This window comes from Bradyrhizobium sp. USDA 4486 (genome assembly GCF_054057995.1).
This window is the reverse complement of the sequence record NZ_JBSRZV010000001.1, coordinates 5,990,178-6,104,053: the sequence shown is the minus strand read 5'-3', so window position 1 is coordinate 6,104,053 and position 113,876 is coordinate 5,990,178. Positions and strand designations below refer to the sequence as shown.

The window sequence follows — 113,876 nt, the reverse complement described above, 5'->3', positions numbered from 1 at the left end:
CTCAACGACAGGCAGCTTTCGGACGAGCAGAGCCGCGAGATCGCAGAGACCATTCGCGAGGAGCTGGCGAGACGCCGGATCTCCCGCCAGGCGCTGGCCGAGCAGGCCAAGCTCAGCCTGTCGACCCTGGAGAAGGTGCTCGGCGGTCGCCGGCCGTTCACGCTGGCGACGACCGTGCGGCTGGAGCAGGCCCTGGGCGTCTCCCTGCGCAAAAATGCCGTCGTGGTGGCGCCCGCGGCCGCAAACGATGTCGCGCCCGACAGCCTCGGCTCCTATGCGCATCGCGCGGTGACCTGGCTCGAGGACGTCTACATCACGCTGCGGCCGTCGTTCGGCGACCAGAATGCGATCTTTGCCTATCGCACCGAGATCGTCTGGGAGCCGAAGATCTCCTCCTTGGTTTTTCGCGAGGGTGAGCGGACCGATGCCGCCTATGAGCATACCGGCGAGGTCGCGGTGCCGCATCAGTCCGGCTTCATCTATCTCGTCATCATCAAGCACGGTCAGCACCGGGTGATCACGGTGTCGCGGCCGACGGTGAATGGCGAGATGTACGGCATCATCTCGACGCTCCGCGCCGGCCCCGGCTCGCAGCTCACGCCGGTCGCGGCCCCGATCGCCTACGTGCCGCTCCGGAACGTCCCGAAGCCGTCCCTGGGACGGGTCGGTCCCGACGACGGCAACCATGCATTGTACCGAAAGCATCTGCGGCGCACGGTGGAAGAGCCGTTCGCAGTGTTTCTGTCGGTATGATTGGCAAGAAATAGGTCCGGCACCGGCTGCGCATCGGGCGGGCGAGGGCGAACGACGCGCCATCATCCGCCGCCGTGATGGGAGCCTAAAGCGCGGTGAGATCTGGATGAATAGTCATCGCGCTTCAGGTTGTTGTTCACGCATGATCTTTCTGGAAAAGCGCTTCGCACTTTTCCGGATCATGCTTTAGCCGCCCGTTTCGGCGCTGATGATGTCGCCGAACAGCTCCCATTGGCCCTTCTTGAACCGCCACATCTTGAGCTGCTCGATCGGCGCGAAGTCCGTGGAGGACGTGTTGATCTTGATGCCGGGGATCAGCGTGTCGGGCACGAAGTCCTTCAGGCTTGCGGCCTGCTTCATCACGTTCTCGCGGGTCAGATTGTCGCCCGACTGCTTCAGCACCTGCACCATGGTCTGGGCCGCAGCGTAAGCGTAGACCAGATTGGCGTCCGAGATGTTGGCGCCCGGCATGTACTTGTCGATGAAGCTCATGAACCTCTTCATGCCCTCGTCGTCCTTCCATTGCGGATCCGACGCATCCTTCAGATAGCCGGCCGACAGCACGCCTTCGGAGGCCTCGAGGCCTGCCGGCTTCATCACCGCGCCGATCGAGACCGAGACGTCGGTCATCAGGTGCATCGGCTTCCACTCCAGCTCCGCGATCTTCTTGATGGCTTGAGCCGCGAATTTCGGGGTCGCGATGTTGACGAAGACATCGGCGCCGGTGCCCTTGAGCTTGACGATGTGGGCGTCGATCGACGGCTCCGAGGTCTCGTAGCTCTCTTCGGCCACGATCAGCTTCGACGCCTTGTCGCCGAAAATGTCCTTGATGCCGGCGAGGTAGTCTTTGCCGAAATCGTCATTGGCATAGAAGATCGCGACTTTCGCGTCCGGCTTCTCCTTCAGAATGTATTTTGCGAAGATCTGGGCCTCGACCCGGTAGCTGGGCTGGAAGCCCATGGTCCATGGAAAGTTCTTCGGGTCGTTCCACTTGCTGGCGCCGGTGGCAAGGAACAGCTGTGGCACTTTCTTGGCGTTGTGATATTTCTGCACGGCGGTCTGGGTCGGCGTGCCCAGCGCGTTGAACACGAGAAACACCTCGTCGCTCTCGATCAGCTTGCGGATCTGCTCCACCGTCTTCGGCGGCGAATAGCCGTCGTCATAGGAGATCCAGTTGATCTTGCGGCCGTTGATACCGCCCTGGTCGTTGACCATCTTGAAATAGGCTTCCTCGGTCTTGCCGATGATGCCGTAAGCGGAGGCGGGACCGGAATAGGCCTCGACATTGCCGATCTTGATCTCGGTGTCGGTGACGCCGGTGTCGTATTTCTTCTGCGCGTAAGCGCCGTGAGCCGAGAGCAATGTCAGGGCCGTTGCCGCGGCGAGCAGGGAGAGTTTCTTGTTCTTCATGGAAATTCCTTCGACGTCTCTTGGGGTGGAGCAGGCACTTTCAAAACATAAAAGCGCCCGCGAGGGGCGCTTCGGTCAGGCATTGGCGGCTTTCTTGTCGACTTCGGAGGCCACCGAGAATTCCTTGCGCAAGGTCGGCTTGTGGATCTTGCCGGTGGCGTTGCGCGGCAGTGCATCGACGAAGCGGACCTGGCGCGGGCATTTGAAGCGCGCGAGGTTCGCCGCGCAATGCGCGAAGACCTCGGCTTCGCTCAGCCGCTGGCCCGGTTTGACCGCGATGATGGCAAGGCCCACCTCGCCCCATTGCGCATCGGGAATGCCGATCACCGCGGCTTCGGCGATCGCGGAAAGCTGATGCAGGACGTTCTCGACCTCGGCCGGATAGACGTTCTCGCCGCCGGAGATGTACATGTCCTTCCAACGGTCGACGATGTAGTAGAAGCCTTCGTCGTCGACGCGTGTTGCGTCGCCCGTGTGCAGCCAGCCGTCGGTGAAGGAGGTCTTGTTGGCCTCCGGCCTGTTCCAATAGCCGGGCGTGATGTTGGGGCCTTTCACCCAGAGCTCACCGAGCTCGCCGACATCTGCATCGCTGCCGTCGGGCCGCACGATGCGCACCTCAGTGTGCAGCACGGGCTTGCCGGCGGAGCCCGCCTTGCGCGCCGCATCCTCGCGATCGAGCACCAACACGGCCGGCGAGGTCTCGGTCATGCCGTAGCCCTGCTGGAGCGCGACGCCGCGCGCCTCCCACACTTTCAAGAGCGGCACCGGCATCGGCGCGCCGCCGACACCGCCGACGATCAGCCGGGACAGGTCGGTCGTTGCGAAGGCCGGATGCTGCGCCATGAACTGGTAGATCGCGGGCACGCCGAAGAACACGTTGATGCCCTGCGCGGGATCATTGATCAGGCCGAGCGCCGTGCCGGGATCGAAGGCGCGCATGATCATCACGGTGCCGCCGGCATGCAGCACCGGATTCGTGTAGCAATTGAGACCACCGGTGTGGAACAGCGGCAGCACGGTGAGCAACACCGAAGACGGCCCGATGCAGGCGGGGCCGCCGAGATTGACGCAATTCCAGAAGGTCATGCCATGGGTGATAGTCGCGCCTTTCGGATGCCCCGTGGTGCCCGACGTGTACATGATGGTCGAGACGTCATCGAGCGTGACCTCCTCGGCGCGGTCGAGCGGCTTTGCGGCGGCGATGCCGGCCTCGTAGGCGCCGCCGGGGCCGAGCAGCAGGCTGGTCGCGACGCCGCAAAGCTTGGCGACGGCGAGCGCGGTTTCGGCCAGATCGGTGTCGTGGATCATCACCTTCGGCGCACAGTCACCGGTGATGAACTGGAGTTCGGGAACGGTGAGGCGGGTGTTGAGCGGCACGAAGATGGCACCGAGCCGGCCGCAGGCGAACTGCACCTCGAGCGTATCGGTCGTGTTCATTGCCAGCACGGCGACGCGATCGCCGCGCGAGACCTTCAACGTGTCACGGAAGAACGAAGCGAGGCGCGAGACGCGGCCATCGAGCTGCGAATAGGTGAAGCGGCGCTCGCTGGCGAGGTCGATCACCGCAACCTTGTTTGGCGTGCGGCGGCCATGGTGGGCGATCCAGTCGTAATAACGAACGGCCAAAAATCCCTCCCTGGGCGGTCTTGTGCCGCCTCGCGTCGCTGGTTCCGTGCACCATGCCCGGCATGGCCTGGGGCCAGCCGGAGTCTGTGCAGCAGTCTTTTTTGATCCGGAGTTGGCCTGCGAGGGGTGAAAATCGTCTTGCGTTGAGTTGCTAGGCCATGGGTGCGGTGGAGCGGTTCCTCCGGTCAGCCACTCTGCGCAAGTGAACGGCAAATGTTCCGGCCATGGTGAATGAGCCGAATCCGCCAGCAGGGCGAGAGTTGTGATGAAGAGTCCGTTCTATACCGCCGAGCACGACGCCTTCCGCGAGGTCATGCGCCGCTTCGTCGAGAAGGAGGTCGCCCCGTTCGCCCATGAATGGGACGAGGCCGGCGAATTCCCCCGTACGCTCTATCGCAAGGCGGCCGAGATCGGCCTTCTTGGGCTCGGTTTCCCCGAGGAATATGGCGGGATCGCCGCCGACCAGTTCATGAAGATCGTCGCGAGCCAGGAATTGGCGCGCGCCGGGGCCGGCGGCGTCAGCGCCAGCCTGATGAGCCACACCATCGGCGCGCCGCCGATCGCGCGGGCCGCGCGGCCCGAGGTGAAGGCGAGGGTGCTGCCGCAGGTGCTGGCCGGCGAGAAGATCTCCGCGCTCGCGATCACCGAGCCGGGCGGCGGCTCTGATGTCGCGAACCTCCGCACCCGGGCGCGGCGCGACGGGGATCACTACGTCGTGAGCGGCGAGAAGACTTTCATCACGTCAGGCGTACGCGCCGACTATCTGACCGTTGCGGTGCGCACCGGCGGCGAGGGCGCGGGCGGCGTCAGCCTGCTCCTGGTCGAGGGCGATACGCCCGGCCTGTCGCGCACCAAGCTGAAGAAGATGGGCTGGTGGGCCTCCGACACCGCTACGCTGCATTTCGACGCGTGCCGGGTGCCGGCCGAGAACCTGATCGGCGAGGAGGGCCAGGGCTTCAAGATCATCATGCAAAACTTCAACAGCGAGCGGATGGGCATGGCGGCGAGTTGCACCGCCTTCGCCCGCGTCTGTCTCGACGAGGCGATCGCCTACGCCAAGGAGCGCAAGACCTTCGGCAAGCCGCTCGCCCAGCACCAGGTCATCCGCCACAAGATCGTCGACATGGCACAGAAGGTTGCGGCAAGCCAGGCGATGCTGGAGATGTTGGCCTGGCGGCTGGAGCAGGGCGAGAGCCCGGTCGCCGAGATCTGCATGATGAAGAACCAGGCGACCCAGACCATGGCGTTCTGCGCCTCGGAAGCCGTGCAGATCTTCGGCGGCGCTGGCTTCATGCGCGGCATCAAGGCCGAGCGGATCTACCGCGAGGTCAAGGTCAACGCCATCGGCGGCGGCACCGAGGAGATCATGAAGGATCTGGCGTCGCGGCAGATGGGGTTGTGAACTCACCGTCATTCCGGGGCGAGGCGAAGCGTCGAACCCGGAATCTGGATATTATAGGACTCATCTCTGGATTCCGGGTTCGCGCTATGCGCGCCCCGGAATGACAAAAGGGAAAAAATGCTATTCACCGCCGACCACGACGACATTCGCCGCTCCTTGCAAAAATTTATCGCGCACGAGATCAATCCTCATGTCGATGAATGGGAGAAGGCCGACATCTTCCCGGCGCATGAGCTGTTCAAGAAGATGGGCAGCCTCGGCTTCCTCGGGCTGAACAAGCCGGTCGAGTTCGGCGGCTCGGGCCTCGACTATTCCTATGCAGTGATGATGGCGGAGGAGCTTGGCGCAATCACCTGCGGCGGCGTGCCGATGGCGATCGGGGTGCAGACCGACATGGCAACGCCGGCGCTGGCGCGGTTCGGCTCGGACGAGGTGCGGCGCGAATTCCTCAGCCCATCGATATCAGGCGATTACGTCGCCTGCATCGGCGTCTCCGAGCCCGGCGCGGGCTCCGACGTCGCTTCAATCAAGACCAATGCGCGCTCCGATGGCGACGACTACGTCATCGATGGCGGCAAGATGTGGATCACCAACGGCACCCAGGCGGACTGGATCTGCCTGCTCGCCAACACCGGCGATGGACCCGTTCACCGCAACAAGTCGCTGATCTGCGTTCCCATGAAGAGCAAGGGCGTCACGGTTGCCCGCAAGCTCGACAAGATGGGAATGCGCTCGTCGGACACCGCGCAGATCTTTTTCGACAATGTCCGCGTGCCCAAGCGCAACCGGATCGGTGAGGAGGGCAAGGGTTTTACCTACCAGATGATCCAGTTCCAGGAGGAGCGGCTGTGGGGCGCGGCGGCCTGTTTGAAGGCGCACGAATACATTATCGATCAGACCATCGGGTACACGCGCAATCGCAAGGCCTTCGGGAAGTCGATCCTCGATAATCAGGTCGTCCATTTCAAGCTTGCGGAGATGCAGACCGAGGTCGAGCTGCTGCGCGCGCTGATCTATCGCGCCGCCGAGCAGCTGGTCGCCGGCGAAGATGTGACGCGGCTTGCGACCATGGCCAAGCTGAAAGCCGGCCGGCTCAGCCGCGAGCTCACTGATGCCTGCTTGCAATATTGGGGCGGAATGGGCTTTACCAACGAAACGCCGGTCAGCCGTGCCTATCGCGACAGCCGCCTGACCTCGATCGGCGGCGGCGCCGACGAGGTGATGCTGATGGTGCTGTGCAAGATGATGGGCACGCTGCCGGGAAGTCATTGAGTTTGAGCATGATCTTGTCGGAAAACCGCTTCACACCGATCATGCTCTGAGGGGGAACGCCTGATGGTCACGCTCTATCATTGCGACGCCGCGCGCTCGTTCCGTCCGCTCTGGATGCTGGAGGAGATGGGGCTGCCCTATGAATTGAAGATGCTGCCGTTCCCGCCGCGGGTGTTTGCCAAGGACTATCTCGGCATCAATCCGCTCGGCACCATCCCTTATCTGATCGACGGCGAGACGCGGATGACCGAATCGTCCGGCATCTGCCATTACCTCGGCATCAAATACGGCCCGACGCCGCTGATGGTCGGCTCCGAAGATCCCTCCTATGGCGCGTTCCTGAACTGGATGTATTTTAGCGATGCCACGTTAACCTTCCCGCAAACGCTGGTGCTCCGATACACCCAGCTCGAACCGGAAGAGCGCCGCGTTCCGCAGGTCGCCACCGATTACGCCAAATGGTTTCTGGGCAGGCTGCGCGCCGTCGAGGCAGCGACGGCCAATGCCGAAACATTGTGCGCGGGCCGTTTCACCGCCGCTGACATTGTCATCGGTTATGCGCTCCGCCTCGCCGACAATATCGGGCTCGCCAAGGACTTCGGGCCAAATGTCGCAGCCTATTGGGCGCGCCTGCAGCAGCGCGATGGTTTCAAGCGCGCGGTTGCTGCGGAGCAGAAGGCCGGCCTTGAGCAGAATGTTGCGCCGCGCGTGAGGGCGTAAGGGAAGCTGTCATTCCGGGCCGCGCAAAGAGCGCGAAGCGGAATGCCGTGCCGACATCTGCCGCGCTTTGGCGGACCGGGTGGGACCGCCCCGGAACGACGGCGCATGTTTTCATGACAGCGCTATCCCGTCGTGACAGCGCCCAAATTTCCGCTAAGGTGACCTCCGTCCGCAGCGGCCAAAGAGCCGTGCGAGGAGGATGCCCAATGGATTATAGCGGTCGCGAATCCGACCATCTGATGCTGATCACGCCCGAGCGAGTCTTTTACGCCGGCCTGCTCGGCAGGCCCCGGAAGCGGACTCCGGGCTGCTGCCATGTCTATGTGGCCGTGAAGGGCAATCTCCACCTGACCATCGACGACGCTCTCGCCACCGGCGAATTGTTCGTCACGCTGCCGAACCAGCGCCATTCGATCGCCAGTGACTACCGCACCGCAATCAGCGTCACGCTGGAGCCTGAGAGCATGCCCGATGGCGTGCTGGAAGCGCTGGCCCAGCGGCTGATGGGGCCGGACCGGGCGGTCTATGCCCGCAAGATCCTGGCTGCGTACGCGCTGCTGCGCCAGCGCCGCTACGGCGACATCACCACCGCCGAATTCGACGAGATGTGTTTTGGCGAGGCCCTGCCGCGCCGCGTGCTGGACCCGCGCGTGATGCGCGCGGTCGCCCGCATCGAGCGTTTCTCCGGCGAGCCGGTGACGGCCGATACATGTGCGGCTGAAGCCGGCCTCTCTGCCTCGCGCTTCCTGCATCTGTTCAAGGAAGAGACCGGCATCTCGTTCCGCTCCTTCCGTGCCTGGAAACGCGCGCGGTATCTCTTGCACTTCGCCAACCAGGATCTCAACCTCGCCCATCTCGCGCAGGATATCGGCTATCCCGACAGCACCCATTTCAGCCATTCGATCCGTCGTTTCTATGGATTGAAGCCGCGTGCGATCTTCGTCGGCTCGCGTGATCTCGCGATCTATCGCAGCACCGAGACGGTGCGGCTCGCGGAGGCGGGCTAGCACGGCTCTCGTAGGGTGGGCAAAGCGAAGCGTGCCCACGATCTTTCTCAATGCGGAAATGTGGTGGGCACGGCGCAAGAGCGCCTTTGCCCACCCTACGACAGCTCGTCTTTGGCTAGCTTCTCCGCGCAAGAAGCCTCATGCCCCGCATCACATGATCGCAAACGTTGAATTCTCAACGTGCGAGACATTTTTGGCATGAGCGACAAGGCCGTCATCACCTGCGCGCTGAACGGCGTGCTCACCGACCCGAAGCAGCACAACGTGCCCGTGACGCCCGAGCAGATGGCGCGCGAGGCCAAGGCTGCGTTCGATGCCGGCGCCTCCATCATGCACATCCATCTGCGCCAGCAGGCGCCGCATAAAGGGCATCTGCCGTCGTGGGAAGTCAGTGTCTCCAAGGAGATCCAGCAGGCGATCCGCGAAGCCTGCCCGGGTGTCGTCATCAACCACACCTCGGGCGTGTCAGGGCCGAACTACTCTGGTGCGCTCGACTGCATCCGCCAGACCAGGCCAGAGATCGCCGCCTGCAACGCCGGCTCGCTGAATTATTTGAAGGTCAAGGCTGACAACACGTGGGCCTGGCCGCCGATGATGTTCGACAACGCGGTCGAGAAGGTGAAGGACTATCTCGACGTTATGAACGAAGTCGGCACCATCCCCGAGTTCGAATGCTTCGACGTCGGCATCGTCCGCTGTGTCGGCATGTATCACCAGGTCGGCATGTACAAGGGCCCGCTCGAGTATAATTTCGTCATGGGTGTCGCCTCCGGCATGCCCGCTGATCCCGAGCTGCTACCGATCCTGATCAAGCTGAAGCGTCCCGAAGCGCATTGGCAGGTCACGGCGATCGGCCGTGAGGAGATCTGGCCGCTGCATCAGCGCTGCGCCGAGCTCGGCGGCCATTTGCGCACCGGTCTCGAGGACACGTTTTATCTCGCCGACGGCAAGAAGGTGACGTCGAACGGCCAGCTGATCGAGGCCATCGCCGCCTGTGCCCGCCGCGCCGGCCGCGAGATCGCGAGCCCGGCCGAGGCGCGGAAGATCTTTGGGACGAATCGCTGAACATCTCCGTCGTTCCGGGGCGATGCGTAGCATCGAACCCGGAACCTCGAGATTCCGGGTTCACGCTGCGCGTGCCCCGGAATGACGATCAGGGTCTATTATGTCCATTCTCGAAAACACCATTTCCCCCGGCAGCGCCGCCTACCACGCCAACCGCGACGGCATGCTCGCGCTGATCGACCGCATGCGCGCGTTGGAAGAGCGCACGCGCGCCGCGTCCGCTGCCGCAAAAGATCGCTTCCACAAGCGTGGACAATTGCTGCCGCGCGAGCGCGTCGCGCTGGTGCTCGATCCCGGCGCGCCCTTCATCGAGCTGTCGACCCTCGCCGGCTATATGTTCGACGTGCCGGATGCGGCCAAGAGCGTGCCGGGCGGCGGCGTCATCGCCGGCATCGGTTTCGTCTCCGGCATCCGCTGCATGGTCAGCGCCAGCGATTCAGGCATCGATGCCGGTGCGCTGCAGCCCTACGGCCTCGACAAGACACTGCGGGTGCAGGAGCTCGCGCTGGAGAACAAGCTGCCTTATGTGCAGCTCGTCGAGAGCGCTGGCGCCAACCTGCTGCGCTACCGCGTCGAGGACTTTGTCCGCGGCGGCAACATCTTTCGCAATCTGGCGCGGCTCTCGGCCGCCGGCTTGCCGGTCGTCACCGTGACGCACGGCTCCTCCACCGCGGGTGGCGCCTATCAAACGGGCCTGTCCGACTACATCGTCATGGTCCGCGGCCGCACCCGCGCCTTCCTCGCCGGTCCGCCGCTCCTGAAGGCCGCAACTGGCGAGATCGCGACCGAGGAGGAGCTCGGGGGCGCCGAGATGCACACGCAAATCTCCGGCCTCGGCGATTATCTCGCCGAGGACGACCGCGATGCATTGCGCATCGCGCGCGAGATCATGGCGGCATTGGAATGGGAGCGGCCGGGCCGCGCCGCATCGGAGTTCAAGCCGCCGCGCTACGACCAGGACGAGCTGCTCGGCATTATGCCGATGGACCACAAGCGCCCTGTGGACATGAAGCAGGTGATCGCGCGCATCATCGACGATTCCGATTTCACCGAGATGGCACCGAACTATGGCCCTGCCACCGTCTGCGGCCATGCCCGCATCGAGGGCCAGGCCATCGGCATCATCACCAACAACGGTCCGCTCGATCCCGCCGGCGCCAACAAGGCGACGCATTTCATCCAGGCCTGCTGCCAGACCCGCACGCCGCTGCTCTATCTCAACAACACCACGGGCTACATGGTCGGCAAGGCCTATGAAGAAGCCGGCATGATCAAGCACGGCTCCAAGATGATCCAGGCGGTGACCTCGGCGACGGTGCCGCAGATCACCATCTATTGCGGCGCCTCGTTCGGCGCCGGCAATTACGGCATGTGCGGCCGCGGCTTCCATCCGCGCTTTTGCTTCTCCTGGCCGAACGCCAAGACCGCCGTGATGGGCGGCGAGCAGGCCGCCGAGACCATGGCGATCGTGACCGAAGCCGCTGCCGCCCGCCGCGGCAAGCCGATCGAGAAGGACAAGTTGGAGGCCATGAAGGCGCACATCGTCGGCGTGTTCGACGGCCAGATGGACGTGTTCTCGACCAGCGCCCGCGTGCTCGACGACGGCGTGATCGATCCGCGCGACACCCGCGCGGTGCTGTCCGAAGTGCTCGCGATCTGCCGCGAGGGCGATCGGCGGACGCCCCAGCGCATGCAGTTCTCGGTGGCCCGCCCATGAGGAACGGATCAGTGCAGCACCGCCCGTTCCATAGGGTTCTGGTCGCCAATCGCGGCGAGATCGCACTGCGCGTGATGCGTAGCGCGCGACGGCTGGGCCTCGGCGTCGTCGCGGTCTATTCGGATGCCGATCGTGACGCGCTCCATGTGCGTCAGGCCGACCAGGCCGTGCGCATTGGCGAAGCCTTGCCGGCGCAATCCTATCTCAACATCCCCGCGATCATCGCGGCCGCCAGGGCGAGTGGCGCCGATGCCGTCCATCCCGGCTATGGCTTCCTCGCCGAGAACGAAGATTTCGCGCGAGCCTGCAAGGATGCAGGCCTCGTCTTCATCGGCCCGTCGCCCCAGGCGATCGAGGCGATGGGCAATAAGGCCGGCGCCAAGGAGATCATGAAGAAGGCTGGCGTGCCCATCGTGCCCGGCTATCAGGGCACGGAGCAGGGCGACGAGATCATGTTCGCGGAGGCCAAAAGGATCGGCTTCCCCGTCATGATCAAGGCCGTCGCCGGCGGCGGCGGACGTGGCATGCGACTTGTGACCGATGCCGCGTCTTTCCCCGATGCGCTACGCAGCGCGCGTTCCGAAGCGAAGGCCGCGTTCGGTGATCCCACCGTTATTCTCGAACGTGCGATCCAGAATCCGCGCCACATCGAGATCCAGGTGTTCGGCGACAGCCATGGCAACGCCATTCATCTCGGCGAGCGCGATTGCTCGGTACAGCGGCGCCACCAGAAGCTGATCGAGGAGGCGCCGTCGCCAGCGGTGACGCCCGAGCTGCGCGCGAAAATGGGCGAGGTTGCGGTCGCCGCAGTGAAAGCACTGCGCTATGAGGGGGCGGGCACCCTGGAATTCCTGCTCGATGCCAGCGGCGCGTTCTACTTTATGGAGATGAACACGCGCCTCCAGGTCGAGCATCCCGTCACCGAGGCGATCACCGGGCTCGATCTCGTCGAGCTGCAGCTGCGCATCGCGCGCGGCGAGGCGCTGCCGGTGAAACAGCAGGACATCCGCTTCACAGGCCACGCCATCGAGGTGCGGCTGTGCTCGGAAGATGCCGCGCATGATTTCATGCCGCAGTCCGGCCGCATGGCGCGCTGGCAGGTGCCTGACGGCGTCCGTTTCGAGCACGCGCTGCAATCGGGTTCGGAGATCCCGCCGTTCTACGATTCCATGATCGCCAAGATCATTGGCCACGGCGCGACGCGCGAGGAGGCGAGGGGGCGGCTGATCGTTGGCCTCGAGCAACTCACGGCGTTCGGCGTGACCACCAACCAGGCCTTCCTGATGTCGTGCCTGCGTCATCCCGGCTTCGTCAAGGGCGAGGCGACGACGGCGTTCATCGGCGCGCATCGGGGCGAGCTGCTGGCACCACGCTCGAACGCCGCATTCGATACCGGGCTCGCGGGCCTGCTGCTCTACGTCACCAATCCGCGGGCGCCGTCGTGGCAAAGCGGGCGAAGCCTCGCGGCGCCGTTCCCGCTGCCGGCAAAAATCGAGATCGCCGGCCAGGCGCATGACCTCGAAATCACGCGCGAGCGCGATGGCAGCTATAGTGTCGCCGCCGAAGGTCGCCAGGACAAGTTCGAGATCGACCAGCTCTATGCCGACGCGATCCGCTTCCGCCATGACGGCGTGATGGATAGCGCAAAATTCCTGCGCGATGGCGATCGCCTGTTCGTTCAGCACCGCGGCATTCCGCTCGCGGTCACCGACCTCACCCTCGCCGCACCGAAGGCCAGTGCGAGCAACGGCGGCGACGGAAGGGTCCGCGCCGCCATGAATGGCCGCGTCGTCGCGGTGCTGGTCAAGCCGGGCGACCGCGTCACCGCCGGCCAGCCGGTGATGACGCTGGAAGCGATGAAGATGGAGCACGTCCACAAGGCCGGCATCGACGGCGTGGTTTCGGCAATCGACGTCACCGAGGGCGAGCAGGTGACCACGGGCAGGATCGTGGCGGAGATCGGGGCATAGCCTCGTGTCCCGGACGCGCGAAGCGCGAGCCGGGACCCATGTCTTCGAGCATACGAGCGGCACTGGGTCCCCGCTTTCGCGGGGACACGAGACCTACGCTGGCCGCCCGGTCCCCTCATTGAGTAGACACGCGACCTGGTGTCCGTCGCCCGCATCCATCAGCGCCGGCCGCTCGGTCTTGCACCGCTCCATCGCAAACCGGCAGCGCGTGTGAAACGCGCAGCCGGGCGGCGGATTGACCGGGCTCGGCACGTCGCCATCGACCAGCGGCGCGAGCCTCTTCGCGAGCGGATTGGCGATCGGCACCGAAGCAAGCAGCGCCTGCGTGTAGGGATGGCGCGGATTCCTGAACAGCTCGTCCTTGCCGGCGATCTCGACGATGCGGCCGAGATACATCACCGCGACGCGGTGGCTGATATGGGCGACCACGGCGAGGTCGTGCGCGATGAAGAGATAGGAGAAGCCGTGCTGGCGTTGCAGGTCGATCAACAGGTTGATCACCTGCGCCTGGATCGAGACGTCGAGCGCGGAGACCGGCTCGTCGCAGACGATCAGCCGCGGCTCGAGCGCGAGTGCCCGCGCGATGCAGATGCGCTGGCGCTGGCCGCCGGAGAATTGGTGCGGGAAATTGCGCATTTGGTCCGGCCGCAGGCCCACCTGCTCGAACAGTTTTGCGACGCGCGCCTCCAGCGCCTTGCCGCTCGCGAGGCCGTGCACGGCGAGCGGCTCGCCGACGATGTCGCCCGCGGTCATGCGCGGATTGAGCGAGGCAAAGGGGTCCTGGAACACGATCTGCATCGAACGGCGATGCTGGCGCAGCGCGGTCTTGGACAGATGCGTGATGTCCTCGCCTTCGAGACGGATCTGGCCCGAGGTCGGCTCGACCAGCCGCAGCACGCTGCGCGCCACCGTCGACTTGCCGCAGCCGGATTCGCCGACGAGGCCGAGCGTCTCGCCGGCGCCAAGCGAGAACGAGACGCCGTCGACCGAGTGTACGGTGCCCACCTGCCGGCGCAGCACCCCGGCGCGCACCGGATAATATTTCTTGAGGTCGGTGACCTCGAGCAAAGCCCGGCTCATGCCACCTCCGCAACTTCAGCCGCGCGCCAGCACGCCGCGAGATGGCCGCCGCCCCAGTCCGCCAGCGGCGGATGTTCGGCTTCGCAGCGCTTGATCGCGAGCTTGCAGCGCGGCGCGAAGGCGCAGCCTTTCGGCAACCGGACCAGCGACGGCACCGTGCCGGGAATCTCGTTCAGCCGCGCCTGCGCGGCGACGCCGGATGCGGGTACGGCCGGGATCGAGGCCATCAGCCCGCGCGTATAGGGATGCTTCGGTGCGGCGAACAGCGCTTCGACACTGGCTTCCTCGACCTTCCTGCCCGCATACATCACGATCACGCGCTGCGCGGTCTGCGCGACGACGCCGAGATCGTGCGTGATCAGCACGAGCCCGGTGCCGAGCTCCTTCTGGAGGTCGAGGATCAGGGCAAGGATCTGCGCCTGTATGGTGACGTCGAGCGCGGTGGTCGGCTCGTCCGCGATCAGCAGGGCCGGCCGGCAGGCCAGCGCCATCGCGATCATCGCGCGCTGACGCATGCCGCCGGAGAGCTGGTGCGGATACTCCTTCGCCCGCCGCTCCGGCTCGGGGATGCGCACCAGCCGCAGCATCTCGACCGCGATGTTCTGGGCCTCCTTGGCCGTGATGTTCCGGTGCAGCCGCACCGCTTCGGCGATCTGGTCACCGATCCGCATCACCGGATTGAGCGAGGTCATCGGCTCCTGGAAGATCATGGAGATGCGATTTCCGCGGATCTTGCGCATCTCGGCTTCGTCCAGTGCCAGCAGATCGGTGCCCTCCAGCGAGACGGAGCCGCCGACGATGCGGCCGGGCGGATCTGGCACCAGCCGCATCAGGGACAACGCGGTGACGCTCTTGCCGCAGCCGGATTCGCCGACGATCGCCAGCGTCTCGCCGCGCTTCACCGTGAAGGAGACGTCGTCGACGGCCTTGAAGAGACCCGAATTGGTGAAGAACACCGTCCTCAGGTTCCTCACATCGAGCACAAGGTCGGATTCTTTCGCCATCAGCCGCGCTGCCGGGGATCGAGGATGTCGCGCAGGGCGTCACCGAACAAATTAGCGCCGAAGACGGCGAGGCTGATCGCGATGCCTGGGAAGATCACCAGCCACGGCGCGGTGCGGACATATTCGGCGGCGGACTCGGAGAGCATGCGGCCCCATGACGGATAAGGCTCGGGAATGCCGAGGCCGAGGAAGGAGAGGGAAGCCTCGGTGAGAATGGTCGAGCCGAGCTGGGCGGTGGCGAGCACGATCAGCGGCGCCAGCGTGTTCGGCAGCACGTGGCGCAGCGCGATGCGCACCTCGCTCATGCCGATCGATTTGGCGGCTTCGACGAAGGGCTGCTCGCGCAGCGCCAGCGTGTTGGCGCGGATGACGCGCGACACGGTCGGGATCAGCGGAATGGCGATGGCGATGATGACGTTCGGTAGCGACGGGCCGAGCGCCGCCGTCATGATCAAGGCGAGCACCAGCAGCGGCAGCGCCTGAAGGACGTCGGAAACGCGCTGGAACACGAGATCGACCCAGCCGGAGAGATAGCCGGAGGTGAGGCCGACGACGACGCCGATGGTGCCGCCGAGCGCGGTCGAGCCGATGCCGACCGCGAGCGAGATCCGCGCGCCATGGATGATGCGGCTGAACACGTCGCGGCCGAACGAATCCGTCCCCATCCAGTGCGCCCAGCTCGGCCGCGCCAGCGCGCGCGCGGCGTCGACCGTTAGGGGATCGTAGCGCGCGATGAAGTCGGCGAAGATCGCGGTCAGCACGAACACCGTCATGATGACGAGCCCGGCCGCGCCCAGCACGTGCCGCTGCGCCATGAACAGCACGCGCCGCCAGCCCGCGGTCGCATGCGCCCCGGCGCGTCTCAGCTCAACGTCATAGTCGATCGCGGCCAAACAGCTCTCCTAATCCGTGTACCTGATCCGCGGATCGAACACCGCGTAGAGCATGTCGACGGTGAAGTTGGCGAACACGACGACGACAGCGATGAACATCACGAGGTTCTGCACGATCGGATAATCGCGCCAGCGGATCGCCTCGACCAGGAAACGCGCGACGCCGGGGATATTGAACACGGTCTCGGTGACGATCAGGCCGCCGATCAGGAACGCCGCTTCGATGCCGATCACGGTGATGACGGGCAGAATCGCGTTCTTCAGCGCATGGTGATAGTTCACGGCGGCGTCGGAGGCGCCCTTGGCGCGCGCGGTGCGGATATAGTCCTGCCGCAGCACCTCCAGCATGGAAGACCGCGTGATGCGCATGGTCAGCGCCGCGCTGCGAAATCCGACGGCGGCGGCCGGCACGGCGTAGGTCGCGAACGCCTCGAGCCAGGTCTGCGGATTGGGATTGAAGATCGGCATTTGGCCGAACATCGCCACCGACGCGGTGAGAATGAGAAGGCCAAGCCAGAACGAGGGCAGTGACAGGCCGCTGAGGCTGACGACGCGCAAGGCGTAGTCGAGCCGCGTGCCCTGCTTCACCGCGCTGATGACGCCGAGCGGGACGCCGATCGATGCCGAGAACAACAGCGCAAGGCCGGCGAGCCGCGCGGTGATCGGAATCCGTGGCAATATCTCCTGGAGAGCCGGCTTCTCGGAGACGTAGGAGTAGCCAAAGTCGCCGCGCAGGAATCCGCTGATCCAATGCCAATACTGCACGACCAGCGGTTGGTCGATGCCGAGCTCCTTCTCCAGATTGGCCTTGTCGGCGGGATCGACATAGCCGGCGGCGGCGAACAGGATGTCGACGATGTTGCCGGGCACGATCCGCAGCAGGAAGAAGATGACGACCGAGATCCCGAACAGGGTTACGAGCATCAGGAACAGGCGCCGCACCAGATAGGCAAACATGCATCGCCTCCTGCCGAACCCGTCAGCCGCCCGCCGCTACTTGTCCATCCACACGTCTTCGTAGCGGTATCCATTATAGGAGCTGTTCGACATTACCGTCACGCCCTTGACGTAGGGCTTCCAGCACGTGCCGGTGCGCGCGTGGAAGATGATCGGGCGGGCGACGTCCTCCTGCAACTTCTTGTCGATCTCCCACACCAGCTTCTTGCGCTTGGTGATATCGGTCTCCTGCGACTGCACGTCGAACAGCTTCTCGATCTCCTTGTTGCAATAATTGGTGTAGTTCCGCTCCGAGCCGCAGGAATAGTTCTCGTAGAAGGACTGGTCCGGGTCGTCGACGGCATTGCCGGTGAGGTTCAGGCCCAGCATGTAGTCCTTGCGCGCGACCTTCGGGAACCAGTTCGCGGTTTCGACCACGTCGAGCTCGCCGTCGATATAGATGCTCTTGAGTTGGTCGATCAGGATCACTGCGGGATCGCGGTAGACCGGGATGTTGCGGGTCGAGATCTTCACCGCGAGATGCTTGTCCGGTCCGTAACCGGCCTTTTGCATCAGCTTTCTGGCTTGCTCACGATTGGCGTTCACGTCGGGGCCGTAACCGGGAATGCTCTCCAGCATCTCCTTCGGCATCGCCCAAAGCCCCGCCGGCGCAGGTTCCATGGTGCCGCCGATGTCGCCCTGACCCTCGAACATGATGTTGATGAAGGCCTTGCGGTCGAGCGCCAGCGCCATCGCCTTGCGGATGTCGGCATTGTCGAACGGCGCGGCGGTCGAGTTGACGATGATGTTGGTGGCGACATTGTTGGGCTCGACGACGCACACCGCGCTCGGATCCTGCGATTTGACGTCCTTGAGCAGCGGAATGCTGACCTCGGTCGGGAACGTCATGTCGAACTTGCCGGCGACGAAGGCGAGGATGGCGGTCGAGCGGTTCGGGATGATGGTGAACTCGATGCCGTCGAGATAGGGCCGGCCCTTGCGCCAATAATCGGTGTTGCGCGTCAGCTTGATCGATTCATTGGCCTTGAACTCGACGAACTTGAACGGGCCGGTGCCGATCGGATGCGTGCGCATGTCGCCGGGCGAGACGTGGCAGGGATAGACCGGCGTGTAGCCCGAGGCGAGCAGCGCCAGCAGTGAAGGCTGCGGCCGCTTCAGGTTGAAGGAGACCTCGAAATCGCCATTGGTCGAGACATCGTTGACCTGCTCGTACCAGCTCTTGCGTGGATTCTGGCGGAACTTCTGCTGCGCCTTGCCCATCAGCATGTCGAAGGTGCATTTGACGTCGGCCGAGCTGAATGGCTTGCCGTCATGCCATTTCACGCCCTGGCGCAGCTTGAAGGTCAATGTCTTGTTGTCGTTCACCCAGGCCCAGCTCTCCGCGAGCTCGGGCACGATGTTATCCATCCTGTTCTGGGGCTCGTCCTGCTTGTAGATGACGAGGTTGTTGAACACGGGCATGAAGGGAACATTGAGCGAATAGGTCGCGCCTTCATGGATGGAGGCGTTGCCAGGGCTGTCGCGGTGATACATCCGCAGGATTCCGCCCTGTTTGGGCTCGCCGGCGACTGCAATGGTCGAAAACGCCAGCCAAGATAGCGCCGCCGTCGCGGCAAGCGCCCGCACGCTCCGCATCCTCGTCCTCCCTGGACATTAGTTCTTTTGGGCCTTTTGGGCCTGTTTGTCAGGACGATAGCGACGCGCATAAAACGAGGCAACCCGTAAGGCCGCTTGCCGCCTCGACAATTCGGATGACGGAAGGCCGCAGGGGCTTCACACTCTCATCATGTGAGAGTGCAGGTGCGAACGGGCATCGTGTCATGCGGTGCTGGAGCCGCAGCGAAGGTGCGCTCCCTCGTCCGCTTGCGGGCAGAGGGTTGGGGTGAGGGGGAGTTTCCGCAGGGGCGATGAGAGTTGGATTCGCAGAGAGTCCCCCCTCACCCGGAATCCGCGCGTTCCGCGCGCATTCCGGCCTCCCCGCACGCGGGGCGAAGCGAAGCGCATTTCACACGATCCTTGACGTCTTGTTCCCCCAATACCGGTCCCGCAACAGCCGCTTGTACAGCTTGCCCGTCGGCAGCCGCGGCAGCTCCTTCTCGAAATCGACCGAGCGTGGCACCTTCTGCCGCGACAACGACTGGCCGCAGAACGCGATCAGCTCCTCGGCAAGCGCCGGTCCCGGCACCACGCCCGGCATCGGCTGCACCACCGCCTTCACCTCCTCGCCGAGATCGGCATTGGGCACGCCGAACACGGCGGCATCGGCGACCTTGGGATGGGTGATCAAGAGATTCTCGCATTCCTGCGGATAGATGTTCACCCCGCCCGAGATGATCATGAAGGTGGCGCGGTCAGTCAGGTACAGGAAGCGGTCCTCGTCGACATAGCCGACGTCGCCGACCGTGCTCATGCTGCCGTCCGGCGAGCGCGCCTCCCTGGTCTTCTCCGGATCGTTGAAATATTCGAACGGCGATGCCGTCTTGAACCATACTTGTCCAGGCGTGCCGGTCGGGCACTCCTGCATGTTCTCGTCGAGAATATGCAGATCGCCGAGCAGCACCTTGCCGACGGTGCCGCGATGCGCCAGCCATTCCTCACTGTTGCAGGCGGTGAAGCCGAGGCCTTCGGTCGCGCCGTAATATTCGTGGATGATCGGTCCCCACCATCTGATCATGTCGTCCTTGACCTGCGGCGGGCAGGGCGCGGCGGCATGGATCGCGATCTCCAGCGAGGAGAGGTCGTAACGCTTGCGCACCTCTTCCGGCAGCTTCAGCATCCGCGAAAACATCGTCGGCACCAATTGAGTGTGGGTGATCCCCCATTGCTGCACCAGTTCGAGATAGCGCTCGGGATCGAACGTCTCCATGATGATCACGGTGCCGCCGATGCGGATCGTGAGGTTCACCGCAGCCTGCGGCGCCGAGTGATAGAGCGGGGCTGGCGACAAATAGACCATGCCCTCGCGGTAGTGCCAGAGTTTCGTCAGGAAATCGAACAGCGGCAGATTGTGCTTCGGCGGCTCCTCCGGCAGCGGTCGCAAAATGCCTTTCGGCCGTCCGGTCGTGCCGGAGGAGTAGAGCATCGCGGTGCCGAGCCACTCATCCGCGATCGGCGTTGCCGGCAGATCGGCGGTAACGTCCTTAAGCCCAACGATGCGCTCGCTCTCGCCGGGACCGTCGGCGACGATGCAGAGCTTCACATCAGGGCAAGCGTTGATGGCCTCGCGCGCGATGTCCAGCTTCGCCCTGGAGGTGATCAGGATTTTCGACTGGCTGTTGACGAGGAGATAGGCGAGTTCGCCCGGCGTCAGGAACGAGTTGATGCAGGTGTAGTAGAGACCGGAGCGCTCGCCCGCGCCGCAGGCTTCGAGATAGCGCGCATTGTTTTCCATGAAGATCGAATAGTGGTCGAGCCGCTTCAAGCCGTGCCTGCGGAACAGATGCGCCAGGCGGTTACTGCGCGCCTCCAGCTCGCGATAGGTGACGGCCTCGCCTGTCGCGGCCATGATGAAGGCGGGCTGCAGCGGGCGGAGCCGGGCGTGATGACCTGTGTACATCTATCCTCCGGCTTGGATCATGCGGCGAGAAGCAGGATTTCTCTGATGTCGTCGGGGCCCTCGATCCTGCGCGGGTTGCGCGGGATCCAGTTGGTGCGCATCGCCTGTTCGGCGATAGCGTCGAAATGCTCCGGCGTGACGCGCATTTCGGCGAGGCTGCGCGGCATGCCGAGCGAGCGGATGAACGCATCGAGGACGTCGGCGGCGTTGTGGCCGGGAAAGCCCATCGCGGCTGCGACGATCATCTGGCGCTCGGCGTTGTCGCGCGCGTTCCAGCGCATCACCGCCGGCAGCATGATGCAGGAGGTGTAGCCGTGCGGCACGTCGAACGCCGCGCCCAGCACATAGCCGATGCCATGGCTCGCGCCCATCGGCACCCCGGCCGCCAGCGCACCCATCGACAGCCAGGTGCCGATCTGGGCATCCATCCGCGCGTCGAGATCGCCAGGATCAGCCTTCACCCGCGGCAGCGCGTCGGCGAGCATGGCAAGTCCCTTGACCGATTGCGCGTCGGCATAGGGATGCGTCTCGCGCGAGCAGATCGCTTCCACGCAATGATCGACGGCGCGGATGCCGGTGGACAGGAACAGCCATTCCGGCGTGTGCACGGTGATGGCGGGATCGAGGATGGTCGCGCGCGGCACCGTGAGCGGATGCCGCAGCATTTGCTTCACATGCGCGGCGCGGTCGGTGACGCCGGCGATGGAGCTGAACTCGCCGCCGGCGATCGTGGTCGGCACGCTGACCTGGCGCACGCTCGGCGGCGTCATCTTAGGCGCGATACCCCTGTGCACCCGGATGCGGTCGATGCCGTCGATATCGCTGATGCCATTGGCAAGGCAGAGCTGCACCGCCTTGGCGCCGTCGGTGATCGAGCCGCCGCCCGCCGTGACGATGAGGTCGGCGCCCACCTCGCGCGCCGCGTTTGTCGCCGCGATCACCGCCTCGCGCGGCGTGTGCGCCGGCATGGCGTCGAACAGGCCGGCGCAGCGTTCGCCGAGCGCGTCCCTGATCTTGGCAATCTCGTCGGTCTGCCGGTTCAGTGTCCCCGAGACCATCAGGAAGGCGCGGCGCGTCCCGAGCCGGTCCATCTGCGCGACGATGGCTTCAGCCGCGGGATGGCCGAACACGACCTCCTCGATCGCGCCATAAACGACACGTCCCTGGTGCACGCCTGTCCTCCCCGGACAATTCGTCTTTTTTGCAAAGGGAAGTCTAGCCGAGCGCCCGCGCTTCGTCATGTGCGAAGACGCTGGCCGCTCTTCTCCCTCTCCCCGCCTGCGGGAGAGGGGAGAGGCGAAGGAAGGTCGCCGCCACGCCCATCTCACTCCCTGTCAACCCGCCATCCGGTCAGGCCATGCGTTGCACTATTGCACGCGCATTGGTCTTGAAGAGTTCATTATTGCCGCCCATCTTGTGTCGCCCGCGAGCAGGCGCGAACCTGCTTTTTTCCGCGGCTTTGATGCGAGGACCTGGGATGACTGGACCGGACGGAAGCGAGCCAATTGTCAAAAAGCACGATTTCGTTCAGCCGCGGCCGTACGCCATCGCCGGCCTTGTCGCTGCTTGCTTCGCGCTCGCCAGCTGCGGCCAGCCCGCCTCGCAAGCGTCTGCGCCGCCGCCCGCACCAGTGACCGTCGCCCAGCCGGTCAAGCGCACCGTCACCGATTGGGACGAGTTCACCGGCCGCTTCGAGGCGGTCGAAGAGGTGCAGGTGCGCCCGCGTGTCGGCGGCTTCGTCAACTCGGTCGAATTCCAGGACGGCGCCATCGTGCATCAGGGCGATCTGCTCTACGTGATCGATCCGCGTCCGTTCGAGGCCGTGGCCGAGCAGGCCGACGGCCAGCTGTCCGATGCGCGCGCCAAGGTGGAACTGGCCAAGCGCGAGCTCGACCGCGGCCTGAACCTGGTTCAGACCAGCGCGGTCTCCGAGCAGGTTGTCGACCAGCGCCGCCAGGCCTTGCAGGCCGCGCACGCCGCGGAGACCCAGGCCGAAGGCGCGCTGAAGGCCGCCCGGCTCAACATCGAGTTCACCCATGTGACCGCGCCGATCACCGGCCGGGCCAGCCGCCATCTCGTCAGCCCCGGCAATCTCGTGCAGGGCAGCGACAATGGCGCCTCGACGCTGCTGACCTCGATCGTCACGCTCGATCCGATCTACGTCTATTTCGACATGGATGAAGCGACCTTCATCAAATACAGCAAGCTGTGGTTCGAGGGTAAGCGCCCGAGCTCGCGCGACACCGCGAACCCGGTGCAGGTGACGCTCGCCGGCGAGACCAAGCCGTCGCACGACGGCTCCATCAACTTCCTCGACAACCGCCTCGATGTCTCCACCGGCACGCTGCGCAGCCGCGCGGTGGTCAAGAACACGGATCTGTCGATCCTGCCCGGCCAGTTCGGCCGCGTCCGCCTGATCGGCAGCGCACCGTATGAAGCGCTGCTGATTCCGGACGCCGCCGTCGCGACCGACCAGTCCCGCAAGATCGTGTTCGTGGTCAAGCCCGATGACACCGTCGAGGCGCGGCCCGTGGTGCTCGGTCCGCTTGACGATGGCCTGCGCGTGATCCGCGAAGGGCTGAAGGCTGACGATCGCGTCATCGTCAACGGCATTCAGCGCGCCCGTGTCGGCGCCAAGGTCGCCCCGCAGACTGCTCAAGCCCCGGCCGGTGGCAAGTCATGAATCTTGGCCGTCTCTCCATCAACCAGCCCATCCTCGCGATGGTGCTGTCGATCGTGCTGTTGATCGTCGGCGCGCTCGCCTACACCACGCTGCCGGTCTCCGAATATCCGCAAGTGGTGCCGCCGACCGTGGTCGTCACCACCCAATATCCCGGCGCCTCCGCGCAGACCGTGTCCGACACGGTCGCAGCCCCCATCGAGCAGGAGATCAACGGCGTCGAGGACATGCTGTATCTCTACAGCCAAGCGACCTCGAACGGCCAGCTCACCATCACCGTCACCTTCAAGCTTGGTACCGATCTCGACAAGGCCCAGGTGCTGGTGCAGAACCGCGTCGCGATCGCGCAGCCGCGGCTTCCTGAAGAAGTCCAGCGCAACGGCGTCACCACGCGCAAGAACTCGCCCGACATCCTGATGGTCGTGTTCATGCTGTCGCCGGACGACACGTTCGACCAGCTCTATATCTCCAATTACGCGCTGCTCCAGGTCCGTGACCAGCTGCTGCGCATCGACGGCGTCGGCGACATCCAGATCTTTGGTGCGCGCGACTATTCGATGCGGCTCTGGCTCGATCCTGACCGCATCGCCAATCTCGGCCTGACCTCGACCGAGGTGCTGGCCGCGATCCGCGCCCAGAACGTCCAGATCGCCGGCGGACAGATTGCCGAACCGCCGATCGCCGACCGCGCCTTCCAGCCGAACCTCGTCTTCACCGGGCGATTGAAGGACCAGAAGCAGTTCGAGGATATCCTGATCAAGGCAGGCTCCGACGGCCGTACGGTGCGCCTGCGCGACGTCGCCCGCATCGAGCTCGGTGCGCTGGCCTATTCGACCAACAGCTTCCTGCTGCGCAAATCCGCGGTCGCGATGCTGGTGACGCAGCGGCCGGGGTCGAACGCGCTCGCGACGGCGAAAAACATCTCCGACACCATGACGAAGCTCAAGCAAAGCTTCCCGAAGGGCCTCGACTTCAACATCGGCTACAACCCGACCGAGTTCATCGCTCAATCCGTCCACGAGCTGATCAAGACCATCTATGAGGCCATGCTGCTCGTGGTGGTCGTCGTGCTGGTGTTCCTGCAGGGCTGGCGGCCCGCGATCATCCCGATCATCGCGATTCCCGTGTCGCTGGTCGGCACCTTTGCGGTGATGGCGGCGCTCGGCTTCTCCATCAACAATCTCACGCTGTTCGGGCTCGTGCTCGCCGTCGGCATCGTGGTCGACGACGCCATCGTGGTGGTCGAGAACGTCGAGCGGCATCTCGAGCACGGCCTCAGCCGGCGCGATGCCGCACTGAAGACCATGGAGGAGGTCGGCGGCGCGCTGGTCTCGATTGCGCTGGTGCTCTGCGCGGTGTTCGTGCCGACTGCGTTCCTGGGCGGCATTTCCGGACAGTTCTTCCAGCAATTTGCCGTCACCATCGCGGTCGCGACCGCGATCTCCTGCTTCTGCTCGCTGACCTTGTCCCCTGCGCTGGCCTCGCAGATCCTGGTGCCGCACGAGGAGAAGCGGCCGCCGGCCGCCTGGAATGTCATCGCCCGCGCGTGGGGCGCCTTTACCGGTGTGTTCAACCGCCTGTTCGACCGGCTGTCGCATGGCTATGCCGGGCTCGCAAATTTCGTGATCCGGCATTCGGTGGTGATGCTGCTGGTCTATGTCGTGCTCATCGGCAGCGCCGGCTGGCTGATCGGGACCACGTCGCAGGGCTTCATCCCTGCGCAGGACCGCGGCTACGTCATCATTTCCGTGCAATTGCCGGGCGCGGCGTCGCTCGCGCGCACCACCGAAATCGTGCGCGAGATCGAGCGGATCTCGCTGGATACGCCGGGCATCATCCGCGTCGCTGCCTTCGCCGGCTTCTCAGGCGCCACGCGCACACAGGCCGGCAATGCTGCCGCGCTGTTCCCGGTGTTCGAAGAGCCCGAGGTGCGGCTGAAGAAGGGCCTGACGGCAAACGCCATCACGGCCGAGCTGCGCAAGCGCCTCGCTGCGATCCAGGGCGCCTTTATCATCGTGATTCCGCCGCCGGCGGTGCCCGGCATCGGCACCGGCGGTGGCTTCACCATTCGCATCCAGGATCGGCAGGGCCGCGGGCCTGAGCTGCTGGCGTCCGCAACCGATGAACTCGTCGCCGCCGCGCGCAAGTCGCCCGCGCTGCTCGGCGCCTCGGTGTTCTCGCCGTTCTCGGCCAATACGCCGCAGCTGTTCGTCGACATCGACCGCACCAAGGCGCAGAAGCTCGGCGTGCCCATCGCGAACATCAACGACACCATCCAGACCTATTTCGGGTCGACCTATGTCAACGACTTCAACCTGTTCGGCCGGACCTATCACGTCACCGCACAGGCTGATTTCCCGTTCCGGAAAGAGCCCGCTGATCTTGCGCGCCTGCGGACGCGCAACGCCTCAGGCGACATGGTGATGCTCGGCAGCGTTGTCGACTTCAGGGATGTCTCGGGACCCGACCGCGTCGCGCGTTACAATCTCTATGCGGCGTCCGAATTGCAGGGCGAGCCGGCGCCCGGGACGAGCTCGACCACCGCGCTCAACGCGATCAAGAAGCTCGCCGACGACACCTTGCCGAGCGGCTTCACCTTCGAGTGGACCGATCTATCCTATCAGCAGGTCACCGGCGGCAATGCCGGCCTCTACGTGTTCCCGATCTGCGTGCTGTTCGTCTACCTCGTGCTCGCCGCGCAATATGGCAGCTGGACCTTGCCGTTCGCGGTGATCCTGATCGTGCCGATGTGCCTGCTCGCTGCCACCATCGGCGTGCGCATCATGGGTCAGGACGTCAACATCCTCACCCAGATCGGCTTCGTCGTGCTGGTGGGGCTGGCGGCGAAAAACGCGATCCTGATCGTCGAATTCGCGCGCGACATCGAGCTCGAGGGCAAGCCGCGGCTGGAGGCCGTGATCGAGGCCTGCCGTCTGCGTCTGCGGCCGATCCTGATGACGTCCTTCGCCTTCATCCTCGGTGTCTTGCCGCTGGTGATCTCGTCCGGCTCCGGCTCGGAGATGCGGCAGGCGGTCGGCGTCGCCGTGTTCTTCGGCATGATCGGCGTCACCCTGTTCGGCCTGCTGTTCACGCCGATCTTCTATGTGGTGGTGCGGAACCTCGCCGAAGGGCGGCGCGACAAGAAGCCGGAGGTGGTGGCTTAGCGATGGCCCGTGTGGGCCATTGGTGGGTCCACAATTACAGTGTCGTCCTCGCGAACGCGGGGACCCATAATCCCGGCGAGAGGTTGTGGCGTGAGGCTGGTAACTCCGAGTCTTGGCCGAACCGCTGCCTGTGGTTATGAGTCCCGGATCTGCGCTGCGCTTGTCCGGGGCGACTCCGTTTGTTTGGTGCGCGCGCTCCCTCCATACTAACGACCAACATGAAATGGGTGGGCAGGGCAGCGGTTCTTCACTACTATCCGCGCGATTTCAAAAACAGAACACTGCTGGGAGCTAACTCATGAAATCAGCCCTTTTGACCGCCGTCGCAATGTCGGCCCTGTTGCTGGCGGCGCCGGCCTCCGCGCAAGGCGTCAAGATCGGCATCCTCAACGATCAGTCCGGCGTCTATGCCGATTACGGCGGCAAGTGGTCGGTCGAGGCCGCCAAGATGGCGATCGAGGATTTTGGCGGCGAGGTTTTGGGCCAGAAGATCGAGCTCGTCACCGCCGACCACCAGAACAAGCCTGACCTTGCGACCTCGATCGCACGGCGCTGGTATGATGTCGAGAACGTCGACATGATCACGGAGCTGACGACCTCCTCGGTCGCGCTTGCGGTCCACGAGCTCTCCAAGGAAAAGAAGAAGGTCGACATCGTCGTCGGTGCCGCGACCTCGCGCCTCACCGGCGATGCCTGCCAGCCCTACGGCTTCCACTGGGCCTACGACACCCGCGCGCTCGGCGTCGGCACCGGCGGTGCGCTGACGAAGGCCGGCGGCGACACCTGGTTCTTCCTCACCGCGGACTACGCCTTCGGCTATGCGCTGGAGAAGGATACCAGCGAGATCGTCACCGCCAATGGCGGCAAGGTGGTCGGCTCGGTGCGCGTGCCACTCAACTCCTCCGACTTCTCCTCCTTCCTGCTCCAGGCGCAGAGCTCGAAGGCGAAGATCGTCGGCCTCGCCAATGCCGGCCTCGACACCACCAACTCGATCAAGCAGGCGGCCGAGTTCGGCATCGTCTCGGGCGGCCAGAAGCTCGCCGGACTCCTGATGACGCTCGCCGAAGTGAACGGCCTCGGCCTCCAGGCCGCGCAAGGCCTGGTGCTGACCGAGGGCTATTACTGGGATCTCAACGACAAGACCCGCAATCTCGGCGAACGTTTCTTCAAGCGTACCGGGCGGATGCCGAGCATGATCCACGCCGGCACCTATTCGGCGACGCTGAGCTACCTCAAGGCGGTCAAGGCCGCCGGCACCAAGGATGCGGAGGCCGTTTCCAAGAAGCTGAAGGAGCTGCCGGTCAACGACGATTTCGTGCAGGGCGGCAAGGTGCTCGAGAACGGCCGCATGGTCCACGACATGTATCTGTTCGAGGTCAAGAAGCCCTCGGAGTCGAAGAAGCCCTGGGACTATTACAAGCTGCTCGCCACCGTCCCCGGCGACAAGGCGTTCTTCACCGCCAAGGACAGCGGCTGCCCGTTGACGAAGTGACGCGTAGCGTCATTCCGGGGCGGCGCGCCAGCGCCGAACCCGGAATCTCGAGATTCCGGGTTCGATGCTTCGCATCGCCCGGAATGACAGCTTACAATCATCCCTCACATCAACCTCAACACCACCGCCCCGAGCGCGCCGGCCCACAGCGCGATGGCGGCCAGCGCCTGGATCGCGAAACCCGGGCCGCGCTTTGCGGCGGCCTGCGAATAGCCGATGAAATAGACGACGCGGCCGATGATCCAGATGGCGCCGATCGCAGCCGCAATGGCATCGCCGATATAGATCGCGAACAGCCAGAGCGCCGGCAGGAAGATCGGCATCCATTCCAGCGTGTTCATCTGGATGCGGAACGCGCGCTCGAAATCCGGGTGGCCCGACATCGCCGGTACCTTGACGCCGGTCTGGGTGCGTGAGCGCGAAACGTTGATGCAGGTGAAGAAATAAAATGCGATCGCCAGCAGCGTGACGAGGGCGGTGAGATGATACATCGGGAATCCTCTTGAGACCGCGCTTCAATAGCCGGTCAGCTCGAGATAGCCAACGCCGTCATGCGTGCCGGAAAAGCTGATCGGCCCCTCCCAATAGGAGAAGCCTGTCCCCATCCATGCTTTCGGATTGAGCGGCTTGCAGAGGATCGAGAAGGAGCGCGAGGGAATCGCGATCTGCCATTCCACCGGCAGCTTGCGGCCGGCGATCTCGGCCGTCGCTCTCGGACTCATCTGGATATCATTGCTCGCAATCATCTGCGTGTCGCCGGCGGCGCTGATCCAGTTGCCGAACGGATAGTCCTGACCGTCCTTTTGGCGCAGCCGGTACAGCATCAGCTTGTCGCCGGACGAAAGATGCAGCGACAGCCAATCCCAGCCGGTCTGGTCGGCATCGAGCGGCTGGCTGCTCCATTCGCGGTCCATCCAGGCCTGGCCCGAGACGTCGACCGGCTTGTCGTCGATAGTGAGCGTGCCCCGCGCGCGATAGAACGGCTGGCTGTAATAATACGACGCTTGCCCGCGCTCGGACTTGCGGCTGTAGCCGTGATCGCCCTGCAGCACCACCGGACGATCGGCCTCCAGCGTCAGCGCGTAGCTGAAGTCGGTGCCCGAGACCTTTAGCGAGAGCGGCGCCAGCGTGCGATCGCCTGTCTGCTCAGAACTCTTCATCTCCCAATCGTCGATCCAGGCCGCGAACGGTTTTGCCGTGACGCCGGCCTGTCCGATCCCGCCGCGCGAGAAGGCCTCGTGGAAGCGGTGCGTGCTCGCACGCGTCACTGCGGCATGCGCCATCCAGATCTGCTGATTGGCCCAGCCTTCGCCTTGCTGCCCCGGCTGCGCCGCCTGCCGGAACAGCGTCCATTGCAGCCCGCATGCTGCGCCGCTGCTATCGACGAGGTTCGCCGTGAGATACCACCATTCGATGCGAAACTCCGGATGCGGCCCGTGATCGGCGGGGAAAGCAAAGGCCTTTCCCGGCGTCACCTTGGCAAAGCCGTCGGCCGTCTCGCCGAGCCCGGCATAACCTTGTGCGCTCGCACGGCGTGCGAGAGCGAGCGCGGCGATGCCGCCGGCAAAGGCGCGCCGGGATATCCGATCAGCGCTCATTGGCAAACACCTCGACGAGACTCGCCGGCTGCATCCGCGCCAGCCGCAGCATCGGCAGCAGCGCAGCCAGCAGCGAGGTGAGCAGCGCCACTGCGACCAGCTCGACCAGCTGCAGTGGAAACACATGGAACGGCAAGCGCCAGCCGAACGCTTTGACGTTGACGATCGCGATCAGGCACCACGCCACCAGGAGCCCGAGGGGTACTGCCAGGAGCGAGGTGAACAGTGCGACCGACAGCGTCTTGGTCAACTCGATCGCGGCAAGACGCGGCCGCGTGATGCCGATTGCCCAGAGCGGCGCGAGCTGCGGCAGGCGCGAATTCGCCAGCGTCAGCAGGCTGGTCAGGAGCGCAATGCCGGCGACGCCGAGCGTGAAGGCGTTCAGCGCCGAGGTCACCGCAAAGGTGCGGTTGAAGATGCGGATCGATTCCGCCTTCACCGTCGCTTGGTCGGCGACGCTGCGGTCGTCGAGCGCGAACTGCTTTTGCAGCGCCGCGATCAGGCCGGCGATATCGTCCTTCGCGACGATCAGGCCGATCCGCGTCTGCGGCGTCTGCGGAAACTGCCGGATCAGCGCCGCGACATTCACCGCGAGCTGCCCCTTGGGGTTGCCGTAGTCGGCATAGATGCCGACGATGTCGAGCTCCCAGGTCCCGCCCGGCGCCGGCACCTCGATGACGTCGCCGACGCGGACGTTGAGGCGGCGGCTGAGCTGCTCGCTGATGAAGGCGGCATTGCCCGGCACCAGCTGGGTCCAGGCGCGCGGCGCTGTCTCCAGCAGCGGCCAGCGCTCGCGATAGAGCGCGTGATCGGGCAGGCCAAGCAATTCCACCGGCTGGCCCTGAACCTGCGTCTCGGCCCGTCCGCCCGACAGCACGGCCTGCACATCGCTGCGCTCCCCCAACCAGCTGCGGATCGCGACGGCCTGGGCGTTGTCGGCGGCGCTGATATAGACGTCGGCAGCGAGGCGCCCGTTGAGCCAGCCGATGAAGGTGCGGCTAAAGGTTTCCACCATGGTGGACACGCCGACATTGACGGCGAGCGCGAGCAGTAGCGCCATCAGGGCCAGCGACAGTCCGGAGAGCTGCTGCCGACTGTCCGCCCAGAACCACAGCGAGAGCGGCCCTTGCGCGCTGCGCTGGCCGATGAGCAGGATGATTTCAAGGAAGGCCGGCAGGATCAGTGCCGCCCCGAGCATCAGCGCCGCCAGCACGCCGAATCCCGCAATCAGCGACACACCGTACTGGAGCAGCAGCAGCGCAATCGCGAATACGGCGCAGGCGGCAAGGCTCTGCCGCACCAGCCAGCGGCGCTGCCGCTGTTGCCAGGCGCGCGGTTGCGCGGTCGCCAGCACCGGCATCCTGATCGCCTTGACCAGGCTGGTCGCCGCCGCGACAAGCGCGCCCGCAACGCTGATGCCGATGCCGGCGAGCCACCATTCAGGCCGCAATGTGAGTTGTCCCGGGATCTGCGCACCATAGAGCCCGCGCAGCGAGGCCGCCACGTCGGGCAGAAGCGCCGCCGCGATGAAGTAACCGCAGACGAGCCCGATCAGGCCTGCCGCCAGCGCCAGCGCCACCAGCTCGATCACCAGCACCGTGTTGACCAGCCGCGCCGAGGCGCCGCAGGCCCGCAGCGTCCGCAGCATCGGCAGCCGCTGCTCGAAGGCGAGGCCGACGGCGGAGTTCACGATGAACAGGCTGACGAAGAACGACAGCAGACCGAACGCGGTGAGGTTGAGATGAAAACTGTCGGTGAGGCGCTCGAGCTCGGTCTCCGAATTCGGCTCCGCGCGCTGCAGCTGATCTCCGACGATGTCTTGCAGCGGCGCCGGCTTGCCCTTCGGCTTGCCGATGAGGAGCCGGGAGACCTGGTCCGGCTTGTTCAGCAGCCGCTGCGCCACGCCGATGTCGACCACCAGCGCGTCGGGCACGAGCTGCGGCAGCACGCGCAGCGGCGGCAGCTTTGCGCCGTTGCTGATCGGCGGCGCCGCGCCCTCCTGCTCCTGCAAGTCCGTCAGCGTCTCCCGCGCCACCAGCGTCTGGCCCGGCGGAGCAACGAAGCTGCTCAAATCCGCGGCGCCGAGGCGCGGTGCGTTGCCGACATCGGCCGGCATCGTCACCGGCTCGATGCCGAGCAGCCGCATCGAGCGCCCGTTGACCTGAACGCGGCCTTCCAGCACCGGGGAGACCGGCCAGCCGGCGCGGCGGAGCTTGACGAACAAATCTTGGGAGAACGTCGCCGCGTTCGGCGCCACCAGCATGGCCGTGCGCACGCCGCCGAACGTCGCCGCGGCGCGGTCATAGGCATTGCGGGCCTGCTGGTTGATCGCCTGCACGCCGCTCCACAAGGCGGTCGCCGCGATCAGGCCGATCAGCAGCGTTGCGAACTGCATCTTGTGACGGCGCCAGTGGCTCAGCAGCACGGCGAGGACCCACAGCGCGCGCCTCATGCGATCCGTCCCGCATGCAAGGTGACGTGCCGATCAAGCGTGCCGGCCAGATGCAGGCTGTGCGTCACCATCAGGAAGCCGCAGCCGGTGCGCGCGACGAGGTCGCGCGTCAGCGCCAGCACGTCGTCGGCGGTGGCCTCGTCCAGATTGCCGGTCGGCTCGTCCGCGAGCAGCAGCGAGGGCTTCGTCGCCAAGGCGCGGCCGATCGCGACGCGCTGCTGCTGACCGCCTGATAATTGCTCCGGATAGCGCCTGAGCAGCTGGCCGAGCCCGAGCCGCTCGACCAGCTCCTTGGTCCAGGCCGCATCGTGCCGGCCGGCGATCCGCGCCTGGAAGGCGAGATTGTCGCCGACCGACAGCGACGGGATCAGGTTGAACTGCTGGAATACGAGGCCGATACGGTCGCGCCGCAGCTCGGCCCGGCCTGCGTCTGACAGCTTGGTGACCTCGGTGTCCTCCAGGCGAATTGTGCCGCTGTCGGCGGCATCGAGGCCGGCGATCAGGTGCAGCAGCGTGCTCTTGCCGCTACCGGATTCGCCGGTGAGCGCGACGCGCTCGCCCGCCTTGAGGTCGAGGTCGACGCTGCGCAGCACGTGAACCGGCTCGCCGGCCGAGGCGAAGGTCTTGGAGAGATTTCGGATCGTCAGCACGATGAATGGCGCCGGGCGGAATTAACGGAAATGTTGCGTAGCACACTTGGTGGGGAAATGCCGGGGTTGCGTTGCTCTCGCAGCCGTTGTTAGCTTCAAGCAGGCCAAATCAAAAATGTGCCAAAAAACATAGACGGGGAGAATCATGAGCGCTCAGGGAACGCCGTCCGCGGCAGGTACGACGGCAGGGACGTCCAGGGAGACGACAAGGCAAACGCCGAAGGGCGCCTGGACGGTCACGTTTCTGCTCTTTCTCTTCATGCTGGTGAACTTCGCCGACAAGATCGTCGTCGGCCTCGCCGGCGTGCCGATCATGACCGACATGAAGCTCAGCGCCGAGCAATTCGGCCTGCTCGGCTCCTCGTTCTTCTTCCTGTTCTCGATCTCGGCCATCGTGGTCGGCTTCATCGTCAACAAGGTGCCGACGCGCTGGGTGCTGCTGGCGCTGGCGGTGATCTGGGCGCTGGCGCAGTTTCCGATGGTCGGCACCGTCTCCTTCACCACGCTCCTGATCTGCCGCATCGTGCTCGGCGCGGGCGAAGGCCCGGCCTTCTCGGTCGCCGCGCACGCGATCTACAAATGGTTCCCCGACGAGAAGCGCACGCTGCCGACCGCGATCCTCTCGCAAGGCTCGGCCTTCGGCGTCATCCTCGCGGTGCCGGCGCTGAACTGGGTCATCGTCAATCATTCCTGGCACTATGCCTTCGGCGCGCTCGGTGTCGTCGGCCTGATCTGGGTTGCGGCCTGGCTCGCGCTCGGCAAGGAAGGCCCGATCGAGAGCACGCAGGTCGCGGCCGCGACCGAACCGACCGTCCCCTATTTGCAGCTTCTCACCTCGCGCACCTTCATCGGCTGCGTCGCGGCGACCTTCGGTGCTTATTGGGCGCTGTCGCTCGGCCTCACCTGGTTCACGCCCTTTATCGTCAAGGGGCTCGGCTTCTCGCAGAGCCAGGCCGGCTTCGTCTCGATCCTGCCTTGGGTGTTCGGCGCCACCATCGTGATCCTCACAGGCTGGATCTCGCAGGTGATGATGGCCCGCGGCTACAACACGCGCGTCGCGCGTGGCGTGCTCGGCTCGGTGCCGCTGGTGATCGGCGGGCTGATCCTGGCGATGATGCCGCATGTTCAGGGCGCGGGCCTGCAGATCGCCCTGCTGGTGGTCGGCTCCGGCCTGTGCGGTGCGATCTACGTCGTCTGCCCGCCCATGCTTGGCGAGTTCACGCCGGTGTCGCAGCGCGGCGCCATCCTCGCGATCTACGGCGCGCTCTACACGCTCTCGGGCATCATTGCCCCGAACGTGATGGGCACCGTGATCCAGCGCGCCGGCAGCATGCTCGACGGCTACATGACCGGCTTCACCATCAACGCCGCCATCATGGTCGGCTCCGGCCTGCTCGGCCTGTTGCTGCTCTGGCCGAACACGGAGCGCGCCAGGCTCACGGGTGGCGCGCCGGCGCAACCCGCCCCGCTGAAGGGCGCGGTCTCGCCGACGTAAGAGGGCCGCGCTCACTTACCCTCCCCTGGAGGGCCCTCCAGGGGAGGGTAAGCGGCAATGCCTCTCTAAAGCATGATCCGGAAAAGTGCGAAGCGGTTTTCCGAAAAAAAGATCATGCGCAAACAACAACCTAAAGCGCGATGACGATTCATCCCAATCTCATCGCGCTTTAGTTCGCCAGACCCTGCGCGCCCCGAATCAGCTTCCCTGGCCGTCTGCCGGTGGCCTCACCCTGTCGCCGCGTCACCACGCCCGACACGATCGTCGCCTCATAGCCGTCGACATCCTGCAGCAATCGCCGTCCGCCGACCGGCAGGTCGTAATGCACCTTCGGCGGATGCAGGTGCAGCCGGTCGTAGTCGATCACGTTGAGGTCGGCCTTGTAACCGGGCGAGATCAGTCCGCGATCGGCGAGGCCGACCGAGAGCGCGGTCTTGCGCGATTGCGCAGCGACCACGAACGGGATCGTCAGCTTCTCGCCGCGTTTGCGGTCGCGCGTCCAGTGCGTCAGCAGATAGGTCGGGAAGCTGGCATCGCAGATGATGCCGCAATGCGCTCCGCCGTCGGACAGGCCGGGCACCGACTGCGGATCGACCAGCATCTCGCGCGTCGCATCGAGATTGCCGTCGGAATAGTTGAGGAACGGCACGTAGAGCATGCCGCGGCCCTCGTCCGACAGCATCGCATCATAGGCGAGCTCCTCCGGCTGGCGGCCCTGGCTGCGCGCCTGCGGTCCCAGCGCGTTCTCCGGCGGCTGCTCGTAATCGGGAGGATCGCCGAGCAGGAACATCTTGTCGTAGTTGGGACGGAAGAACAGCGGATCGTCAGTCGACGTCGCCGTCTCGCTCAGGATCGCCTTGCGCACCTCGCTCTGGTGCAGCCGCGCCAGCCGCTCCTTCAGCGGCAGATGGGCGATGGCCTTGTAGCTCGGATGGGTCTGGAACGGATTGCGTGACAGCTCGAGGCCGAGCAGGAGTCCAACCGGACGTGCCGCGATCTGCGCGGTAATGGAAAGGCCGCGCCTTGCCGCCGCGTTGATCTCGTCCAGCGTCTGGCGCCAGCGGTTTGGCGCCTTGTCGTTCTGCGTGATCGAGAACGAGATCGGGCATCTTGTGGCGTCCGCCACCCGCAGCATCATCGGCAGATCTTCGTGGATGGTGGAGAGATCAAGCACGAATTGCAGCACGCTGCGGCCCTCGGCTTGCATCGCGCCGGCAATTGCGGTGAGCTCGTCCTCGCCCGCCTTCAACGTCGGGGTGAAATCGCCGGTCGAGGTGCGGTGGTTGAGCGTGCGCGAGGTCGAGAAGCCGAGCGCGCCGGATCGTACCGCCTCGCCCGCGAGCTTCGCCATCGTCGCATTGTCTTCCGCCGTCGAGGGCTCGCGGCGCGCGCCGCGCTCGCCCATGACATAGACGCGCAGCGCAGCGTGCGGTAGCTGCGCGCCGACATCGATGTCGAAATCGCGCTTGCCGAGCCAGTTCATATAGTCCGGAAAACTCTCCCACGCCCAGGGAATGCCCGCGCTCAGCACCGGCTCGGGAATGTCCTCGACGCCTTCCATCAACTGGATCAGGCGGGTGTGGTCGGCCGGCTTGCACGGCGCGAAGCCGACGCCGCAATTGCCCATGATCGCCGTGGTGACGCCGTTCTGCGAGGACGGCGTGATGTCCTGGCTCCAGGTGACCTGGCCGTCGTAATGGGTGTGAACGTCGACGAAGCCCGGCGTCACCAGCTTGCCGCGCGCGTCGATCTCTTCGCGGCCCTTGGCGGAGACCTTCCCGACCTCGCTGATCCTGCCGCCGGAGATGGCGACGTCAGCCTCGAACAGCTCGCCGCCGTTTCCGTCCGCGACGGTGCCGCCGCGGATCACGAGATCAGGGGTGCTCATGGTGTTTCTTCCCGTTTCGCTTGTTGTTGTGTTTTGATTTATCGGCTCGTCGCCCCGGACAAGCGCAGCGAAGCGGAGCGCCGCAGGGACAACGACTGAATTCGCTGCTTAAGTCTTTGCCGGCTTCCGTTCCGTGAACGGCGACAGCACCACCGTCGCCAGCATGAAGATCACGGACGCCCCGAACACCCAATGCGGGGCGCTCTGGTCCATGATCCAGCCGAACAGCAGCGGTGAGACGATGCCGCCGAGATTGAAGCCGGTGGAGACGATGCCGAAGGCGCGCCCGGCGGCGCCGGGAGGCGCGGCGTTGCGCACCAGCATGTCCCGCGACGGCGCGATCACGCCGGAGAGGAAACCTGCGGTCGCCATCGTCGCGGTCAAGGCCCAGGCCGGCAGCGTGACCAGCGCGATCAGCAGCACGATTGCCGCATTGGCGGCAAAGCAGGCGGCGGCGACATAGCCGTGACGCTCGGTGTAGTCGGCGAGGAAGCCGCCCGCGAGCACGCCCGCGGCGCTGGCTCCAAGGAACGCGGTCAGCGCGACGTTGGCGATCGAATAGGAGGCGCCGTAGCCGCTCATCAGCGCCACCACGCCGAAATTGTTGATGCCGGCGACCGACAAGCTGAGCAGCGTGAACAGCGCAGTGAGCATGATCAGAGCCGGCGTGATCACGGCCTGCTTCGGCGCGGCCGCCTCGCCGGGCTTCTTCTTGTGTGCGCCGGCATCGGGAATGCTCATGACGACCAGCAGCAGCGCCACGGCAATGCCGACCGCGCCCGATGCGATCAGCGCGCCGACGCCGCCGGAGACGGTGACCAGCGCGGCAACGATCGCCGGCGCCACCGCGCCGCCGAAATAGCCGGCAAAGGTGTGGACCGAGAAGGCGCGGCCCATCCGCGCTTCGTCCATGTGCTCAGCCAGGATGGCGTAGTCGGCGGGGTGATAGACGCTGTTGGCGAGCCCGAGCAGCACCGCGCAGGCGATCAGCGCGGGGTAGCTGAGATGCAGGCCGAGCAGGATGAGGGCGAGGCCGCCGAGCGTGAGGCCCCCCAGCAGAAGCTTTCGCGCGCCAAAATGGTCGACCAGATAGCCGGTCGGCGCCTGCGTCAGGCCGGACACGACCGCGAACACCGTCAGCGCGAAGCCGAGCTCGATATATCCGACCCCGAGCTTCGCCTTCAGGAAGGGAAACAGCATCGGCAGGACCAGCATATGGAAATGGCTGACCCAATGCGCGATCGAGATTCCCGTCAACGTGCGCAGCGCGCTGTCCGCCTTGCCTTGTTGCGGTGCGGCGAGAACGTCAGCCATTGCAGTTCCGTTTCACGTCCTGGAGGGGATGGTCAAACTATCGGGGAGAGCGGTTATTTGTCCATGAACGCAGGCGCATGGCAGGTAGTGCGGGTGGGGGAAGTGAGGGGCGTCGGGGCGCCTCCACGCCATCGTTCCTGCGAAAGCATGCGTTCGCAGGGACGACAGCGCGCTCACAACGGCTCGTCATCATTGCCGTAACGATCACGTTTCGGCGTGGCTATGTCGCCGTCTTCGTAATCGTCATCGGACTCGCGCGGAGGTGGGGATGTCTTTGGCTTGTCGTCAGCCGTCTTCGTCTTCGGCGGCGCGCTTGGCTTGGCGGTTTTGGCCATGGCTGGTCCCGGATGGTGATGCTTCACCCGATTTATCCGGAAGATATGTGGGGTTCCCTGATCTGCCGCAAGACGAAGGCGTCAGTGCACCACCGGCCCGCCCGCCTTCTTCCAGGCATCGATGCCGCCGGCAATGTGCGCCGTGTTCGATAGTCCCGCTTCCTTTGCAGCGGCCACCGCCATCGCCGAGCGCTCGCCGAAGGCGCAGAAGAACACGACGCGCCGGCCCGTCGCGGCCGCGACTTCGCGCAGCATGCCGCCGGGCTTCAGGCTCTCTTCGACCGACGGATAGGGTGTGTGCAGCGCACCCTCGAGCATGCCGTGCTTCATCCGTTCATTGGTCTCGCGTAAGTCCACCAGGAGGATGTCCGGCCGGCCGAGGGAGCGGATCGCCTCGACCGCGCTGAGCACGCGGCCCTCTTTCTCCAGCTCTTCCTGGTGCAGGCCGACATGCATGTTGGCGGGGATCGCCACGTCCATCATCTTGGGATTGGGCAGCTTAAGGTTGGCCATCAGCTCGATATATTCGTCGACCGAGCGCACCTGGAGGCGTGGATTGTAGCGCCTCTCCTCGCCGATGGTGGAGACGGTGTCGCCCTTGTAGTCGTGCGCCGGAAACACCAGGGTCTCATCCGGCAGCTTCAGCAGCCGGTTGAAGATCGACTCATACTGTGCGCGCGAAGAGCCGTTCTGGAAATCGGTGCGGCCGGTGCCGCGGATCAAAAGCGTATCACCGGTGAAGACGCGGTCGCCCATCAGATAGGAATAGGAATCGTCGGTGTGGCCGGGCGTGTACATCACGTCGAGCGACAGGCCCTCGATCGTCACCTTGTCGCCGTCCGCCACCCGCATCGCCACCACGTCGGCCTTGGTCTGGTCGCCCATCACGGTCATGCAATGAGTGCGGTCGCGCAGCTCGCCGAGGCCGGTGACGTGGTCGGCATGCAGATGGGTGTCCACCGCCTTGACCAGCTTGAGGTCGAGCTCGCGCAGCAGCTGGCAATAGCGGTCGACCTTCTCCAGCACGGGATCGAGGATCAGGGCCTCGCCGCCAGGGCGGCTCGCAAGCAGATAGCTGTAGGTGCCCGAAACGCTGTCGAAGAGCTGACGGAAGATCATGGCAGGGACCCGGCGTGGAACTGATTTCGAGGATTGTACTACGGGGCGGGACGGAAATAGAAGCAATTCACTGTATAAATGGTGAAATTTGGAAGATTTTTATCTGGCCCCACTCACCATAGTCATCGCCCGGCCTGACCGGGCGATCCAGGTATTCCACGACTCTGGTGAGAGATACGGACGGGCCGCGGTGTACTGGATTCCCCGCCTTCGCGAGGAATGACACTCGTGGGGCGAGGTGGCGTGTCTCCAAACTCCGGACGGGCCCTAGGGCCTCACCACCGTGTACCCGTTCTCCGCCAGAAACAGGATCTGCCCGACCCCGACTTGCACGGGTGTCGCGGCGGGAATGAACTCCGGCCTCTTCCCGGTCTCCCGCTCGATCGTGTCCACCGTGTTAAGGCAGATGTCGAAGCGCACGCCCTGCGCGATCAGGCTCTCGACCTGCTTGCGGCGCTCGCTGCCTGACAGCAGAAGATCGATGCCGGGACCAAACGCGACGACCTCGATCGCGACTTTGTCGGGCTCGTAAGCCTTCAAGAGATTGTTGGCGACGCTGAGCACCAGCGCCTGCTTCTTCACATCGCCGTCGGAGAGCTGGAGCGCGACCTTGTGCTCGGCGAACGGCTTGTCCTGAAGCGGCACCTGCTGGGCAAAAGCCTGCGGCATCGTCATCCAGGCGAGCAGCATCAGCACGCGAAGAATTTGCGACCGCATCATTCCTATCCCGCAATGCCTGGATTGCCATCGACGCCCTTCAGCGTGACGCCACTGCCGAGCCGTTCCTGAAACATTCGGCCCGACCGCAGATATTTGGCGACGACATCCCACACCGGCGCGCCCTGCTGGCCGTTAATCGAGGCCCAGCCCGCGACCTTGTAGCGGTGGCTGGCGCTCAGCGTCTTGCCGCCATTGAGCTTCAGCTCCGAGATGCGGCTGCCGATCGCGTTGGTCGGGCTGCAAGTGTAGCTGAGCCCGCCGGCGCGCACCATGTCGCCGCCCTGCTGGTAATAGGGATCGGCGTTGAAAAGGTTGTCGCAGATGTCTTCCAACACATCCTTGATCTCTGCGCCGGTCATCTCCTGCACATAGGTCTCGGGATAGCTGATCGCGGTCTCCGCGAGCACATCTTCCATGGTCAGCGCCTGGCCCGACAGCGCGGTGACGCCCCAGCGAAAACCCGGCGACAGCGCGATCTCGGCGTCGAGCTCGGTGCGCAACGCGGTGCAGATCAGCTCGTCCATGGGTCCTGCGAAATTGTCGCGGCGATAGAGCAGACGGTCCGGGGTGGCGATCTTATCCGCCCAGTCGGTCATATGCGGCGCGCGCAGCCGGCCGATCAATTCGGCCATGGCGGGGTCGGGCTTGAGCAGCTCGGAATAAACAGGCAGCAGATGATATCTGACATCGCCGACCTTGCCCTTGTCGAGAGCGAGATCGAGCACGCCCAGAAATTTCCCGTTGGAACCGGCATTGGTGACAAGCGTCGTACCGCCGGCGTTCTTCACCGGGATGGGCTGCGGCACGGCGTCATGGGTATGCCCGCCGAGGATGACGTCGATGCCGGTGACGCGGCTTGCGAGCTTGAGATCGACGTCCATGCCGTTGTGCGAGAGCAGGATGACCGCATCGACCTTTTCGGTGCTGCGCAGGCCATCGACGTGCTTCTGCAGCTCTTCCTCGCGGATGCCGAAGGTCCAGTCGGGCGTGAACCGTTTGGGATGGGCGATCGGCACATAAGGAAACGCCTGGCCGATGATCGCGACGCGGTGGCTGCCGAGCTCCTTGATCATGGAGGGCTTGAACACCCGCCCGCTGGCCTTGTCGAAGGCGGGCGCATCATTGAACGCGGCTTCCTCGGTGAGAAAAACGTTCTGCGCCAGAAACTCGCCCCTGAAGCGCTCGAGATTGTCGCGCAGCGCCTGCTCGCCATAGGTGAATTCCCAATGTCCTGTCATCGCCTCGATGCCGAGCAGGTTGGCGACCTCGACCATGTCGCGGCCCTGCATGATGTTGGCAAGCCCGGTGCCCTGCCAGAGATCGCCGCCGTCGACAAGCATGGAGCGCTTCTCGCCTGCATCGCCGCGCAAACGGTCGATCAGCGTCTTCAGATGGGCAAAGCCGCCGAGCTTGCCGAAGCGGCCCGCCGACTTCTCGAACTCGAAGCAGGTGAAGGCGTAGGCATCGGCGCTGTCGGACCGGATGCCGAACCGCTCCAGGAAGGCGCGGCCGACCAGATGCGGCGGCCGCCCCGCCATCTCGCCGATGCCGATATTGACGCTGGGCTCGCGGAAATAGACCGGGTTGAGCTGCGCATGCGTGTCGGTGGTGTGCAGGATCCGCGCATTGCCGAACCGTTCGAGGTCGTAAATGCTCGCGGCCTCCGCGGCGCGCGCGAGCCGAGGCAGGCTGAGCGAGGTGGCGACAGCGGCTGTACTCTTCAGGAATTCGCGGCGGCGGATGGCCATCCCAGATTCTCCGCGCCTATGCTCGGCTACGACAGTTCAACGCGCTCAAGTCTAAAGCATGATCCGGAAAAGTGCGCAGCGGTTTTCCGAAAAGATCATGCTCAAACAAACAGCTAAAGCGCGATGGCGATCCTAATCGCATCGCGCTTTAGCGGATTTCCATGGCCTTCCAGGCTTCTTTTTCGGACGTCGCCTGGACGATCGACGCCTTCGCCAGCGCCTCGGCTTCCTTCGAGGCGGCAACCGCCCGGTCGAAATCGCCGCCGTCGGCCGCCTTCCTCGCGGCGGCGAGCGCCGATACGGTCACCGTCCACTGGTTGCGCATGCCGGCGGCCTCCTTGGAGGCGGCTTCGGCAGCGGCATAAGCCGCCTTGTAGTCAGCCTCGTTGGCCGCGCGTGCGGATGGCGCGAGGCTCAGGGCGAGCAGCATGGCCAAGGGTAGTGACAGCTTCATGGCCGCGCTCCCGGGCCTGAAATCGGCAGGCCGTTGGCGACGTAGGACAGGAAATACTCGACGTCGCGATATTCGTCCGACTGCGGCTCCAGCGGAACCGCGCGGGTCTGGCTGTTGCAGGTGACGAAGCGGCGGCTGATCGTGCCCATGCCGCTCCATTCGGAACGATAGATCGGCATCGCGTTCAGGATGCCGAGCGCCGGCGCCAGGATCTCGGCGCGGATGCGCTCGCCCGGGCTCTGCACATGGCAGCTCGCGCAGGAGAAATTCAGCTGGCCGCGGCGGGTGTAGAAATAGCGCTTGCCGTTCTCGAAGGCTGCGAGCGCGCGGGGATCGTCGGGAATCTTGATGTCCATCGGCTTGCCACGCGAGGTGTAGGCCATGTACGCCGTCAGCGAGGCCATCTCGTCCTTGACGTAGGAGTAGGGCGCTTCGCCATTGGCCTCGCGGCAGCGGTTGAGCGCGAGCTCCAGCGTGACGACCTTGCCTTCCTTGGTGTCGAAATAGGGATAGTTCTGGCGAATGCCGATGCCGCCGTTCGGGAAGCAGTCGGCATAGGTCTTGCCGTTCTTGAACGGCGTCGCGAACATCTCCTTGCCGGCATCGAGCGCGAACTCGTAAGGCGGAAATTCCTCTTTCTCCTGCCACTGCCGCTTCATATCGGCGTTCATGGAATAGGGACCGTTGACGAAATCCTCGTGCTTCACGTCCGGAAATTTTTGGAAGAAGAAGTTCTGGAACGCCTTGGCATCGGCAACCGGATCGACCTTGTCGGCCGCGGTCACGTGCGGTGAGGTCAGCGCGAACGCGACCAGCGCGGCGCTGAGCGAGCCAAGCAGGAGCGAGGTGCGGGCCTTCATCACGAAATCTTCGCGGTGGTCGTGTCCGACGCACCCTTGTTGTCGATCCAGGAGATCTTGAGCTCGTCGCCCTTCTTGGCTCCTTTGAAGCTGAACTTGAGGTAGGGGTCCTTGGAGACCGCGGTGCCCCAATCGGCGACGAAGACGTCCTTGCCGTTGCATTCGAACTTCAGCCGCTGGATGAAATGCGCGGGGATCAGCTCGCCCTTGGAGTCCTTGACGAGACCGGTGTCCATGGGATGCTGGATCAATGTCTGCACCTCGGTGATGTCGCCGTTGGCGGATGCGCGGACGCGAATGCTGGATGCCATGTCGATCTCCCTCGCCTAGCCGCCGCAGCCGCCGACGGTGACCTTGACCTCTTTGGTCGCGCTGTAGAGCTTGCCGTCGGCTTCGACGATCGCGGTCACGTTGGTGGTCTTGGCCATCTTCAGGCGATTGGCGACGCCCGGCAGCGTGCCTTCGGGAATCCTGTAGGACGCGGCCAGCGCGTTCGGGTTCTCGGCCACGAAGAACGAGATCGAGGTGACCTTGTCGAGCGTCGTCGTCACCGAGATCGGCACCACGCCGCCATTCTCGGCGATCTCCGGCGCATCGAGCTTGATCTTGTCCGAGGGCTCGGCGGTCTTGCCGTAGAGCGCCTTGATCGCGTCCGCTTCGTTCTTCAGCTTGAACGCCTCTTCCGGATATTTGTCGTTCGCCGCCGCGAGCGCCGACGTAGCCCCGAACGGCAGATTGCCAAGGCCGAGCAGCGCGACGCCGGCTGCGCCCTGAAGGATCAGGCGCCGGGTCGGAAGAGGGCCGGTGGTGGTGGTCATCTCAACTCTCCTGGGATGCCTGAAGTCACAGGGTTTGCAGGAAATCAACGATCGCGCTGATCTCCTGTTCGGTCAGAATCCGGTTCCGGCCGAACGGCGGCATCATGGTCTGCGGGTTGCGCTTGGTCTCGTCGAAGATGATCGCGACCAGCTCGTTGCGATCGGGGTATTTTGACTTGATGTCCTTCAGCTCCGGGCCGATCGTTCCCGGCAGGTCGCCGCCCTTGATCACGTGGCAGGTCAGGCAATTGCCCTTGCCGCGGTCGAAGGCGAGCTTCTGGCCCTCGGTCACGGCGGATTGTGCCTGCGCAGGGCTTGCGAAGCCGGCGGCGATGGCCAGCAGGAGGAACAGGACGGGCATCCGGACAAGGGCGGTCAAGGCGTCATTCCGAGGGCGTTGTGGCGATGGTCTCGATCGCGAAATAGGCGTTCCAAAGCACAAAGGGCTGCCCCTGACAATCAAGACTATGCACGCGGCAAATTGGAGTTAATATCTTCCGCATTGCAACTGAAGAGATTATTTGTTCGGTCGATTTGGCCCCAATGGGCATGGGGCGGCGGCTGTTTCCAGGGCGTTTGGGCGCTCATCCTGTTTTCATCGCGTTCTCGGTTTTTCAAGGGGACCTCACTTTGACTGAATATGTCGTCGAATTTGGCAGGGACGGCGGACGGGTCGAACCGGACGGGCGGCTCGATGCGCCGGCCTTCCATCGCAATCACGAGCCGCTCTGGGCGGCGCTGGAAAAGCATCTGGCTGGCCTCACCGGCAACGTGGTCGAGGTCGGCAGTGGAACCGGCCAGCACGTGGTCCATTTCGCCCGCCAGACGCCCGGCCTCGTCTGGTGGCCGAGCGATCTCAACCAGCGACATCTGAAGAGCATCGAGGCCTGGCGCGTCCATTCGGGCCTGCAAAACATCCGCCCGCCCCTGCGGATCGATCTCACCGATCCCGACTGGTGTCCGGAGATGCGAAGCGGGCAGGCGCCCACAAGCCTTGCCGCCTTGTTCTGCGCCAACGTCATCCACATCGCGCCATGGAGCGTGGCCGAGGGCCTGTTCGCCGGCGCCGGCCGCTATTTGCGCGCCGACGGCAAGCTGTTCCTCTACGGCCCGTTCAAGCGCGACGGCAAGCACACCGCGCTCAGCAACGCCGTGTTCGATACGTCTTTACGCGAAGGCAATCCCGAATGGGGTGTTCGTGACGTCGGCGACGTCGAGACCCTGGCGAAGGCCGCAGGCCTTCGCTTGGTCGATACCATCGAGATGCCCGCAAACAATCTGACGCTGGTGTTTTCGAGAGGCTAACTCGGGACGTCGTGCCCGCGACAAGCCCGGCCATGACGGCGCTAGCTCTCGTCCCGCCACCCGATCTTCTGCTTCAAGAACCGGAAGCCGATCACCTCGAAGCCGGCGCGCTCCTTGTTGTCCTTGCCGTAGCCGTGGCCGCCGGCGGCCGGCTCGTAGAACCAGGCTTCATAGCCCATCGCTTGCAGCTTCGCCGCCATTTTGCGCGCATGGCCGGGATGGACGCGGTCGTCGCGCCGCGTGGTGGCGATCAGGATTGGCGGATAGGATTGGCCGGCTTTGACGTTGTGATAGGCGGAATAGGTCTTCAGCCATTCCCACTCCTCCGCCTTGTCGGGATCGCCATATTCCGCGATCCAGCTCGCGCCCGCGAGCAGTTTTGTGTAGCGGCGCATGTCGATCAGCGGGATGGTGCAGAACAGCGCGCCGAAGCGCGCGGGATAGCGCACCAGCATGTTGGTGATGAGGATGCCGCCGTTCGATCCGCCCTGCGCGGCGATGCGCTTTGCGCTCGTCACGCCGCGGCGGACGAGATCGGCGGCGACGGCCGCGAAATCGTCATGCGAGAGCTTCTTGCCGGCGAGCCGGCCGGCATCGTGCCAGCGCGTGCCGAACTCGCCGCCGCCGCGCAAATTCGCCTGCACCGTAGTGCCGCCGCGCTCGAGCCACAGCTTGCCGAGCGCGGCGTTGTAGTAAGGCTTCACGGAATGCCCGAAGCCACCATAGGCGCTCATGTAGACCGGCGCATCGCCGGTCTCGGTCGCCGGCCCGGTCTGCACATAGGGAATGCGCTCGCCGTCGACCGAGATCGCCTCGTGCTGCGTCACGATCAGCCCGTCGGCGGTGAACGTCTTCGGCGCCTGCTTCAGCACGATCGGGCTTTCGACGCCGCGTTCGAGCAGCAGCAGCGACGGCGGCGTCAGCGGGTCCTGCACATTGGCGAGCAGGTCGCCATTGCTCTCGCTGGGATGGCGGTCGAGCGGCCAGACGTCGACGACGCCGATCTGCGGCAGGCCAGGAAGCGTCTTTCGGCTCCATGAGGTCGCCGACGGCGTGCAGATGTCGAAGCGCGGCTGGAGCTCATCGAGTATCGACAGCACCAGCTTGCCGGCGGCCCAGAACAGGCCTTGCAGCGCGCGCCGCGGCGCCGGCTCGAACAGCACCGCGAAATCGCGGCTGCCGGCGAGGAACGCTGACAGCGAGATGCCGAGCACAGTGTCGGTGGCATAGCTGCGGCCTTCGACGGACCAGTCTTTGCGCAGCTTGATCGCGAACCAGTCGCCATGGGCCTGCATCCGGATGCCGGTCGGCAGATCGAGCTTCGTCGTCGCGCCGGCCGCATCGCGCAGCCAGATCGCGTGATTGAAGAAATCGATCTGGTCGACGATCCAGACCCGCGGCGCTGCTCCGGTGTCGTCGCTCATGCCGTAGATCATCATGTGATCGGCGGCGGTCTCGATGATCACCTTCGCCTGCTCGACCGCCTGGCCGCGCCGCCACAGCCGGACGGTCCGCGCATAGCCCGAACTCGTCGTCATGCCTTCGCCATAAGCACTGGACAGCAAGAGCGTGTCGGCATCGAGCCAGTCGACGCCGCCCTTGGCCTCCGGCAGCGTAAATCCATCAGCGACAAAGCTCTTCGTGGCGACGTCGAACTCGCGCAAGGTGACCGCGTCGCTGCCGCCGCGCGACAGGCTGAGGATCGCCCGCGAACTTCCCGGCATCGTGGCGATCTGGCTGAGCAGCCAGTCCTCGCCTTCCTGTGCTGCGAGCTGGTCGATATCGAGAATCGTCTCCCACGCGGGACTCGCTTTGCGAAATTCCGTCGGCGTGGTTCGTCGCCACAGGCCACGCGGGTTGGTGGCGTCCTTCCAGAGATTGTGCAGATCGCGGCCGCGCCGGCTGACATAGGGAATGTTGTCGGGACGATCGTAGATCGCGGCGAGGACGTCGCGGTCGCGCTCGAACGCTGCGCCGCCAAAGGCGGCGAGCGTCAGCTGATTCTGCCGCTCGACGAAATCAAGCGGCTGCTTGCCTTCGATCTCCTCCAGCCACAGCCAGGGATCGTCGTCGGGAGCTTGAAGCGTGGGCCTGTCGTCGGCGGACATGGACGAAACTCCTGGAAGGGGCGGCGGATAGGATTTGATCGAGCGCAAGCCGTCAAGGGCGTGCTCCGGTATGATCGGCCTGATTGCGTCAGAGGCATGGCCCGCGCCCGTTTGCGCTGGTTGTCCGCCCTCCCGCGCCCCTCCATAGTGCCGGGAATCAACGCGCTCCTTGAGAGCCCCTTGGGGCGGAAAAGCCGATGCTGGACGTGACGACAGCCAACGAGATCGCCGACGACGCACGCGTGCGTGCCAATGTGGTGCGCCTCGCGGCCGCGCAGGCGCTGACCGGCGCCAACTCGGCGGTGATCTTCGCCACCGGCGCGATCGTCGGCGCCACGCTCGCACCCGACATGTCGTTCGCGACAGTCCCGATCTCGATGTACGTGGTGGGCCTCGCCGCCGGCACGCTGCCGACCGGCGCGATCTCGCGCCGCTTCGGCCGCCGCGCCGCCTTCGTGGTCGGCACCGGCCTTGGCGCGCTGACGGGTCTGCTCGGCTGCTTCGCCATCCTGCACGGCTCGTTCGCGCTGTTCTGCCTCGCGACCTTCCTCGGCGGCCTCTACGGCGCCGTGGCGCAGTCCTATCGCTTCGCCGCCGCCGATGGCGCCAGCGCCGCTTATCGGCCCAAGGCCGTGTCGTGGGTGATGGCGGGCGGCGTGTTCGCCGGCGTGCTCGGCCCGCAGCTCGTGCAATGGACCATGGACGTCTGGTCGCCTTATTTGTTCGCCTTCAGCTTCCTGGTGCAGGCCGGCGTCGCACTGGTGGCGATGGGCATCGTCGCCGGCGTCGATATGCCCAAGCCCGGGCCGGCCGATCTGCACGGCGGCCGGCCGCTGCTCACCATCGTGACCCAGCCGCGCTTCATCGCAGCGGCGCTATGCGGCGTCATCTCCTATCCCGTGATGAATCTGGTGATGACGTCGGCGCCGCTCGCCATGAAGATGTGCGGCCTGTCCGTGTCCGATTCCAATCTCGGCATTCAATGGCACATCGTCGCCATGTACGGCCCGAGCTTCTTCACTGGTGCGCTGATCGCGCGCTTCGGCGCGCCGAGAATCGTCGCCGCCGGGCTGCTGCTGGAAGCGGGGGCCGCCGGCATCGGCCTCTCCGGCCTCACCGCGATGCATTTCTGGGCCACCTTGATCGTGCTCGGCGTCGGCTGGAATTTCTCCTTCATCGGGGCCTCCGCGCTGGTGCTCGAGACGCACCGGCCGCAGGAGCGCAACAAGGTGCAGGCCTTCAACGATTTCCTGGTGTTCGGCATGATGGCGCTCGGCTCGTTCTCCTCTGGCCAGCTGCTGGCCAATTTCGGCTGGTCCGCGGTGAACATGGTGGTGTTCCCGCCGGTGGTGCTGGGCCTTGCCGTGCTCTCGCTGGTCTCCTGGGCACGCCGCCGCAAGGCGCGGCTGGAGGCGGCCATGGGCGAGTTCCCGGACGCGGTGTGACGCATGATCCGGACCCGAAGGGCCGCGTTAGCTCAAAGTGCGCAGCGGTTTTCCGACAAGGCCATGCGCAACTAGTTGGCGGGAGATTGTCAGCAGCGTCGATAGTTCGATCCAGCTCGAAGTGATTTCGGGTCGGCGTCGTTACATGATGGCCGTCATGAACAGGCTCATCAGGCCATCAATGGTCCTTCAATTTCCACCGTCATTCCGGGGCACCCGAAGGGTGACCCGGAATCTCGAGATTCCGGGTTCGATGCTTTGCATCGCCCCGGAATGACGGCGAGGAGCAAAGAAATGCTCAACAATCCCCGCCACACAATTCCAATTGAGGAATCCTCCCTTCGCTACGAAGGCTGGCGCATCGTCGCCGTCTGCTTCCTGCTCGCGACCTTCGGCTGGGGGCTCGGCTTCTACGGTCAGAGCGTCTATGTCGCCGAGCTCCAGCGCGCGCGGGGCTGGCCGGCCTCGCTGATCTCGTCCGGCACCACATTCTTCTATCTGTTCGGCGCGCTGCTGGTCGTCTTCGTCGGCGAAGCCGTCCGGAAATATGGCCCGCGCATCTGCCTCATCGCCGGCACGCTGGCGATGGCGGCTGCCTCGGTTGCGATCGGCGCGGTGCGCGAGCCCTGGCAGCTGTATCTCGCCGACGCCGTGCTTGCCTTCGGCTGGGCCGGCACGAGTCTCGCCATGATCACCAACACGATCAGCCTCTGGTTCGACCACAAGCGTGGCATGGCCATCAGCCTTGCGCTGAACGGCGCCAGCTTCGGCGGCATCGTCGGGGTACCCTTGCTGGTGATGTTGATCGGCCGTATCGGCTTTGCCGGCGCGATGTACGCCGCCGCCGGCGCCATGCTGGTGTTGCTCGTTCCGGTGATCCTGCTCGTCGTCGGCCGCCCGCCCGATCTTCACGGCTGGCAGCTGGCGGCAAGAGCGAAGCCGCAATCGTCGACGGAGATCCGCGCCTGGGCACTGCGCGATGTCGGCTTCCTCACGGTGACGATTGCCTTTGCGCTGGTGCTGTTCGCGCAGGTCGGCTTCATCGTTCACCTGATCTCGTTCCTCGATCCCGTGGTCGGCCGCGAGCGGGCCGCGATGGCGGTTGCTGTGCTGACGGCAATGGCGGTGGTCGGCCGCGTGCTGTTCTCGCTCGTGATCGACCGCCTCAACCAGCGGCTCGCCTCGGCGCTGTCGTTCCTGAGCCAGGCGGCGGCGCTGTGCGTCGTCATCAATGTGCAGAACGACTACGTGCTGATCGCGGCCTGCGCGGTGTTCGGCTTCTCGGTCGGCAACCTCATCACGCTGCCGTCGCTGATCGTGCAGCAGGAGTTCGCCCCCGCCTCGTTCGGCGTGCTGATCAGCCTGAACACGGCGATCAACCAGGTGACCTACGCGTTCGGCCCCGGCGTCGTCGGCTTGCTGCGCGATTGGTCCGGCGGCTATGTGCTGCCGTTCTATCTCTGCATCGTACTGGAAGTGGCGGCCGCGGCGCTGATCCTGGTGCGGGGGCGAGACGTCGCCTAGGCATGATCCGGAAAAATGCGAAGCGGTTTTCCGAAAAGATCATGCACAAACAACAACCTAAAGCGCGATGACGATTCATCCCAATCTCATCGCGCTTTAGGCTGCGGCTCAGCGCGCGCGACGCTTGCTGGTCGTTCCGTGCAACGGCTGCGGCACCGCGAACTTTCGTTCGATTGCGCCGGATGTCGCCGCCCGCATCAGGCGGCGGAATGTCGGACATTCCATGTGGCTTGGGGCGGGACAGACGGCGGCATGCCGCAGCCCGTCACGCATGGCGATCAATCTGCGGATTGTCCCGTCCAGTTGCTCGGCCTTGGTCGCCAGCTTCCGACGATCAATGCGCGGCCGCCCGTCAGGTCCGAACATCCGGGCGATCTCGTCGAGCGAGAATCCGGCTGAGCGTCCCAATGCGATCAGTGCCAGTCGTTCCATCACGCCTGCATCGAACAGCCGACGCAAGCCGCGCCTTCCGATCGAGGTGATCAATCCCTTCTCTTCATAGAAGCGCAGCGTTGAAGCGGGAATGCCGGAGCTCTGCGCCACCTCCGCTATGTCGATCGTCTTCATCCTCTTGACCTCAAGTCAACTTGAACTGGCACTATGCAGTGGTCCGACGCGGCCAGGCAAGACGGGAGTTGACCATGAACGTTGTGCAACAAACAGATTACGAGCAGATGAGGCTCTGGAACGGGCCGGCCGGGCGCGCCTGGACCGAAGCGCAAGACATTCTCGACCAGATGTTCCGCCAGTTCGAGGCGCCCCTTTGCGAGGTCGTACCGGCGGGAGCGGCGCGCCGCGTGCTCGACGTCGGCTGCGGCACCGGGGGCGTCACGGTGGCCATTGCCCGAAGACTCGCCGAGCACGGCCGCGCCGTGGGAATAGACATTTCGGCGCCGATGATTGGAGCAGCCCTCAGCCGTGCACGGCACGAGGGCACGCCAGCCCACTTTGTTTGCAGCGATGCGCAGAGCTACGAATTTGAGCCCGGGAGCTTCGATACGATCGTCTCGCGCCTGGGCGTCATGTTCTTCGCGGATCCGATCGCGGCATTCGGCAATCTGAGGCGCGCCACCGTCGAAGGAGCCAGGTTGCGCTTCATTGCCTGGCGAAGCGCAGCAGAGACTCCGTTCATGACCACGGCCGAGCGCGCCGCCGCGCCTCTCCTGCCGGAACTTCCGGCCCGCCGCCCGGACGGCCCGGGTCAGTTCGCCTTCGCCGATCCGCGCCGGATCGAACGCATCCTGCGGGCGGCCGGATGGACGCGGATCGAGATTCGGGCCGTCGACATCCCTTGCAGCTTTCCTGCGAGCGAGCTCGTTCGCTACATCAGCTGGCTCGGCCCTGTCGGAACGATCCTGCAGGATGCGGATCCCCAGCTACGTCGGACAATCGTCGAGGCGGTGCGTCCGGCTTTCGACGGCTATGTCCAGAAAGACGCGATCTGCTTCACCGCCGCATGCTGGATGGTCGATGCAGAGACCCCATCCGCTGCTTCTGGCGAGGTGCCAGATGCCTAGAGTACTGGATCTCCTGACATGCGCTGTCCTGGTCGGCTGCGCCGCGACGGCCGCGACCGACGTTTGGGCGCTCGTCCGCTCATACCTCTTTGCGATCCCTTCGCTCGACTACGGCCTCGTTGGTCGCTGGTTGATCCACCTGGCGCGTGGTCGATTTTTCCATAAAGCTATCGCGGCGGCGGCATCGGTTCGCGGCGAACGCCTGATCGGATGGGCCGCTCACTACCTGATCGGCATCGTGTTCGCGGCGATCTTGCTCGCCATCTGGGGACTCGATTGGCTGCGTTCCCCGGCGATCGGTCCCGCAATGATCGTGGGGATCGGTAGCGCAACGGCTCCTTTCCTGATCATGCAACCAGGCATTGGGCTCGGCCTTGCGGCGCGGCGGGCGCCACGTCCAAACATGGTGCGTCTCAACACCCTGCTCACGCATGCAATATTCGGTCTCGGCCTCTATGCCGCGGGATGGGTCATGAGATTCCTGCGCTGAGCGCGACCGCCGCACACACACTCACCGCTCGCGCTGCTTCAGCAGCGCATCGACATCCAGCCGCTTCGTGAACATCGCCAGCTTCCCATCCTCCCCGAACGGCCATTGCTCCCGCGGCTTGTCCCAGTACAGCTCGACGCCGTTCTGGTCGGGATCGCGCAGATACAGCGCCTCACTGACGCCGTGGTCGCTAGCGCCATCCAGCGCGATGCCGGCCGTGAGCACCCGGTGCAGCGCATCCGCCAGCGCGGGGCGCGTCGGATAGAGGATGGCGGTGTGGAACAGTCCCGTCGTGCCCGGCGGCGGCGGCGAGCCGCCCTTGCTTTCCCAGGTGTTGAGCCCGATGTGGTGATGATAGCCGCCGGCCGAGATGAAGGCCGCGCCCGATCCCATCCGCTGCATGAGCTCGAAGCCGAGCACGCCGCAATAGAAACCGAGCGCGCGATCGAGATCGGCGACCTTGAGATGGACGTGGCCGATCCTGGTACCGGCGGCGATGGCGGATGATTGCGACATGTGGCTGCTCCGTTTCTGAACTCCACATAGGCCGCGCTTCGGGACGGCGCTACCGGTTGATCCCGAAACCCAGCGTTTCCGAACGGGAAATCCATTGGGCTGAATTGATGGTTCGGTGCCGGCCGAGGCGCAGGTTTACCTCTCCCCGCCGGGGAGAGGTAAACGCCGACTGCACTCAATTTTCACCCCGCTAGCTGAGCTCCGACACCTCGCCCTCGGGCAAGCCGAACTCGAACGTGTTCAGCGTCATCGACACCATGGTGTAGTAGCCGCACAGTCCGATCACCTCGACGACGCCGCGCTCGCTGAGCAGCTTCACCGCCTCATCATAGAGGCCCTTCTCGACGCCGTGACCCTCATGCAGCGACTTCGCGAGGTCGTAGATCGTCTTAGCCATGGGATCGTCGAACTCGGGCGTGCGGCGGTCGCGGATGGCGTCGATGATTTTCGGATCCATGCCGCCCGCAAGCGCAAGGCGCTTATGCGCATACCACTCGTAATGCGCGGTCCAGTGCCGCGCCGTCACCAGGATCGCGATCTCCGAGAGTTTTGCCGGAAAGATCGTATCGAAGCGCAGCACTTCGCCGAGCCGCGTCGCATGGCGCGCCATCTCCGGGCTGTTGAGCCAAGCCATCATCGGCGCCGGCGGCTTGCCGCGCTTGCCGGCGATCGACTCGTCATAGGTCTGCCGCTGGCTCTCGTTCATTTCGCCAGGCGAAAGAAGCTTTAGGCGCATTCTGGTTTCCCATTTGTTTTCAAGCCTCGCCGTGAGGGAGACTATAGCCGATGCGCGGCACGGAAGTGGTTGAATTCCACGGTGCGATGGCCCAGAGTCCCGCCCAACACGTCGATTTTGATTGATGGAAACGACCATGAGCGAGACTGAGACAGCCGATCTCGAGAAATTCCGCGCCGAGACGCGCGCCTGGCTGGAAGCCAACTGCCCGCCGGAGATGCGCAAGCCCGTGACGTCGGACGCCGACGTGTTCTGGGGCGGGCGCAACGCAAAGTTCTCGTCCGAGCCGCAGCGCATCTGGTTCGAGCGCATGCGCGACAAGGGTTGGACCGTGCCGGATTGGCCGAAGCAATATGGCGGCGCTGGCCTCAGCGCCGCCGAGCACAAGGTGCTGCGCGCCGAGATGGCCAGGATGGGCGCGCGCCCGCCGCTGTCGAGCTTCGGCATCTGGATGCTCGGGCCGGCGCTGCTGAAATACGGCAATGAGGCGCAGAAGCAGGAGCATCTGCCGAAGATCGCGGCGGGCGAGATCCGCTGGTGCCAGGGCTATTCCGAGCCGAACGCCGGCTCCGATCTCGCGTCGCTCCAGACCCGCGCCGAGAGCGACGGCGATGACTTCATCATCACCGGCCAGAAGATCTGGACGTCCTACGCCAACTACGCCGACTGGATCTTCTGCCTCGTCCGCACCGATCCCGCGGCCAAGAAGCACGACGGCATCAGCTTCATCCTGTTCGACATGACCTCGAAGGGCGTCTCGACCAAGCCGATCCTCTTGATCTCCGGCTATTCGCCGTTCTGCGAGACCTTCTTCGACGGCGTCCGCGTGCCGAAGTCGCATGTGGTCGGCACCGTCAACCGCGGCTGGGACGTCGCAAAATATCTGCTCCAGCACGAGCGCGCGATGATCTCCGGCATGGGCGAGCGCGGCGTCGGCCGTCCACTCGGCCAGATCGCTGCCGACTCGGTCGGCACCGACGCGCAAGGCAGGCTCGACGATGCGATGCTGCGCGGCCAGATCGCGACATTCGACGTGGATGAAGCCGCGCTCGCGGCTTGCGCCGAGCGTGCGGTCGATCTCGCCAAGGCCGGGCAGGCGCATCCGGCGTTCTCCTCGGCGATGAAATATTACGGCACCGAACTCAACAAGCGCCGCTACGAGATCCTGATGTCGGCCGGCGGCGTCGATGCGCTGGAATGGGAGAGCGAGCGCTCCAAGCAAGGCGCCCGCCCGCGCGCCTGGCTGCGCACCAAAGCCAACTCGATCGAGGGCGGCACGTCCGAGGTAATGCTCGGCATCGTCGCCAAGCGCATCCTGGATTTGCCGGGGGCGTGAGGCTTTGCGTCGTTCCGGGGCGTCGCGTAGCGACGAGCCCGGAACCTCGAGATTCCGGGTTCGCGCTGTCGCGCGCCCCGGAATGACAGCAACAAATTTCAGAGACATTAGAGACTTTGCACATGGCCCTCGTCCTCACCGAAGAACAATCCATGCTCCGCGACTCAGCGCGCGGGCTGATCAGCGACAAGGCGCCGGTGTCGCACCTGCGATCTTTGCGCGACTCCAAGGATCCCGTCGGCTTCTCCAAGGAACTGTGGCACTCCTTCGCCGAGATGGGCTTTGCCGGCCTCTTGGTGCCCGAAGAGTTCGGCGGCTCCGGTCTCGGCGTCATGGAGGCCGGAATCGTGATGGAGGAGATCGGCCGCACCCTGATGCCGTCGCCCTTCCTCGCCACCAGCGTGGTCGCGGCCTCCGCACTGAACCGCGGCGGCAACGCTGCGCAGAAGTCGGAAGCCTTGCCGAAGATTGCGAACGGCTCGCTGCTCGCGACGCTCGCGATCGACGAGGGCGCCAAGCACCGCCCGCTCCAGACCAACCTGCAGGCCGTGCGCGCCGGGAACGGCTTCAAGCTTTCCGGCGCCAAGGCGCTGGTGGTTGACGGCCACGTCGCCGACTTGCTCATCGTCGCCGCGCGCACCGCCGGCTCCGCCGGCGAGCGCGACGGCCTGACGCTGTTTCTGGTCAACCCCAAGGCCAGGGGCGTCGCCATCGAGCGCACCATCATGGTCGATTCGCACAACGCGGCGCGAATCGAATTCGCCAATGTCGAGGTCAATGCCGACAGCGTGCTCGGCGAGGTCGATCAGGGCGCGAGCCTGCTCGACGGCGTGCTCGATATCGGCCGCGGCGCGGTCGCAGCCGAAATGGTCGGTCTCAGCGACGAAGTGTTTGGCCGCACCGTCGAGTATTTGAAGAACAGAAAGCAGTTCGGCAAGCTGATCGGCGAATTCCAGGCGCTGCAGCACCGCGCCGCCGAGCTCTATATCGACATCGAGATCACCCGCGCTGCCACGATGAAGGCGCTCCAGGCGCTGGACGCCGACGTCGCCAAGGCTGCATCGAGCGTCGCCGTGGCCAAGGCCCGCGCCGGCACCACCGCCACACGCGCCGTGCAGGAGGGCGTGCAGATGCATGGCGGCATGGGCATGACCGACCAGTTCGACATCGGCTTCTTCATGAAGCGTGCGCGGGTGTGCGAGGAGCTGTTCGGCGATGCCAACTACCACACCGAGCAGCTGGCGCGGGCGCGGGGGTATTGAGGCGCGGTTGGGGCGCGAGGCGCGCCACACCCTCGGTGTCGTCGCCCAGCTCGACCGGGCGACCCAGTACGCCGCGGCCTCTCCGCATACGTTTGACGTCTCTGGAATACTGGATCGCCCGGTCAAAGCCGGGCGATGACAGTTGAGAGTGTGGAGAGCGCTTGTCCCAATCTCGTCATTGCCAGCGCAGCGAAGCAATCCAGAATCTTTCCGCGGAGACAGTCTGGATCGCTTCGTCGCTGCGCTCCTCGCAATGACGGTGTGAGACCGCCTTACCGCATCGGCGGCGCATACTGCACGCCACCCGCGTTCCAGAGCTGGTTCATGCCGCGCGGGATCTTCAGCTTCGACTTCTCGCCGATGTTGCGCTCGTACATCTCGCCGTAATTGCCGACGTGGCGGATGATGCGGACCACCCAGTCCTTGGTGAGGCCGAGCTGCTCGCCGTAATTGCCTTCGGTGCCGACGAGGCGCATCACTTCCGGCTTCTTCGATTTCAGGGCTTCGTCGATGTTCTCCGAGGACACGCCGAGCTCCTCGGCGTTGATCATGGCGTAGAGCGTCCACTTCACGATCATCATCCAGTCGTCGTCGCGCTGGCGTACGACGGGGGCGAGCGGCTCCTTGGAGATCATGTCCGGCAGAATCATGTGGTCGCCCGGCTTGGAGAGGTTCAGCCGGAGCGCATAGAGCTGGGAGACGTCGGCGGAGAGCGTGTCGCACTTGCCGGTGTCGTAGGCCTTCACCACGTCGTCGAGCTTGTCGAACTTCACCTCGTCATACTTCATGTTGTTGGCACGGAAGTAATCGGCGACGTTGAGCGCGGTGGTGGTACCGGCCTGCACGCAGACCTTGCTGCCGGTCAGGTCCAGCGCGGTCTCCTTGTTGCGCGCGCGCGGCAGCATGAAGCCTGCGCCATCGTAATAGGCGACGGCCGGGAAATAGAGGTCGTAGTCGAGCTCGCGCGCCATGCTCCAGGTCGAGTTGCGCGAGAGGATGTCCACTTTCCGGCTCTGCAATTCCTTGAAGCGCTCGCTGGCATCGAGCGGCACGAACTTGGCCTTGCTTGGATCGTTGAAGATGGCAGCCGCCACGGCGCGGCAGAAATCGACGTCGAAGCCGGTCCAGTTGCCCTTGTCGTCGGGGATCGAGAAGCCCGGCAGGCCCTTGTTGACGCCGCACAGCACCTCGCCGCGGCGCACCGTGCGCTTCAGGGTGCGGGTGTCGTAGAACTCATAGGCGATGGCCAGAACGGCGACCAGCACGGCGACCGCGAGCCCGATCAGCAGGCCGCCTCGAAATGTGCGCATCATGTTGCTCTCTCGAAAAATCGGGAAAAGGAATCTTGAGGAGGGCGCAGAGCATGATCCGGACGGATCATGCGCGAGCGATAGGATTACAGCTCAGGCTTCTGCCGGATGATCACCTTGGTGCCAACCGGAACGCGATCGTAGAGATCGGCGACGTCGTTGTTGACGAGACGGAAGCAGCCCGACGACACCTTGGTACCGATCGTGTCGGGGCGATTGGTGCCGTGGATGCGGTAGACGGTGGTGCCGAGATACATGGCGCGGGCGCCGAGCGGGTTGCCGGGGCCGCCGGCCATGAAGCGCGGCAGATAGGGCTGGCGCTGGATCATCTCCGGCGGCGGCGTCCAGTCCGGCCATTCCTTCTTGTTCGTGATGGTCACCAGCCCCTGCCACTGGAAGCCATCGCGGCCGACGCCGATGCCGTAGCGGATCGCGCGCCCGCCCGGCTGCACCAGATAGAGGTGCCGTTCGGCGGTCGAGACGATGATGGTGCCCGGCGCCTCGGTGGTGCGGAAATAGACCACCTGCTTCTGCCATTCCGGATCGAGCTGGTAGCTGTCATCGGCGATCAGGCCCGGCTCGTCGCCACGGTCGGGCTGCTGGGCGAAGGCCTGCGGTGCGGACAGGATCAGTCCCATCGCGGCCAAGAACGTCCCGGTCAGGCGACGAAAATCGGTCATGTGAAGCTCTCCCCGCTGCCACAGCGCAAATCATTCGGAACCATCAAATCTCAGGGCCAAGTTCATGGCAAGTCGATGGCGCGCCCGGCTGGTATGTCACGAGAATGCCTATGGTTTTTTGACGCGCCCGGAGCAATGCCACGAACAGGGGATGGCGCGAAAAGCTTAGATTGTGGCCGCTTGGGAGGTGAGCTCCCTCTCCCGCAGCTAAATCTTATTGCTCTCCGCCGCGATCCCGAGCCGCCGCACGATCTCGGTCCCGACCGCGCGGGCCTCGACCCGCGAGCCGATGCGGGGGCTGCGAAACCGTCGCCCGGAGTGCAGGCGGATCGTGACGATGCAGTGCTCGTCCTCCGACCGGCCGCGGCGCTCGACACTGATCGTCTTCACGTCGGGCCCCTCGATGTGGTCAACGCGCGGCGTGCCGTCGCCCCATAGGCGCTCGACGCGGATATCGCTCTCGCGGATGATCCAGAACGCGCCGGTCGCGAGGTTGGCATAGCGATGGACGGCGAAGGCTGCGAGCGCGCCGAGCGGCAGCAGCAGGATGTCGACATGGCTGGGCGGCCATCCGCGCCAGAGCTTGTAGGCGTAGGGCACGGCGGACAATGCGACGGCGATCAGTGCGACGATGCGGATGTCCCGCGCGGAGAATGCCTCGAGCGGCTCGCCGAGATGCATCTCGGGATTGCTGGCATCGAGCGGATTGCGAGGTGCCTCGACATTGGGGACGTCGAACTGCGTGGCGATCCGCGCCACGGTGTCGTGTACATGCGTGACGTCGGAGATCGGCGGGGAGGTCAGGCGCTCGCCGGACGCGAGCGTGAAGACGAGCTGAAAGCGGGCTTTCACCCGCTTGCTGCCCGGAACCTGCAACCCCGTGATGTCTCCCTTCCCGACGACCCGCGTCTTGAGCTTTCCGAACGGACGCTGCTGCCCGATCAAGATCTCGTTCGGCGTGATGATCCACACCACCGCAGGCGCCATCATGATGCCGACGACGAACCCTGTTCCCACGAGCAGCGCGACCACCGAGATGATCACCTCCAGCAAATCGTGCGTGAACAGGCCCGGCGTGAAGCACAGCGCGACGGCGGCGGCCGAGCCGGCCATGACCAGCCGCTGCGCGATCGAGGAGCCTTCACGAAGGCGGATGTCGGTGCTGGTGGTCGGGTCGTCCATTGCGGGCGGCTGATTCCGTCGCCCGCGAAACTCCATGGACCGGTCCTTCGAGTCAAGCTGCAACCGAATGCCGCGGATGCAGCATCAGCTGTTGGCGTTCAGCAGCCCGGCAACAGTGCGGTCGATCTGGTCGTAGGCGCCTTCGCCCTCGTGCTGGAACACGATCTTGCCGCTCTGGTCGATGATGTATTGCGCCGGCCAATACTGGTTGCGATAGGCGTTCCAGGTTTTGGAGTCATTGTCCTGCGCCACCGGATAGGTGATGCCGTGGCGCTTCAGCGCGGCCTGGACGTTGGAGGCCGAGCGCTCGAACGGGAATTCCGGCGTGTGCACGCCGACCACGACGAGGCCCTTGTCCTTGTACTTGGCATAGAGCTCGGTGACGTGCGGCAGGGTGTTGACGCAGTTGACGCAGCCATAGGTCCAGAAGTCGACCAGCACGACCTTGCCGCGCAGGTCGGCGATGCTGAGCGGTTTCGAGTTGAACCAGGTGTTGATGCCGGTGAAGTCGGGTGCGGCCTGTCGGCTCGCGGCCGCGACCTGGATCGGCGCTGCTGCGGCGGCGACCACAGGCGTTGCGCGCACGGCCTCGTCGCAGATGCCGGGAATGATGGCGCCGGTGACGGCCATGCCGACCAGGGCGGCGGAAACGGCGAGCAGCTTGACAGTCATGGACGTGTTCTCCGTTGAGATGCGAGGGATCACAGGCCGATCTGGCCAGTGGGATAGAAGCCGGTGAGCCAGGCCACGATCAGCGTGTCGTATTGGAAATAGGCGGCGACCGCGAAAGCGATCACGATGACGCCAAAACCCTGCTGCAGCCGCGGTGAGATCCGCGCGAGGCTGCGCACCCGCGTCGTCGCGGCCTGCCCGCCATAGGCTATTCCCAGCATCGGGACCCCAGCGCCAATCGCGTAGGCCACCAGCAGTGTGCCGGCCCAGGCCAGGTTCTTCGAGGTCGCAACCAGCGTCAGGATCGAGCCGAGCACGGGCCCTGCGCAGGGCGTCCAGACCAGGCCCAGCGTGGTGCCGAGCACGAGCCCGCCGATCGCACCCTCGCGCTGCACGCCGCTCGCCGCGCCAAGGTCGAGCCAGCCATTCAGCCGGATCGACAGCCATTCGAACGGCGCTGGCCACAGCATCAGCAGGCCGAACCCGAGCAGGAGAATCGCGGCAGCCTCGCGCAGCACGTTCGGATCGAAATCCAATGCCCGCGTGAACGCGCCGAGCAGCAGCGCGACGGCCGAGAACGAGATGACGAAGCCGAGCGCGATCATCGCTGGCCGCAGATGCCCCGCGCGCCCGATCGAGGCGCCAAGCAGGATCGGCAGCATCGGCAAGGTGCACGGCGCGGCGATGGTGAGGATGCCGGCGAGAACAGCAAACAGGAGTTCGAGCATGGAGCCCTCGTGATGGAGATCACGAGGGCAGTTCGGATTGGATGCGGCGGTCGTTACGCCGTGTCACGCAGTCGTGACGGGCGACCGCCACGACGACGATGCGGTCAGAACTGCCTTCAAATCCCAAATAAAAACGACCCGGACGGGGGCATCGTCCGGGTCGCTGGAGGTCCTTGGGAGGTTTAACGAGAACCGTATGTGAGCTTTATAGGAGGCGAGTTTTTCCGCCTGATGTTGTGCTTCGTTTCAATTGTTTCGTCGGCGGTAACACTTCCGTGTCCGGGGAAAGGGCCTGAAGTTCGGTCCTATCCCCTTCAAAATACTTAAGCTTATGCAGCGAAACGGTCGACGCCAGCGACCTTAAGCAAATCGGCCAGCTGCTTGCGGGCGTAGAACATGCGGGTCTTCACCGTGCTCTGGGGGATGCCGATGATCCGCCCGACCTCCTCCACCGACTTCTCGTGATAGTAGACGAGGTTGATGATCTCGCGATGCGCGGGCGACAACTTTGCGACGCAGGCGCGCAGGATGGCGCTGGTGTCGCTGCGGTCGAGCGAGGTCTCCGGCGTGTCGGTGTCGTCAGGGATCTGGCGCACGTCCTCCTGGTCGATGTCCTCGAAGCGGCGCTGGCGCATCGCGGTCAGCGCCTTGAAGCGGGCGATCGAGAGCAGCCAGGTCGACACCTGCGAGCGGCCCTGGAATTGCCGGGCGGTCCGCCACACGTCCAAAAACACCTGGCTGACGAGGTCTTCCGCCGTGGTGGCATCGCGCACGATGCGCAGGATGAAGCGGTAGACCCGCACATTGTGTCGGCAATAAAGGATGTGCATGGACGTCCGGTTGCCGTCGGCAATGCTCTCCAGAAGCATGTCGTCCGAGGTCGCTTGAGCAGCAATGATGCTCTGGCTGGCCTGGGCGTTGATGGCGATGACGTTCGGCATTGACTTAGCTCCCCGGTGCGCCGCAACCGAGCGGCGTTTCCTTGGACCAAAGTGTTAATCAGCCAACGTTTCGGGACGTCTGCACGAAAAGCGGAAAATGGTTTCGTGCGCCGCCGAATTGTTTCGTCGAAAGGGACGCGACGAAACATTCGAGGCAAAAAGTCGTGGAATTTCAATGTACGGAAACTACGGGCTGCGCGATTTGGCGGGGCAGGAACGAATTTCGGGCTCTTGCGTTCGCTTGCGCCGCACCCAATGCCGTCGTCTCGGGGCGACACGCGCAGCCAGGACGGCGATCTCGTAGGGCGGGCGAAGGCGCGAGGCGCCATGCCCACGATCTTTTCGCAAGTGTGGAGAGAACGGTGGGCACGCTTCGCTTTGCCCACCTACGGCACCTGGCGCGCCGTTAGCGCCTACGGCTTCTCGCCCGCCGGCGAGAACAGATAACCGCCGCCGCGGATGGTGCGGATCACGGCGGGCTTGGTCGGGTCGGGCTCGATCTTGCGGCGGATACGCATGATGCGCAGATCAACGGCGCGGTCGAAGGCTTCGGCGTCGCGCGCATTGGCGAGCTCGAGCAGGCGCTCGCGCGACAGCACGCGCTTCGGATTGGCCGCGAACACCTTGAGCAGTCCGAACTCGGATGCGGTCAGTGGATGCTCGTTGCCCTCGTCGTCGCGCAAGGCCTGGGCTTCGAGATCGAGCCATTTGGTGCCGAAGCGCACCAGCTGGTCCTTGTCGGATTTCGCCGCCGCCGTCTCCGCTGCTGCGGCCTTCACCGGCGTGCTCCGCCGCAGCACCGAGCGGATGCGTGCCATCAGCTCGCGCAGCTCGCAGGGCTTGGCGACGTAGTCGTCGGCGCCGAGCTCGAGACCGACGACGCGATCGATCGGGCTCGCGGTCGCGGTGAGCATGATGACGGGCACGTTGATGCGGCTCTTGAGGTCGCGGATGATCGAGAGCCCGTCTTCCTCGGGCATGTTGAGGTCGAGCACGACGAGATCGGGCATGCTGCCCTGGATCGCGGCGCGGAGCGACTTGCCGCCGTCGCACAGCGTCACGGTGAAGCCGTGCATCTTGAGGTAATCGCCGACCATCTCCCGGGCCGGGGCCTCGTCGTCGACGATCATGATGTGCTGGCTTTGGGTCATGTCACTTCAGAAGCTAGGATCTTGGATCTCGGCACTCAAATCACGGCACCTCGGTCGCGGGCAGGGTGATGGTGAAGGTCGAGCCCTTGCCGGGGCCTTCGCTCGCGGCCGTCACCTCGCCCCCATGCATGTCGATAATACGCTTGACGATGGAAAGCCCAAGCCCCGTCGAGCTCTCCCCCGCGGTCGGCTTGGCGGACAGCCGCTGGAACCGGCCGAACAGACGGCCGAGATCTTCCGGCGACAGGCCCGCGCCTTCGTCGCTGACCCGGATGATGGTGTCGTTGCCCTCATGTGTCACGGCGACGCCGATCTTGCCGCCGATCGGCGAGTATTTGATCGCGTTGCTGATGAGGTTGTCGATCGCCTCGCGGATGCGGTCGATGTCGCACATGGTGACGATGTTGGGCGGCGCGGTGACGTGGATCGTCTGCTGCTTGTTGACCGCGAGCGGCTGGTTGGCGTCGGCGACCTCCTTCGCCAGCGCCGCGACGTCGACCGGCTCGCGGCGGATGGTGATGTCGAAGGCATCGGCCATTGCGTCCGAGATCAGATGGTCGACCATCGTGGTCAGGCGCTTGGTCGCATCGCGGATGTGGTCGACCTGGGAGACGACGCCGCTGGCCGAGGCGCCGGTCGAGATCAGCTCCTTCAGCATCTCGGTACGGCCGAGGATGACGCCGAGCGGATTCTTCAGATCGTGCGCGACGGTGCCCAGAATCTCGTTCTTGAAGCCGTTGGCGCGCTGCAGCCTCAGCCATTGCGCCGAGAGGCGGCGATTGGCCTGCATCAGGGCGCGGGTGCGCTGGGCGACGCGGTCCTCCAGCTGCGTGTTGGCATCCTGGAGCTGCTGATAGAGGATCACGTTGTCGAAGGCGATCGAGAGCCGGCTGGAGAAGATCTCGACCAGCGAGCGGTCGGTCTCGGACAATTCGCGCTCGGCCTGGAGCAGCACCACCACCTCGCGGCCACTTCCGGTGCGCAAGTAGATCACGCTGCGATGGTCGGCGAATTCGTTCTTGCGGCGCTGGAATGCGGCTTCCACCAGCTCGCGCAGGTCAGGATCGAGCGCCCGCGAAGAGGTCGTGCCGATGAAGCGGCTGTAGCAGCCGCTGCCCGCAAGCACGGAGAGCTCGGGATCGACGCCGCCATTGTCGCGCAGCACCAGGATGCCGGCACAGTCGACATTGAGCAGCGAGGCGAGCTGGGTGAGCACGCCCTCGGCGAGCCGCTGCATCGACTTGAAATCGTACAGCGTGGAAGCCGCGTCGATGATGATCTCGAGCCCGCGCCGCGTCTGCACCATGCGTTCGAGCTGCTGGTAGGAGCGCAGCGCCGCGGTCAGCGAGGTGAACAGCTTGTCGGCGGTGAGCTCGGTCTTGGCCTTGTAGTCGTTGATGTCGTACTGCACGATCACGCGCCGCTCCGGCGCCTGGCCGGGCTGGCCGGTGCGCAGGATGATGCGCACGGTCTCGTTCTTGAGCTCGTTGCGGATGAACTCGACCAGCTCGAGGCCGGCGACGTCGGTCTCCATGATGACGTCGAGCAGCACCGCGGCGATGTCGCGGTGCTCGGCCATCAGCTTGCGGCCTTCGGCCGCGGAGTGCGCCGAGAGGATCTCCAGGCTCTGGCCGTTCAGGCTGTAGTCGGACAGCGCGAAGCGGGTGCCGTCATGTACGGCCGGATCGTCGTCGATGACAGCGATCTTCCATTTCCGTGCGTTCTGGTCCTCCGGCGCGGTACCGGTGTCGTCGATCAGGTGGAGGACATCGTCCTGTTCGGCCATTGAGAAGTCCCGTCAGTCTCTGTGCTTCGCGCGCCGCCCTTGGCGACTCGCGGCATGATAATCCGAAAAGTTGTGCCTTGTCCCAGCTTGGATTCCAGCATCATGCGTCCGCCAAGCTGCTGGGTCACCAGGTTATAGACGATATGAAGGCCGAGTCCCGTGCCACCTTCGTTGCGCCGGGTGGTAAAGAATGGGTCAAAGGCCTGGCGCTGCACGTCGGGGGTCATGCCGGCCCCGTCATCGGTGAAGATGATCTCGATGTCGTCGGTCCCGCGCGGCCGCGCCGAGATCGTGATGGTGCCGGCGCGCCCGTCGGCGAAGGCATGGTTGGCCGCGTTGAGGAAGAGATTGGTCAGGATCTGGCCGTAGGAGCCGGGATAGCCGTCGAGCAGCAGCCCCTCGGGCACGTCGACCTGGAGCGTGATCGGCGAGCGCTTCAGCACCGGGCGGAGGCTCGCGATGATCTGGTCGGTGGCTTCGCTGAGTGAGAACTGCCGCCGCTCGGCATGGGAGCGGTCGACCGCGACCTGCTTGAACGACTGGATCAGCTCGCCGGCGCGGGTGAGATTGGCAACCAGCTGCTGCGAGGCATCGCGCGAGGATTGCACGAACTCGTCGAGCTGCGAGCGGCGCAGGCCGCCCTCGCCCTTGAGCTGGGCCTCGAAGATCTCGGTGCGCCGGGCAAAGCTCGAGGCCACCGTCAGGCTGATGCCGATCGGGTTGTTGACCTCGTGCGCGACGCCGGCGACGAGGCCGCCGAGCGCTGCGAGCCGCTCGGCGTCGATCAGGTTCTGCTGCGCGGCGTTGAGCTCGAGCAGCGCGCTCTCGGCCTTCTCCTTGGAGGCGCGCAGCTCGTCCTCGGTCTCGCGCTTCGCGATCGCGTTCTCGCGGAACACCTCCACCGCGCGCGCCATGGCGCCGACTTCGTCGCGCGCCTTGGTGCCTTGCACCTCGCGGTCGAGGTCGCCGAGCGTGATGGCGCGCATCGCCGCCATGATCTGCTGGAGCGGCAGGCGGATCGACAGCGCGATCAAGACGCCCGCGGTGAGGATGATGCCGAGGAAGATCACCGCGATCGAGAGCACGCGGCGGGAGATGTCGGCCAGCGTGCGGTCGAAGGTCTCCTGCGCCTTCTGCTCGCGCTGGCGCATCTTGGTCGAGAGATCGTCGATGGCGCCGATCGCCTCGGCCTGGCTGGCGTCGATGGTGTTGCGGAGCAGCTCGGTGCGGCTCGCGAGCTGCTCGGACAGCTTTGCGAAGCCCTCGCGCAGCGCCGTGGTGCGGGTCGCGAGCTTTCGCAGTGCCATCTTCTGGAGGTCGTTGTCGGCGAGATCGAGCATGACCGGAATGGTCTTCTCGATCGTCTCGGTGTTGTGGCGCGCATCGTCGGCGGCGCCTGACGACTGCGACAGATAGTAGGAATTGGCCGCGACCAGCATCGCGGTGAAGGCCTCGCGGGACTTGCCGAGCGAGGGCCAGATCAGCGCGTCGCGATGGCCGGTGGCGCCTTCGATGATGGAATAGAGGCCGGCCATGTCCCTCGCCGGGCCCTGCACCTGCTCCTCATAGGTCTTGGCGATGGTGGCCTGCACGCTGCGCAGCTCGCCGAAGCCGTTGAGGAAGCGGTCGGTGGTGCGCTCGAGCTCCTCGACCGAGCCGGACAGCATCGGGTCCTTGGCGGCCCGGCTGGTCAGCGTGCCGAGCACCGCCTCGCGCAGCAGCAGGATCTCGGCGAACAGGTCCGGGCTCGGCTGGTTGATGTAGCGGTGGATCAGGTTCTGCAGCCGACCGGTCTCGCTCTCGAGCAGCGCCAGGATACGGTCGGACTCGCGCACCTGGCGGACGTCGCCCCAGGCCGAGCCCAGCACCTGCGCGCCGTTCCAGATCATCCCGACCAGCACCACCACCACGGCCGAGTTCAGGGCCGCGATCGACAGAATGCGCCAGCGGATCGGCACGGCCCGGAGCAGGCCGACGAGACGTACGCGCACCTGCCCGATCGGGCCGGGCGCCCGGTCTGGATGATCGCGATGTCCAAGCGCAGCCAACGCGGCTCACTCCACCTTGCGAATGCGTTCGATCAGCGCGGCCGCGGCGGGATCGCGCGCAATCTTGGCGTAGATCGGTGCCATCGCCTCCTCGAACGGCTTGCGGTCGATGTCGCTGACGACGGTGATGCCGGCGGCTTCCGCCTTGCGCTGCGACTGTTCCTCGAGGTAGCGCCACTTCTGGCGCATGAACCGGCTCGAGCGAAGCGCTGCCTCGCGGAAGATGTTCTGATCGTCCACCGAGAGGCTCTGCCAGGCCTTGAGCGAGATCACCAGCACCTCCGGGCTCATCGTGTGCTCGGTCAACGTGTAATGGCCCGCATATTTGTAGTGATCCGTGGTCACGAAGGATGGCCAGTTGTTTTCCGCGCCGTCGATCAGATGAGTCGCAAGCCCGGTGAGCACCTGCCCGTAAGGGAGCTCGACCGGCACGGCGCCGAGCGAGCGGATCATCTCGCTCATCAACTCCGATTGCTGCACCCGGATCCGCAGGCCCTTGATATCCGCGATGCTCTTCACCGGACGGACGCCGTTATAGATCGACCGCGCTCCGGAATCGTAGAAGGCGAGCCCGACGAACCCGTACGGCTCGAAGCTGCCGAGGATCTCGTTGCCAACAGGCCCGTCCAGCACCTTCTGCATGTGCTCGATGGACCGAAACAGGAACGGCATCGCGAGCACGTTCATGGCCGGAGCGAAATTGCCGATCAGCGCCACATTGGTCCGGTTGAGGTCGATCGCGCCGGCCCGGGTTTGCTCGATGGTCTCCTTTTCCTCTCCGAGCTGGCGAGAGTGGAATACCTTGATCTCGTGCCGGCCGCCGGTGCGTTCGCTGATCAGGTCGCCCATGTAGCGCAGCGCCTGGACGGTCGGATAGTCCTCGGTCTGGGTGTCGGCGGCGCGAAATTCGCGCGCCGCGGCGCCCGTCGCACCGATGGCGAGCAGAAGCGCGACGAAGATCACCCCGGCCCGCGAGAGTTCGGCACGGTTCAGCACTGGCACACTCAACCCCTCAGAGATGGAGTCTATGGCGGGACCAAAAGGTTCAATGCAATCTAAAGCGTTTTCGAGCGAAGTGGATACCGGTTCGCGTAAAGAAAACGCGTAAGACTGGGAATCCGGAGCCCGATCTGAGCGGGGCTCCAGCAGATGGTTAAGGGAAGGCCATCCCGGTTCGGCCCCGCCTGGTGATTGTGCGGCGCGAGCGGACCTCATTCCCAGTTGAAACCGCAAATGCCGCGCCGTAAGCAGGGGCGGCCGCTTCGGTCGTGCGACACGGGAAGAGCCATCGTGATGTCAGCATTGCGCCTTGCGCAGGTCCTCGCCGCCTTTGCCGCTCTCGCGCTGGCCGCCCCGGCGCATGCCGCCACCGAGATCGCGCTGTGGCACGCCATGTCCGGCGAACTCGGCCGGCAGCTAGAAAAGCTCGCCTCCGACTTTAACGCCTCGCAGCCGGATTACCGCATCGTCCCGACCTACAAGGGCAACTACACCGAGACGGTGACGGCGGCGATCTTCGCTTTCCGCTCGCGCAGCCAGCCCGCGATCGTCCAGGTCAACGAGGTCGCCACCGCCACCATGACCGCGGCCAAGGGCGCGATCTATCCGGTGTACAGCCTGATGCGGGACCAGGGTGAGCCGTTCTCGCTGAACGATTACCTGCCCGCGGTCTCCGGCTACTACACCGACGCGAGCGGCAACCTGCTGTCCTTCCCGTTCAATTCCTCGACGCCGATCCTCTATTACAACAAGACCATGTTCCGCGATGCCGGCCTCGATCCGGAGACGCCGCCAAGAACCTGGCCCGAGCTCGGTGCCGCCGCAAGGCGCCTGCGCGAGCGCGGCGCGGTGTGCGGTTTCACCACGTCCTGGCCGTCCTGGATCCATGTCGAGAATTTTTCCGCCTTCCACAATCTGCCGCTGGCGACCCGCACCAACGGCTTTGCCGGCCTCGATGCCGAGTTGACCATCAACAATCCCGTCGTCGTCAAGCACGTCGCTCAGCTCGCCGAATGGCAGCAGACCAAGGCGTTCGACTACAGCGGCCGCGGGCAGGTGGCCGAGCCGCGCTTCCAGAAGGGCGAGTGCGGCATCTTCATCGGCTCCTCGGCGACGCGCGCCGACATCAAGGCGAATTCGAAATTCGAGATCGGCTACGGCATGATGCCGTACTGGCCCGATGTGAAGGACGCGCCGCAGAATTCGATCATCGGCGGCGCCACGCTGTGGGTGCTGCGCGACCGGCCGCGCGATGAATACAAGGCCGTGGCGCGGTTCTTCGCCTATCTGTCGCAGCCCGGCGTGCAGGCTGCCTGGCACCAGAACACCGGCTATCTGCCGATCACCCGCGCCGCCTACGAGCTGACGCGCGCGCAGGGCTTTTACGAGCGCAATCCGGGCTCGGCGATCTCGTTCGAGGAGATCACGCTGCATCCGCCGACTGAGAATTCGAAGGGCATAAGGCTCGGCTCCTTCGTGCTGATCCGCGGCGCGATCGAGGACGAGCTGGAGCAGGCTTTTGCCGGCCAGAAGAGCGCGCAATCGGCGCTCGATTCCGCGGTCGAGCGCGGCAACAAGCTGCTCCGCCAGTTCGAACGCGCCAGCCCCGAGCGGTAAAAACCGGATGGAAATCCTGGCAGTGGTTGTAGTGCGAGATCTTTCCACGCCGTCATGGCCGGGCTTGCCCCGGCCATCCACGCCTTGGCCGCAGCTTGAAGAACGTGGATGCCCGGGACAAGCCCGGGCATGACGATCTCTATGCATTAAGTGCGCTATGACACTACCCAACTTCGCTGACACTCAGTCCTTCCGCGCCTTTCGCTCCGATCCGCCGCAATGGCTGCCAATCGCCATCGACATCGCGCGCAGCCACGGCCTCGATGTGAGCGCACCGCATGTGTTCGCCACAGGCACCAATCTCGTGCTCGGGCTCGGCGAGCGCCTGATCTTGAAGATCTTCCCGCCGCTGCTGCGCGCGCAATTCGTCTCCGAGCGCGGCTCGCTGACGCAGCTCAAACGGCGTCTGCATCTGCCGATCCCCGAGATCGTCGCCGAAGGGATGCGTGACGGCTGGCCCTATCTCGTCATCACGCGCCTTGCCGGCACGCTCGGTTCGGAGGCCTGGCCGCGCCTGCCGGAACACCAGAAGGAGCACGTGCTGCGCCAGATCGGCGAGACCATCGCCGCCGTGCAGCGCGCGCCGCTTGGCCCTCTCGCGAACATCGAGCCGCGCTGGGACGCCTTCATGCGCACCCAGATGCAGGGTTGCCGTAACAGGCACGAGCGCCTCGGCCTTGCGCCGAAGTTTCTCAAAGGGCTCGACGATCTCCTCCGTGATGCCGCCGAGCTGATTCCGATGAATGCCCCGCCGGTGATCCTGATCGGCGAATATATTCCGGAGAATTTCCTGCTCGCCTGCGACGATGGCGAATGGTCGCTGGCCGGCCTGTTCGACTTCGGCGACGTGCTCGCGGGCTGGCGCGACTACGATCTGCTCGGCCCCAGCGCCTTCATGGCGGCGGGGCGGCCGGGCAGGGTGCGCAGCCTGCTCGAAGGCTTCGGCTATGCCTGGCCGGACGGCGCGCTGAAGCGCCGCCTGATGGCCTTGATGCTGCTGCACCGTGCCAGCGATCTCAACAGCCACATCTGCATCGAGGGCTGGCAGGACAAGGCGAACAATCTGATCGAGCTGCAGGAATTGATCTGGCCGAGCTGAGCGCTCCGGCCGCACCTCTCTCCGTCATTCCCGGGCGCCGCGAAGCGGCGAGCCGGGAAATCCATCGTCCCACGCGTCGCACTTTCAAATGGATTCCGGGCTCGATGCCACGCGCCGCTCGGAATAACGATCGCCTCTCGCATGGGCGTCCATCCTCGTCAGCTCAATATTTGATCAATTTCCCCGCTTTGTATGCAATGAGGAGGGCTCCCGCGGCCTGCGCGATCCAGCGAAAGTGAAGAATCATCAAATGTTTCAATCGATTGGCGCCAAGATAATACCTCGTTAAGCCTTGGCACGAACCTTGCGAATCCAGTTCCAACCAGAAACCTCTGAGTTGGAGCACCCCATGAAGCGCCGCGATTTCCTCAAATCCGTGTCTGGATTGGCCGCCGGCGCGGCGCTTCCGGCGATGCCGTTCGTGATGTCCTCGGTCAAGGCCGATGCCCGTTCGGAGACGCTGCTGATCGTCTCGGAAGGCGGCCCTAACAATCTCGACATCCACGGCGTCGGCACCAACGTGCCCGGCTATGAGGTGTCCTGGAATTGCTATGACCGCCTGATCAGCCACGAGATGAAGGCCGGTCCCGGCGGTGTGCCCTATTACGACCGCGACAAGTTCAAGGGCGAGCTCGCCGAAGACTTCAAGATCGACGACATGTCGGTCACCTTCAAGCTGAAGAAGAACGCCAAATTCCACGACGGCACGCCCGTCACGGCTAAGGATGTGAAGTGGTCGCTGGATCGCGCGGTGAGCGTCGGCGGCTTTCCGACCTTCCAGATGAGCGCGGGCTCGCTGACCAAGCCGGAGCAGTTCGTCGTCATCGACGACCATACCGTGCGCGTCGACTTCCTGAAGAAGGACAGGCTGACGATCCCCGATCTCGCGGTGATCGTGCCCTGCATCGTCAACTCCGAGCTCGTGAAGAAGAACGCCAGCGAGAAGGATCCCTGGGGACTCGAGTTCACCAAGCAGCAGACCGCCGGCTCTGGCGCCTACAAGGTGACGAAGTGGACCGCCGGCACCGAAGTCGTCATGGAGCGAAACGAGGATTGGGTGGGCGGTCCGCTGCCGAAGATCAAGCGCGTGATCTGGCGCATGGTGCCGCAGGCCGGCAACCGCCGCGCGCTGCTGGAGCGGGGCGACGCCGACATCTCCTACGAGCTGCCGTTCAAGGACTTCCAGGAGATGAAGGCGAACGGCAAGCTCAACGTGGTGTCGCTGCCGTTCTCCAACGGCATCCAGTATATCGGCATGAACGTGACCAAGCCGCCGTTCGACAATCCCAAGGTCCGTCAGGCCGTCGCCTACGCGCTGCCCTATCAGAAGATCATGGACGCGGTGCTGTTTGGCCTCGGCAATCCCATGTTCGGCGCGCCCAAGGACAAGGCGACGGAAGTCGCCTGGCCGCAGCCGCACAAATACAACACCGACATGGACAAGGCGAAGGCGCTGCTGACTGAAGCCGGCTACGCCAACGGCTTCGAGACCACGATCTCGTTCGACCTCAACTTCGCCGGTGTCAACGAGCCGCTCTGCGTGCTGGTGCAGGAGAGCCTCGCCCAGCTCGGCATCAAGGCCACCATCAACAAGGTGCCCGGCGCCAACTGGCGCACCGAATTGAACAAGAAGGAAATGCCGCTCTTCACCAACGTGTTCTCGGGCTGGCTCGATTACCCCGAGTACTTCTTCTACTGGTGCTATCACGGCAACAATTCCGTCTTCAACACCATGAGCTATAAGTCGGCGGAGATGGACAAGCTGATCGACGGCGCACGCACCGCTGCGGCAACCGGCGACACCGCGACCTACGATGCCGACGTGAAGGGTTTTGTCGATCTCGCCTACACCGACATCCCGCGCATCCCGCTGTACCAGCCCTTCGTCAACGTCGCGATGCAGAAGAACATCAGCGGCTATCAATACTGGTTCCACCGCCGCCTGGATTATCGCGCGATGGCGAAGGGGTGAGGGGCATGGGTGAGGTGAGCACCGCTCTCTCATTTCCTCTCCCCGCGTGGGAGAGGGTGGCTCGCCGCGTAGCGGCGAGACGGGTGAGGGGTAGCCACGAACTCCGACGTCGCTTGGGGCCACCCCTCACCCCAACCCTCTCCCACAAGGGGAGAGGGGGCGCAGCGGAGCGCGCGGCGCTATCTCAATTCCACATCAGGAGCACCCCATGCTGACCATGATCGGCAAGCGCCTGATGTTCGCGATTCCCTCGCTGATCGGCGTCGTCATCGTCACCTTCCTGCTGACCCGCGCGCTGCCGGGCGATCCCGCGGCCTACTTCGCCGGTCCCGCCGCAACGAAAGAAGCCGTCGAGCAGATCCGCAAGAAGCTCGGCCTCGACAGGCCGCTGATCGAGCAGTTCTTGCGCTACACCAACGACCTCGCCCATGGCGATTTCGGCAACTCGCTGACCACAGGCCAGCCTGTCGCGACCGAGATCCGCAACCGCCTGCCGGCCTCCGCCGAGCTGACACTGCTCGGCCTGATCGTCTCGATCGTGATCGCCATCCCGCTCGGCGTTCTCGCGGCAACACGGCCGGGATCATGGATCGACCATCTCTGCCGCGTCACGACGACGGCCGGTGTCTCGCTCCCTGTTTTCTTCACCGGCCTCGTGCTGGTCTATGTCTTCTATTTCCAGCTCGGCTGGTCGCCCGCGCCGCTCGGCCGCCTCGACGTGTTCTACAGCGCACCGCCGACGGTAACCGGCTTCTATCTGATCGACACGCTGATTGCGCGCGACTTCGAGGCGTTCCGCTCGGCGCTGAGCCAGCTGATCCTGCCTGCGACGACGCTCGCGATCTTCTCGCTGGCGCCGATCGCGCGCATGACCCGCGCCTCGATGCTGGCGGTGCTTGCGTCCGAATTCGTCCGCACCGCGCGCGCCAGCGGGCTGTCGCCATCGACCGTGATCGTCACCTACGCCTTCCGCAACGCGATGCTCCCGGTCGTCACCACACTCAGCATGGTGTTCTCGTTCCTGTTAGGGGCCAACGTGCTGGTCGAAAAGGTGTTCGCCTGGCCCGGCATCGGCTCCTATGCGGTGGAAGCGCTGATCTCCTCTGACTTCGCGCCGGTGCAGGGCTTTGTGCTGACCATGGCGGTCATGTACGTCCTTTTGAATCTCGTGATCGACATCTTGTACGGCGTGATCGATCCGCGCGTCAGACTTGAAGGCTAGGGGGACACAATGAGCTCCGTTGCGCCAGCCGTTGAACCCGCCGGCCCTGCCCGTACCTCAGGACTCATAGCAATCCTCGAACAAACTCGTTACGTCCTCAGCGAAAACAAGGTCACCGGCTTTGCCTTCGCGCTGCTGATCCTGATCCTGATCGCGGCGATCTTCGGCCCCTATGTGGTGCAGTACGATCCGCTCGCCTCCGACACGGCTGCCGCGCTGAAGCCGCCGTCGGCGGCGCATTGGTTCGGCACCGACCAGCTCGGCCGCGACATTTTCAGCCGCGTCATCGTGGCAACGAGGCTCGATACCTTCATCGCGGTCGCTTCCGTCGCCCTGGTGTTTCTGATGGGCGGCCTTGCCGGCATCGCGGCCGGCTATTTCGGCGGCTGGACCGATCGCATCGTCGGCCGCATCGCCGACACGATCATGGCCTTCCCGCTGTTCGTGCTGGCGATGGGCATCGTCGCCGCGCTCGGCAACACCGTGCAGAACATCATCCTCGCCACCGCGATCGTCAACTTCCCGCTCTACGCCCGCGTCGCGCGCGCCGAAGCAAATGTCCGCCGCAACGCCGGCTTCGTGCAGGCCGCGCGGCTGTCCGGCAACGGCGAATTCCGCATCCTGCTGGTGCACATTTTGCCCAACATCATGCCGATCATGATCGTGCAGATGTCGCTGACCATGGGCTACGCCATTTTGAATGCCGCGGGCCTGTCCTTCATCGGCCTCGGCGTCCGCCCGCCGACGGCCGAATGGGGCATCATGGTCGCCGAAGGCGCCGGCTTCATGGTTTCAGGCGAATGGTGGATCGCTCTGTTCCCCGGCCTCGCGCTGATGATCGCCGTGTTCTGCTTCAACCTCCTCGGCGACGGCCTCCGCGACATCGTCGACCCGCAACGGAGGACGTGATGGGTCGGCAAAAAATCTCCAATGATTTCAGTGGTGGCTCTACTGTGCATGGGGTTGTTTTCGATCTCATAAGCGACGGGAGGGATTCGTGACCGCCCAGCCGCTGCTCGACGTCCAGGATCTCACCGTCGAATTCACCACCCGCCGCGGCATCGTCAAAGCCGTGCAGCACGTCAACATCTCCGTCGCCAAGGGCGAGACGCTCGCCATCGTCGGCGAGTCCGGCTCCGGCAAGTCGGTGACCTCCTACGCGGTGATGCGCATCCTCGATCGCGCCGGCAAGATCGCCGAGGGATCGGTGATGTTCTCCGGCATCGACGTCAAGGCTGCGAGCGAGGACCAGATGCGCGACCTGCGCGGCCGCGAAGTCTCGATGATCTTCCAGAACCCTCGCGCGGCGCTGAACCCGATCCGGAAAGTGGGCGACCAGATCGAGGACGTGCTGCGCACCCATGTGCAGCAGGCGCAAGTGGGCGATCACGGCGAGAAGGCGATCGAGGCGCTGGAGCAGGTCAAGATCGCCCGTCCGCGCGAGCGCTACCATGCCTATCCGTTCGAGCTGTCTGGCGGCATGTGCCAGCGCGTCGTCATCGCGCTCGCGCTCGCCTGCAATCCGCAGCTCTTGATCGCGGACGAGCCGACGACTGGATTGGACGTCACCACGCAGAAAGCGGTAAATGGACCTGATTGTCGAGCTGACCAAGCGTCGCGCGATGTCGACCATCCTGATCACCCACGATCTCGGCCTTGCTGCCGCCTATTGCGACCGCGTCGTGGTGATGGAGAAGGGCCGCGTCGTCGAGACCGCGAAGGCCGCCGACATCTTCGCGAACCCGCAGCACCCCTACACCAAGAAGCTGATGCGCGCGACGCCGCGGCTCGGCGTGTCGTTGCGGGATCTCCTGCCCGAAGAGGAGAGCACCGCTGTCATGGCCGGGCTTGACCCGGCCATCCATCACGCTTCGAAAGATTCGTCTGTGTCGATGGACCCCCGGGTCAAGCCCGGGGGTGACGAGAATCCCAAACCCCTCCTCCTCATCGACAAGCTCGTCAAGGAATACCCCCGCCAGGGCGCCACGGCCGTGCTCGGCAAGCTCTTCGGCCGCAAGCCACCCGTCGAGCCCGATGTTTTCCGCGCCGTCGACGGCATCAGCTTCTCGATCGACCATGGCGAGAGCGTCGGCCTCGTCGGCGAATCCGGCTGCGGCAAATCGACGACATCGATGATGGTGATGCGCCTCCTGGACCAGACCTCCGGCCTGATCCAGTTCGACGGCGAGGACATCGGCAAGATGGCACCCGCCTCGTTTGCCCAGTTGCCGCAGCGCAGCCGCATCCAGATGGTGTTCCAGGATCCGACCGACAGCCTCAATCCGCGCTTCACCGCCGTCCGCGCCATCGCCGACCCGATCCTGCAGCTCGGCGACATCAAGGGCCGCGACGCGCTCCGCGCCCGCTGCGAGGAACTGGCGACCATGGTCGGCCTGCCGCACAATCTGCTCGACCGGTTTCCGCACCAGCTCTCCGGCGGCCAGAAGGCCCGCGTCGGCATCGCCCGCGCCATCGCGCTGCATCCAAAGCTCGTCATCCTGGACGAGCCGACCGCCGCGCTGGACGTGTCGGTGCAGGCCGTCGTGCTCAACCTGCTTCAGGACCTCAAGCAGCGGCTAGGCATGAGTTATTTGTTCGTCTCGCATGATTTGAATGTGGTGCGCTTGCTGTGCGATCGTGTCATTGTGATGCGGACGGGACGGATCGTCGAAGAGGGCTCTTCCGAGCAGGTCCTCAGCGATCCCAAGGACGACTACACCAAGGAGCTTTTGACGGCGATCCCGCATCCGCCGTTGCAAATGCACTGAGAGTGCACTGAGATCAGCTTGAGAGAGTGATGGCCGAACCTCTGGACGATTACATCGACGCCGTATCGAAAGCGCTGGCGCTGCCGGTCGAGGAGGCCTGGCGGCCCGCGGTGCGCGCCAATCTCGAAGTCTCGCTGCGGCTCGCCCGCCTCATCGACGAATTCGCGCTGCCGGACGAGACCGAGCCGGCGCCGATCTTCACGGCCTGATGATGCCATGACCACCAAGCCGGAAATGACAGCCGCGGAGATCGCGAGCGCGGTCGCGGACCGCAGAATGTCGGCGCTCGATGCCACCGAAGCAGCTCTCGCGCGTATCAAGCAGCACGACGGCATCCTCAACTCCTTCACCGACGTCACCGCCGATCGCGCCCGCGCCAAGGCGCGTGCGATCGATGCCGACATCGTTGCCGGCAAGAAGGTGGGCCCGCTCGCCGGCGTGCCCTTCGCAGTCAAGAACCTGTTCGACGTCGCCGGCCTGCCCACCCGGGCCGGCTCCAAGATCAACCGCGACCTCGCGCCGGCCAAGCGCGATGCCACGCTGATCGAGCGCATGGAAGCCGCCGGCGCCGTGCTGGTCGGCGCGCTCAACATGGGCGAATACGCCTACGATTTCACCGGCGAGAACGTCCATGACGGGCCCTCGCGCAATCCGCATGACACGACGCGGATGACCGGCGGCTCCTCCGGTGGTTCCGGCAGCGCTGTCGGCGGCGCGCTGGTGCCGATCGCGCTTGGCTCGGACACCAATGGTTCGATCAGGGTGCCCTCGTCGTTCTGCGGCATCTTCGGGCTGAAGCCGACCTATGGCCGGCTGTCGCGCGCGCGCTCGTTCCCGTTCGTCGCGAGCCTCGATCATCTCGGCCCGCTCGCGCGCTCGGTCACCGATCTCGCGCTCGCTTACGACGCGATGCAGGGACCGGATGCGGACGATGGCGCCTGCACCACGCGTGGGCTGGAGCCGTCGCTGCCGCTGCTCGCCAATCCGGTCTCGGATCTGCGCATTGCGATTGCCGGCGGTTATTTTCAGAAGAACGTCTTTCCTGAAGCCCTCGAGGCGGTCAGCCGCGTCGCCAAGGCGCTCGGCGCAACGCAAGTCGTGGACGTGCCTGAAGCCGCGCGCGCCCGCGCCGCTGCCTATGTCATCACCACCACCGAAGGCGCCTCACTGCATCTCGACCGTCTGCGCAAGCGCCCCAACGATTTCGATCCGGCCGTGCGCGACCGGCTGATCGCCGGCGCGATGGTGCCGGCAGCGCTGGTCGATCGCGCGCAGAAATTCCGCCGCTGGTATCGCGGCCAACTCGCCGAGATCTTCAAATCCGTCGACGTGCTGCTCGCGCCGGCAACGCCCTGCACCGCGCCGAAGCTCGGCCAGGTGAATTTCAATCTCGACGGCGTCGAGCTGCCGGTGCGCGCCAATATCGGCATCCACACCCAGCCCATCTCCTTCATCGGCCTACCGGTGGTCGCGGTGCCGGTGGCGCTCGAGCCGCTGCCGATCGGGGTGCAGATCATCGCCGCGCCGTGGCGCGAGGACATTGCGCTCCGCGTCGCGTACGCGTTGGAAAAGATGGGCGTCGTATCTGCGTCGCCACCAAGAGGAATTTGAAATGGAGATCGATCTTCCCGAGGTCATCGCGGAAGTGAAGGCCGCCTTCGAGCGCTATGAGCAGGCCCTCGTCAGCAACGACGTTGCCGTGCTCGGCGAACTCTTCCGCAACGATCCGCGCACGCTGCGCTACGGTATCGGCGAGAACCTCTATGGCTATGAGGCGATCTCCGGCTTCCGCGCCGCGCGCTCGCCGGTCGGCCTCAACCGCCGCACCGCGAAAACCGTCATCACGAGCTATGGCCGCGACACGGCCGTGGCCTCCACCCTGTTCTATCGCGACACGGCGCCCGGCAAGGTCGGCCGGCAGATGCAGACCTGGATTCGCTTCCTGGAGGGCTGGCGCGTCGTCGCTGCCCATGTCAGCATCATCGACGAGTCGAAAGAGACCTGACCGTATGACGCTTGACGATCTCCCGCCCGGGACACTGCCGGCCGAGCCGATGGTGCCCCGCGTCGACCGTGCACTCCCGTCGCTGCAGAAGGTCACGCGGGCCGAGGAATTGCGCCTCCAGCTTGCCGACGAGATCGTGCGCGGCGCGCTCGCGCCTGGTGCGCCGCTGGACGAGACCGACATCGCGCGGCGCTTCAGCGTCTCGCGCACGCCGGTGCGCGAGGCGCTGCGCCAGCTGGTGGCAAGCGGCCTCGTCGAAGCGCGCGCTCATCGCGGCGCGGTGGTGGCGCAGCCCTCGATCGAGCGGCTCAAGAGCATGTTCGAGGCGATGGCCGAGCTCGAGGCGCTCTGTGCCGGCCTTGCCGCCGAGCGCATGTCGGCCGCCGAACGTCACGGCCTGGAGGCCATCCATGAAGAGCTCCGGCTGCTCAGCTATGCCGGCAATCCCGACCGCTTCCACGAGGTCAACGAACGCTTCCACAACGCGATCTATGCGGGATCGCAGAACGGCTACATCGCCGAGATCACGCTGGCGACGCGCGTGCGCGTGCAGCCGTTCCGCCGCGCCCAGTTCCGCAATCTCGGCCGGTTGGCCAAGTCGCAAGCCGAGCACGACCGCGTCGTCGTCGCCATCATGCGCGGCGACAAGCACGGCGCCGCTGGCGCCATGCGTGCGCATATCGAGCTGGTGCGCGGGGAGTATGAGATCTACGCGGTGTCGGTGTGAGCCGCGCACCCGCTGCCGTAGGGTGGGCGAAGGCGCAAAGCGCGGTGCCCACCATTTCTCTCGGCTAGCGGCGGTCGTGGGCACGCTTCGCTTTGCCCACCCTACGAGACCTATGTTGTCGAGGCCTCCTTCACATATGCGCGCCAGCCGCCATGCGCCGTGATATCCCGCGCCTCGGCGAGCACCTCCGGCTCGACCAGAAATCCCTTCACGCTGCGGCCATCGGCGAGCCGGATCGTGCCGATCGCCATCGGCGCTGGAATCGCATTTACGAACTTGCCGAACGCAGCCGCGGGCAGCGACCAGATCTCGAGCTCGATCGACGCGCCCGTGCCGGCCGCGACGCGCAGCATGCCCGGCTTCGGCGGCGTGGTAGGTAGTGCGTAGAGCTTGTAGTCCGCCGCTGTCTTCGTCGCCTCGATCAGCTTTCCGTTCAGCGCGGTCAATTCACGGTTCAGCGCCATGCCGGAGAGATGCGCGCCGACCACGGCGATCGGAATCTCGTCGCCACCCCTTGCCGGCAGAGGCGCGAGCGCAGGTTGCGCAACACCCTTTGCCCCGACACTCAGCTTCGTATCCGCATGGAACACCCGCCCGATGCTCGCGAGTAGCGCATCGCGTCCCGCCGGCGCAAGCAGCGTGATCCCGAACGGGATGCCGTCAGCCCGGATCGAAGCGGGAAGCGCCAGACCGCAGAGGTCGAGCAGGTTCACGAAATTGGTGTAGGTGCCGAGCCGGCTGTTGAGCTCGATCGGATTGGCCAGCACCTGCGCCGTCGTATAGGCGGTGGGCGCCGTCGGCAGCACCAGCGCGTCGATGTTGGCAAAGGTGCGCTCGGCGATCTTGCGCAGGCCCTGCAGGCGGTAGAGTGCGGAGAACGTCTCCGCCGCCGTCAGCCGTGCGCCGGCCGCGGTGATCTCGCGCGTCACCGGGTGAATCGAATCGGGCGCGGACGCCAGCAGATCCTTGATCACGAGATAACGCTCGGCGACCCAGGGTCCCTCATAAAGCAGCCGCGCCGTCTCGTAGAATGGCTCGAGATCGAACTCGACCAGCGTCGCGCCCAGCGCGGTCCAGCGCTTCAGCGCGTCGGCATAGGCAGCTTCCGCCTTCTTGTCGCCGAAGAAGATCAACTGCCCATTGCGCGGTACGCCGAGGCGCAGATTCGCTGGGACCGATGTTATGGCGCCCAACGGCCGGTCGCGCGAAAACGGATCGGCCTGATCCGGGCCGGCCATCACCGACAGCGCAAGCGCGGCGTCGTCCACCGTCAGTGCGAACACCGAGATGCAGTCGAGCGTGCGGCAGGCCGGCACGAGGCCCGCGGTCGAGATCATGCCGAGGCTCGGCTTCAGCCCGACGATGTTGTTGAGCATCGCCGGCACGCGACCTGAGCCGGCCGTGTCAGTCCCCAGCGACAGCGGCACGAGCCCCGCACCGACGGCGGTGGCCGAGCCCGAGCTCGACCCGCCCGGAATGAGATCCTCGCGGATCGAATTTTTGGGAATGCCGTAGGGCGAACGCACGCCGACGAGGCCGGTTGCGAACTGGTCGAGATTGGTCTTGCCGATGATGATGGCGCCGGCCGCGCGCAGCCGCTCCACCGCGGTCGAGTCGTGCGTCGGCATGTACGAGAAAGCCGGGCAGGCCGCCGTGGTCGGAAAGCCGAGCGCGTCGATATTGTCCTTCACTGCGACCGGTACGCCGTAGAGCGTCAGGCTCTCTGCATCGGCGCGCGCGGCGAGCTTCCCGGCCTCTGCGACCGCGTCCTTCTCGTCGCGCAGGCTGATGAATACGGCCGGATCGTTGTGGTCGCGGATGCGCTGATAGGTCCGCGCGACCGTCTGCGCTGGCGTCATCGTGCCCGCGCGATGCGCGGCCACGATCGCGGCGATCGTTTCAGGCTGCTCAGCCCCCATGGTCACAAAACTCCGGCAACAGGTCTCACCCGGATTGAAGCAAGCGATGTGCCATTGTGTACATTATCCGGGCAGCGCGCTCGCTCCGGAAATTAACGTGAGATCAATGGCTTGGGAGATGCGCTGATGAGCGAGCGGGCCGTCATGCCAACGCCCTGTTGCGGGCATTTGCTCAAATCGTGGGCAGTCTCGGTCAGGTGAAGTCGGCGAGGATACGAAGCAGCCGCTCCCGGTTCTCCCTGCCGATCTTGGCCTCGACATGCCGTTCGTGCTCGGCGGCGAGGCGCTTGAACTTTGCCAGTGCCGTCTCGCCCTGCGCAGTGAGGTGCAGCGCGTGCGAGCGCCGGTCCGCCTTCGACTTGATCCGCTTCACCAGCTTGCGCTCTTCGAGGCTGTCGAGCAGGTGCACCAGCCGGGCGCGCTCGATGCCGAGGCGTTTGGCCACCGCCATTTGCGACAGACCTGGATTGGCGCCGATCACCGTCAGCACCGAATATTGTGTCGGGCGGATGTCGACCGCGCGAAGCGTCCTGATGAAGTCCTGAAAGATCCAGATCTGGAAGCGCCGCACCGCATAGCCGGCGTGACCGACCAATGCGTCGAGGCCGATCTCGTCCGCGTCGATCCGTCGCGCGTCGCCGTTGCCGGCGCGTTTGCGGGGAGAGGTCTGGGCTGCGGTGGCTGTCACGTGGGGTCTCCTGCCGCGTAACCTTAGCGCCTCGGCCGCCGGAGCGAAAGATTGTTGTTGACGACAACAATTTCTCTGCCCAACATTATGACCAAAGCAGTCCGGAACGAGGCTGCGACCGATCCCGGATTCGGGCGAGGAGGAGACCATGACGTCAGCCACCCGCGGTGACGCTTCGAGCCTGTTCGCAACGCCCAAAACCGTGGTCGAGCACCGCGCCGACGGCAGCATCCTGCTGCGCTCGCCGGAGCCCCTGCGCGAGAGCGCACGCTGCATCGGCGACTGGCTGGAGCATTTTGCGCGGCAGACGCCCGACAAGATCTTTCTTGCCGAGCGCGGCCGCGCCGATACGCCCTGGGCCACCGTGACTTACGCTGGTGCTCTGCGGCGGGTGCGCGCGACAGCGTCGTGGATTCTGGCGCAGGGGCTCAGCACGGAGCGCCCCGTTGTCATTCTCTCAGACAACAGCATCGACCACGCGCTGCTCGCGCTCGCGGCCCAGCATGTCGGTGTGCCCTCGGCCGCGATCTCGCCGGCCTATTCGCTGATGTCGAAGGACTTCGACAAGCTCAAGAGCATGATTGCGTTGCTCGAGCCCGGCGCGATCTACGTCTCTGCGCTCCAGCCGTTCGCGCCAGCGCTGGCCGCCATCAAGCCGCTGCACAACGCGCACATCATCAGCGGCAATGCCGATGACGCCGATGCGCTCGCGTTCCGCACCATCGCGACAACGCCCGAGACGCCGGATGTCGCACGAGCCTTCGCCGCGGTGACGCCGGATACGATCGCAAAATTCCTGTTCACCTCAGGCTCGACCGGCACGCCCAAGGCGGTCATCAACACCCAGCGGATGCTGACCTCGAGCCAGCAGGCCAAGGCGCAAACCTGGACCTTCCTCGAACAGAGCCGCGGCGATCTCGTCATTCTCGACTGGCTGCCCTGGAGCCACACCTTCGGCGCCAACCACAATTTCAATCTCGTGCTGCGCAACGGCGGCTCACTCTATATCGACGGCGGCAAGCCCGCGCCCGGCCTGTTCGCGACAACGCTCGCCAATCTGAAGAGCGTGATGCCGACGGTCTATTTCAACGTGCCGCGCGGCTTCGACATGTTGATTGCGGCGCTGCGCGGTGACGAAGAGCTGCGCCGCCGCTTTTTCAGTGAGGTGAAGTTCGCCTTCTATGCCGGCGCCGCGCTGCCGCAGAATCTGTGGGACGCACTCGCGCAGCTGTCCATGGAGACCGTCGGCCGCGCGATGCCGATGGTCTCGGCCTGGGGCTCGACGGAAACCTCACCGCTCGCCACCGACTGCCATTTCTTGGCCGAGCGCTCCGGCAATATCGGTGTGCCCATTCCCGGCACCGAGCTGAAACTCGTCACGTCAGGCGACAAGCTAGAGGTGCGGGTGCGCGGCCCTAACGTCACGCCGGGCTATTGGAAGGCCCCCGAGTTGACGAAGCAGGCTTTTGACGACGAGGGCTTTTACCTCATCGGCGATGCCGTGAAGCTTGCCGACAGCGCACGGCCCGAGCGGGGCCTGTTCTTCGATGGCCGCGTCGCCGAGGATTTCAAGCTTAATTCCGGCACCTGGGTCAGCGTCGGCACGCTGCGCGTCGCCGGCATCGCCGCGCTGGCGCCGCTCGCGCAGGACATCGTCGTGACCGGTCATGGCGGCGACGAGGTGCGCTTCCTGGTGTTCCCGAATGTCGCGGCGTGCCGCGCGCATGCGGGTTTACCCGAGACGGCAGGTGTAAATGAAGTGCTTGGACATGTGAAGGTGAGAGCCGCGATCGCGCAAGGGCTCGCAAGGCTGAAGCAGCAGGGCGCCAATTCCTCCGGCCATGCGACGCGCGCATTGCTTCTTGCCGAGCCGCCCTCGGTCGATGGCGGCGAGATCACCGACAAGGGGTACATCAACCAGCGCGCGGTGTTGACGCGGCGGATCGATGCGGTGGCGCGGTTGAATGATGATGCGTCCGGAGAGTGGGTGGGGCTGTAGTTGGTGGAGCCGATGCATCGTGACGCTGAGGCCGATCTAGCGATCATTCCGGGGCGCGCCTTTGGCGGCGGCCCCGGAATCCATCTCACCGCACAGGGTATCGCGCCATGGATTGGGGAGGTGCGCTACGCGCGCCCGGAATGACGAGCCGGTTAGTTACGCCAGCCATCCTGCCGTAATATCCTGCCGTTTTTTGTTGCCTAGGCAACTAATTTGTGCGAACCACTCCAGGCGAGGACGACGGTGGGGGAACCGCCGCGTCTGATCCTGGAGGAAACGATGCGCGGCTGGAATGCTGCCGTCGGCAGACGCCGGCGCTTGCCTGGGGATGACGGGGGACGGCGCCTGACGCGCGGCCTGTCAGGTCTCGGTGCTGCCGGTCACCGCGCCGAGATTCTCGTGCAGCCGGCGGACCAGGTCGATCAGCACCTCGCGCTCGTCCTTGTTGAGGCAGGACAGCAGGCGGCGTTCGCGGTCGAGCGCCGCGACGATCACCTTGTCATGTGTGGCGCGACCTTTCGCCGTCAGCGAAATCGAATGAGTGCGGCCGTCGTTGGGGTCGGTGCGGATCGAGACCAGCCCGCGCTTCTCGAGGCCCGCCAGCGTCCGGCTCACCGGTCCCTTGTCAAATCCGATGACGTGGCAGATGCGCGAGGCCGGAATGCCGGGCTCGATCGCCAGCAGCGACATGATCCGCCATTCCGTGACGTTGACGCCGAACTGCCGCTGATAGAACGCGGTCGCGCTGTTCGACAGCTTGTTGGCGATGAAGGTGATGAGAGCCGGAACGTAGCGATCGAGATCGAGCGTCGGTCCGGCTTCGACGGACGCGGGTCTTGGGCGGGATCGGGTCGAAGGCGTCGGCATGTCGGGATTTTGACTCGCAAGCTGCCTTTAGACCTAAGGGCATGCGGCCGCGTTTCACAAGATCAAAGTGACGGAGGACTTCAATGAGCGCAAGCGGCTCCCCAGCGGCCAATGGTTCGCCGGCCGTCCCACATCTCGACGTGGATCCGTTCGACATGAAGTTTTTTGCCGACCCGTATCCCACGCACGAGCTGCTGAGGGAGACGGGACCGGTGGTCTATCTCGATAAGTGGAACGTCTACGGCGTGGCGCGCTATGCCGAGGTCCATGCCGTCCTCAACGATCCCGCCACCTTCTGCTCCAGCCGCGGCGTCGGCCTGTCCGACTTCAAGAAGGAGACGCCATGGCGGCCGCCGAGCCTGATCCTGGAGGCCGATCCGCCGGCGCACACGCGCACCCGCGCGGTGCTGTCGAAGGTGCTTTCGCCGACCGTGATGAAGCAGGTGCGCGATCGCTTCGCCGCAGCGGCCGAGGAGAGGGTCGCTGCGCTGCTGGACAAGCGCAGCTTCGATGCGATCACGGATCTCGCCGAAGCCTATCCGCTCTCGATCTTTCCGGATGCGCTCGGGCTGAAGCCGGAGGGGCGCGAGCATCTCATTCCCTATGCGAGCGTCGTGTTCAACGCCTTCGGCCCGCCCAACCAGCTGCGCCAGGAGGCGATCGAACGTTCGATGCCGCATCAAGCCTACGTCGCCGAGCAATGCCAGCGCGAGAACCTTGCACCCGGCGGCTTCGGCGCCTGCATTCATGCGCAGGTGGACGAGGGCGCCATCACGGCGACGGAGGCGCCGCTGCTGGTGCGCTCGCTGCTCTCCGCCGGGCTCGATACAACAGTCAACGGCATCGGCGCGGCGGTCTATTGCCTCGCGCGCTTTCCCGATCAGTGGCAGCGCCTGCGCGATGATCTCTCGCTGGCGCGTGGCGCCTTCGAGGAGGCGGTGCGCTTCGAGAGCCCGGTGCAGACCTTCTTCCGCACGACGACGCGGGATGTCGAGATCTCCGGTGCGCGCATCGGCGAGGGCGAAAAGGTGCTGATGTTCCTCGCCGCCGCCAACCGCGACCCGCGCCGCTGGGACAAGCCTGATAGCTACGACATCACCCGCCGTACCTCCGGCCATGTCGGCTTCGGCTCCGGCATCCACATGTGCGTCGGCCAGCTCGTCGCCCGCCTCGAAGGCGAGGTGATGCTGACCGCACTGGCCCGCCGCGTCGCGAAGATCGAGATCACGGGCGAGCCGAAGCGCCGCTTCAACAACACGCTGCGCGGGCTCGACAGCCTGCCTGTTACCATCACCCCGGCCTGACGAGGAGTTTCATGCCCGCCATCACCTTCATTCATCCCGACGGAAAGTCCGAGCGCGTCGAGACCTCAGGCGGCGAAAGCGCCATGCAGGCCGCGACGCGGCACGGCCTCGACGGCATTCTGGCTGAATGCGGCGGAAACGCCATGTGCGCGACCTGCCACGTCTATGTCGACGAAGCCTGGCTCGCGCGTCTGCCTGCGGTCGCCGGCGACGAGGACGCCCTGCTCGACGGCACCGCGGCGGAGCGGCTGCCGAACAGCCGGCTATCCTGTCAGATCATGATCACGCCCGCGCTCGACGGGATCGTGCTGAGACTGCCGGAGCGGCAGGTCTGATTCTCAAAAGTCTGACCTTCAAGAAGCTGACTTTCAAGAATGTTCCGGCAACGGCCGGCCCAAACACATCAAGGAGGGAACGATGAAACGGCTGAGGTGGACACTTGCGCTGGCCGCAGGCCTGATGAGCAGTGCTGCGAGTGCGGAGATCTCGGACAATGTCGTGCGCGTCGGCGTGCTCAACGACATCTCCGGCATCTTCCAGGACACCAATGGCATGGGCTCGGTCGAGGCCGCGCGCATGGCGGCGGAAGATTTCAACGGCGGCGGCAAAGGCATCAAGGTCGAGATCGTCTATGCCGATCACCAGAACAAGGCCGATGTCGGCAATGCCATCGCGCGCAAATGGCTCGATGTCGAGGGCGTCGATGCCATCGTCGACGTGCCGAACTCGGCCGTCGGTCTTTCCATCAACACGCTGCTGCGCGACAGCCGCATGACCTTCCTGGCGTCGTCCACGGCAAGCTCGGATCTCACCGGCAAGGCCTGCTCGCCGAATACGATCCAGTGGGTCAACGATGCCTGGGCGACCGGCAACACCACCGCAGCCGCCATGATGTCGCGCGGCGGCAAGGACTGGTATTTCCTCACGGTCGACTACGCGCTCGGCAAGGGCATCGAGGCTGAAGCGCAAAAGTATATCGAGGGCCACGGCGGCAAGGTGCTCGGCTCTTCGAAACATCCGCTCGGCACCTCCGACTTTGCCTCCTTCCTGCTGCAGGCGCAGGGCTCGAAGGCGCAGGTGATCGGCCTTGCCAACGCCGGCGGCGACACCATCAACGCAGTGAAGCAGGCCGCCGAGTTCGGGATTCAGCAAAGCGGGCAGAAGCTCGTCGCCTTCCTGCTCTTCATCAACGACATTCACGGCATGGGCATCAAGGTCGCGCAAGGGCTCCAGCTGATGGAAGCCTTCTACTGGGACATGAACGAGGACACCCGCGCTTTCGCAAAGCGCTTTGCGGTCCGGCCCGGCATGAACGGCAAGATGCCGAGCGGCAACCAGGCCGGCGTCTATGCCTCGACGCTCGCCTATCTCAACGCGGTCGCGGCGTCCGGCAGCGACAATGCCAGGGACGTGGTGCCCGAGATGAAGAAGTTCAAAGGCAAGGACAAGCTGTTCGGCGACACCACGATCCGCCAGGACGGCCGCGTCGTGCATCCCATGTACCTGTTTGAGGTCAAGAAGCCAGAGGAGTCGAAATATCCCTACGATTATTACAAGCTGGTCTCGAAGATTCCCGCAGACCAGGCCTTCCGCCCGCTGGCGGAGGGCGGGTGTGAGTTGGTGAAGTAGGCGGTCGCGTGCCCCGGACGCGGCGCAGCGCGCAGCGATGCAACGCAGAGCCGGGGCCCACAATTCTGGGTCCCGGCTCTGCGTCGCGTCATTTCATGCCGCGCCGCGTCCGGGACACGAGAGCATCGGTTATGCCACCTTGCTTGATCCCTGCGTGATCAGCCGTGCGGCCCGCTGGTCCCGCGCGTAGATCCACAGCCAGCTCAGTGCGACGCTGAGGCGATGGCGGAGGCCGATCAGGAAGTAGATGTGGGCGATGCCCCAGATCCACCACGCGATGGTGCCGCGCAGCTTGACCTTGCCGAAATCGATCACCGCGAGCCGCTTGCCGATCTGGGCGAGGCTGCCGGCGTGCTTGTAGCGGAACGCGCCTTTGGTCTCGCCGCGCAGGCGGGCTTTGATGGTTTCAGCGACATGTCGTCCCTGCTGCTTGGCCGCCGGCGCGATGCCGGGCACCGGCTTGCCGTCCCAGGCGTTGATGCTGACAGTATCGCCGATCGCGAAGATGTCGGGATGGCCGGGAATGGTGAGGTCGGCCTCGACCTCTACGCGCCCGGCGCGATCGGCCGGCGCACCGAGCCATTCTGCGGCGGGCGAGGCGCGCACGCCGGCGGCCCAGATTCGTGTCTTTGCCTCGAGCAGCTTGCCGCCGAACACTACGCCCTCGCGATTGATCTCGGTGACGGCCTGCCCGAGCACGACCTCGACGCCGATCTTCTCCAGCGAGGCCTGCGCATAGGCGGAGAGGTCGTCGGCGAAGCCCGCCAGCACGCGCGGGCCGGCCTCGATCAGCACGACGCGCGCCTTGGTCGTGTCGATGTTGCGGAAATCCCCGGGCAGAGTGTGATGCGCCATCTCGGCGATGGTGCCGGCAAGCTCGACGCCGGTCGGGCCGGCGCCGACAATCACAAAGGTCAGCCGCGCGGCGCGCCGCGCCGGATCGGTCTCGCGCTCGGCGCGCTCGAACGCCACCAGGATGTGCCGGCGCAGCGTGGTCGCATCCTCCAGCGTCTTCAGGCCTGGTGCCCATGCCTCCCACTCGTCATGGCCGAAATAGGCGTGGCGCGCGCCGGTCGCGAGCACCAGCGTGTCGTAGCGTACCTCGCTGCCGTCGTCGATCAGGACGCAGCGACGCGCGGCATCGACACCGCTGACGGTCGCGAACAGCGTCGTCACCTCGCGCCGGTCGCGCATCAGGTGCCGGATCGGCCAGGCGATCTCGCTGGTCGCGAGCGAGGCCGTCGCGACCTGGTAGAGCAGCGGCTGAAACAGATGATGGTTGCGTCGGTCGATCAGCGTGATCTCGACCGGCGCGCCCGCAAGCCGGTAAGTCGTCTCCAGTCCGCCGAAGCCGGCTCCGACGATGACGACGCGATGCGGTGTCGTGGTCATGATGCGCCCTCGAATCTCGCTGCTCTCTTCCTTCATTTAAGTGCGGATCGGGCGCCGCGGTCCAATAGCCATCACCAATCGCTGCATAGGCCCGGTGTATCGATATCCCCGCGAAAAAGCGCCGCAGGCTTGACTAGGCCTTGGCCGAAGTAAGTAGCATTATAATTCTTGCCATCCCCGATTGGGGCGAAATATGGTGCAGAGGCGGGCGCTGACCCATTGGCGGCGCGACAGATTTTGCATTTCAATGGAGACTGGCCCCGGGGCGGCGATCACCCCGTTCCCGGGATCGGATCGATAATAAGGAGGGGAGTGGTTATGAGGACGGCATTCTGGCTGGCGGGCGCAGCGGCGCTGGTGCTGGCGAGCCCGGCATTCGCCGGCGACACCATCAAGATCGGTTTCGTTTCGACCTTCAGCGGCCCGACCGCCGTGATCGGCAACGACATGCGCAACTCGTTCGAACTCGCGCTCGATCATCTCGGGCGCAAGATGGACGGCAAGCCGGTCGAGGTGATCTATGAGGACGACGGCCAGAAGCCTGACGTAGGCAAGCAGAAGACCGAGAAGCTGGTTCAGTCCGACAAGGTTGATTTCATCGTCGGCTACATCTGGTCGAACGTGCTCTTGGCCTCGCTGAAGACCGCGGTGGACTCGAAGACCTTCCTGATCTCGGCCAATGCCGGCCCGTCGCAGCTCGCGGGCGAGCTCTGTTCGCCTTACGTGTTCTCGACCTCCTGGCAGAACGACCAGACGCCCGCCGCCATGGGCCTCTACATGAACCAGAAGGGCGTCAAGAGCGTGTTCCTGATCGGCCCGAACTACGCGGCCGGCAAGGACATGCTGGCGGGCGTGAAGAGCACGTTCAAGGGCGAGATCAAGGGCGAGGAATACACGGTGTGGCCGAGCCAGCTCGACTTCTCCGCCGAGCTCTCCAAGGCACGCGCCTCGGGCGCGGAGTCGATCTTCGTGTTCTATCCCGGTGCCGCCGGCGTGCAGTTCCTCAACCAATATGCGCAGGCCGGCCTGAAGAGCACGATGCCGCTCTACACGGCGTTCACCGTCGACGAGCTGTCGCTGCCGTTGCAGAAGGACAACGCGCTCGGCGTCCCCGGCGCGCAGGAATGGGTCAACGACCTCCCCAACGAGCAGAACAAGCGCTTCGTCGCCGACTACCGCAAGAAGTACGCCGGCCTGCGCCCGACCTATTACGGCGCGCAGACCTATGACGCGGCGCAGCTGATCAACAGCGCGGTCGTCGCGGTGAAGGGCGACACCAGCAAGAAGGACGCGATGAAGGCCGAGATGGAAAAGGCCAACTTCAAGTCGCTGCGCGGCGCGTTCAAATACGGCAACAACCACATCCCGGTGCAGAGCTTCTACCTCCAGGACGTGGTGAAGGATGCCGAAGGCCAGCTCGCGCTGAAGACCGTCGCGACAATCGTGGAGAACGACCAAGATCGTTTCCACGACAAGTGCCCGATGAAGTGAGGCTGATGCTCTTTCCCTCTCCCCGCAAGCGGCAGGGCAATCGCATATGCGGATAATGCTGCAGGTTCGATGTGTCTTGTGAGCAGCCGATCGCTCCACAAACTCGTCATGCCCGGGCTTGTCCCGGCCATCCACGTCTTGTTTTGCAAGAGTGAAGACGTGGATGGCGACGATGGAAACGGTAGCGCCAAAAATCACGCCGTTTTCATATGCGATTGCCCTGCCGCAGGCGGGGAGAGGCGAAGACGCCTACACTCGCGGCATGCTGGCGGGCCGCACCTCGCGGGCTTGCGCGGCGAGCCTGATGCCGGCATTGGCCGCGCCGAAGCCCTGATAATTCCTGCGCTCGACGATCTCGAAGAAGAAGCGCTCGTCGAAAATGTGGGTGTAGACCTGGAAGAACTCGCCGTCACCCTCACGGTCGTAGAGGATGTGGTTGGCGCGCAGTTGCGCCATCAGCTCGGGGGCGAGGTCGTATTTGGCCTCGATGTCGTCGTAGTAGTTGTCGGGGATGTCCAGGAAATCCGCGCCCCGCTTGCGCATCTCCGCGACCGTCGCGAAGATGTCGTTGCAAGAAAATGCGACGTGCTGCACGCCTGAGCCGAAGAATTCCGAAATGAAGCGCGCCGGCAGCGTCCGGTTGGCGGAGGAGCCGTTGAGCACGAAGCGCAGGCTCTGATCGGCGTTGATGATGGCCTGGCTCTGCACGAGGCCTCTGGGATCGGCAATCTCCATCTGCGGCAGGCGCTTGAGATCGAGAATGCCGGTGTAGAACAAGAGCCAGGACAGCATCTCGTCGTAGGGCATGGACTGCGCGATGTGGTCGACGGCGAGCAGGGCGTCCCTGGCGGCATCGCTCGCAACCGGCTCGAAATCCGTGTCCCAGTTCTTGCCGGCCTGGTCGAGGAAATAGAGCAGGCTGCCGCCGACGCCGTGGATCGCCGGAATTTCAAGCTCACCGGGTCCGACCGGCTGGTAGAACGTCCGCGCCTTCAGCATCTCGGCGCGCTGCATGGCAAGGCCGGCATTGTCGACATCGAGCGCGATGGCGCAGACGCCGGGCCCGTGCGTTACATAGTGCGAATGCGCAAAGCCATCGGTCTCGCAATTGATCACGAGCTCGACTTTGCCCTGCGACCAGCGCTCCACTGCCTTGCTGCGATGCTTGCCGGACTTTCGGAAACCGAGCTGCGAGAACAGGCGGGCGAGATCGCCGGCTTTGGCTTCGTTGACGGCAAACTCGATGAACCCGGTGCCGCCGCTCTTGGCCTTCGGCGCCAGTGGCTCGCCGGCAAATTTCGGCCAATCGGGCGCGAGCTGGTCCTCCAGCAGGATGAGCGAGCGCAGGCCGTCCACCGCGGTCTGGGCCGCCGAGCCGGCGCGGAACTGGTCGTTGAAGATCTCGAGCGACAGTGGCCCCGCGTAGCCGGTCGCCGCAATCGCCTTCATGAATTCGCCGACGGGCAGGTCGCCCTGACCCGGGAAGGAGCGGAAGTGCCGGCTCCATGAGAGAATGTCGAGTTCGAGCTTCGGCGCATCGGCAAGCTGCACCAGGAAGATCTTGTCGCCGGGGATCGAGGCCATCGCGCGGGTCGGAAAGCCCGGCGCCAGCGCGTGAAAGCTGTCGAGGATGACGCCGATCGCGGGATGATCGGCGCGCCGCACGATCTCCCAGGCATCGCGGTAGTCGTTGACGTGGCGCCCCCACGCAAGGGCCTCGTAGCCGACGCGCAAGCCACGCTTGGCGGCGCGCTCGCCCAGCTCGCGGAAATCATCCGCGGCGCGGTCGATGCCGCCGAGCGAGTTGGGCGAAACGTTGGAGCAGATCAGCAAGAGATCGGTGCCGAGCTCCTGCATCAGGTCGAACTTGCGCATCGCGCGGGCAAAATTGCGCGTGCGCTGCGGCTCCGGCATGCCCTCGAAATCGCGGAACGGCTGGAAAGCGCAGATCTCCAGCTTGAGGTCCTTGCAGAGCTGCGCCACCTCGCGCGGACCCGAACCGAACGACAGCAAATCGTTCTCAAAAATCTCGACGGCATCGAAGCCGGCGGCAGCGATGGCGCGGAGCTTTTCGTCCAGGGCGCCTGAGAGAGAGACGGTCGCGATCGCGCGTTTGTTCATGCTGCCTGCTCCATGATCCGCCCCGGCGAGATTGCCTGGCCCGTGCGCGCGGCCTCTGTGACGGCTTCGACGACGGCGAGCGTGCCCATTGCATCCTCGGCCGAGATCAGCGGCTGTTCGTGGCCGGCGATGACCGCGCAGAAATGGCGGAGCTGCTCGACCAGTGGATCGAAGGCGCGGCGGCGCGACGCTCTCGCGCGACAATGGCGCGTACCAGCCGGGCCGCTCCGCATAGGACCACAGCTCCATATTCGGCACGGACAGCGATCCCGCGGTGCCGGAGAAGATGTAGCAGGGCTGATCCTGCTTAGGGTATGCAGCGTTCTCGCCCGAGGAAAGCTCCCAGCTCCACGGCGCCGGCGTCGCATCCGATACGGTGACGGTCCCCAGCGAGCCGTTCGCAAAGCGCAGCAGCAGCGCTGCGGTGTCCTCGACGGCGAAGCCGCGCGCTCGGTTCGAGGTCAGCGCCTGCACCTCGGTGATCTCGCCGCAGATGAAGCGGAGGTTGTCGACATCGTGGATGAGATTGATCAGTAGCGGTCCGCCGCCCTGCTCGCGGCGCCAAGCGACCTCGAAATAGTCGTCGGGCTTTTTGAGCAGCCATAGCCCGACCACCGCGGTGAGCTGGCCGAGCCTGCCGATCGACACCGTCTCGCGTGCGGCCTTGATGATCGGATTGTGCCGGCGGTGATGGCCGACCAGCATCGGCACACCGGTGCGCTTGATCGCGGCGCAGAGGTGCTGCGCCGTGGCAACGGTCTCAGTCACCGGTTTCTCTATCAGAGCCGGCACGCCCGCCGCCGCGCAATCGAGCGCGATCGGAAGGTGCAGCGTGTTGGGCGAGGCGATGACGAGCCCGTCGGGCTTGTCCTGCTCCAGCAGCGCGCGATGGTCCGCATACCAGGTCACGCCGTGCGATTGCGCATAGTCCTTTGCGGCAGGCGAGGGGTCGGCGATGCCTGCCAGCACGCAGTCCGTTGATGCCGCGATCAACTCGATGTGGCGGCGGCCAATCAGGCCGGCCCCGGCGACTGCGATACGCATTTGCGCGCTCATGCCGCACTCTCCTCCATGGCACCGCCGAGGAAGAGCTGGCCGATCCGCGGATCGTTCAGGATGCGATCGGCCTTGTCGACCATGCGGGTCTGGCCGAGCTCGAGCACGATGCCGATGTCGGACATTTCCAGCGCCGAGCGTGCGTTCTGCTCGATCATCAGGATCGTGACGCCGCGGTCACGCAGGTTTTTGAGGATGTCGAAGGTCTGCTGCACCATCAGAGGCGACAGGCCGATCGAGGGCTCGTCGATCAGAACGAGCTTCGGATCGAGCAGCAGCGAGCGGGCGATCTCGAGCTGCTTCTGTTCGCCGCCCGAGAGCGTCGAGGCCTGCTGCGCCGACTTGCGGCGCAGCGCCGGAAACAGGTCGAGCGCTGCTTCGATCCGCTTCGGCAAATCGAGGCCCTTCCCGGCGGCGACGCCGCCGAGCTCGATATTGTGCCGCGCCGAGAGCTCCGGGAAGATGTTGCGTCCCTGCGGCACATAGCAGATGCCGGCATTGAGCAGCGCGCGCTGGCTCAAATTGGTGACGTCGCGGCCAGCGAAGCTGATCTTGCCCTCGCGCAGCTTCAGCAGGCCGAAGATTGCCTTGAACACGGTGGACTTGCCGGCGCCGTTGGGGCCGATGATGGTGGTGATGGTCGCCGGCGGCACGGCGAAACTCGTGCCGTTCAGGATCGTCATCTTGCCGTAGCCGCCGACGAGATTGTGAACCGAGAGGATCGGATCGCTCATGGCCTGCTTTCCCTAATGTCCGAGATAGGCTTCGATCACGGCGGGGTTTTTGCGCACCTCGTCCGGCCGTCCCATCGCCAGCACCTTGCCTTCCGCCATCACCATCACGCGCGAGCATAGCGACATCACGAATTCCATGTTGTGCTCGATCACGACGAAGGTCGCGTTCTTCTCGCGGTTGATCGCGACCAGACGCTCCTTCAAATCCGCCAGCATCGACGGGTTGACACCGCCGGCGGGCTCGTCGAGCAGCACCAGGCGCGGTCCGCCCATGAAGGCCATGGCGGCGTCGAGCAGCTTTTGCTGGCCGTAGGAGAGGCCGCCGGCGGGCTCGTCGGCGAGATGGTCGAGCTTGAAGAAGCCGATCATCTGGTTGGCGGCATCAGTCAAGCCGGCGTCGGAGCGGCCGACCAGGCGCGAGGCTATGTTGCCCTGGTGCTCCTGCCCGGCAAGGATCAGGTTCTCGCGCACCGAGAGCTTTGGGAACACCTGCAGGAGCTGGAAGGTGCGGCTGACCCCTAACTTGTTCAGCTCGGAAGGACGGAGGCCCGTGACGAGCTTGCCGTCGAGCCTGACCTCGCCGCCTGACGGCGTGAGCTGGCCGAGGATGCAATTGAACAGAGTGGACTTGCCGCAGCCGTTCGGGCCGATCAGGCCGAGGATCTCGCCCTCGCGCACATCGAAGGAGACGCCGTCGACGGCGCTGATGCCGCCAAAGTTCTTCTTGATGTCAGTGACTTCGAGGACCGCGCTCATTGCACCGTCTCCAGGCGCGACTTCGCGACGGCACGCAAGGCAGACGCGGCCTTGGTGCGCCGCGCGGCCATGTAGCGATCGAGGATTCCCAGAATGCCGGTCGGCGACCAGATCAGCAGCAGCATCACCGCGACGGCGTAGAGCATCAGATAATAGCCTTCGGTGAAGCGCAGCCATTCCGGCAGCAGCACCGCGATCATCGCCCCCAGGAACGGGCCGAAATAGAAGCCGGCGCCGCCGACGATCACCATCATCAGGAGATCGAGCGAGAGCGACAGGTTGAAGGGCACGGGGTCGATATATTGGGTCAGCGGTGCATAGAGCGTGCCGGCAACGCCGCCGAGCGCCGAGCCGATCGCGAACGCCATCAACGTGTAGCGCCGCGTGTCGATGCCGAGCGATTGCGCGCGCAGCGGGTTTTCACGCAATGCCATGAAGGCGCGGCCCCAGGGCGAGCGGATCAGCCACCACATCGCGAGCGACACGATCGCGAGCGAGCCGAGGCAGACATAATAGAACGGCAGCGGCTTGTTGGTCGCGAGCCCGAAGATGTGCGGGCGCGGGATGTTGGAGATGCCGTAGATGCCGCCGGTGAGCCAGCTCTCGTTGCGGAACACGAGGAACGCCAGGGTGGAGAAGGCAAGCGTGACGAAAGCGAGGTAATGGTGTTGCACGCGCAGCGCGGGATAGCCGAGCACCCAGCCGATCGCGAAGCTTAAAGCAATCGCAACCAGGATCGCGGCCGGCAGCGGCCAGCCATGGGTCGTCATGATCGCCGCCGCATAGGCGCCGATCCCGACGAAGGCGCCCTGCGCCAGCGAAACCTGGCCGGCGTAACCGAGCGTGAGATTGAGGCCCATCGCGGCGATGGTCATCACCGCCCATTGGCTGAGGATGAACAGGCCGTAGCGGTTGAAGTTCATGGGAACGATGACCAGGCCGGCGATGACGATGAGGCCGAGCGCGATCTTCAGAGGGTTGGCGAAGCCGTTCATACCGTGCGCTCCTCGGCGCGGCCGAGTAATCCTTGCGGCCGGAACAGGATGACGGCGATCAGGAAGATCAGGGGCACCGCCGCGCGATACTGCGTCGAGACATAAGAGGCGGCGAGATTGTCGAGCACGCCGATCAGCAGGCCGCCGGCGATCGCGCCGCGGACCTGGTTGAAGCCGCCGACGATCGCCGCGATGAAGGCGGCCTGGCCCAGCACCTCGCCGGAGGAGAATTTGGCCAGATAAATCGGCGTGATCAGCAGCGAGGCCAATGCGACCAGGAAGGCGTTGATCAGGAAGGTCAAGAGGATCATGCGCTCGACTGGAACGCCTATGATGCGCGCCACCGTCGGGTTCTGCGCCGCAGCCTGCATCTGGTGGCCGAGCGAGGTGCGGTTGAGCAGCGCCGTCAGCCCAAGAACGGCGAGGATGGCAACGACGAGCACGCCGATGCTTTGCAGCGGAACGGCGTGACCGAGGATGGAGATGTCACCGGTCGGAACGATCGAGGGGAAGGGCGAAGCCTCCGCGCTGAAGAACTGCTTGACGGCTTCCTTGATGCCGATCGCCAGCGCCATGGTCGCGATTGCCAGCGGCAGCACGCCATGACGCATCATCGGGTCGACCAGCAGCATCTTGAAGGCGAGGCCGAGCAGAATCATCGAGAGCAGGATGCCGAGGATGATCGCGAGCCAGAACGGCGCGCCGGCGTGCATCGCCGCCAGCATCAGAAATGCCGGCAGCATCACGAACTCGCCTTGCGCGAAATTGATGGTCTGCGAGGTCTGCCACAGCAATGTAAAGCCGACCGCAACCAGCGCATAGATTGCGCCGGTGGCAAGTCCCGCGACCAGTAGATCGAATAGATTGGACATGTTCCCCTCGTTCCTCTCCCTCTCCCCGTTCTCTCTCTTTTCCCTCTCCCCGCGAAGGGCGGGGAGAGGGCGACGAAAGATCTCGCCCCGCGAAGACCGGTATGAGGGAGGAAGAGAGACCTCACTTCACCTTCGGCAGCACCTGCTTCACGACCTGCTTGCCTTCGACGACCTCGACCAGGAAGCTCTGGCGATCGATGTCGCCGTTCGCATCGAAGGTGACGTCCATCAGAATGCCGGGCTCCTCCGCGGCCTTGATCGTCAATCCATGCAGCCTGTCGGCGAACGCCTTGGGATCGACCTTGCCCATCTTCTCGGTGGTGGCCTTCACCATGTAGACCGCGAGATAGCCCTTCAGGCCGTTATGATCGGGGACGTAATTGTACTTCTTGGAAAATTTTTCGCGGAACGCCTTGATCAGGTCGACCGGCGCATCGGTGGTGAGGCCGACATGGCCGCGCGCGCCGTTGGCGGCATCGCCGGCGAGCTCGATCACCTTCTGGCCGATCAGCGTGGTCTCGCCCATCAGCGGCGCGGTGACGCCCTGGCGCTTCAGCTCCTTGAGGATGCGCGCGCTCTCCTCCTCGTTCAGATAGACGAAGACGGCGTCGGGATTGGCGGCCTTGATCTTGCCGACGTCGGCGGCGAAGTCGGCCTGGCCGGCTTCGGTCGAGAGGTCGGCGACCACCTTGGAGCCGAGCCGGTCGAGCTCCTTGACGATGACGTCGCGGCCACCGCGACCGAAATCGTTGTTGACCCAGACCACCGCGACCGACGTCGCCTTCATCTCGTCGTGGATGTATTTTGCGACCTTCGGCATCGAGGATTGCTGGCCGAACGAGGTGCGGAACAGGAACTTGTTTCCTGCTTGCGTCAACTCGGCGGCTTCGCCACCCATGATCTGGGTGATGCCGGCTTCGGCCGCGAGCGGTGCGGTGACCTTCACCGAGCCGGAATAGCCGGGCCCGAGCAGCACGTAAGGTTCGGCGTCGAGCGCCTTCTGCACCTGGGCACGGGCAACGCCGGGGTTGGACTGGGAGTCGGCGTGGGTGACCTCGAGCTTGCGGCCGAGTACGCCACCCTTGGCGTTGATCTCCTCGATGGCGAGGTCGATGCCGTTCTTCCAGTTGGTGCCGACCGTGGCGCCGCCGCCCGAGAGCTCGGCAACGTCGGCGAGCTTGATCGCCTGGGCAAAGGCGCCCGTGGCCGCGATTGCGGTGAGCAGCGCGCCCACCAGTAGCGTTGATTTCATCGTCCTCTCCTCTCCGGTTCAATTTTGCAAGCGGCCTTGTATCCGGCCGCTTCGCTTCAAGCTGCCTGATATGCGGCGCTGCGCGCGGCCATCACGGCGTCGAAAGCCTCTCCCATGACTTCGGGCGACGGGGCAAGGCCTGTGAACAGTTCGAAGGCGTCGGCGGCCTGGTAAATCGCAAGCTCCCGCCCGGTCATGATCCGCGCACCCTTCTCTTGCGCTGCGGCGAGGAGCGGCGTGATTAGCGGCGAATAGACGGCGTCGGCGACCCAGAGGTTCTCGCGCAGAAGCGACGGCGCGACCGGGGTGTCACGGTTCGGCAGCATGCCGACCGGCGTGCCGTTGACGAGGCCGGTTGCGCCGTCGAGCGCGTCCTCGACGCTCCCGGCCACCCGCGCGCCGCCGTGGTTGGCCAGCAGCGCGGCGAGTTTCTCGGCCCGCGCCGGCTCGCTGTCGAAGATGCGCAGGTCAGCGACCTCGAGGCTTGCCAGCGCAAATGCGATCGCCTTGCCGACGCCGCCCGTGCCGATGACGGCCACCGCATTTCCGGCAGGCGCCAGCAGCGGTTTGACGGCGCGCGCAAAGCCAGTGGTATCGGTATTGTGGCCGATTAGCCGGCCCTCCTTGACCACGACGGTGTTGACTGCGGCCATGGTGGCCGCGGTCGTGGCCAGCTCGTCCAGCAGCGGGACTACCGCTTCCTTGTAGGGATAGGTGACGTTGACGCCGGCAAAGCCGAGCCGCCGCACACCTTCGAGCATCATGCTGAGGCCGGTCGCGTCCGCACCGGCGACTTCGATGAGCTGGTAATGGCCGCGCAGGCCGAGCGCCTCGGCGGCGCGCTCATGCATGGCAGGGGAGGCGGAATGCGCGATCGGCGCGCCGATCAGGCCGGTCAGGAGTTTCTTGGGTGCGGCAGGTCCGCGCTTTGACATGATTGACTATCGCCCGATGGTGAACGGTGAATTCCGGCCATTAGCCGCGAAATACCCGCACTTCCAAGTCCGACGATAGCCTTTCCCCCGCCTAACACAATTACCCTTTTATCCGGCAAACCTAACATCGTGTTATTTCTTCCGTCCGCGTGACGAGGCGGCCTTGCCGTTGCCGCGGGACGGCTCGACCGCGCGCATCTCGGCGCGCAGGGCCTCGATGAAATATTCGGCATGCAGCGACAGCGGCGCGCCGCGCTTGACCGCGATATAGGTGTCGAACCGCGTCGGCTCGGTGATCTTCAACAGCTCGATGCCGGGATAGCCGCCATGGGCCACGGTGAACTGGTCAATGATGGCGATGCCGAGCCCCGCCTTCACCAGCGCGCAGACCGTGGTGCCGAAGCGCGCGCGGATGGTGATGTTGTAGTCGAGCCGGTTGCGCGCGAAGATCTCGGCCATGATCCGGCCGTAGGGGTCTTTGGGATCGATGCCGATCAGCGGGTAGCGGGTGATCTCGGCGGCGGAGACCTGCTTGCGGCCGGCGAGTTCGTGGCCGGGCGGCACGATGCAGTAGAGCTCGCCCGAGGCGAGCGGCATGAAATCGAGCCCGGAATGTTCGAGGCGATAACTCATCGCTACGCACTCGCCGCGGCCGAGCATGAGGTAGTCAATGGCTTCCTCGAGCTTGAGGATGTTGATGTCGATGCCGAGATCTGGATAGCGGCGCCGGACGCGCTCGATCGCGCGCGGCACCATCACCTGCGAGATGCTCGGTACCGAGCCGATGCGCAGCTCCGACAATCCGCCACGACCGATCTTGGAGATGATCTCGGAGAGATCGTCGACTTTCTTGTAGACCCCGTTGATCTGCTCGAAGATGTTCTCGGCTTCCGGCGTCGGGAAATAGCGGCCGTTCTGGCGCTGGAAGAAGCGGATGCCGAGCGAGCGCTCGGTGTATTTGACGAGGCGGCTGATCCCCGGCGCCGAGACGTTGAGCAGCTTGGCCGCGCCGCCGATGGTGCCCGTCACCATCACGGCACGGATCACTTCAACCTGGCGCAGCGTCATCATGGTCGTGGTATCCGAAGGATTGGCATCCGAGAGAGATCGTGGCGCGATCATCTCACGAGAGCCGCGGTGTCAGCCAGCGGCAAGTGACCGGCGATGTGGATGGCGGATGCTTCACCCTCCCCTCCAGGGCAGGGCTATCGCATACAAAGAACTGCCGCGGATGGCTCGCCCGCAGCCCATCCTTCGAGACGCCCGCCGATGCGGGCCCTCAGGATGAGGACGGAGTGCGCGGCTGCAATTTCAACGGGGCCAATGCTGCTTAGCCTCATCCTGAGGAGACCGCTGGAAGCGGTCGTCTCGAAGGACGAGGCGCTTGCTCTGGCCGTTACCAAGAAGCCATCCGCGATAGTCTATCGCCGAGGGGACGGTGAGAGAGTAGCGGGCCCACGAACGACAATCGCGCGAGAATTCGCGGTGAGAGTGTTTCGACTAAACTCTGCGCGTTCAAATGGAGGGGTGGCGTCGCCGCGCGATCTGTTCCATCGGCGCCGTTGCTTCAACTGCGTGGGCTAGCTCGCCGGGCCTTCGGGCGAGGCGGTGTCTGCCGGTTTGGTGCGCTCGCTTTGCAGCACCTCGCGCGCGAACTCGATGATCTTCTGCTTGTTTGCCGTTTCACGGACGGCGAAAAACACGCGGTTCAATTCCAGGCCGAGCACGCTGTTGAGGGCGATGTCCTCGTCTTTCATCGTGGTTTTCCCGCTTCAGACGCTTGCAGGTGTATCTTGAGGCCACTTCTTCCACAAGTAGATTAAATGTTCAGAGCGCGCGGGCACCGGAAAACTACGGGAGCGGCGAATTGAGGGAGCCCCCGAATACGTGCTATAGCGGACGTCGTGGGTCAGGAAACGCACCGATGTCCGCCGTAGACTATGGACGGGAAGCGCTCGACTTCATCGAGGGTTTGGGAGCCCATACCAGGGTTCCTGACACCATGGACGCGCTTGCAACCGCGTTCAGCCGGTACGGTTTTGAGCACATCATCGTCACCGGTTTGCCGAATCCCGATCAGCGCTTCGCCCAGATGGTGCTCGCCAAGCGCTGGCCGGCGGAGTGGTTCAGCCTCTACACTGAAAAGAGCTACGACCGCGTGGATCCCGTGATCCGCAAGTGCCGGCAGACGGTGAATCCGTTCGAATGGTCGGAAGCTCCTTACGATGCGGAGTTCGAGCCGGGCGCTGCGGAAGTGATGCGGCGGGCCGCTGACTTCCGCATGTCGCGCGGCTTCGTGGTGCCGATCCACGGTCTGACCGGTTATGAAGCGGGCGTCTCGCTCGGCGGCGTCCACCTCGATCTCAACGCTCGCAGCAAGCCGGCGCTGCACCTGATCGCGATGTACGGCTTCGACCATATTCGCCGCCTGCTCGCACCGGCGCCGCATCCCTCCGCGCGTCTCACCCCGCGCGAGCGCGAGGTGCTCGCCTGGGCCTCGCAGGGCAAGTCGGCTTGGGAAATCGGCGAGATCCTGCACATCACGCAGCGCACCGCCGAAGAGCATCTTGCAACTGCCGCGCGCAAGCTTGGCGCCGTCAACCGCACCCATGCGGTTGCGCTCGCGATCCGGCAAAGAATCATCACGCCCTGAAATCGGCGCGTACTGGGAAATTTCCCAATAGTCCCTCTGGCCGTTTTCCATGAGGATTCCCCCATTATTTCAAGCCATGGGGGAGTCGATGATTCACGTCATCTCTGCCGTAAACCGGCACCGGTACGAGGACGTCCTCGATCAGCATTTCAGGCTGCGCCACGAGATTTTTGTCGAGGAACGGAAGTGGGAGGCGCTGCGCAAGCCCGATGGCCGCGAGATCGACGCCTACGACAATGACGATTCCGTCTACATGCTGTCGCTCGAGAACCGCCGCGTGCTCGGCGGCTACCGCCTGTACCCCACTACCAAGCCGACCATGATGAGCCAGGTCTTCCCGCACCTGGCCGCGGTGCGGGGATGCCCGGCGAACCCGCTGGTCTGGGAGTGGTCTCGCTTTTTCGTGTCGCGCGAGCGCCGCGACGGTGCGCTCAATCTGCAATTGATGGCGGCCGCGCAGGAGTTCTGTCTCGATCAAGGGATCGAGCGGCTCTGTCTGGTCATGGAGACCTGGTGGTTGCCGCGCTTCCACGACATCGGATTCGTCGTCACCCCGCTGGGATTGCCGGCGCTGATCGAGGATTCCTGGACCATCGCGGCGACGATCGAGGTTCGCCAGGAATCGCTCGACGTCGTTCGCGAGCGGATCGGGATGAAGAATGTCGTGCATCAGGACGGTCCGCGGATCGACTGCATCGCCCGTGCCAACCTTTGCGGCCTCGCTGCCGCGCAACGAAAGAGCGCTTGAGATGTCGAACATGATGCGGGACAGCCAGATCATGGCGCAGACCAAGGACGAGAATCTCGGCTACATGTCCGATATGGCGCTCGAGCTGGCGCAGATGGCGGACGACTCCGGATTGGCGACGCTCGCCTATCTGTTCCGGATGGCGGCGCTGGAGGCTTCGACGGCCAACAGCATGCTGGCCGAGCCGGATGAGCGTCCCCACCAGATGACGTCGCACTAGAGGCTTATCTCTCCTGATGACATTCACGCCCTCGCCCCGCGCTCCGGGGAGAGGGCTATCGTTTGGGTGCGGCAGGTTGCCCCATGCTGCACGGCAGCGTTCTTGCACGGCAGCATTCGATCGCATGCATCGGCATGCAACAAAGTGCATGTCTGGTGTAGAATCGCTCTTGCCTCGGAACGATACTGCCATTACCCATTTTTCCGCCTTGAAGAGGCAGGGGGAGCTCTTTCACTGATGGCGACTGTGTTCGAACATCGGCGCGATATCGCGTGCGCTTGAAAGAGTCTTGATGCTGCTCGTCGTCGAACAGTTCTTGAACGGATTGCAGTTCGGCCTGCTGCTGTTCCTGCTCGCCGCCGGTCTGACGCTGGTGTTCGGGATCATGGATCTCGTCAACCTCGCGCACGGCTCGCTCTACATGATGGGCGCGTATTTCGCCGCGACCTTCGCGGCTTGGACCGGCAGCTTCCTGCTCGGCGCGCTGATGGCGCTTGGCGCGACGCTGGTGCTCGGCATCGTGCTGGAGGTGACCGCGCTGCGGCATCTCTATGGCCGCGACCATCTCGACCACGTGCTCGCGACCTTCGGCCTGATCCTGTTCTTCAATGAAGCGGTGCGGCTGATCTGGGGCCCGGCGGGCCTTGCGCTGCCGCTGCCGGCTTGGCTCACCGTGCCGGTGCCGATCCTGCCCGGCATTCATTATCCCGCTTATCGCCTCGCCATCATCATCGTGGCGCTGCTGGTGGCGCTGCTGCTCTATCTCGGCGTGATGCGCACCCGCATCGGTATGCTGATCCGCGCCGGCGCCTCCAATCGCGAGATGATCGGTGCGCTCGGCATCAACATCAAGCTGCTCTACACGCTGGTGTTCGGCTTAGGTGCCGCGCTCGCCGGCCTCGCTGGCCTGATGCAAGCGCCGATCCTGACCGTGCAGATCGGCATGGGCGAGAACATCCTGATCCTCGCCTTCGTCATCATCGTGATCGGCGGCATCGGCTCGATCCGTGGCGCCTTCCTCGCCGCCATCTTCGTCGGCATGATCGATACGCTCGGCCGGGCCTTCCTGCCGAACCTGCTTCGGCAAGTGCTGAGCGGCGCCGCCGCATCCACCGCCGCACCCGCGCTGTCGTCCATGCTGATCTATCTCCTGATGGCGATCGTGCTGGTGGTGCGGCCGGAGGGGCTGTTTCCGGCCCATCGCCGATGAAGAGCTTGCGTCGATGAAGGGTTTGAGCGTGAGCAAGGCCGTCACGGCCCTGATGCTGGCGGGCCTCGTGCTGCTGCCGCTCTATTCGTATTTATCCGGCAATATCTTCCTCCTGACGCTGTTCACCCGCATCGTCATCCTGGCGCTGGCAGCCGCAAGCCTCAACCTCATCATGGGTTTTGGCGGCATGATGAGCTTCGGCCATGCCGCCTATCTCGGCATCGGCGGCTACGCTGTCGGCATGCTCGCGCAGGAAGGCATAGGTTCCGGCTTCATCCAGTTTCCGGTCGCGCTGGCGGCGTCTGCGCTCTACGCGCTCGTAATCGGTGCGCTCTCCTTGCGCACGCGCGGCGTCTATTTCATCATGATTACGCTGGCGTTTGCGCAGATGGCCTATTACGTCGCCTCGGGCCTTGCACGCTACGGCGGCGACGACGGCCTCACCGTCTACAAGCGCAGCGACTTCTCCGGCCTGATCAACCTCTCGGACCGCATGCAGTTCTATTATCTCTGCCTCGCCTGCCTGTTCGCGGTGATCTTCCTGATCTGGCGTATCGTCAATTCGCGCTTCGGCCTCGTGGTGCAGGGCCTACGCTCCAACGAGCAGCGCATGCAGGCGATCGGCTTTCCCGCCAAGCGTTACCAGCTGGTCTGCTTCATCATCTCAGGGACCATGTGTGGCCTCGCCGGCGCGCTGCTCGCCAACAACACCGATTTCGTCAGCCCGGCCGTGATGTACTGGACGCGTTCCGGCGACCTCATGGTGATGGTGATCCTGGGGGGCATGGGCACGCTGTTCGGCCCCGTCATGGGCACGGTGGTGTTCCTGTTGCTGGAAGAGTTCCTGTCGCAGATCACCGAATATTGGGCGCTGATCATGGGACCGCTGCTGCTGCTGATCGTCCTGTTCGGCCGCGGCGGCATCATGGGCATGCTGGGGAGGGCTGGCCGTGGCTGAACCCTTGCTCCGCGTCGAAAAGCTGGTGCGCCGCTTCGGCGGCATCACCGCCACCGACAACGTCTCGCTCGACGTTTCGGCCGGCGAGTTGCACGCCATCATCGGCCCGAACGGCGCCGGCAAGACCACGCTGATCAGCCAGCTCACCGGGCATCTCGAGCCGCATTCCGGCAGCGTGTCGCTGGCGGGGCGCGATATAACCTACTTGCCGGCCTATCGCCGCTGCGCGCTGGGCCTCGCACGCTCGTTCCAGATCACCTCGCTGCTGCTCGACTTCACAGCCGCCGACAACGTCGCGCTGGCGGCGCAGGCGCATGCCGGCACGTCGTTCCGCTTCTTCGCCAATGCGCGCAAGGAGAAGGGCCTGCGCGACGCCGCGCATGCTGCGCTCGACCGCGTCGGCCTCGGCCATCGCGCCGACGTTGTGGTGAACAGGCTCAGCCACGGTGAACGCCGCGAGCTCGAGCTTGCGGTCGCGCTTGCGAGCAAGCCGAAGCTTTTGCTGCTGGATGAGCCGATGGCGGGTCTCGGCGTCACCGAGTCCCAGCGCATGGTGAAATTGCTCCAGGAGCTGCGCAAAGAGGTCTCGATCGTGCTGGTCGAGCACGATATGCCGGCGGTGTTCGCGCTCGCCGACCGTATCTCGGTGCTGGTCTATGGCCGCGTCATCGCCTCCGGCGATCCGGCCGCGATCCGCGCCAATGACGAGGTCAAGCGCGCCTATCTCGGCGACCAGCATGTGGTGACGCACCATGGCTGACACCTTGCTCGACGTCGACGGCATCGAGACCTGCTACGGCCTCAGCCAGGTGCTGTTCGGCCTGTCGCTGTCGGTCAGAGCAGGCGAGATGGTCTCCCTGATGGGCCGCAACGGCATGGGCAAGACCACCACCATCCGCTCCATCATGGGCCTGACGCCGGCGCGATCAGGCGCGATCCGATTTGCCGGCGCCGAAGTGCGGCAGCTTCCGTCCTATCGGATTGCCAAGCTCGGCATCGGCCTCGTCCCGGAAGGACGCCAGATATTCCCGAACCTCACCGTGCGCGAAAACCTGGTTGCGGCCGCCGCCGATCGCTTCGGCAGCAACAATCCCTGGACGCTCGCGGCGATCTACGTGATGTTCCCGCGCCTTGCCGAGCGCGCCGCCAACATGGGCAATCAGCTCTCCGGCGGCGAGCAGCAGATGCTGGCGATCGGCCGTGCTTTGATGACCAATCCAAAACTGCTGATCCTGGACGAAGCGACCGAGGGCCTCGCGCCGCTGATCCGCGAAGAGATCTGGAACTGCCTGTCGTTGCTCAAGAGCCGCGGGCAGTCGATTCTGGTCGTCGACAAGAACGTCGACCACCTCGCCCGCATCTGCGACCGCCACTACATCATCGAGCGGGGCAAGACCGTGTGGAGCGGAACGTCAAACGAGCTGATGGCCGAGCCGGATCTGCAGCATAAATATCTGGGCATCTGACGCGAGCCCACGTGCCAGGCCGGATATTGCTACCGCGGCGCACTACCGACGGCATCGCAACGCTCGGCTACCGATCACCAATAGATCCCGTGACGGTGCAACTCGCGCACCACGCGGGTTTCGATGGAAGGCTGGTGGCGCTTCGGCTTGGTCGTCCCGGTCGTGCCTGCCGCTGCCGTTGATTGCGCGGTTGGAGCCGTTGCGGCTGGCGACGTCGTCGCCGTCGGAACGGGCGTTGGTGCGGTGGTTGCGGTCTGGGCATTTGCCGGCTGCGGCGGTGCCTGACTTGTCTGCGGCGTGACCGCTGCCGCGGCGGCGGGCTGCTCGGTCGGTTGCTGGCCTGCATTGGTGGCGGCAAGGCTCAGACTTCGCGACCCGCCTGCATCGGCTTGGCTCGCCAGCAGCGACATTGCGGCGATCAGGATCAGCTTGCGCATGGCAATCCCTGTTATCTGACAAGAGGTCTTACCCAAATCGCATTGCTAGCGCGCCAGCCGGTGCGTGCCGATCTCGATCAGGGTGGCCCGGCAGGACAGGCGATAGATCAGGCTGAACAATTGACCCCACATGATCGAACTCCACTGTTGATCATGGCCACCACCCTAAACCCTGCGTCTTTCCGGCGGTTTTCGCCGGAATGGAAAATGGCTTCGTCAGAGGGCCGCAAGATGTCGTCGGAACAACGACGACGAAGCCACCTCACGACCGTGTGAGACGACGAGCCTGTTCGCCCCGCGGAGGGAGGTTCAGCGGGGCAGTTAAAACACCTCGAAATATTCGCGGTGCTCCCAGTCGGTCACCTCGGCGAGAAAGCGCTCGATCTCGGCGTTCTTGATGTGGGTGTAGTAGTCGACGAACTCGGCTCCAAGCTTTTCGCGGAAAAACGGGTCGTCCTTCAGCGCACTGACCGCATCGCGCAGCGATTTCGGCAGCAGCGGCGCCTTGGTCTCGTAGGGCGTATCCGCCGAAGGGCCGGGATCAAGCTTGCGATCGACACCATCAAGGCCCGAGAGAACCTGCGAGGCCATGTAGAGATAGGGATTGGCGGCGGGCTCGCCGATACGGTTCTCCAGGCGCGTGGCGGCATCGCCCGCGCCCCCGAGCACGCGGATCATCACGCCGCGATTGTCGCGGCCCCAGATCGCGCGGTCCGGTGCCAGCGAATAGGAGCGGTAGCGCTTGTAGCCGTTGATGGTGGGCGTCGTGAACACGGTGGAGGCGCGGGCGTGGTCGAGCAGGCCGGCGAGATAGGACCTGCCGAACGCGCTGAGCGGCTCCGCACCGTCCTTTGCCATGAATAGATTGTCGCCGCTCGCGCGCGAGACGATCGACTGGTGCAGGTGCCAGCCGCTCGCGAACACGTTCGGCAGTTTTGGCCGGCACATGAAGGTGGCGTGATAGCCGTGGCGGCGGGCGATCTGCTTCACGGCGCTGCGAAACAGCACCATATTGTCGGCGGGCTCCAGCCCCCTTCTCGGCGCGAAGGTGAACTCGCACTGGCTCGGTCCGAACTCCACCTCGACGGAGCGCAAGGGCAATCCCAGCGCGATGATGTCGCGCCGTAAAATCTCCAGCACCGGCTCCATCTGATCGAACCGCTGCTCGGTGAGATATTGGTAGCCGTGGCTGAGCAGGCTCACCGAGGGCGGCGTGCCCGGCTGACCGGCGTCTTCCGCACCCATGTGCGGATCGTCGAGCCTGAAGATGTGGAATTCGACCTCGAGGCCCGCGACGAAATCGTGGCCGCGCGCGCCGAGCTCATCGAGCACGCGCCGGTAAAGGTTGCGCGTCGCGAACGGCACCGGGCGGCCATCGCCGAAATAGAGATCGCACAACACCCAGCCGGTCGCCGGTGCCCATGGCAGCACGCGAAACGTGGTGGGATCGGCGACCATCAGCACGTCGGCCGCACCCTCCATCTCCTTCATGCCGAAGCCGCCGCCCGCGGTGAACACCGGAAACACCGTGCGGTGCGAGGTGTCCTTGGCGAGCATGGTGGTGGTGATCGAGCAGCCGCTTTCCAGCGCAGCGATCGCTTCAGTGGCGATGATGGTCTTGCCGCGCAAGATGCCGTGCTGGTCGGGGAAGGCGAGGCGGATGACTTCGAGGTTCTTCTCCTCGGCGATGCGGCGCATGCGCTGAGCTGCGTCCTTCTGCTCATCCGACCACAACGCATGACGCGCGACGAAAGTCACGTCGTTAATTCCTTCTCGCTCGATGAGAGTATAGCGTACACTGTCATCGTCCGCGAAGGCGGACGATCCAGTATTCCAGAGACGGCAACGTATCCACGACAGGCCGCGGCGTACTGGATGCCCCGCCTTCGCGGGGCATGACAGCGGAGAATGTGGAGCCGCCGCCGCGGCCCGCCGGCGGTGATCGGCATCGTCACTCTGCCGCCGTCAGCCGGTGCACGTTGTCCGCGATGTCCTTCGGCACCGGCGCGGTCCAGGGCGCGCCGCGGCGGCGCTTGACGTCGACTTCCATCCAGTAGGTCTCCCAGCCGCGCGTCGGGCCGATGCCGTCCATGGTGGCCGGGCCCTGGATGCTGCGCGCATTGGCCTCGTCCAGAAACAACATCGGCTTCTCGCCGCCCGTGACCTTCTCGATCTCCTGCCGCAACAGGCGGCGATACTGCACGATCGCCTTGTCGGATTGGCCGAGATGCTCCTTGGTGCGGTCCTGGATCGCGCCCATCGATTCCACCGCCCACTGGTCGTGGACGTTGATGTCGGTGCCCATGCCGGTATAGGTCGCGGTCTGTTGCTCGTGCGGATCGAAGCCGTAGTCGTTGGCCTTGTTCTTGCGCGACTTGTAGTCGGGCAGCTCATAGAGCTCGAGCCGCTGGTCGCGCATCTTCTGCTTGTCGACCGGGTTCGAATAGCTGGTGAAGATCGCGTACCAGTAGCAGTTCTCGTCGTCGACCGGCACGTGCCACTGCGTGATCGTCATCTCCGTGCTCATGGGAATGACGAAGCCGTGCGGGAAGAGCTGGTTGGTGACGCGCACATGGGTGCGCTCCTCGTCGATCTCGCGCAGCGCGATCAGGCGCAGGCCGTATTCGGTGTGCTCGACATTGATGATCGGCCGATCGTATTCGCGCAGAATCTTCGTCATCGGCAGATCGCTGCCGGCGGAGGCGCCGCGGAACTGCTTGCCGTAAGCGGTGGAGGTGTCCTCGTCCTCGAAGAAGCGATGCAGGTAGGAGGCGTGCGCGGGATCGATGCCGACTTCGAGCGCCTGCAGCCAGTTGCAGGCCATGTGGCCCTTGAACGCGAACGTGTGAGTATCAGGCGCGACGAAGCAGTCGATCTCCGGGAATGCCGGCGGTGCGCCTTCGCCGAGATAGGCCCAGAGGATGCCGCTCTTCTCGACCACGGGATAAGCACGCTGGCGGATGTTCTGGCACAGCTTTGAGTCCTTCGGCTCGGCCGGCGTCTCGATGCACTGGCCCGTGGCATCGAATAGCCAGCCATGGAAGGCGCAGCGCAGGCCGCCATGCTCCAGCCGGCCGAAGGCGAGGTCGGCGCCGCGATGGGCGCAGTGGCGGTCGATCAGGCCGTAGCGCCCGGTCTCGTCGCGAAACAGCACGAGATTCTCGCCGAGCAGTCGCACGGGACGGATCGGGCGCGCGCCCTCGAGCTCATCGACCAGCGCCGCCGGCTGCCAGTAACTCCGCATCAGTCTGCCGCATGGATCCTTCGGCCCGGTGCGGGTGATCAGGTCGTTCTGCTCCTGGCTCATCATGGCGGTCGCGTCCTTTTTCTGGAGGGGCGTTTTGTTCGCCTATTGAACGAATGGGCGAATTATGACATGCCTAGGATCAGCAGCAAGCATTATTTTGCAGGATTGTCCCGGCGCCATGCCCAAGCTGAAGCGGAGCGAGACCGACGAGCGCGCGACGGATTTCGTCGAAGCCCTCGATCGCGGCCTGCGCCTGCTCCAGTGCTTTGGCACGACGACGGGTCCGATGACGCTGAGCGATCTCGCCCGCGCCGCGGATCTGCCGCGTGCCACTGCGCGGCGCATGCTGTTCACGCTTCAGCGCGGCGGCTACGTCTCCGGCGATGGAAAACTGTTTTCGCTGACGCCGCATGTGTTGACGCTCGCGGCGTCGTACCTGCGATCCAACCAGCTCGTTTCTGTGCTTCAGCCCGTGCTCGATCGCGTTGCGATTGCGGCCAACGAAATCTCCTCGCTCGCGGTGCTCGACGGTGACGAGGTCGTGTTCATCGCGCGCAGCAGCCCGGCGCGCATGTTCTCCGGCGGGCTCGAAATCGGCTACCGCCTGCCAGCCTTCTGCACCTCAGTCGGGCGTGCCATGCTCGGTCAGCTCGACGATGCTGATCTCGCCGTGCGCATGAAGGCGATGAAGCGCGAAGCATTGACGCCGCAGACGGTGACCGATCCCAAGACGCTGCTGGCGCGCATCGCCGCCGACCGTTCGCAGGGCTATTCGCTGGTCGATCGCGAGGCGGAGCCGCATTTCCGCTCGATCTCGGTTCCCGTGCGTCGCTACGACGGCGTGATCGTCGCCGCCATCAATATGGGGACCCACGTCGACCGCGTGCCGGCGCAGGAGTTGATCGATCGGTTCCTGCCGCTGCTGCGCGAGGGTGCGGAGGCCGTGCGGGCGCAACTTCTATAGGATCGAGCACATGGCGCGCGCCTCCGGCGAACTGCTCAAGCTCACCCAAGTCGATAGGGGTGTCATTTTCTATCACCGGGCCGACGAGCGCCTGTTCTTCAACTGGTTGTCCAGCATTCGCTGCGTTGCGAGCGTGGCCGCCGAAAGCGGTGACGGGCTCGTTGTTCGCCTCAAGCGCCGTCCCGGCCAGGACGACCTGCGGCAGTTTGCTGCGCTCTTGTATCGCTATCGCGCCGACATGCGGCAGCTTGCCAAGTTCGAAACCGCAGCAAATCGCGCTTGGTTCAAGGATCCCAGAAAATATTGGTACCGAGGCGTGTTCGGAAATTCGCGGCGGTCAAGTAGGCGCTAGCGGTGGGGCCGCTTGGAGGCGATTTCGACAGCGTTCGCAGGCGCCAAGTGGCTACGCGGACTCGCTGGATCGCGCTATAGTGCACGCAACGCAAGAACCCAGGGAGGACGCCATGCACCATACCATGGTTCCCAGCGATCGCGTCGAGCACGTCGCCGTCTACGGCTGCGACGGCACGAAGCTCGGCACGATCGAGCGATTGATGCTCGACAAGGTAAGCGGAACGGTCGCCTACGCCGTGATCAAGACCGGCAGGCTGCTCGGTACGCACCATCACTATCCCGTGCAATGGAGCGCACTGAAATATGATCCGGGACGTCAGGCCTTTCAGGTCGATCTGACGTCCGAGCAATTGCGCAGTGGCCCCTGCGAAGTCGATGGCGATGAATTCGACTGGGGCGACCGCTCGCGGTCGTACCAGCATCCGAACTACTGGTCGATCTAAGGCATGATCCGGAAAAGTGCGAAGCGGTTTTCCGAAAAGATCATGCACAAACAACAACCTAAAGCGCGATGACGATTCATCCCAATCTCATCGCGCTTTAGTCGATCGAACGCACCGTTCCGCGGCCACGCCGGAGAGATGCTGTCACTGCCGGTTGCGCATCCAGTCGGCGAGGCCCGATATCGCGCGGTCGAGGTCTTTTCGCGCGACGGTATCGGTCACCGTTTCCTCCATCGCACCGCGCATGCAGAGCATCCACGCATCGCGCTCGGCGTCGCCGATGGCAAAGCCGATATGCCGCTGACGCAGCCGCGGATGGCCTTTCTCGGGCGAATAGAGCTTTGGACCTCCCGTCCATTCGGTGAGATAGCGCTTCAGCACGTCCCTGATCAGGCCGAGGTCGTCCGCGTGCATCGCGCGGACGATCTTTGCCTCGGGCAGCGTGTCCATGCGGTCGTAGAAGCGGTCGACGAGGGCGTCGATCGTGGCCCTGCCGCCAATCCGCTCGAACATGGAGATAGCGACGTCGCTGGAGGTCATCGTGAAGTCCTGAAGATTACCGCTGCGCTCGGATATAGGGTTATCGGAGGTCGCGCGCAAACTCCGCTGTCGTCCCTGCGAACGCAGGAACGACAGCGGAATGTGCCGCAAGAGATCGGCCCTACAGCGCCACGCTGCGCAGCCCGAAGCTGCGGGCCTCGTTTTGCAGCACCGGGCGCACTGCATCGATCAGCCTTGCAGCCGCGGCATCGACACTCAGCCCCGCCGTATCCACCACCGCCGTCGCGCGCGCATAGAGTGGCTCGCGGCTCAGCAAAATATTGCGCAGCTCTGCCATTGCGGAGCGATCATCCGCCATCGGGCGAAGATCGCCCTGGCGGCGGACGCGGGCCATGTGCTCCTCCGGCTCGGCCTTCAGCCAGATCGTGTAGAACGAGGTCAGGATCTGATCGAAGGTCAGGGGCTCCGAGACGATGCCGCCGCCGGTCGCCAGCACCATCAGCTCGTTGCGCCCGAGCAGCTGCTGCAGCGCCGCCTGCTCCATGCGGCGAAAGCCTTCCTGTCCGTACAGCGCGATGATCTCGGCGACCGAAAGGCCGTTCTGCTGCTCGACCTCCTTGTTGAGCTCGACGAAGCTCCAGCCGATCTTCTTCGCCAGCATTCGCCCGAGCGTCGATTTGCCGGCGCCGCGCAGGCCGATCAGCGCGATGCCACAGAACGGCGCGCGGCGCGGCGCGGTTGCGCTGCCCCCAGTGAGCAGGTCTTTTGCCTGCACGATCTGAGCCGGCGTGGCTTTGCGCAAGAGATCGCGAAACATCTGCCAGTCCGGCGTTGGATCGGCAGAGGGAAGCAGGTCTTCAAGATGCGCGCCCATCGCGTCGGCGACGCGGCGCAAGAGCACGATGGAGACATTGCCCTTGCCGCCCTCGAGCTGCGCGATGTAGCGCTCTGAAATTCCCGATACTTTGGCGAGCACTTTGCGCGACATGCCGCGCAGCGCGCGCATGGTGCGCACGCGCTGGCCGAGCTGTTCGAGAAAGCGGGATTCGGCGTCGGGACTGTCGGTCATGAACCTTCTTCAGCGGATGACTTCTTTACAGGTGTCCTGCGGCGCATTTTAATGAAACATAATGCCTGCTGGCATTGACAGCAAGCTGTCACAATGTCTTTCTATGAATTATAATTCTAAATTGGGGAGACGACCGTGAGCGAGGGATCCTATAACGCGGTGACCTGGCTGCTCGACCGCAACGTCGAGGAGGGCCGAGCCAACAAGCTCGTCTTCGACGACACCGTCTCGCGGCTGACCTATGGCGAGCTTCAGCAACAGACCCGGCGCGCCGCCAACATGCTGCGCCGGCTCGGCGTCCGCCGCGAGGAGCGCGTGGCGATGATCATGCTCGATACGGTCGACTTCCCGATCGTGTTCCTGGGGGCGATCCGCGCCGGCATCGTGCCGGTGCCGCTCAACACACTGCTGACCGCGGACCAATACGCGTACATCCTCGCCGACTGCCGCGCCCGCGTGCTGTTCGTGTCAGAAGCGCTCTACCCCGTCATCAAGGACGTGGTGGGCCGCATGCCGGATCTCGAGCATGTCGTCGTCTCCGGTGCCAAGCAAAATGGCCACAAGCAGCTCGCGGAAGAGATGGCCGGTGAGAGCGACCAGTTCACGACCGCAGCGACGCATTCGGACGAGCCGGCGTTCTGGCTCTATTCGTCGGGCTCGACCGGCATGCCCAAAGGGGTGCGCCATCTGCATTCGAATTTACAGGCGACCGCCGACACCTATGCGAAGCAGGTGCTCGGCATCCGCGAGAACGACGTCTGCCTCTCCGCGGCAAAACTGTTCTTCGCCTATGGCCTCGGCAATGCGCTCACCTTCCCGATGTCGGTCGGCGCGACCGTGATTCTGAACAGCGAGCGGCCGACGCCGGCGCGGATGTTCGACCTGATGAACCGCTATAACCCCTCGATCTTCTACGGCGTGCCGACGCTGTTCGCCGCGATGCTCAACGACGAGACGATGAAGGCAGAGCGCGGCGGGAAGGCGCTGCGCATTTGCACCTCGGCCGGCGAGGCGCTGCCGGAATCCGTGGGCAACAGCTGGAAATCGCGCTTCGGCGTCGACATTTTGGACGGCGTCGGCTCGACCGAGCTGCTGCATATCTTCCTGTCGAATGCGCCCGGCGACATCAAATACGGCTCCTCCGGCAAGCCGGTGCCCGGTTACGCGGTTCGGCTCGTCAACGAGGCCGGGCAGGACGTCGCCGACGGCGAGGTGGGCGAGCTCCTGGTCG

100 protein-coding genes and 2 pseudogenes (2 of these 102 cut by a window edge) are annotated in these 113,876 nt (G+C 64.8%); 45 read left to right on the top strand and 57 right to left on the bottom strand.

Features of this window, described 5'->3' with window-relative positions:
* On the top strand, positions 1–753 hold the 3' portion of the coding sequence (locus ACVWY3_RS28810) for a helix-turn-helix transcriptional regulator (RefSeq protein ID WP_456841495.1). It extends 18 nt beyond the left edge of the window; only the last 753 of its 771 coding nucleotides appear in the window; the start codon falls outside the window, past its left edge; it ends in the stop codon at positions 751–753.
* A 186-nt stretch (positions 754–939) separates the two neighbouring features.
* Here the strand turns inward: ACVWY3_RS28810 and ACVWY3_RS28805 are convergent, their stop codons facing one another.
* Positions 940–2,163: an ABC transporter substrate-binding protein gene (locus ACVWY3_RS28805; RefSeq protein WP_456841494.1), complete on the bottom strand. Its 1,224-nt coding sequence runs from the start codon at positions 2,161–2,163 to the stop codon at positions 940–942.
* 75 nt (positions 2,164–2,238) lie between these two features.
* Positions 2,239–3,789 (bottom strand): acyl-CoA synthetase, encoded by a 1,551-nt coding sequence (locus tag ACVWY3_RS28800; protein ID WP_456841493.1) that lies wholly within the window; start codon positions 3,787–3,789, stop codon positions 2,239–2,241.
* Between the two features lie 265 nt (positions 3,790–4,054).
* On the opposite strand from ACVWY3_RS28800, the gene ACVWY3_RS28795 reads away from it, so the two are divergent.
* From ACVWY3_RS28795 to ACVWY3_RS28765, 7 genes are all read left to right on the top strand, one after another.
* The gene (locus ACVWY3_RS28795) at positions 4,055–5,191 is read left to right on the top strand and encodes an acyl-CoA dehydrogenase family protein (protein WP_456841492.1); all 1,137 of its coding nucleotides are present in this window, start codon (positions 4,055–4,057) and stop codon (positions 5,189–5,191) included.
* A 117-nt stretch (positions 5,192–5,308) separates the two neighbouring features.
* Complete coding sequence (locus ACVWY3_RS28790) at positions 5,309–6,463, top strand: acyl-CoA dehydrogenase family protein (RefSeq protein ID WP_456841491.1); 1,155 nt, start codon at positions 5,309–5,311, stop codon at positions 6,461–6,463.
* A gap of 63 nt (positions 6,464–6,526) precedes the next feature.
* The gene (locus tag ACVWY3_RS28785; RefSeq protein WP_456841490.1) at positions 6,527–7,183 is read left to right on the top strand and encodes a glutathione S-transferase family protein; all 657 of its coding nucleotides are present in this window, start codon (positions 6,527–6,529) and stop codon (positions 7,181–7,183) included.
* Positions 7,184–7,389: 206 nt separating this feature from the next.
* The gene (locus ACVWY3_RS28780; RefSeq protein ID WP_456841489.1) at positions 7,390–8,190 is read left to right on the top strand and encodes a helix-turn-helix domain-containing protein; all 801 of its coding nucleotides are present in this window, start codon (positions 7,390–7,392) and stop codon (positions 8,188–8,190) included.
* A 198-nt stretch (positions 8,191–8,388) separates the two neighbouring features.
* Positions 8,389–9,255 (top strand): 3-keto-5-aminohexanoate cleavage protein, encoded by an 867-nt coding sequence (locus ACVWY3_RS28775; RefSeq protein ID WP_456841488.1) that lies wholly within the window; start codon positions 8,389–8,391, stop codon positions 9,253–9,255.
* A gap of 100 nt (positions 9,256–9,355) precedes the next feature.
* Positions 9,356–10,972, top strand: a complete 1,617-nt coding sequence (locus tag ACVWY3_RS28770) for an acyl-CoA carboxylase subunit beta (protein ID WP_456841487.1) — start codon at positions 9,356–9,358, stop codon at positions 10,970–10,972.
* Entirely contained in the window at positions 10,969–12,942 is a 1,974-nt protein-coding gene (locus ACVWY3_RS28765; protein WP_456841486.1) for an acetyl/propionyl/methylcrotonyl-CoA carboxylase subunit alpha, read from the top strand. The genes ACVWY3_RS28770 and ACVWY3_RS28765 overlap by 4 nt, the downstream gene beginning before the upstream one ends.
* A 93-nt stretch (positions 12,943–13,035) precedes the next feature.
* Here the strand turns inward: ACVWY3_RS28765 and ACVWY3_RS28760 are convergent, their stop codons facing one another.
* From ACVWY3_RS28760 to ACVWY3_RS28730, 7 genes are all read right to left on the bottom strand, one after another.
* On the bottom strand, positions 13,036–14,022 hold the full coding sequence (locus ACVWY3_RS28760; RefSeq protein WP_456841485.1) for an ABC transporter ATP-binding protein: 987 nt from the start codon (positions 14,020–14,022) through the stop codon (positions 13,036–13,038).
* Positions 14,019–15,026 (bottom strand): ABC transporter ATP-binding protein, encoded by a 1,008-nt coding sequence (locus ACVWY3_RS28755; RefSeq protein WP_456841484.1) that lies wholly within the window; start codon positions 15,024–15,026, stop codon positions 14,019–14,021. The genes ACVWY3_RS28760 and ACVWY3_RS28755 overlap by 4 nt, the downstream gene beginning before the upstream one ends.
* Positions 15,026–15,919, bottom strand: a complete 894-nt coding sequence (locus ACVWY3_RS28750) for an ABC transporter permease (protein WP_456841483.1) — start codon at positions 15,917–15,919, stop codon at positions 15,026–15,028. Before ACVWY3_RS28750 ends, ACVWY3_RS28755 begins: the two co-directional genes overlap by 1 nt.
* Positions 15,920–15,928: 9 nt before the next feature.
* The gene (locus ACVWY3_RS28745) at positions 15,929–16,876 is read right to left on the bottom strand and encodes an ABC transporter permease (protein ID WP_456841482.1); all 948 of its coding nucleotides are present in this window, start codon (positions 16,874–16,876) and stop codon (positions 15,929–15,931) included.
* Between the two features lie 36 nt (positions 16,877–16,912).
* A complete protein-coding gene (locus ACVWY3_RS28740) occupies positions 16,913–18,511 on the bottom strand; it encodes an ABC transporter substrate-binding protein (RefSeq protein WP_456841481.1) in 1,599 nt (532 codons plus the stop codon).
* Between the two features lie 370 nt (positions 18,512–18,881).
* Positions 18,882–20,432 carry an AMP-binding protein gene (locus ACVWY3_RS28735; RefSeq protein ID WP_456841480.1) on the bottom strand — a complete coding sequence of 517 codons (1,551 nt, stop codon included), beginning with the start codon at positions 20,430–20,432 and terminating at the stop codon, positions 18,882–18,884.
* Between the two features lie 17 nt (positions 20,433–20,449).
* On the bottom strand, positions 20,450–21,604 hold the full coding sequence (locus tag ACVWY3_RS28730; protein ID WP_456841479.1) for an iron-containing alcohol dehydrogenase: 1,155 nt from the start codon (positions 21,602–21,604) through the stop codon (positions 20,450–20,452).
* Positions 21,605–21,909: 305 nt separating this feature from the next.
* On the opposite strand from ACVWY3_RS28730, the gene ACVWY3_RS28725 reads away from it, so the two are divergent.
* The 3 genes from ACVWY3_RS28725 (at position 21,910) to ACVWY3_RS28715 (ending at position 27,768) form a co-directional block, all read left to right on the top strand.
* Positions 21,910–23,115 carry an efflux RND transporter periplasmic adaptor subunit gene (locus tag ACVWY3_RS28725; RefSeq protein WP_456841478.1) on the top strand — a complete coding sequence of 402 codons (1,206 nt, stop codon included), beginning with the start codon at positions 21,910–21,912 and terminating at the stop codon, positions 23,113–23,115.
* The gene (locus ACVWY3_RS28720; RefSeq protein WP_456841477.1) at positions 23,112–26,276 is read left to right on the top strand and encodes an efflux RND transporter permease subunit; all 3,165 of its coding nucleotides are present in this window, start codon (positions 23,112–23,114) and stop codon (positions 26,274–26,276) included. Before ACVWY3_RS28725 ends, ACVWY3_RS28720 begins: the two co-directional genes overlap by 4 nt.
* 298 nt (positions 26,277–26,574) lie before the next feature.
* Positions 26,575–27,768 carry an ABC transporter substrate-binding protein gene (locus tag ACVWY3_RS28715; protein WP_456841476.1) on the top strand — a complete coding sequence of 398 codons (1,194 nt, stop codon included), beginning with the start codon at positions 26,575–26,577 and terminating at the stop codon, positions 27,766–27,768.
* Between the two features lie 104 nt (positions 27,769–27,872).
* Here the strand turns inward: ACVWY3_RS28715 and ACVWY3_RS28710 are convergent, their stop codons facing one another.
* Genes ACVWY3_RS28710 through ACVWY3_RS28695 form a run of 4 tightly spaced genes read right to left on the bottom strand, consistent with a single transcriptional unit; the run spans position 27,873 to position 32,468 of the window.
* Positions 27,873–28,259, bottom strand: a complete 387-nt coding sequence (locus ACVWY3_RS28710; RefSeq protein ID WP_456841475.1) for an MAPEG family protein — start codon at positions 28,257–28,259, stop codon at positions 27,873–27,875.
* Positions 28,260–28,283: 24 nt separating this feature from the next.
* Positions 28,284–29,366, bottom strand: a complete 1,083-nt coding sequence (locus ACVWY3_RS28705; protein WP_456841474.1) for a lipocalin-like domain-containing protein — start codon at positions 29,364–29,366, stop codon at positions 28,284–28,286.
* Entirely contained in the window at positions 29,356–31,818 is a 2,463-nt protein-coding gene (locus ACVWY3_RS28700) for an FtsX-like permease family protein (RefSeq protein WP_456841473.1), read from the bottom strand. The genes ACVWY3_RS28705 and ACVWY3_RS28700 overlap by 11 nt, the downstream gene beginning before the upstream one ends.
* Complete coding sequence (locus ACVWY3_RS28695) at positions 31,815–32,468, bottom strand: ABC transporter ATP-binding protein (RefSeq protein ID WP_456841472.1); 654 nt, start codon at positions 32,466–32,468, stop codon at positions 31,815–31,817. Before ACVWY3_RS28695 ends, ACVWY3_RS28700 begins: the two co-directional genes overlap by 4 nt.
* A gap of 145 nt (positions 32,469–32,613) precedes the next feature.
* On the opposite strand from ACVWY3_RS28695, the gene ACVWY3_RS28690 reads away from it, so the two are divergent.
* Complete coding sequence (locus ACVWY3_RS28690) at positions 32,614–33,963, top strand: MFS transporter (protein WP_456841471.1); 1,350 nt, start codon at positions 32,614–32,616, stop codon at positions 33,961–33,963.
* A gap of 169 nt (positions 33,964–34,132) precedes the next feature.
* Here the strand turns inward: ACVWY3_RS28690 and ACVWY3_RS28685 are convergent, their stop codons facing one another.
* The 11 genes from ACVWY3_RS28685 to soxX form a co-directional block, all read right to left on the bottom strand.
* Complete coding sequence (locus tag ACVWY3_RS28685; RefSeq protein ID WP_456841470.1) at positions 34,133–35,851, bottom strand: N-acyl-D-amino-acid deacylase family protein; 1,719 nt, start codon at positions 35,849–35,851, stop codon at positions 34,133–34,135.
* 108 nt (positions 35,852–35,959) lie between these two features.
* Positions 35,960–37,165, bottom strand: a complete 1,206-nt coding sequence (locus tag ACVWY3_RS28680; protein WP_456841469.1) for an MFS transporter — start codon at positions 37,163–37,165, stop codon at positions 35,960–35,962.
* 173 nt (positions 37,166–37,338) lie between these two features.
* Complete coding sequence (locus ACVWY3_RS28675) at positions 37,339–37,500, bottom strand: hypothetical protein (RefSeq protein ID WP_456841468.1); 162 nt, start codon at positions 37,498–37,500, stop codon at positions 37,339–37,341.
* A gap of 81 nt (positions 37,501–37,581) precedes the next feature.
* Positions 37,582–38,619, bottom strand: coding sequence for an MBL fold metallo-hydrolase (locus ACVWY3_RS28670; protein ID WP_456841467.1), 1,038 nt, complete (start codon positions 38,617–38,619; stop codon positions 37,582–37,584).
* Between the two features lie 267 nt (positions 38,620–38,886).
* The gene (locus tag ACVWY3_RS28665; RefSeq protein WP_456841466.1) at positions 38,887–39,339 is read right to left on the bottom strand and encodes a DsrE family protein; all 453 of its coding nucleotides are present in this window, start codon (positions 39,337–39,339) and stop codon (positions 38,887–38,889) included.
* Positions 39,340–39,341: 2 nt separating this feature from the next.
* Positions 39,342–41,087 (bottom strand): thiosulfohydrolase SoxB, encoded by a 1,746-nt coding sequence (gene soxB, locus ACVWY3_RS28660; RefSeq protein WP_456841465.1) that lies wholly within the window; start codon positions 41,085–41,087, stop codon positions 39,342–39,344.
* Between the two features lie 148 nt (positions 41,088–41,235).
* Positions 41,236–41,541, bottom strand: coding sequence for a hypothetical protein (locus ACVWY3_RS28655; RefSeq protein WP_456841464.1), 306 nt, complete (start codon positions 41,539–41,541; stop codon positions 41,236–41,238).
* Entirely contained in the window at positions 41,538–42,401 is an 864-nt protein-coding gene (soxA, locus tag ACVWY3_RS28650) for a sulfur oxidation c-type cytochrome SoxA (RefSeq protein ID WP_456841463.1), read from the bottom strand. Before soxA ends, ACVWY3_RS28655 begins: the two co-directional genes overlap by 4 nt.
* Positions 42,401–42,712: a thiosulfate oxidation carrier complex protein SoxZ gene (soxZ, locus tag ACVWY3_RS28645; protein ID WP_456841462.1), complete on the bottom strand. Its 312-nt coding sequence runs from the start codon at positions 42,710–42,712 to the stop codon at positions 42,401–42,403. The genes soxA and soxZ overlap by 1 nt, the downstream gene beginning before the upstream one ends.
* A 15-nt stretch (positions 42,713–42,727) precedes the next feature.
* A complete protein-coding gene (gene soxY, locus ACVWY3_RS28640) occupies positions 42,728–43,219 on the bottom strand; it encodes a thiosulfate oxidation carrier protein SoxY (protein ID WP_456841461.1) in 492 nt (163 codons plus the stop codon).
* 25 nt (positions 43,220–43,244) lie between these two features.
* Positions 43,245–43,598 carry a sulfur oxidation c-type cytochrome SoxX gene (gene soxX / locus ACVWY3_RS28635; protein ID WP_456841460.1) on the bottom strand — a complete coding sequence of 118 codons (354 nt, stop codon included), beginning with the start codon at positions 43,596–43,598 and terminating at the stop codon, positions 43,245–43,247.
* A 251-nt stretch (positions 43,599–43,849) separates the two neighbouring features.
* On the opposite strand from soxX, the gene ACVWY3_RS28630 reads away from it, so the two are divergent.
* Positions 43,850–44,524: a DUF938 domain-containing protein gene (locus ACVWY3_RS28630; protein WP_456841459.1), complete on the top strand. Its 675-nt coding sequence runs from the start codon at positions 43,850–43,852 to the stop codon at positions 44,522–44,524.
* Between the two features lie 41 nt (positions 44,525–44,565).
* Here the strand turns inward: ACVWY3_RS28630 and ACVWY3_RS28625 are convergent, their stop codons facing one another.
* A complete protein-coding gene (locus ACVWY3_RS28625) occupies positions 44,566–46,632 on the bottom strand; it encodes a prolyl oligopeptidase family serine peptidase (protein ID WP_456841458.1) in 2,067 nt (688 codons plus the stop codon).
* 197 nt (positions 46,633–46,829) lie between these two features.
* Between ACVWY3_RS28625 and ACVWY3_RS28620 the strand changes: the two genes are divergently transcribed.
* Complete coding sequence (locus ACVWY3_RS28620) at positions 46,830–48,077, top strand: MFS transporter (protein WP_456841457.1); 1,248 nt, start codon at positions 46,830–46,832, stop codon at positions 48,075–48,077.
* A 294-nt stretch (positions 48,078–48,371) separates the two neighbouring features.
* Positions 48,372–49,601, top strand: coding sequence for an MFS transporter (locus ACVWY3_RS28615; RefSeq protein ID WP_456841456.1), 1,230 nt, complete (start codon positions 48,372–48,374; stop codon positions 49,599–49,601).
* Positions 49,602–49,709: 108 nt separating this feature from the next.
* On the opposite strand, the gene ACVWY3_RS28610 is transcribed toward ACVWY3_RS28615, so the two are convergent.
* Positions 49,710–50,168 (bottom strand): helix-turn-helix domain-containing protein, encoded by a 459-nt coding sequence (locus ACVWY3_RS28610; RefSeq protein WP_456841455.1) that lies wholly within the window; start codon positions 50,166–50,168, stop codon positions 49,710–49,712.
* A 74-nt stretch (positions 50,169–50,242) separates the two neighbouring features.
* Between ACVWY3_RS28610 and ACVWY3_RS28605 the strand changes: the two genes are divergently transcribed.
* On the top strand, positions 50,243–51,118 hold the full coding sequence (locus ACVWY3_RS28605) for a class I SAM-dependent methyltransferase (RefSeq protein ID WP_456843481.1): 876 nt from the start codon (positions 50,243–50,245) through the stop codon (positions 51,116–51,118).
* Positions 51,024–51,608, top strand: a complete 585-nt coding sequence (locus tag ACVWY3_RS28600) for a DUF2938 domain-containing protein (protein ID WP_456841454.1) — start codon at positions 51,024–51,026, stop codon at positions 51,606–51,608. The genes ACVWY3_RS28605 and ACVWY3_RS28600 overlap by 95 nt, the downstream gene beginning before the upstream one ends.
* A gap of 21 nt (positions 51,609–51,629) precedes the next feature.
* Here the strand turns inward: ACVWY3_RS28600 and ACVWY3_RS28595 are convergent, their stop codons facing one another.
* A complete protein-coding gene (locus tag ACVWY3_RS28595) occupies positions 51,630–52,124 on the bottom strand; it encodes a VOC family protein (RefSeq protein ID WP_456841453.1) in 495 nt (164 codons plus the stop codon).
* A 190-nt stretch (positions 52,125–52,314) separates the two neighbouring features.
* Positions 52,315–52,860: a carboxymuconolactone decarboxylase family protein gene (locus ACVWY3_RS28590; RefSeq protein WP_456841452.1), complete on the bottom strand. Its 546-nt coding sequence runs from the start codon at positions 52,858–52,860 to the stop codon at positions 52,315–52,317.
* Between the two features lie 136 nt (positions 52,861–52,996).
* On the opposite strand from ACVWY3_RS28590, the gene ACVWY3_RS28585 reads away from it, so the two are divergent.
* Together ACVWY3_RS28585 and ACVWY3_RS28580 are read left to right on the top strand one after the other, a co-directional pair.
* Positions 52,997–54,196 carry an acyl-CoA dehydrogenase family protein gene (locus ACVWY3_RS28585; protein ID WP_456841451.1) on the top strand — a complete coding sequence of 400 codons (1,200 nt, stop codon included), beginning with the start codon at positions 52,997–52,999 and terminating at the stop codon, positions 54,194–54,196.
* 122 nt (positions 54,197–54,318) lie between these two features.
* A complete protein-coding gene (locus tag ACVWY3_RS28580) occupies positions 54,319–55,458 on the top strand; it encodes an acyl-CoA dehydrogenase family protein (RefSeq protein WP_456841450.1) in 1,140 nt (379 codons plus the stop codon).
* A gap of 272 nt (positions 55,459–55,730) precedes the next feature.
* Here ACVWY3_RS28580 and ACVWY3_RS28575 read toward each other — a convergent pair whose 3' ends face one another.
* The 10 genes from ACVWY3_RS28575 to ACVWY3_RS28530 form a co-directional block, all read right to left on the bottom strand.
* Positions 55,731–56,768, bottom strand: coding sequence for an amino acid ABC transporter substrate-binding protein (locus ACVWY3_RS28575; protein WP_456843480.1), 1,038 nt, complete (start codon positions 56,766–56,768; stop codon positions 55,731–55,733).
* Positions 56,769–56,854: 86 nt separating this feature from the next.
* Positions 56,855–57,448 (bottom strand): L,D-transpeptidase, encoded by a 594-nt coding sequence (locus ACVWY3_RS28570; protein ID WP_456841449.1) that lies wholly within the window; start codon positions 57,446–57,448, stop codon positions 56,855–56,857.
* A gap of 207 nt (positions 57,449–57,655) precedes the next feature.
* Positions 57,656–58,630: a hypothetical protein gene (locus ACVWY3_RS28565; protein ID WP_456841448.1), complete on the bottom strand. Its 975-nt coding sequence runs from the start codon at positions 58,628–58,630 to the stop codon at positions 57,656–57,658.
* Positions 58,631–58,714: 84 nt separating this feature from the next.
* Positions 58,715–59,302, bottom strand: coding sequence for a thioredoxin family protein (locus tag ACVWY3_RS28560; RefSeq protein ID WP_456841447.1), 588 nt, complete (start codon positions 59,300–59,302; stop codon positions 58,715–58,717).
* Between the two features lie 29 nt (positions 59,303–59,331).
* On the bottom strand, positions 59,332–60,030 hold the full coding sequence (locus ACVWY3_RS28555) for a cytochrome c biogenesis CcdA family protein (protein ID WP_456841446.1): 699 nt from the start codon (positions 60,028–60,030) through the stop codon (positions 59,332–59,334).
* Between the two features lie 329 nt (positions 60,031–60,359).
* Entirely contained in the window at positions 60,360–60,971 is a 612-nt protein-coding gene (locus ACVWY3_RS28550; RefSeq protein WP_456841445.1) for a sigma-70 family RNA polymerase sigma factor, read from the bottom strand.
* Between the two features lie 413 nt (positions 60,972–61,384).
* Positions 61,385–62,122: a response regulator gene (locus ACVWY3_RS28545; protein ID WP_456841444.1), complete on the bottom strand. Its 738-nt coding sequence runs from the start codon at positions 62,120–62,122 to the stop codon at positions 61,385–61,387.
* Positions 62,123–62,162: 40 nt separating this feature from the next.
* Positions 62,163–63,908: an ATP-binding response regulator gene (locus ACVWY3_RS28540; protein ID WP_456841443.1), complete on the bottom strand. Its 1,746-nt coding sequence runs from the start codon at positions 63,906–63,908 to the stop codon at positions 62,163–62,165.
* Positions 63,878–65,956 (bottom strand): ATP-binding protein, encoded by a 2,079-nt coding sequence (locus ACVWY3_RS28535; protein WP_456841442.1) that lies wholly within the window; start codon positions 65,954–65,956, stop codon positions 63,878–63,880. The genes ACVWY3_RS28540 and ACVWY3_RS28535 overlap by 31 nt, the downstream gene beginning before the upstream one ends.
* Positions 65,957–65,962: 6 nt before the next feature.
* A complete protein-coding gene (locus tag ACVWY3_RS28530) occupies positions 65,963–66,958 on the bottom strand; it encodes a TRAP transporter substrate-binding protein (RefSeq protein WP_456841441.1) in 996 nt (331 codons plus the stop codon).
* A gap of 291 nt (positions 66,959–67,249) precedes the next feature.
* On the opposite strand from ACVWY3_RS28530, the gene ugpB reads away from it, so the two are divergent.
* The 10 genes and pseudogenes from ugpB to ACVWY3_RS28480 all read left to right on the top strand — a co-directional run bounded on the left by ugpB (position 67,250) and on the right by ACVWY3_RS28480 (position 78,365).
* Positions 67,250–68,572, top strand: coding sequence for a sn-glycerol-3-phosphate ABC transporter substrate-binding protein UgpB (gene ugpB / locus ACVWY3_RS28525; RefSeq protein WP_456841440.1), 1,323 nt, complete (start codon positions 67,250–67,252; stop codon positions 68,570–68,572).
* 157 nt (positions 68,573–68,729) lie between these two features.
* Positions 68,730–69,671: an aminoglycoside phosphotransferase family protein gene (locus ACVWY3_RS28520; RefSeq protein WP_456841439.1), complete on the top strand. Its 942-nt coding sequence runs from the start codon at positions 68,730–68,732 to the stop codon at positions 69,669–69,671.
* Positions 69,672–70,020: 349 nt separating this feature from the next.
* Positions 70,021–71,643: an ABC transporter substrate-binding protein gene (locus tag ACVWY3_RS28515; RefSeq protein ID WP_456841438.1), complete on the top strand. Its 1,623-nt coding sequence runs from the start codon at positions 70,021–70,023 to the stop codon at positions 71,641–71,643.
* A gap of 208 nt (positions 71,644–71,851) precedes the next feature.
* Positions 71,852–72,865 carry an ABC transporter permease gene (locus tag ACVWY3_RS28510; protein WP_456841437.1) on the top strand — a complete coding sequence of 338 codons (1,014 nt, stop codon included), beginning with the start codon at positions 71,852–71,854 and terminating at the stop codon, positions 72,863–72,865.
* Positions 72,866–72,874: 9 nt separating this feature from the next.
* Complete coding sequence (locus tag ACVWY3_RS28505) at positions 72,875–73,774, top strand: ABC transporter permease (RefSeq protein ID WP_456841436.1); 900 nt, start codon at positions 72,875–72,877, stop codon at positions 73,772–73,774.
* 88 nt (positions 73,775–73,862) lie between these two features.
* Positions 73,863–75,633 (top strand): annotated as a pseudogene (locus ACVWY3_RS28500) (dipeptide ABC transporter ATP-binding protein).
* Between the two features lie 29 nt (positions 75,634–75,662).
* Complete coding sequence (locus ACVWY3_RS28495) at positions 75,663–75,842, top strand: DUF4089 domain-containing protein (protein ID WP_456841435.1); 180 nt, start codon at positions 75,663–75,665, stop codon at positions 75,840–75,842.
* Between the two features lie 7 nt (positions 75,843–75,849).
* Positions 75,850–77,244 carry an AtzE family amidohydrolase gene (locus tag ACVWY3_RS28490; protein WP_456841434.1) on the top strand — a complete coding sequence of 465 codons (1,395 nt, stop codon included), beginning with the start codon at positions 75,850–75,852 and terminating at the stop codon, positions 77,242–77,244.
* 1 nt (position 77,245) lies between these two features.
* Entirely contained in the window at positions 77,246–77,638 is a 393-nt protein-coding gene (gene hpxZ / locus ACVWY3_RS28485) for an oxalurate catabolism protein HpxZ (RefSeq protein ID WP_456841433.1), read from the top strand.
* 4 nt (positions 77,639–77,642) lie between these two features.
* On the top strand, positions 77,643–78,365 hold the full coding sequence (locus ACVWY3_RS28480) for a GntR family transcriptional regulator (protein ID WP_456841432.1): 723 nt from the start codon (positions 77,643–77,645) through the stop codon (positions 78,363–78,365).
* A gap of 110 nt (positions 78,366–78,475) precedes the next feature.
* Here the strand turns inward: ACVWY3_RS28480 and atzF are convergent, their stop codons facing one another.
* Together atzF and ACVWY3_RS28470 are read right to left on the bottom strand one after the other, a co-directional pair.
* Entirely contained in the window at positions 78,476–80,284 is a 1,809-nt protein-coding gene (gene atzF / locus ACVWY3_RS28475; protein ID WP_456841431.1) for an allophanate hydrolase, read from the bottom strand.
* A 193-nt stretch (positions 80,285–80,477) separates the two neighbouring features.
* Positions 80,478–80,972: a MarR family winged helix-turn-helix transcriptional regulator gene (locus ACVWY3_RS28470; RefSeq protein ID WP_456841430.1), complete on the bottom strand. Its 495-nt coding sequence runs from the start codon at positions 80,970–80,972 to the stop codon at positions 80,478–80,480.
* A 148-nt stretch (positions 80,973–81,120) separates the two neighbouring features.
* On the opposite strand from ACVWY3_RS28470, the gene ACVWY3_RS28465 reads away from it, so the two are divergent.
* A complete protein-coding gene (locus ACVWY3_RS28465) occupies positions 81,121–82,971 on the top strand; it encodes a feruloyl-CoA synthase (protein ID WP_456841429.1) in 1,851 nt (616 codons plus the stop codon).
* Positions 82,972–83,331: 360 nt separating this feature from the next.
* Here the strand turns inward: ACVWY3_RS28465 and ACVWY3_RS28460 are convergent, their stop codons facing one another.
* The gene (locus ACVWY3_RS28460; protein WP_456841428.1) at positions 83,332–83,838 is read right to left on the bottom strand and encodes a MarR family winged helix-turn-helix transcriptional regulator; all 507 of its coding nucleotides are present in this window, start codon (positions 83,836–83,838) and stop codon (positions 83,332–83,334) included.
* 83 nt (positions 83,839–83,921) lie between these two features.
* On the opposite strand from ACVWY3_RS28460, the gene ACVWY3_RS28455 reads away from it, so the two are divergent.
* The 3 genes from ACVWY3_RS28455 to ACVWY3_RS28445 all read left to right on the top strand — a co-directional run bounded on the left by ACVWY3_RS28455 (position 83,922) and on the right by ACVWY3_RS28445 (position 86,771).
* Positions 83,922–85,142 (top strand): cytochrome P450, encoded by a 1,221-nt coding sequence (locus ACVWY3_RS28455; protein WP_456841427.1) that lies wholly within the window; start codon positions 83,922–83,924, stop codon positions 85,140–85,142.
* Between the two features lie 11 nt (positions 85,143–85,153).
* A complete protein-coding gene (locus ACVWY3_RS28450) occupies positions 85,154–85,477 on the top strand; it encodes a 2Fe-2S iron-sulfur cluster-binding protein (RefSeq protein ID WP_456841426.1) in 324 nt (107 codons plus the stop codon).
* Positions 85,478–85,559: 82 nt separating this feature from the next.
* Positions 85,560–86,771: an ABC transporter substrate-binding protein gene (locus ACVWY3_RS28445; protein ID WP_456841425.1), complete on the top strand. Its 1,212-nt coding sequence runs from the start codon at positions 85,560–85,562 to the stop codon at positions 86,769–86,771.
* 129 nt (positions 86,772–86,900) lie between these two features.
* Here ACVWY3_RS28445 and ACVWY3_RS28440 read toward each other — a convergent pair whose 3' ends face one another.
* Positions 86,901–88,163: an NAD(P)/FAD-dependent oxidoreductase gene (locus ACVWY3_RS28440; RefSeq protein ID WP_456841424.1), complete on the bottom strand. Its 1,263-nt coding sequence runs from the start codon at positions 88,161–88,163 to the stop codon at positions 86,901–86,903.
* 318 nt (positions 88,164–88,481) lie between these two features.
* Here ACVWY3_RS28440 and ACVWY3_RS28435 point away from each other — a divergent pair, with 318 nt between their 5' ends.
* Positions 88,482–89,654, top strand: a complete 1,173-nt coding sequence (locus ACVWY3_RS28435) for an ABC transporter substrate-binding protein (RefSeq protein ID WP_456841423.1) — start codon at positions 88,482–88,484, stop codon at positions 89,652–89,654.
* A gap of 249 nt (positions 89,655–89,903) precedes the next feature.
* Here the strand turns inward: ACVWY3_RS28435 and ACVWY3_RS28430 are convergent, their stop codons facing one another.
* The 10 genes and pseudogenes from ACVWY3_RS28430 to ACVWY3_RS28385 all read right to left on the bottom strand — a co-directional run bounded on the left by ACVWY3_RS28430 (position 89,904) and on the right by ACVWY3_RS28385 (position 100,132).
* Complete coding sequence (locus ACVWY3_RS28430; protein WP_456843479.1) at positions 89,904–91,775, bottom strand: bifunctional sugar phosphate isomerase/epimerase/4-hydroxyphenylpyruvate dioxygenase family protein; 1,872 nt, start codon at positions 91,773–91,775, stop codon at positions 89,904–89,906.
* A 276-nt stretch (positions 91,776–92,051) separates the two neighbouring features.
* A pseudogene (locus tag ACVWY3_RS28425) lies at positions 92,052–92,819 on the bottom strand (Gfo/Idh/MocA family protein); the annotation flags it as partial.
* An 8-nt stretch (positions 92,820–92,827) separates the two neighbouring features.
* Positions 92,828–93,565: an ABC transporter ATP-binding protein gene (locus tag ACVWY3_RS28420; protein ID WP_456841422.1), complete on the bottom strand. Its 738-nt coding sequence runs from the start codon at positions 93,563–93,565 to the stop codon at positions 92,828–92,830.
* 12 nt (positions 93,566–93,577) lie between these two features.
* Positions 93,578–94,321 (bottom strand): ABC transporter ATP-binding protein, encoded by a 744-nt coding sequence (locus ACVWY3_RS28415; RefSeq protein WP_456841421.1) that lies wholly within the window; start codon positions 94,319–94,321, stop codon positions 93,578–93,580.
* The gene (locus ACVWY3_RS28410) at positions 94,318–95,316 is read right to left on the bottom strand and encodes a branched-chain amino acid ABC transporter permease (protein ID WP_456841420.1); all 999 of its coding nucleotides are present in this window, start codon (positions 95,314–95,316) and stop codon (positions 94,318–94,320) included. Before ACVWY3_RS28410 ends, ACVWY3_RS28415 begins: the two co-directional genes overlap by 4 nt.
* Positions 95,313–96,188, bottom strand: coding sequence for a branched-chain amino acid ABC transporter permease (locus ACVWY3_RS28405; protein ID WP_456841419.1), 876 nt, complete (start codon positions 96,186–96,188; stop codon positions 95,313–95,315). Before ACVWY3_RS28405 ends, ACVWY3_RS28410 begins: the two co-directional genes overlap by 4 nt.
* A gap of 121 nt (positions 96,189–96,309) precedes the next feature.
* Entirely contained in the window at positions 96,310–97,440 is a 1,131-nt protein-coding gene (locus ACVWY3_RS28400) for an ABC transporter substrate-binding protein (RefSeq protein ID WP_456841418.1), read from the bottom strand.
* Between the two features lie 56 nt (positions 97,441–97,496).
* Positions 97,497–98,375: a shikimate dehydrogenase gene (locus tag ACVWY3_RS28395; RefSeq protein ID WP_456841417.1), complete on the bottom strand. Its 879-nt coding sequence runs from the start codon at positions 98,373–98,375 to the stop codon at positions 97,497–97,499.
* 132 nt (positions 98,376–98,507) lie between these two features.
* Positions 98,508–99,446, bottom strand: coding sequence for a LysR family transcriptional regulator (locus tag ACVWY3_RS28390; protein WP_456841416.1), 939 nt, complete (start codon positions 99,444–99,446; stop codon positions 98,508–98,510).
* 509 nt (positions 99,447–99,955) lie between these two features.
* On the bottom strand, positions 99,956–100,132 hold the full coding sequence (locus ACVWY3_RS28385; protein WP_456841415.1) for a hypothetical protein: 177 nt from the start codon (positions 100,130–100,132) through the stop codon (positions 99,956–99,958).
* 167 nt (positions 100,133–100,299) lie between these two features.
* Between ACVWY3_RS28385 and ACVWY3_RS28380 the strand changes: the two genes are divergently transcribed.
* The 7 genes from ACVWY3_RS28380 (at position 100,300) to ACVWY3_RS28350 (ending at position 105,630) form a co-directional block, all read left to right on the top strand.
* The gene (locus ACVWY3_RS28380; RefSeq protein ID WP_342735701.1) at positions 100,300–101,028 is read left to right on the top strand and encodes a LuxR family transcriptional regulator; all 729 of its coding nucleotides are present in this window, start codon (positions 100,300–100,302) and stop codon (positions 101,026–101,028) included.
* Positions 101,029–101,116: 88 nt separating this feature from the next.
* On the top strand, positions 101,117–101,776 hold the full coding sequence (locus ACVWY3_RS28375; RefSeq protein WP_456841414.1) for an acyl-homoserine-lactone synthase: 660 nt from the start codon (positions 101,117–101,119) through the stop codon (positions 101,774–101,776).
* Position 101,777: 1 nt separating this feature from the next.
* Complete coding sequence (locus tag ACVWY3_RS28370; RefSeq protein ID WP_456841413.1) at positions 101,778–101,996, top strand: hypothetical protein; 219 nt, start codon at positions 101,778–101,780, stop codon at positions 101,994–101,996.
* Positions 101,997–102,288: 292 nt separating this feature from the next.
* Entirely contained in the window at positions 102,289–103,206 is a 918-nt protein-coding gene (locus ACVWY3_RS28365) for a branched-chain amino acid ABC transporter permease (protein ID WP_456841412.1), read from the top strand.
* A 13-nt stretch (positions 103,207–103,219) separates the two neighbouring features.
* Complete coding sequence (locus ACVWY3_RS28360; protein ID WP_456841411.1) at positions 103,220–104,164, top strand: branched-chain amino acid ABC transporter permease; 945 nt, start codon at positions 103,220–103,222, stop codon at positions 104,162–104,164.
* Entirely contained in the window at positions 104,157–104,924 is a 768-nt protein-coding gene (locus tag ACVWY3_RS28355; RefSeq protein WP_456841410.1) for an ABC transporter ATP-binding protein, read from the top strand. Before ACVWY3_RS28360 ends, ACVWY3_RS28355 begins: the two co-directional genes overlap by 8 nt.
* On the top strand, positions 104,917–105,630 hold the full coding sequence (locus tag ACVWY3_RS28350) for an ABC transporter ATP-binding protein (protein ID WP_456841409.1): 714 nt from the start codon (positions 104,917–104,919) through the stop codon (positions 105,628–105,630). The genes ACVWY3_RS28355 and ACVWY3_RS28350 overlap by 8 nt, the downstream gene beginning before the upstream one ends.
* 74 nt (positions 105,631–105,704) lie before the next feature.
* Here ACVWY3_RS28350 and ACVWY3_RS28345 read toward each other — a convergent pair whose 3' ends face one another.
* From ACVWY3_RS28345 to ACVWY3_RS28335, 3 genes are all read right to left on the bottom strand, one after another.
* Entirely contained in the window at positions 105,705–106,067 is a 363-nt protein-coding gene (locus tag ACVWY3_RS28345) for a hypothetical protein (RefSeq protein WP_456841408.1), read from the bottom strand.
* Between the two features lie 321 nt (positions 106,068–106,388).
* Positions 106,389–107,825, bottom strand: coding sequence for a glutamine synthetase family protein (locus ACVWY3_RS28340; RefSeq protein ID WP_456841407.1), 1,437 nt, complete (start codon positions 107,823–107,825; stop codon positions 106,389–106,391).
* A 193-nt stretch (positions 107,826–108,018) separates the two neighbouring features.
* Positions 108,019–109,377, bottom strand: a complete 1,359-nt coding sequence (locus ACVWY3_RS28335; RefSeq protein WP_456841406.1) for an aromatic ring-hydroxylating dioxygenase subunit alpha — start codon at positions 109,375–109,377, stop codon at positions 108,019–108,021.
* Positions 109,378–109,492: 115 nt separating this feature from the next.
* On the opposite strand from ACVWY3_RS28335, the gene ACVWY3_RS28330 reads away from it, so the two are divergent.
* The 3 genes from ACVWY3_RS28330 (at position 109,493) to ACVWY3_RS28320 (ending at position 111,075) form a co-directional block, all read left to right on the top strand.
* Positions 109,493–110,278: an IclR family transcriptional regulator domain-containing protein gene (locus ACVWY3_RS28330; protein WP_456841405.1), complete on the top strand. Its 786-nt coding sequence runs from the start codon at positions 109,493–109,495 to the stop codon at positions 110,276–110,278.
* A 10-nt stretch (positions 110,279–110,288) separates the two neighbouring features.
* The gene (locus tag ACVWY3_RS28325; protein ID WP_456841404.1) at positions 110,289–110,630 is read left to right on the top strand and encodes a hypothetical protein; all 342 of its coding nucleotides are present in this window, start codon (positions 110,289–110,291) and stop codon (positions 110,628–110,630) included.
* A 112-nt stretch (positions 110,631–110,742) separates the two neighbouring features.
* Positions 110,743–111,075, top strand: coding sequence for a PRC-barrel domain-containing protein (locus ACVWY3_RS28320; RefSeq protein WP_456841403.1), 333 nt, complete (start codon positions 110,743–110,745; stop codon positions 111,073–111,075).
* Between the two features lie 144 nt (positions 111,076–111,219).
* Here the strand turns inward: ACVWY3_RS28320 and ACVWY3_RS28315 are convergent, their stop codons facing one another.
* Both ACVWY3_RS28315 and ACVWY3_RS28310 read right to left on the bottom strand, forming a co-directional pair.
* Positions 111,220–111,615, bottom strand: coding sequence for a group II truncated hemoglobin (locus ACVWY3_RS28315; RefSeq protein ID WP_456841402.1), 396 nt, complete (start codon positions 111,613–111,615; stop codon positions 111,220–111,222).
* Between the two features lie 121 nt (positions 111,616–111,736).
* The gene (locus ACVWY3_RS28310; RefSeq protein WP_456841401.1) at positions 111,737–112,645 is read right to left on the bottom strand and encodes a helix-turn-helix transcriptional regulator; all 909 of its coding nucleotides are present in this window, start codon (positions 112,643–112,645) and stop codon (positions 111,737–111,739) included.
* Between the two features lie 135 nt (positions 112,646–112,780).
* On the opposite strand from ACVWY3_RS28310, the gene ACVWY3_RS28305 reads away from it, so the two are divergent.
* A protein-coding gene (locus ACVWY3_RS28305; protein WP_456841400.1) for a benzoate-CoA ligase family protein crosses the window boundary here: on the top strand, positions 112,781–113,876 show its 5' portion. The gene runs 446 nt beyond the window's last position; 1,096 of the gene's 1,542 nt are visible here — the first part of the coding sequence; its start codon is at positions 112,781–112,783; its stop codon lies off the right edge, out of view.

Excerpts from the sequence above, each read along its gene's own strand:
- ACVWY3_RS28555 (WP_456841446.1), bottom strand. The coding sequence starts at position 60,030 with ATGCTCGAACTCCTGTTTGCTGTTCTCGCCGGCATCCTCACCATCGCC.
- ACVWY3_RS28795 (WP_456841492.1), top strand. The coding sequence starts at position 4,055 with ATGAAGAGTCCGTTCTATACCGCCGAGCACGACGCCTTCCGCGAGGTC.
- ACVWY3_RS28745 (WP_456841482.1), bottom strand. The coding sequence starts at position 16,876 with ATGTTTGCCTATCTGGTGCGGCGCCTGTTCCTGATGCTCGTAACCCTG.
- ACVWY3_RS28740 (WP_456841481.1), bottom strand. The coding sequence starts at position 18,511 with ATGCGGAGCGTGCGGGCGCTTGCCGCGACGGCGGCGCTATCTTGGCTG.
- ACVWY3_RS28390 (WP_456841416.1), bottom strand. The coding sequence starts at position 99,446 with ATGATGACGCTGCGCCAGGTTGAAGTGATCCGTGCCGTGATGGTGACG.
- ACVWY3_RS28565 (WP_456841448.1), bottom strand. The coding sequence starts at position 58,630 with ATGGACGACCCGACCACCAGCACCGACATCCGCCTTCGTGAAGGCTCC.
- ACVWY3_RS28770 (WP_456841487.1), top strand. The coding sequence starts at position 9,356 with ATGTCCATTCTCGAAAACACCATTTCCCCCGGCAGCGCCGCCTACCAC.
- ACVWY3_RS28430 (WP_456843479.1), bottom strand. The coding sequence starts at position 91,775 with ATGAACAAACGCGCGATCGCGACCGTCTCTCTCTCAGGCGCCCTGGAC.
- ACVWY3_RS28495 (WP_456841435.1), top strand. The coding sequence starts at position 75,663 with ATGGCCGAACCTCTGGACGATTACATCGACGCCGTATCGAAAGCGCTG.
- ACVWY3_RS28675 (WP_456841468.1), bottom strand. The coding sequence starts at position 37,500 with ATGGCCAAAACCGCCAAGCCAAGCGCGCCGCCGAAGACGAAGACGGCT.
- ACVWY3_RS28435 (WP_456841423.1), top strand. The coding sequence starts at position 88,482 with ATGAGGACGGCATTCTGGCTGGCGGGCGCAGCGGCGCTGGTGCTGGCG.
- ACVWY3_RS28445 (WP_456841425.1), top strand. The coding sequence starts at position 85,560 with ATGAAACGGCTGAGGTGGACACTTGCGCTGGCCGCAGGCCTGATGAGC.
- ACVWY3_RS28700 (WP_456841473.1), bottom strand. The coding sequence starts at position 31,818 with ATGAGGCGCGCGCTGTGGGTCCTCGCCGTGCTGCTGAGCCACTGGCGC.
- ACVWY3_RS28595 (WP_456841453.1), bottom strand. The coding sequence starts at position 52,124 with ATGTCGCAATCATCCGCCATCGCCGCCGGTACCAGGATCGGCCACGTC.
- ACVWY3_RS28580 (WP_456841450.1), top strand. The coding sequence starts at position 54,319 with ATGGCCCTCGTCCTCACCGAAGAACAATCCATGCTCCGCGACTCAGCG.
- ACVWY3_RS28370 (WP_456841413.1), top strand. The coding sequence starts at position 101,778 with ATGTCGAACATGATGCGGGACAGCCAGATCATGGCGCAGACCAAGGAC.
- ACVWY3_RS28625 (WP_456841458.1), bottom strand. The coding sequence starts at position 46,632 with ATGTCCGCCGACGACAGGCCCACGCTTCAAGCTCCCGACGACGATCCC.
- ACVWY3_RS28655 (WP_456841464.1), bottom strand. The coding sequence starts at position 41,541 with ATGAAGCTGTCACTACCCTTGGCCATGCTGCTCGCCCTGAGCCTCGCG.
- ACVWY3_RS28735 (WP_456841480.1), bottom strand. The coding sequence starts at position 20,432 with ATGTACACAGGTCATCACGCCCGGCTCCGCCCGCTGCAGCCCGCCTTC.
- ACVWY3_RS28790 (WP_456841491.1), top strand. The coding sequence starts at position 5,309 with ATGCTATTCACCGCCGACCACGACGACATTCGCCGCTCCTTGCAAAAA.
- ACVWY3_RS28575 (WP_456843480.1), bottom strand. The coding sequence starts at position 56,768 with ATGCGCACATTTCGAGGCGGCCTGCTGATCGGGCTCGCGGTCGCCGTG.
- ACVWY3_RS28325 (WP_456841404.1), top strand. The coding sequence starts at position 110,289 with ATGGCGCGCGCCTCCGGCGAACTGCTCAAGCTCACCCAAGTCGATAGG.
- ACVWY3_RS28395 (WP_456841417.1), bottom strand. The coding sequence starts at position 98,375 with ATGTCAAAGCGCGGACCTGCCGCACCCAAGAAACTCCTGACCGGCCTG.
- soxY (WP_456841461.1), bottom strand. The coding sequence starts at position 43,219 with ATGACCACCACCACCGGCCCTCTTCCGACCCGGCGCCTGATCCTTCAG.
- ACVWY3_RS28345 (WP_456841408.1), bottom strand. The coding sequence starts at position 106,067 with ATGCGCAAGCTGATCCTGATCGCCGCAATGTCGCTGCTGGCGAGCCAA.
- ACVWY3_RS28380 (WP_342735701.1), top strand. The coding sequence starts at position 100,300 with ATGTCCGCCGTAGACTATGGACGGGAAGCGCTCGACTTCATCGAGGGT.
- ACVWY3_RS28585 (WP_456841451.1), top strand. The coding sequence starts at position 52,997 with ATGAGCGAGACTGAGACAGCCGATCTCGAGAAATTCCGCGCCGAGACG.
- ACVWY3_RS28710 (WP_456841475.1), bottom strand. The coding sequence starts at position 28,259 with ATGTATCATCTCACCGCCCTCGTCACGCTGCTGGCGATCGCATTTTAT.
- ACVWY3_RS28705 (WP_456841474.1), bottom strand. The coding sequence starts at position 29,366 with ATGAGCGCTGATCGGATATCCCGGCGCGCCTTTGCCGGCGGCATCGCC.
- ACVWY3_RS28510 (WP_456841437.1), top strand. The coding sequence starts at position 71,852 with ATGCTGACCATGATCGGCAAGCGCCTGATGTTCGCGATTCCCTCGCTG.
- ACVWY3_RS28480 (WP_456841432.1), top strand. The coding sequence starts at position 77,643 with ATGACGCTTGACGATCTCCCGCCCGGGACACTGCCGGCCGAGCCGATG.
- ACVWY3_RS28785 (WP_456841490.1), top strand. The coding sequence starts at position 6,527 with ATGGTCACGCTCTATCATTGCGACGCCGCGCGCTCGTTCCGTCCGCTC.
- ACVWY3_RS28410 (WP_456841420.1), bottom strand. The coding sequence starts at position 95,316 with ATGAACGGCTTCGCCAACCCTCTGAAGATCGCGCTCGGCCTCATCGTC.
- soxZ (WP_456841462.1), bottom strand. The coding sequence starts at position 42,712 with ATGGCATCCAGCATTCGCGTCCGCGCATCCGCCAACGGCGACATCACC.
- ACVWY3_RS28610 (WP_456841455.1), bottom strand. The coding sequence starts at position 50,168 with ATGAAGACGATCGACATAGCGGAGGTGGCGCAGAGCTCCGGCATTCCC.
- ACVWY3_RS28550 (WP_456841445.1), bottom strand. The coding sequence starts at position 60,971 with ATGCCGAACGTCATCGCCATCAACGCCCAGGCCAGCCAGAGCATCATT.
- ACVWY3_RS28805 (WP_456841494.1), bottom strand. The coding sequence starts at position 2,163 with ATGAAGAACAAGAAACTCTCCCTGCTCGCCGCGGCAACGGCCCTGACA.
- ACVWY3_RS28620 (WP_456841457.1), top strand. The coding sequence starts at position 46,830 with ATGCTGGACGTGACGACAGCCAACGAGATCGCCGACGACGCACGCGTG.
- ACVWY3_RS28780 (WP_456841489.1), top strand. The coding sequence starts at position 7,390 with ATGGATTATAGCGGTCGCGAATCCGACCATCTGATGCTGATCACGCCC.
- ACVWY3_RS28490 (WP_456841434.1), top strand. The coding sequence starts at position 75,850 with ATGACCACCAAGCCGGAAATGACAGCCGCGGAGATCGCGAGCGCGGTC.
- ACVWY3_RS28310 (WP_456841401.1), bottom strand. The coding sequence starts at position 112,645 with ATGACCGACAGTCCCGACGCCGAATCCCGCTTTCTCGAACAGCTCGGC.
- ACVWY3_RS28465 (WP_456841429.1), top strand. The coding sequence starts at position 81,121 with ATGACGTCAGCCACCCGCGGTGACGCTTCGAGCCTGTTCGCAACGCCC.
- ACVWY3_RS28405 (WP_456841419.1), bottom strand. The coding sequence starts at position 96,188 with ATGTCCAATCTATTCGATCTACTGGTCGCGGGACTTGCCACCGGCGCA.
- ACVWY3_RS28605 (WP_456843481.1), top strand. The coding sequence starts at position 50,243 with ATGAACGTTGTGCAACAAACAGATTACGAGCAGATGAGGCTCTGGAAC.
- ACVWY3_RS28755 (WP_456841484.1), bottom strand. The coding sequence starts at position 15,026 with ATGGCGAAAGAATCCGACCTTGTGCTCGATGTGAGGAACCTGAGGACG.
- atzF (WP_456841431.1), bottom strand. The coding sequence starts at position 80,284 with ATGGGGGCTGAGCAGCCTGAAACGATCGCCGCGATCGTGGCCGCGCAT.
- ACVWY3_RS28760 (WP_456841485.1), bottom strand. The coding sequence starts at position 14,022 with ATGAGCCGGGCTTTGCTCGAGGTCACCGACCTCAAGAAATATTATCCG.
- ACVWY3_RS28720 (WP_456841477.1), top strand. The coding sequence starts at position 23,112 with ATGAATCTTGGCCGTCTCTCCATCAACCAGCCCATCCTCGCGATGGTG.
- ACVWY3_RS28375 (WP_456841414.1), top strand. The coding sequence starts at position 101,117 with ATGATTCACGTCATCTCTGCCGTAAACCGGCACCGGTACGAGGACGTC.
- ACVWY3_RS28365 (WP_456841412.1), top strand. The coding sequence starts at position 102,289 with ATGCTGCTCGTCGTCGAACAGTTCTTGAACGGATTGCAGTTCGGCCTG.
- ACVWY3_RS28520 (WP_456841439.1), top strand. The coding sequence starts at position 68,730 with ATGACACTACCCAACTTCGCTGACACTCAGTCCTTCCGCGCCTTTCGC.
- hpxZ (WP_456841433.1), top strand. The coding sequence starts at position 77,246 with ATGGAGATCGATCTTCCCGAGGTCATCGCGGAAGTGAAGGCCGCCTTC.
- ACVWY3_RS28615 (WP_456841456.1), top strand. The coding sequence starts at position 48,372 with ATGCTCAACAATCCCCGCCACACAATTCCAATTGAGGAATCCTCCCTT.
- ACVWY3_RS28400 (WP_456841418.1), bottom strand. The coding sequence starts at position 97,440 with ATGAAATCAACGCTACTGGTGGGCGCGCTGCTCACCGCAATCGCGGCC.
- ACVWY3_RS28455 (WP_456841427.1), top strand. The coding sequence starts at position 83,922 with ATGAGCGCAAGCGGCTCCCCAGCGGCCAATGGTTCGCCGGCCGTCCCA.
- ACVWY3_RS28570 (WP_456841449.1), bottom strand. The coding sequence starts at position 57,448 with ATGACCGATTTTCGTCGCCTGACCGGGACGTTCTTGGCCGCGATGGGA.
- ACVWY3_RS28440 (WP_456841424.1), bottom strand. The coding sequence starts at position 88,163 with ATGACCACGACACCGCATCGCGTCGTCATCGTCGGAGCCGGCTTCGGC.
- ACVWY3_RS28320 (WP_456841403.1), top strand. The coding sequence starts at position 110,743 with ATGCACCATACCATGGTTCCCAGCGATCGCGTCGAGCACGTCGCCGTC.
- ACVWY3_RS28590 (WP_456841452.1), bottom strand. The coding sequence starts at position 52,860 with ATGCGCCTAAAGCTTCTTTCGCCTGGCGAAATGAACGAGAGCCAGCGG.
- ACVWY3_RS28505 (WP_456841436.1), top strand. The coding sequence starts at position 72,875 with ATGAGCTCCGTTGCGCCAGCCGTTGAACCCGCCGGCCCTGCCCGTACC.
- ugpB (WP_456841440.1), top strand. The coding sequence starts at position 67,250 with ATGTCAGCATTGCGCCTTGCGCAGGTCCTCGCCGCCTTTGCCGCTCTC.
- ACVWY3_RS28545 (WP_456841444.1), bottom strand. The coding sequence starts at position 62,122 with ATGACCCAAAGCCAGCACATCATGATCGTCGACGACGAGGCCCCGGCC.
- ACVWY3_RS28415 (WP_456841421.1), bottom strand. The coding sequence starts at position 94,321 with ATGAGCGCGGTCCTCGAAGTCACTGACATCAAGAAGAACTTTGGCGGC.
- ACVWY3_RS28335 (WP_456841406.1), bottom strand. The coding sequence starts at position 109,377 with ATGATGAGCCAGGAGCAGAACGACCTGATCACCCGCACCGGGCCGAAG.
- ACVWY3_RS28540 (WP_456841443.1), bottom strand. The coding sequence starts at position 63,908 with ATGGCCGAACAGGACGATGTCCTCCACCTGATCGACGACACCGGTACC.
- ACVWY3_RS28360 (WP_456841411.1), top strand. The coding sequence starts at position 103,220 with ATGAAGGGTTTGAGCGTGAGCAAGGCCGTCACGGCCCTGATGCTGGCG.
- ACVWY3_RS28600 (WP_456841454.1), top strand. The coding sequence starts at position 51,024 with ATGTCCAGAAAGACGCGATCTGCTTCACCGCCGCATGCTGGATGGTCG.
- soxB (WP_456841465.1), bottom strand. The coding sequence starts at position 41,087 with ATGGCCATCCGCCGCCGCGAATTCCTGAAGAGTACAGCCGCTGTCGCC.
- ACVWY3_RS28725 (WP_456841478.1), top strand. The coding sequence starts at position 21,910 with ATGACTGGACCGGACGGAAGCGAGCCAATTGTCAAAAAGCACGATTTC.
- ACVWY3_RS28765 (WP_456841486.1), top strand. The coding sequence starts at position 10,969 with ATGAGGAACGGATCAGTGCAGCACCGCCCGTTCCATAGGGTTCTGGTC.
- ACVWY3_RS28450 (WP_456841426.1), top strand. The coding sequence starts at position 85,154 with ATGCCCGCCATCACCTTCATTCATCCCGACGGAAAGTCCGAGCGCGTC.
- ACVWY3_RS28385 (WP_456841415.1), bottom strand. The coding sequence starts at position 100,132 with ATGAAAGACGAGGACATCGCCCTCAACAGCGTGCTCGGCCTGGAATTG.
- soxA (WP_456841463.1), bottom strand. The coding sequence starts at position 42,401 with ATGAAGGCCCGCACCTCGCTCCTGCTTGGCTCGCTCAGCGCCGCGCTG.
- ACVWY3_RS28680 (WP_456841469.1), bottom strand. The coding sequence starts at position 37,165 with ATGGCTGACGTTCTCGCCGCACCGCAACAAGGCAAGGCGGACAGCGCG.
- ACVWY3_RS28350 (WP_456841409.1), top strand. The coding sequence starts at position 104,917 with ATGGCTGACACCTTGCTCGACGTCGACGGCATCGAGACCTGCTACGGC.
- ACVWY3_RS28665 (WP_456841466.1), bottom strand. The coding sequence starts at position 39,339 with ATGATGCGGTCGCAAATTCTTCGCGTGCTGATGCTGCTCGCCTGGATG.
- ACVWY3_RS28690 (WP_456841471.1), top strand. The coding sequence starts at position 32,614 with ATGAGCGCTCAGGGAACGCCGTCCGCGGCAGGTACGACGGCAGGGACG.
- ACVWY3_RS28315 (WP_456841402.1), bottom strand. The coding sequence starts at position 111,615 with ATGACCTCCAGCGACGTCGCTATCTCCATGTTCGAGCGGATTGGCGGC.
- ACVWY3_RS28685 (WP_456841470.1), bottom strand. The coding sequence starts at position 35,851 with ATGAGCACCCCTGATCTCGTGATCCGCGGCGGCACCGTCGCGGACGGA.
- ACVWY3_RS28515 (WP_456841438.1), top strand. The coding sequence starts at position 70,021 with ATGAAGCGCCGCGATTTCCTCAAATCCGTGTCTGGATTGGCCGCCGGC.
- ACVWY3_RS28330 (WP_456841405.1), top strand. The coding sequence starts at position 109,493 with ATGCCCAAGCTGAAGCGGAGCGAGACCGACGAGCGCGCGACGGATTTC.
- ACVWY3_RS28420 (WP_456841422.1), bottom strand. The coding sequence starts at position 93,565 with ATGAGCGATCCGATCCTCTCGGTTCACAATCTCGTCGGCGGCTACGGC.
- ACVWY3_RS28775 (WP_456841488.1), top strand. The coding sequence starts at position 8,389 with ATGAGCGACAAGGCCGTCATCACCTGCGCGCTGAACGGCGTGCTCACC.
- ACVWY3_RS28460 (WP_456841428.1), bottom strand. The coding sequence starts at position 83,838 with ATGCCGACGCCTTCGACCCGATCCCGCCCAAGACCCGCGTCCGTCGAA.
- ACVWY3_RS28560 (WP_456841447.1), bottom strand. The coding sequence starts at position 59,302 with ATGACTGTCAAGCTGCTCGCCGTTTCCGCCGCCCTGGTCGGCATGGCC.
- ACVWY3_RS28715 (WP_456841476.1), top strand. The coding sequence starts at position 26,575 with ATGAAATCAGCCCTTTTGACCGCCGTCGCAATGTCGGCCCTGTTGCTG.
- ACVWY3_RS28670 (WP_456841467.1), bottom strand. The coding sequence starts at position 38,619 with ATGATCTTCCGTCAGCTCTTCGACAGCGTTTCGGGCACCTACAGCTAT.